Origin of the sequence: Paraburkholderia sp. RAU6.4a (assembly GCF_050435625.1) — a bacterium.
Taxonomy (GTDB): Bacteria; Pseudomonadota; Gammaproteobacteria; order Burkholderiales; family Burkholderiaceae; genus Paraburkholderia; species Paraburkholderia tuberum.
In genome coordinates this window covers 2,810,798-2,926,140 of sequence record NZ_JBNDKQ010000002.1, presented here as the reverse complement: position 1 = coordinate 2,926,140, position 115,343 = coordinate 2,810,798, and the positions used below count along the sequence as shown (strand labels likewise).

101 protein-coding genes and 4 pseudogenes (2 of these 105 running past the window's edge) are annotated in these 115,343 nt (G+C 60.4%); 27 read left to right on the top strand and 78 right to left on the bottom strand.

Going from position 1 to position 115,343, the window contains the following annotated elements:
• From ctaD to OKW40_RS18315, 4 genes are all read right to left on the bottom strand, one after another.
• Positions 1-624 carry the 5' portion of a cytochrome c oxidase subunit I gene (gene ctaD / locus OKW40_RS18330; protein WP_184062540.1) on the bottom strand. Its footprint begins 990 nt before the window's first position, so only the first 624 of its 1,614 coding nucleotides appear in the window; its start codon is at positions 622-624; the stop codon falls past the left edge of the window.
• 44 nt (positions 625-668) lie between these two features.
• Positions 669-2,318 (bottom strand): cytochrome c oxidase subunit II, encoded by a 1,650-nt coding sequence (coxB, locus tag OKW40_RS18325; protein ID WP_429490886.1) that lies wholly within the window; start codon positions 2,316-2,318, stop codon positions 669-671.
• Positions 2,319-2,382: 64 nt separating this feature from the next.
• Positions 2,383-2,859, bottom strand: coding sequence for a DUF2244 domain-containing protein (locus OKW40_RS18320; protein WP_184026596.1), 477 nt, complete (start codon positions 2,857-2,859; stop codon positions 2,383-2,385).
• 395 nt (positions 2,860-3,254) lie between these two features.
• Complete coding sequence (locus tag OKW40_RS18315; protein WP_184062544.1) at positions 3,255-4,220, bottom strand: methyltransferase domain-containing protein; 966 nt, start codon at positions 4,218-4,220, stop codon at positions 3,255-3,257.
• A gap of 167 nt (positions 4,221-4,387) precedes the next feature.
• On the opposite strand from OKW40_RS18315, the gene OKW40_RS18310 reads away from it, so the two are divergent.
• On the top strand, positions 4,388-5,089 hold the full coding sequence (locus tag OKW40_RS18310; protein ID WP_429490884.1) for a phosphoribosyltransferase family protein: 702 nt from the start codon (positions 4,388-4,390) through the stop codon (positions 5,087-5,089).
• Between the two features lie 18 nt (positions 5,090-5,107).
• The gene (trmL, locus tag OKW40_RS18305; RefSeq protein ID WP_429490882.1) at positions 5,108-5,578 is read left to right on the top strand and encodes a tRNA (uridine(34)/cytosine(34)/5-carboxymethylaminomethyluridine(34)-2'-O)-methyltransferase TrmL; all 471 of its coding nucleotides are present in this window, start codon (positions 5,108-5,110) and stop codon (positions 5,576-5,578) included.
• Here the strand turns inward: trmL and OKW40_RS18300 are convergent.
• The 5 genes from OKW40_RS18300 to OKW40_RS18280 all read right to left on the bottom strand — a co-directional run bounded on the left by OKW40_RS18300 (position 5,551) and on the right by OKW40_RS18280 (position 8,536).
• Positions 5,551-6,111: an O-acetyl-ADP-ribose deacetylase gene (locus OKW40_RS18300; protein WP_429356545.1), complete on the bottom strand. Its 561-nt coding sequence runs from the start codon at positions 6,109-6,111 to the stop codon at positions 5,551-5,553. The genes trmL and OKW40_RS18300 overlap by 28 nt on opposite strands.
• A 97-nt stretch (positions 6,112-6,208) precedes the next feature.
• Entirely contained in the window at positions 6,209-7,207 is a 999-nt protein-coding gene (locus OKW40_RS18295) for an NAD(P)H-dependent glycerol-3-phosphate dehydrogenase (RefSeq protein ID WP_429356544.1), read from the bottom strand.
• 22 nt (positions 7,208-7,229) lie between these two features.
• The gene (gene secB / locus OKW40_RS18290) at positions 7,230-7,706 is read right to left on the bottom strand and encodes a protein-export chaperone SecB (protein WP_018419299.1); all 477 of its coding nucleotides are present in this window, start codon (positions 7,704-7,706) and stop codon (positions 7,230-7,232) included.
• Positions 7,707-7,853: 147 nt separating this feature from the next.
• Complete coding sequence (gene grxC, locus OKW40_RS18285) at positions 7,854-8,114, bottom strand: glutaredoxin 3 (RefSeq protein WP_184062552.1); 261 nt, start codon at positions 8,112-8,114, stop codon at positions 7,854-7,856.
• Positions 8,111-8,536 (bottom strand): rhodanese-like domain-containing protein, encoded by a 426-nt coding sequence (locus OKW40_RS18280; RefSeq protein ID WP_090802869.1) that lies wholly within the window; start codon positions 8,534-8,536, stop codon positions 8,111-8,113. Before OKW40_RS18280 ends, grxC begins: the two co-directional genes overlap by 4 nt.
• 137 nt (positions 8,537-8,673) lie before the next feature.
• Between OKW40_RS18280 and gpmA the strand changes: the two genes are divergently transcribed.
• From gpmA to OKW40_RS18265, 3 genes are all read left to right on the top strand, one after another.
• Positions 8,674-9,420: a 2,3-diphosphoglycerate-dependent phosphoglycerate mutase gene (gene gpmA, locus OKW40_RS18275; RefSeq protein ID WP_429356543.1), complete on the top strand. Its 747-nt coding sequence runs from the start codon at positions 8,674-8,676 to the stop codon at positions 9,418-9,420.
• Positions 9,421-9,775: 355 nt separating this feature from the next.
• Positions 9,776-11,353 carry a S41 family peptidase gene (locus OKW40_RS18270; RefSeq protein WP_184062556.1) on the top strand — a complete coding sequence of 526 codons (1,578 nt, stop codon included), beginning with the start codon at positions 9,776-9,778 and terminating at the stop codon, positions 11,351-11,353.
• Between the two features lie 235 nt (positions 11,354-11,588).
• Positions 11,589-12,347 carry a HesA/MoeB/ThiF family protein gene (locus OKW40_RS18265; RefSeq protein WP_184054036.1) on the top strand — a complete coding sequence of 253 codons (759 nt, stop codon included), beginning with the start codon at positions 11,589-11,591 and terminating at the stop codon, positions 12,345-12,347.
• Between the two features lie 100 nt (positions 12,348-12,447).
• On the opposite strand, the gene ptsP is transcribed toward OKW40_RS18265, so the two are convergent.
• The 7 genes from ptsP to OKW40_RS18230 all read right to left on the bottom strand — a co-directional run bounded on the left by ptsP (position 12,448) and on the right by OKW40_RS18230 (position 20,221).
• On the bottom strand, positions 12,448-14,190 hold the full coding sequence (ptsP, locus tag OKW40_RS18260) for a phosphoenolpyruvate--protein phosphotransferase (RefSeq protein ID WP_090805570.1): 1,743 nt from the start codon (positions 14,188-14,190) through the stop codon (positions 12,448-12,450).
• A 370-nt stretch (positions 14,191-14,560) separates the two neighbouring features.
• Complete coding sequence (locus tag OKW40_RS18255) at positions 14,561-14,830, bottom strand: HPr family phosphocarrier protein (RefSeq protein WP_018419292.1); 270 nt, start codon at positions 14,828-14,830, stop codon at positions 14,561-14,563.
• A gap of 124 nt (positions 14,831-14,954) precedes the next feature.
• Entirely contained in the window at positions 14,955-15,482 is a 528-nt protein-coding gene (locus OKW40_RS18250; RefSeq protein ID WP_429356540.1) for a PTS sugar transporter subunit IIA, read from the bottom strand.
• A 243-nt stretch (positions 15,483-15,725) separates the two neighbouring features.
• Positions 15,726-16,682 carry a glutathione synthase gene (gene gshB, locus OKW40_RS18245; RefSeq protein WP_429490879.1) on the bottom strand — a complete coding sequence of 319 codons (957 nt, stop codon included), beginning with the start codon at positions 16,680-16,682 and terminating at the stop codon, positions 15,726-15,728.
• A gap of 103 nt (positions 16,683-16,785) precedes the next feature.
• The gene (gene gshA / locus OKW40_RS18240) at positions 16,786-18,075 is read right to left on the bottom strand and encodes a glutamate--cysteine ligase (RefSeq protein ID WP_018434736.1); all 1,290 of its coding nucleotides are present in this window, start codon (positions 18,073-18,075) and stop codon (positions 16,786-16,788) included.
• Between the two features lie 252 nt (positions 18,076-18,327).
• Complete coding sequence (locus OKW40_RS18235) at positions 18,328-19,836, bottom strand: ammonium transporter (protein ID WP_429490877.1); 1,509 nt, start codon at positions 19,834-19,836, stop codon at positions 18,328-18,330.
• Positions 19,837-19,882: 46 nt separating this feature from the next.
• Entirely contained in the window at positions 19,883-20,221 is a 339-nt protein-coding gene (locus OKW40_RS18230) for a P-II family nitrogen regulator (RefSeq protein WP_013088261.1), read from the bottom strand.
• Positions 20,222-20,608: 387 nt separating this feature from the next.
• Here OKW40_RS18230 and OKW40_RS18225 point away from each other — a divergent pair, with 387 nt between their 5' ends.
• Positions 20,609-20,863: an accessory factor UbiK family protein gene (locus tag OKW40_RS18225; protein WP_026228952.1), complete on the top strand. Its 255-nt coding sequence runs from the start codon at positions 20,609-20,611 to the stop codon at positions 20,861-20,863.
• A gap of 120 nt (positions 20,864-20,983) precedes the next feature.
• A pseudogene (locus tag OKW40_RS18220) lies at positions 20,984-21,997 on the top strand (YifB family Mg chelatase-like AAA ATPase); the annotation flags it as partial.
• Positions 21,998-22,541: 544 nt separating this feature from the next.
• On the opposite strand, the gene OKW40_RS18215 reads toward OKW40_RS18220, so the two are convergent.
• The 18 genes and pseudogenes from OKW40_RS18215 to OKW40_RS18130 form a co-directional block, all read right to left on the bottom strand.
• Positions 22,542-23,957 carry a tyrosine-type recombinase/integrase gene (locus OKW40_RS18215; RefSeq protein WP_429490876.1) on the bottom strand — a complete coding sequence of 472 codons (1,416 nt, stop codon included), beginning with the start codon at positions 23,955-23,957 and terminating at the stop codon, positions 22,542-22,544.
• Positions 23,954-24,523 (bottom strand): hypothetical protein, encoded by a 570-nt coding sequence (locus tag OKW40_RS18210; RefSeq protein WP_429490874.1) that lies wholly within the window; start codon positions 24,521-24,523, stop codon positions 23,954-23,956. Before OKW40_RS18210 ends, OKW40_RS18215 begins: the two co-directional genes overlap by 4 nt.
• 2 nt (positions 24,524-24,525) lie before the next feature.
• Positions 24,526-26,646: a hypothetical protein gene (locus tag OKW40_RS18205; RefSeq protein ID WP_429490872.1), complete on the bottom strand. Its 2,121-nt coding sequence runs from the start codon at positions 26,644-26,646 to the stop codon at positions 24,526-24,528.
• Positions 26,639-28,822: a hypothetical protein gene (locus OKW40_RS18200; RefSeq protein ID WP_429490870.1), complete on the bottom strand. Its 2,184-nt coding sequence runs from the start codon at positions 28,820-28,822 to the stop codon at positions 26,639-26,641. The genes OKW40_RS18205 and OKW40_RS18200 overlap by 8 nt, the downstream gene beginning before the upstream one ends.
• Positions 28,823-29,847: 1,025 nt before the next feature.
• Entirely contained in the window at positions 29,848-30,504 is a 657-nt protein-coding gene (locus tag OKW40_RS18195; RefSeq protein WP_429490869.1) for a hypothetical protein, read from the bottom strand.
• Positions 30,505-30,643: 139 nt separating this feature from the next.
• A pseudogene (locus OKW40_RS18190) lies at positions 30,644-30,930 on the bottom strand (hypothetical protein); the annotation flags it as partial.
• 19 nt (positions 30,931-30,949) lie between these two features.
• Complete coding sequence (locus OKW40_RS18185) at positions 30,950-31,582, bottom strand: BON domain-containing protein (protein ID WP_429490868.1); 633 nt, start codon at positions 31,580-31,582, stop codon at positions 30,950-30,952.
• Positions 31,579-32,811: a CHASE2 domain-containing protein gene (locus tag OKW40_RS18180; RefSeq protein ID WP_429490866.1), complete on the bottom strand. Its 1,233-nt coding sequence runs from the start codon at positions 32,809-32,811 to the stop codon at positions 31,579-31,581. The genes OKW40_RS18185 and OKW40_RS18180 overlap by 4 nt, the downstream gene beginning before the upstream one ends.
• Before the next feature lie 306 nt (positions 32,812-33,117).
• Positions 33,118-37,077 carry a DUF4365 domain-containing protein gene (locus tag OKW40_RS18175; protein WP_429490864.1) on the bottom strand — a complete coding sequence of 1,320 codons (3,960 nt, stop codon included), beginning with the start codon at positions 37,075-37,077 and terminating at the stop codon, positions 33,118-33,120.
• 99 nt (positions 37,078-37,176) lie between these two features.
• A complete protein-coding gene (locus tag OKW40_RS18170) occupies positions 37,177-39,966 on the bottom strand; it encodes a KAP family P-loop NTPase fold protein (RefSeq protein ID WP_429490862.1) in 2,790 nt (929 codons plus the stop codon).
• 134 nt (positions 39,967-40,100) lie between these two features.
• A complete protein-coding gene (locus OKW40_RS18165; RefSeq protein ID WP_429490860.1) occupies positions 40,101-41,213 on the bottom strand; it encodes a hypothetical protein in 1,113 nt (370 codons plus the stop codon).
• A gap of 223 nt (positions 41,214-41,436) precedes the next feature.
• Positions 41,437-43,800, bottom strand: a complete 2,364-nt coding sequence (locus OKW40_RS18160) for a restriction endonuclease (protein WP_429490859.1) — start codon at positions 43,798-43,800, stop codon at positions 41,437-41,439.
• Between the two features lie 78 nt (positions 43,801-43,878).
• Positions 43,879-46,992: a type I restriction endonuclease subunit R gene (locus tag OKW40_RS18155; protein WP_429490857.1), complete on the bottom strand. Its 3,114-nt coding sequence runs from the start codon at positions 46,990-46,992 to the stop codon at positions 43,879-43,881.
• A gap of 62 nt (positions 46,993-47,054) precedes the next feature.
• Positions 47,055-47,987: a DUF5655 domain-containing protein gene (locus OKW40_RS18150; RefSeq protein WP_429490855.1), complete on the bottom strand. Its 933-nt coding sequence runs from the start codon at positions 47,985-47,987 to the stop codon at positions 47,055-47,057.
• Positions 47,984-49,336, bottom strand: a complete 1,353-nt coding sequence (locus OKW40_RS18145) for a restriction endonuclease subunit S (RefSeq protein ID WP_429490853.1) — start codon at positions 49,334-49,336, stop codon at positions 47,984-47,986. The genes OKW40_RS18150 and OKW40_RS18145 overlap by 4 nt, the downstream gene beginning before the upstream one ends.
• Positions 49,333-51,174, bottom strand: coding sequence for a type I restriction-modification system subunit M (locus OKW40_RS18140; RefSeq protein WP_429490852.1), 1,842 nt, complete (start codon positions 51,172-51,174; stop codon positions 49,333-49,335). The genes OKW40_RS18145 and OKW40_RS18140 overlap by 4 nt, the downstream gene beginning before the upstream one ends.
• 370 nt (positions 51,175-51,544) lie before the next feature.
• Positions 51,545-52,759 carry an ATP-dependent nuclease gene (locus OKW40_RS18135; protein ID WP_429490850.1) on the bottom strand — a complete coding sequence of 405 codons (1,215 nt, stop codon included), beginning with the start codon at positions 52,757-52,759 and terminating at the stop codon, positions 51,545-51,547.
• A complete protein-coding gene (locus OKW40_RS18130; protein ID WP_429490848.1) occupies positions 52,756-53,466 on the bottom strand; it encodes an ATP-dependent nuclease in 711 nt (236 codons plus the stop codon). The genes OKW40_RS18135 and OKW40_RS18130 overlap by 4 nt, the downstream gene beginning before the upstream one ends.
• A gap of 747 nt (positions 53,467-54,213) precedes the next feature.
• Between OKW40_RS18130 and OKW40_RS18125 the strand changes: the two genes are divergently transcribed.
• Positions 54,214-54,684 (top strand): hypothetical protein, encoded by a 471-nt coding sequence (locus OKW40_RS18125; protein WP_429490846.1) that lies wholly within the window; start codon positions 54,214-54,216, stop codon positions 54,682-54,684.
• Positions 54,685-55,245: 561 nt separating this feature from the next.
• Here OKW40_RS18125 and OKW40_RS18120 read toward each other — a convergent pair.
• Positions 55,246-55,758 carry a hypothetical protein gene (locus tag OKW40_RS18120; RefSeq protein WP_429490845.1) on the bottom strand — a complete coding sequence of 171 codons (513 nt, stop codon included), beginning with the start codon at positions 55,756-55,758 and terminating at the stop codon, positions 55,246-55,248.
• A gap of 224 nt (positions 55,759-55,982) precedes the next feature.
• On the opposite strand from OKW40_RS18120, the gene OKW40_RS18115 reads away from it, so the two are divergent.
• Both OKW40_RS18115 and OKW40_RS18110 read left to right on the top strand, forming a co-directional pair.
• Positions 55,983-56,756 carry a hypothetical protein gene (locus tag OKW40_RS18115; RefSeq protein WP_429490844.1) on the top strand — a complete coding sequence of 258 codons (774 nt, stop codon included), beginning with the start codon at positions 55,983-55,985 and terminating at the stop codon, positions 56,754-56,756.
• Between the two features lie 103 nt (positions 56,757-56,859).
• Positions 56,860-57,813 carry a transposase gene (locus OKW40_RS18110; protein ID WP_429490843.1) on the top strand — a complete coding sequence of 318 codons (954 nt, stop codon included), beginning with the start codon at positions 56,860-56,862 and terminating at the stop codon, positions 57,811-57,813.
• A gap of 337 nt (positions 57,814-58,150) precedes the next feature.
• On the opposite strand, the gene OKW40_RS18105 is transcribed toward OKW40_RS18110, so the two are convergent.
• From OKW40_RS18105 to OKW40_RS18055, 11 genes are all read right to left on the bottom strand, one after another.
• Complete coding sequence (locus tag OKW40_RS18105; RefSeq protein ID WP_429490841.1) at positions 58,151-59,212, bottom strand: maleylacetate reductase; 1,062 nt, start codon at positions 59,210-59,212, stop codon at positions 58,151-58,153.
• Between the two features lie 36 nt (positions 59,213-59,248).
• The gene (locus OKW40_RS18100) at positions 59,249-59,545 is read right to left on the bottom strand and encodes a Dabb family protein (RefSeq protein WP_429490839.1); all 297 of its coding nucleotides are present in this window, start codon (positions 59,543-59,545) and stop codon (positions 59,249-59,251) included.
• A gap of 140 nt (positions 59,546-59,685) precedes the next feature.
• The gene (gene mmsB / locus OKW40_RS18095) at positions 59,686-60,894 is read right to left on the bottom strand and encodes a multiple monosaccharide ABC transporter permease (RefSeq protein WP_429490837.1); all 1,209 of its coding nucleotides are present in this window, start codon (positions 60,892-60,894) and stop codon (positions 59,686-59,688) included.
• Positions 60,887-62,425 (bottom strand): multiple monosaccharide ABC transporter ATP-binding protein, encoded by a 1,539-nt coding sequence (gene mmsA / locus OKW40_RS18090; RefSeq protein WP_429490835.1) that lies wholly within the window; start codon positions 62,423-62,425, stop codon positions 60,887-60,889. The genes mmsB and mmsA overlap by 8 nt, the downstream gene beginning before the upstream one ends.
• A gap of 91 nt (positions 62,426-62,516) precedes the next feature.
• Positions 62,517-63,587, bottom strand: a complete 1,071-nt coding sequence (chvE, locus tag OKW40_RS18085) for a multiple monosaccharide ABC transporter substrate-binding protein (protein WP_429490833.1) — start codon at positions 63,585-63,587, stop codon at positions 62,517-62,519.
• Between the two features lie 96 nt (positions 63,588-63,683).
• Positions 63,684-64,769 (bottom strand): Gfo/Idh/MocA family protein, encoded by a 1,086-nt coding sequence (locus OKW40_RS18080; protein WP_429490831.1) that lies wholly within the window; start codon positions 64,767-64,769, stop codon positions 63,684-63,686.
• A 27-nt stretch (positions 64,770-64,796) separates the two neighbouring features.
• Positions 64,797-65,789, bottom strand: coding sequence for an inositol 2-dehydrogenase (iolG, locus tag OKW40_RS18075; RefSeq protein ID WP_429490829.1), 993 nt, complete (start codon positions 65,787-65,789; stop codon positions 64,797-64,799).
• Between the two features lie 44 nt (positions 65,790-65,833).
• Complete coding sequence (locus tag OKW40_RS18070) at positions 65,834-66,712, bottom strand: sugar phosphate isomerase/epimerase family protein (RefSeq protein ID WP_429490827.1); 879 nt, start codon at positions 66,710-66,712, stop codon at positions 65,834-65,836.
• A gap of 67 nt (positions 66,713-66,779) precedes the next feature.
• Entirely contained in the window at positions 66,780-67,700 is a 921-nt protein-coding gene (locus OKW40_RS18065) for an intradiol ring-cleavage dioxygenase (RefSeq protein ID WP_429490825.1), read from the bottom strand.
• Positions 67,701-67,836: 136 nt separating this feature from the next.
• Positions 67,837-68,751 carry a LysR family transcriptional regulator gene (locus tag OKW40_RS18060; protein ID WP_429490823.1) on the bottom strand — a complete coding sequence of 305 codons (915 nt, stop codon included), beginning with the start codon at positions 68,749-68,751 and terminating at the stop codon, positions 67,837-67,839.
• Between the two features lie 136 nt (positions 68,752-68,887).
• The gene (locus OKW40_RS18055) at positions 68,888-70,102 is read right to left on the bottom strand and encodes a phytanoyl-CoA dioxygenase family protein (RefSeq protein WP_429490821.1); all 1,215 of its coding nucleotides are present in this window, start codon (positions 70,100-70,102) and stop codon (positions 68,888-68,890) included.
• A gap of 92 nt (positions 70,103-70,194) precedes the next feature.
• On the opposite strand from OKW40_RS18055, the gene OKW40_RS18050 reads away from it, so the two are divergent.
• Positions 70,195-71,238: a LacI family DNA-binding transcriptional regulator gene (locus tag OKW40_RS18050; RefSeq protein ID WP_429490819.1), complete on the top strand. Its 1,044-nt coding sequence runs from the start codon at positions 70,195-70,197 to the stop codon at positions 71,236-71,238.
• A gap of 93 nt (positions 71,239-71,331) precedes the next feature.
• On the opposite strand, the gene OKW40_RS18045 is transcribed toward OKW40_RS18050, so the two are convergent.
• A complete protein-coding gene (locus OKW40_RS18045; protein ID WP_429490817.1) occupies positions 71,332-72,516 on the bottom strand; it encodes a porin in 1,185 nt (394 codons plus the stop codon).
• Between the two features lie 441 nt (positions 72,517-72,957).
• On the opposite strand from OKW40_RS18045, the gene OKW40_RS18040 reads away from it, so the two are divergent.
• Positions 72,958-73,278, top strand: coding sequence for a DUF4148 domain-containing protein (locus tag OKW40_RS18040; protein ID WP_429490815.1), 321 nt, complete (start codon positions 72,958-72,960; stop codon positions 73,276-73,278).
• A gap of 759 nt (positions 73,279-74,037) precedes the next feature.
• On the opposite strand, the gene OKW40_RS18035 is transcribed toward OKW40_RS18040, so the two are convergent.
• Positions 74,038-74,256: an AbrB/MazE/SpoVT family DNA-binding domain-containing protein gene (locus tag OKW40_RS18035; RefSeq protein ID WP_429490813.1), complete on the bottom strand. Its 219-nt coding sequence runs from the start codon at positions 74,254-74,256 to the stop codon at positions 74,038-74,040.
• Between the two features lie 326 nt (positions 74,257-74,582).
• Between OKW40_RS18035 and OKW40_RS18030 the strand changes: the two genes are divergently transcribed.
• From OKW40_RS18030 to OKW40_RS18020, 3 genes are all read left to right on the top strand, one after another.
• A complete protein-coding gene (locus OKW40_RS18030; RefSeq protein ID WP_429490811.1) occupies positions 74,583-74,849 on the top strand; it encodes a hypothetical protein in 267 nt (88 codons plus the stop codon).
• A 64-nt stretch (positions 74,850-74,913) separates the two neighbouring features.
• On the top strand, positions 74,914-75,234 hold the full coding sequence (locus OKW40_RS18025) for a hypothetical protein (protein ID WP_429490809.1): 321 nt from the start codon (positions 74,914-74,916) through the stop codon (positions 75,232-75,234).
• Positions 75,235-75,342: 108 nt separating this feature from the next.
• Positions 75,343-76,305: an SOS response-associated peptidase family protein gene (locus tag OKW40_RS18020; protein ID WP_429490807.1), complete on the top strand. Its 963-nt coding sequence runs from the start codon at positions 75,343-75,345 to the stop codon at positions 76,303-76,305.
• 161 nt (positions 76,306-76,466) lie between these two features.
• Here the strand turns inward: OKW40_RS18020 and OKW40_RS18015 are convergent, their stop codons facing one another.
• The 6 genes from OKW40_RS18015 to OKW40_RS17990 form a co-directional block, all read right to left on the bottom strand.
• Entirely contained in the window at positions 76,467-76,808 is a 342-nt protein-coding gene (locus tag OKW40_RS18015) for a hypothetical protein (protein WP_429490806.1), read from the bottom strand.
• 197 nt (positions 76,809-77,005) lie between these two features.
• Positions 77,006-77,629 (bottom strand): hypothetical protein, encoded by a 624-nt coding sequence (locus OKW40_RS18010; RefSeq protein WP_429490804.1) that lies wholly within the window; start codon positions 77,627-77,629, stop codon positions 77,006-77,008.
• A gap of 292 nt (positions 77,630-77,921) precedes the next feature.
• Positions 77,922-78,449, bottom strand: coding sequence for an HAD domain-containing protein (locus OKW40_RS18005; protein ID WP_429490802.1), 528 nt, complete (start codon positions 78,447-78,449; stop codon positions 77,922-77,924).
• A gap of 10 nt (positions 78,450-78,459) precedes the next feature.
• Positions 78,460-78,981: an HAD domain-containing protein gene (locus tag OKW40_RS18000; RefSeq protein ID WP_429490801.1), complete on the bottom strand. Its 522-nt coding sequence runs from the start codon at positions 78,979-78,981 to the stop codon at positions 78,460-78,462.
• Positions 78,978-79,469 carry a hypothetical protein gene (locus OKW40_RS17995; protein WP_429490799.1) on the bottom strand — a complete coding sequence of 164 codons (492 nt, stop codon included), beginning with the start codon at positions 79,467-79,469 and terminating at the stop codon, positions 78,978-78,980. The genes OKW40_RS18000 and OKW40_RS17995 overlap by 4 nt, the downstream gene beginning before the upstream one ends.
• A 263-nt stretch (positions 79,470-79,732) precedes the next feature.
• Positions 79,733-80,332, bottom strand: a complete 600-nt coding sequence (locus OKW40_RS17990) for a hypothetical protein (RefSeq protein ID WP_429490797.1) — start codon at positions 80,330-80,332, stop codon at positions 79,733-79,735.
• Between the two features lie 219 nt (positions 80,333-80,551).
• On the opposite strand from OKW40_RS17990, the gene OKW40_RS17985 reads away from it, so the two are divergent.
• Positions 80,552-80,788: a helix-turn-helix domain-containing protein gene (locus OKW40_RS17985; RefSeq protein ID WP_429490795.1), complete on the top strand. Its 237-nt coding sequence runs from the start codon at positions 80,552-80,554 to the stop codon at positions 80,786-80,788.
• A 1,047-nt stretch (positions 80,789-81,835) separates the two neighbouring features.
• Positions 81,836-82,435 (top strand): annotated as a pseudogene (locus OKW40_RS17980) (ATP-binding protein); the annotation flags it as partial.
• Positions 82,436-82,768: 333 nt separating this feature from the next.
• On the opposite strand, the gene OKW40_RS17975 reads toward OKW40_RS17980, so the two are convergent.
• Positions 82,769-83,491, bottom strand: coding sequence for a hypothetical protein (locus OKW40_RS17975; protein ID WP_429490793.1), 723 nt, complete (start codon positions 83,489-83,491; stop codon positions 82,769-82,771).
• A gap of 166 nt (positions 83,492-83,657) precedes the next feature.
• On the opposite strand from OKW40_RS17975, the gene OKW40_RS17970 reads away from it, so the two are divergent.
• Positions 83,658-84,194 (top strand): TlpA disulfide reductase family protein, encoded by a 537-nt coding sequence (locus OKW40_RS17970; protein ID WP_429490791.1) that lies wholly within the window; start codon positions 83,658-83,660, stop codon positions 84,192-84,194.
• A gap of 59 nt (positions 84,195-84,253) precedes the next feature.
• Here the strand turns inward: OKW40_RS17970 and OKW40_RS17965 are convergent, their stop codons facing one another.
• The 7 genes and pseudogenes from OKW40_RS17965 to OKW40_RS17935 all read right to left on the bottom strand — a co-directional run bounded on the left by OKW40_RS17965 (position 84,254) and on the right by OKW40_RS17935 (position 92,473).
• Positions 84,254-85,603: a sigma-54-dependent transcriptional regulator gene (locus OKW40_RS17965; RefSeq protein WP_429490789.1), complete on the bottom strand. Its 1,350-nt coding sequence runs from the start codon at positions 85,601-85,603 to the stop codon at positions 84,254-84,256.
• A gap of 31 nt (positions 85,604-85,634) precedes the next feature.
• Positions 85,635-87,714, bottom strand: a pseudogene (locus OKW40_RS17960) (sensor histidine kinase).
• 45 nt (positions 87,715-87,759) lie between these two features.
• Positions 87,760-89,040, bottom strand: a complete 1,281-nt coding sequence (locus OKW40_RS17955) for a dicarboxylate/amino acid:cation symporter (RefSeq protein ID WP_429490788.1) — start codon at positions 89,038-89,040, stop codon at positions 87,760-87,762.
• Between the two features lie 376 nt (positions 89,041-89,416).
• Positions 89,417-90,169 carry a glycerophosphodiester phosphodiesterase gene (gene ugpQ / locus OKW40_RS17950; protein WP_429490786.1) on the bottom strand — a complete coding sequence of 251 codons (753 nt, stop codon included), beginning with the start codon at positions 90,167-90,169 and terminating at the stop codon, positions 89,417-89,419.
• 111 nt (positions 90,170-90,280) lie between these two features.
• A complete protein-coding gene (lipA, locus tag OKW40_RS17945) occupies positions 90,281-91,288 on the bottom strand; it encodes a lipoyl synthase (RefSeq protein WP_018419279.1) in 1,008 nt (335 codons plus the stop codon).
• Positions 91,289-91,301: 13 nt separating this feature from the next.
• Complete coding sequence (gene lipB, locus OKW40_RS17940) at positions 91,302-92,027, bottom strand: lipoyl(octanoyl) transferase LipB (RefSeq protein ID WP_429356534.1); 726 nt, start codon at positions 92,025-92,027, stop codon at positions 91,302-91,304.
• A gap of 119 nt (positions 92,028-92,146) precedes the next feature.
• Positions 92,147-92,473, bottom strand: coding sequence for a DUF2917 domain-containing protein (locus tag OKW40_RS17935; RefSeq protein WP_429356533.1), 327 nt, complete (start codon positions 92,471-92,473; stop codon positions 92,147-92,149).
• A 98-nt stretch (positions 92,474-92,571) separates the two neighbouring features.
• Here OKW40_RS17935 and OKW40_RS17930 point away from each other — a divergent pair, with 98 nt between their 5' ends.
• Positions 92,572-93,555: a transcriptional regulator GcvA gene (locus tag OKW40_RS17930; RefSeq protein WP_429490784.1), complete on the top strand. Its 984-nt coding sequence runs from the start codon at positions 92,572-92,574 to the stop codon at positions 93,553-93,555.
• Between the two features lie 19 nt (positions 93,556-93,574).
• Here the strand turns inward: OKW40_RS17930 and OKW40_RS17925 are convergent, their stop codons facing one another.
• The 10 genes from OKW40_RS17925 to OKW40_RS17880 all read right to left on the bottom strand — a co-directional run bounded on the left by OKW40_RS17925 (position 93,575) and on the right by OKW40_RS17880 (position 102,308).
• Positions 93,575-93,844, bottom strand: coding sequence for a DUF493 family protein (locus OKW40_RS17925; RefSeq protein ID WP_129960330.1), 270 nt, complete (start codon positions 93,842-93,844; stop codon positions 93,575-93,577).
• Positions 93,816-94,775 (bottom strand): D-amino acid aminotransferase, encoded by a 960-nt coding sequence (locus OKW40_RS17920; RefSeq protein WP_429490782.1) that lies wholly within the window; start codon positions 94,773-94,775, stop codon positions 93,816-93,818. Before OKW40_RS17920 ends, OKW40_RS17925 begins: the two co-directional genes overlap by 29 nt.
• Positions 94,776-94,788: 13 nt before the next feature.
• Positions 94,789-96,018, bottom strand: coding sequence for a D-alanyl-D-alanine carboxypeptidase family protein (locus OKW40_RS17915; RefSeq protein WP_429356531.1), 1,230 nt, complete (start codon positions 96,016-96,018; stop codon positions 94,789-94,791).
• 321 nt (positions 96,019-96,339) lie between these two features.
• A complete protein-coding gene (locus OKW40_RS17910) occupies positions 96,340-96,984 on the bottom strand; it encodes an alpha/beta hydrolase (RefSeq protein ID WP_429407612.1) in 645 nt (214 codons plus the stop codon).
• Between the two features lie 26 nt (positions 96,985-97,010).
• A complete protein-coding gene (locus tag OKW40_RS17905; protein ID WP_090802831.1) occupies positions 97,011-97,334 on the bottom strand; it encodes a (2Fe-2S) ferredoxin domain-containing protein in 324 nt (107 codons plus the stop codon).
• A gap of 104 nt (positions 97,335-97,438) precedes the next feature.
• Entirely contained in the window at positions 97,439-98,596 is a 1,158-nt protein-coding gene (locus OKW40_RS17900) for a VanZ family protein (RefSeq protein ID WP_090802829.1), read from the bottom strand.
• 31 nt (positions 98,597-98,627) lie between these two features.
• Positions 98,628-99,254, bottom strand: coding sequence for an ABC-type transport auxiliary lipoprotein family protein (locus OKW40_RS17895; RefSeq protein WP_429490780.1), 627 nt, complete (start codon positions 99,252-99,254; stop codon positions 98,628-98,630).
• A gap of 30 nt (positions 99,255-99,284) precedes the next feature.
• Positions 99,285-100,253, bottom strand: coding sequence for an MlaD family protein (locus OKW40_RS17890; RefSeq protein WP_184062592.1), 969 nt, complete (start codon positions 100,251-100,253; stop codon positions 99,285-99,287).
• A 46-nt stretch (positions 100,254-100,299) separates the two neighbouring features.
• A complete protein-coding gene (locus tag OKW40_RS17885) occupies positions 100,300-101,178 on the bottom strand; it encodes an ABC transporter ATP-binding protein (protein ID WP_018419267.1) in 879 nt (292 codons plus the stop codon).
• The gene (locus OKW40_RS17880; protein ID WP_184062594.1) at positions 101,175-102,308 is read right to left on the bottom strand and encodes an MlaE family ABC transporter permease; all 1,134 of its coding nucleotides are present in this window, start codon (positions 102,306-102,308) and stop codon (positions 101,175-101,177) included. Before OKW40_RS17880 ends, OKW40_RS17885 begins: the two co-directional genes overlap by 4 nt.
• A 159-nt stretch (positions 102,309-102,467) precedes the next feature.
• Here OKW40_RS17880 and OKW40_RS17875 point away from each other — a divergent pair, with 159 nt between their 5' ends.
• From OKW40_RS17875 to OKW40_RS17865, 3 genes are all read left to right on the top strand, one after another.
• Entirely contained in the window at positions 102,468-103,406 is a 939-nt protein-coding gene (locus OKW40_RS17875) for a biotin--[acetyl-CoA-carboxylase] ligase (protein ID WP_429490779.1), read from the top strand.
• On the top strand, positions 103,403-104,242 hold the full coding sequence (locus tag OKW40_RS17870) for a type III pantothenate kinase (RefSeq protein WP_429356524.1): 840 nt from the start codon (positions 103,403-103,405) through the stop codon (positions 104,240-104,242). The genes OKW40_RS17875 and OKW40_RS17870 overlap by 4 nt, the downstream gene beginning before the upstream one ends.
• 159 nt (positions 104,243-104,401) lie before the next feature.
• Positions 104,402-104,641, top strand: coding sequence for a hypothetical protein (locus OKW40_RS17865; protein WP_090802818.1), 240 nt, complete (start codon positions 104,402-104,404; stop codon positions 104,639-104,641).
• 67 nt (positions 104,642-104,708) lie between these two features.
• Here OKW40_RS17865 and rfaE2 read toward each other — a convergent pair whose 3' ends face one another.
• From rfaE2 to OKW40_RS17835, 6 genes are all read right to left on the bottom strand, one after another.
• Positions 104,709-105,191: a D-glycero-beta-D-manno-heptose 1-phosphate adenylyltransferase gene (gene rfaE2 / locus OKW40_RS17860; protein WP_429490777.1), complete on the bottom strand. Its 483-nt coding sequence runs from the start codon at positions 105,189-105,191 to the stop codon at positions 104,709-104,711.
• Positions 105,192-105,351: 160 nt separating this feature from the next.
• Positions 105,352-106,230 (bottom strand): ferritin-like domain-containing protein, encoded by an 879-nt coding sequence (locus tag OKW40_RS17855; RefSeq protein ID WP_184026492.1) that lies wholly within the window; start codon positions 106,228-106,230, stop codon positions 105,352-105,354.
• Positions 106,231-106,768: 538 nt separating this feature from the next.
• A complete protein-coding gene (locus OKW40_RS17850; RefSeq protein WP_429490775.1) occupies positions 106,769-107,608 on the bottom strand; it encodes a PhaM family polyhydroxyalkanoate granule multifunctional regulatory protein in 840 nt (279 codons plus the stop codon).
• An 82-nt stretch (positions 107,609-107,690) separates the two neighbouring features.
• Positions 107,691-108,548, bottom strand: coding sequence for an enoyl-CoA hydratase/isomerase family protein (locus OKW40_RS17845; RefSeq protein ID WP_429490773.1), 858 nt, complete (start codon positions 108,546-108,548; stop codon positions 107,691-107,693).
• A 54-nt stretch (positions 108,549-108,602) separates the two neighbouring features.
• Positions 108,603-109,856, bottom strand: coding sequence for an ABC transporter substrate-binding protein (locus tag OKW40_RS17840; RefSeq protein WP_429490771.1), 1,254 nt, complete (start codon positions 109,854-109,856; stop codon positions 108,603-108,605).
• Between the two features lie 132 nt (positions 109,857-109,988).
• The gene (locus tag OKW40_RS17835; RefSeq protein WP_429490769.1) at positions 109,989-110,972 is read right to left on the bottom strand and encodes a fumarylacetoacetate hydrolase family protein; all 984 of its coding nucleotides are present in this window, start codon (positions 110,970-110,972) and stop codon (positions 109,989-109,991) included.
• Between the two features lie 147 nt (positions 110,973-111,119).
• On the opposite strand from OKW40_RS17835, the gene OKW40_RS17830 reads away from it, so the two are divergent.
• The 5 genes from OKW40_RS17830 to OKW40_RS17810 all read left to right on the top strand — a co-directional run.
• Positions 111,120-112,046 carry an IclR family transcriptional regulator gene (locus OKW40_RS17830; RefSeq protein WP_429453415.1) on the top strand — a complete coding sequence of 309 codons (927 nt, stop codon included), beginning with the start codon at positions 111,120-111,122 and terminating at the stop codon, positions 112,044-112,046.
• A 42-nt stretch (positions 112,047-112,088) separates the two neighbouring features.
• Positions 112,089-113,408, top strand: a complete 1,320-nt coding sequence (locus OKW40_RS17825) for a DUF3108 domain-containing protein (RefSeq protein ID WP_429490766.1) — start codon at positions 112,089-112,091, stop codon at positions 113,406-113,408.
• A gap of 150 nt (positions 113,409-113,558) precedes the next feature.
• The gene (locus OKW40_RS17820; protein WP_429490764.1) at positions 113,559-114,347 is read left to right on the top strand and encodes an alpha/beta fold hydrolase; all 789 of its coding nucleotides are present in this window, start codon (positions 113,559-113,561) and stop codon (positions 114,345-114,347) included.
• A gap of 118 nt (positions 114,348-114,465) precedes the next feature.
• A complete protein-coding gene (locus OKW40_RS17815; protein ID WP_062125693.1) occupies positions 114,466-114,723 on the top strand; it encodes a BTH_I0359 family protein in 258 nt (85 codons plus the stop codon).
• Between the two features lie 293 nt (positions 114,724-115,016).
• Positions 115,017-115,343 carry the 5' end (the start) of a homocysteine S-methyltransferase family protein gene (locus OKW40_RS17810; RefSeq protein ID WP_184062618.1) on the top strand. 744 nt of this gene lie beyond the right edge of the window, so only the first 327 of its 1,071 coding nucleotides appear in the window; it begins with the start codon at positions 115,017-115,019; the stop codon falls past the right edge of the window.

Here is a 115,343-nt window from a genome sequence, read left to right as displayed (position 1 = left end):
GGTCCAGACGAACATCGGCATCTTCATCAGCGTGAGGCCCGGCGCGCGCATGTTCAGGATCGTCACGACGATGTTGATACCGCCCATGATCGACGACGCACCCATCAGGTGGAGCGCGAAAATCGCGAAGTCCATGCCCGGGCCCATCTGCGTGGACAGCGGTGTGTACAGCGTCCAGCCCGCGGCGGTTGCGCCGCCCGGTGCGAAGAACGAGCCGACCAGCAGCACAGCGGCGACCGGCAGCAGCCAGAAGCTGAAGTTGTTCATCCGCGCGAAAGCCATGTCCGATGCGCCGATTTGCAGCGGCACCATCCAGTTCGCGAAGCCGACGAACGCCGGCATGATCGCGCCGAACACCATGATCAGCCCGTGCATGGTGGTCAACTGGTTGAAGAACTCGGGACGCATGATCTGCAGACCCGGCTCGAACAGCTCGGCACGGATCATCAGCGCCATCACGCCCCCGGACAGGAACATGGTGAACGAGAAGATCAGATACAGCGTACCGATGTCCTTGTGGTTGGTTGCGAACAGCCAACGACGCCAGCCATGCGGCGTTTCGTGGGCATGATCGCCGTGCACGTGCTCGTGGCCCGCGACTACATCGTGTCCGATGCTAGACATGACAATCTCCTAAAGCGAATTCTGCGGTGCTGACCATGAACACGTCAGGCTGCCGGGCTGATCTGAACGCGCCGTGCTTCCTTCGCGTCGGTGCCGCCGGTGATCGTTTCCGGCTTCTTCAAAATAATATGATCGTCGGCAATGCCGGATGCTTTCAGCGCGTCGCGAACGGCTTCGGCACGACTCTTCGCGAGCTTCGCGTTGACGTCGGCGGAGCCGGTTGCGTCGGTGAAGCCCGACAGCGTGAATTTCGCGTCCGGATGCGCCTTCGCGTAGGCCGCGGCCGCGTCGACCGCCGCTTTCGCGTCGGCCGGCAGCGTGCTCTTGCCGGTCTCGAAGTAGATGCTCGCCGGCAGCGCGGCCTCTGTGTTCGAAGCCGCCGCGCCAGCCTCGTTGCCCGATGCGGCCGATGCGGACGCCGCTTCTGCGCCCGACGCTGCTTGCGCGCCCGATGCCGCAACGGCGCCGCTCGCGGCAGCACCGGCGTTGGCCAGATGATCGCCGCCTTCCGGCAGCTTGCCGTTGCGCGCGTCGGCGACCTGCTTCGGCTGCAGGATGTCGCCCGTGTGGTTGCCCCACGAGTTACGTTCGTACGTGATCACCGCGGCGATTTCGACGTCGTCCAGCGTCGGCGCCCACGAAGGCATCGCGTTCTTGCCCTTCAACACGAGACTCACGTGCTGCCCGATCGGACCGTTGGCGATCTTGCTGCCGTCGAGCGCCGGGAATGCGCCCGCGCCCTTGCCGGTCGGCTGGTGGCAGACCGCGCAGTTCGCCGCGTAGACCTTGCCGCCGCGTTCCATCAGCTCGGCCATCGTGTAGGTCTTGTTCGGATCGTCCTGGCCGGCGGCCATTTTCTTCTTCTCCTCGTCGACCCACTTCGCGTAGTCGTCGGCAGACAGCACCTCGACGACGACCGGCATGAACGCGTGTTCCTTGCCGCACAGTTCGGTACAGAAGCCGCGGAACGTACCGGTGCGGTTGGCCTTGAACCACGTGTCGCGCACGAAGCCGGGAATCGCGTCCTGCTTGACGCCGAAGGCCGGCACGTACCAGGAGTGGACCACGTCGTTCGCGGTGGTGATGATGCGGATTTTCTTGTCGACCGGCACCACGAGCGGGTTGTCGACTTCCTGCAGATACAGCGTGGAGATCGGCTCACGGCCCTCGGTTTGCGCGCGCGGCGTGGCGAGCGTGGACAGGAAGCCGATGCCCTCGCCCGGACCCTTCACGTAGTCGTAGCCCCACTTCCACTGGTAGCCGGTGACCTTGATCGTGAGGTCGGCGTTCGAGGTGTCCTTCATCGCGACGACGGCCTTGGTGGCGGGCAGCGCCATCAGCACGACGATGACGAACGGCACGATTGTCCAGATGATTTCGACGGTGGTGCTTTCGTGGAAATTGGCTGCGTTGTGGCCTTTCGATTTGCGGTGCGCGAAGATCGAATAGAACATCACGCCGAACACACCGATGAAGATCACGGTGCACAGTCCCAGCATGAACATGTGGAGGCTGAACAGCTCCTCAGCGATTCTCGTTGCAGGCGGCTGGAGATTGATCGCGTTGACGGCAGGGCCGCCCGGAGCATCGCCCACTGCCAGGGCGGCACCGGCGAAAAGCAGTCCGCTCGTCGCCAGCACGCTCATGAGCGCTCGCTTGATTGTTTTCATAGCTTCCTTACCCAAATTTTCCATTCAAACCCCTCGACCCCGCTGGCAGCGTGTCGCGCCCCCTTGAACGCCGCGCGTCCGGCACCATCTAACAACGTGCCAGCCACATACGTAGTTCGCCTGCGAACTGCGCGCGCCGATTCTGCGCGAGGTGTTGCCCGATCATGATCGTCTGCCCGCGCGAGACCAGCTTGATCTGATCGCGCGGCGTTGCGCCCGGCTCTATCCGCACCCAGCGCGGATTGAATTCGAATTGCGTAATCTGCTCGGCGCTGACCTGCTCGATCACGAGCCGGTTCGGAAACAACCGGATGCGCTCGTAATCGACAGCATGACGCGCATATATTGCAAACGCGATACCTACGGCCAGCAATTCGATTCCGGTGAACGGCAACACCAGCCAGGCGCCGACCAGAACCAGCATGAATGCAATTGCCAACGAAAACAACGCAAGCGACACGTACAGACAGACGAACTGCCGCGGCGATATCGAACAGTTGCGCTTCATGGTCCAGTCCCTGAGGACCGGTTCTGAATCCGCCAGCAGATGATCTGATGCGCCCATCGCTGCCTCCTGCGAATCGTCGAGTCCGGCCTGCCTTCTTTTACTTCCGGATGCATCTCGCGGCCGCCGTTCGAGTCACTGTTTCCAGCATCACTCGCGAGCGCGCCAACCCCTACCGCATCACTTCATTTTGCAGCCCCGCGCCTCGGGCTTGCCACCCCAAATGTGGGAACCTCGGGTGACAAACTGACGCATTATAGGCGTGATCCATAGCATCGACAAGCAAGCCCCAATCGGCCCACAAGCCAGGCGCGACAAGCCTTCGCGCCATTTTGCCCAGCATTTTGCGGCTCTTTTGAAGGGCAAATCCCAGGCATAACGGATGTCCTCTTTACCGCTTTTGCAACACGTCAACCGCACCGTCGGCAAGCAGTTGATGACAGCACCGCAATCTGCTATCCACGCTTGCCCGGACCTCGTCCGATGTCCTCGAGCCGCACGATGCCATGTCCTTCCGCGGTGGTGCGCGGCACGGCTTTCCATGCGTGGCCGTAGATCACCTCGAAGGTCAGCGCGATCGTGCCGTCGGCGCGCCGGCGCGCTTCGAGCGCGGCGAGCAGGGCTTTGTGCAACCGACGCGTGAGCACGCCGTCATGCGCATCGCGCTCGAACGGGTACGCGCCCCAGCGACGCACGTCCGCGAGCAGCGACTCGGGCGACTTATAGGTGATCGTCAGCGTCTCCTGGTCCATCACCGGAATCTCGAAGCCGGCCTCGACGAGCATGTCGCCGAGGTCGTGCATGTCGACGAAGTCGATCACATGCTTGCGAGACCCGACGCCGTGCGCGGCCTCGATCTCGGCGTAGGCACCGCGCAACTCCTTCAGCGTATCGGGGCCGAGCGTGCTGAACATTAGCAGGCCGTTGACCTTCAGCACGCGCTGCCATTCGGGAAAGACCAGATCGGGCCGCGAGTGCCAGTGCAGCGCGAGGTTGGACCAGATGAATTCGAATGCGCCGGACGTGAATGGCAGCGCGGAGAAATCGGTTTGCGCGAAGCGCGGGCCACGCGCGCCGAGCGCCTTGCCGAGCGAGGCGGGAAGAAAGCGCCGCCAACTGGTGTCGCCGGCATCGTGACGCAGCGCGCGGCGGAGCATGCCGTGCGACAGATCAGCGCCGAACACCGGCGCCTCGGGAAAGCGTTCGCGCAATGCGGGGAGGTCTTCGCCCGCGCCGCAACCGGCGTCGAGCACGCTCGAGGGCGCCACCTTGATGTAATCGAGACGCTCGCGCATGCGCTGCGCAATCTCTCGCGGCAGGAACGCAACCTCGTCGAAGGTGGCAGCGCGACGGTCGAAAATACGCCTGAGGCGCCGTGAATCGTAGGCCGGACGGCCAGATTGAGCGGATGTGGGGGACATGGGTGTCGTGCTGGGCGTGAGCTCGAAGTATACTCGGTCGTTCCCCTCCATTCAGCGAGAACGGCTTTCACCGGCGCTCACTCGTGCGATTCCAGTCATTTTCTTCGTCGTGTCGAAATCAGGTGGCGCGTTTTGCGCGCGGTCTGCATTCGGCATGGCCGCGGGCCTTGAACGCCGCGCTGCCGAACCTGTGCGCGTTGTGCGGCAATTTGTCGCATAAGATGTTGTGCGACGGTTGCGACGCGGCCTACTGGAACGAGAGCCGGCTGCGCTGCACCGTTTGCGCGGTGCCGTTGCCGGCGTCACGCTGGGTCGCTCAGGCGCGGTATCGCTGCGCGGATTGCGTGGCCGAGCCGCCGCCGTTCGACGCGAGCTTCGCGCTCGCCGACTATCGCGCGCCGCTCGATACGCTCGCGGTCGGCCTGAAGTTCCGCGCCCGGCTGATGCTCGCGCGAGACTTCGCGCAACGCCTCGCGCGGCTCGCTGAAGCCAATTGGCACGACGCGGCCGAGCGGCCCGACGTGATCGCGCCAGTGCCGCTCGCCGGTCGCCGTCTGGTCGAGCGCGGCTACAACCAGGCCTGGCAGATCGCGCGGCCGCTCGCCCGGGCGCTCGGCGTGCGCGGCAACCCCACGCTGCTCGAACGAACGCTCGACACCGCGCCGCAATCGCGCCTCGATCTCGATGCGCGCCGGCAGAACGTCGGCCGCGCGTTTCGCGTCGCGCGCCCAGTGCGCGGCCTGCACGTCGGCATCGTCGACGATGTCATGACGAGCGGCGCGACGCTCGAAGCGCTCGCCCATACGCTGAAGGCCGCCGGCGCGCGGCGGGTTACGAACTTCGTCGCGCTGCGCACTCCGAAAAACTAGCTTTTACGTGGTCTTCTTATGTTCAACGTCGTTCTCGTAGAACCCGAAATTCCGCCCAACACCGGCAACGTGATTCGCCTGTGCGCGAACACCGGCGCCCGGCTGCACCTGATCGAGCCGCTCGGCTTCCCTCTCGACGACACCAAGATGCGGCGCGCCGGCCTCGACTATCACGAGTACGCGGAAATGAACGTGCATGCCGCTTGGGACGCGTTCATCGCGAAAGAAACGCCCGACGCGTCGCGCATGTTCGCATTTACGACGCGCGGCTCGGGGCGCTTTCACGACCACGCGTTTCAACCGGGCGACTGGTTCGTGTTCGGCGCCGAAACGCGCGGCCTGCCCGGCACGGTGCTCGAGCGCTTTGCGAACGAACAGCGCGTGCGTCTGCCGATGCGTCCCGGCAATCGCAGTCTGAATCTGTCGAATACGGTGGCGATCGTGGTGTTCGAAGCGTGGCGTCAGGCCGGCTTCGAAGGCGGCGCCTGACGGCGTTCGAGCTCGGCCTCGTAGCGTGCGAACATCGCGTCGTCGAAGCACGCGAACGTCACGTGCTTCATGTGTGGTGTGCGCGGCAACGTGTCGAGTACGGTCGCGACCGCGATGCTGACCGCATCGTCGGCGGGGAAACGGTAGATACCGCAGCTGATCGCTGGAAACGCGATGCTCGTGCACTGAGTTTCGCGCGCGACTTCGAGTGAGCGCTGATAGCACGATGCGAGCAGGTCGGCTTCGCCATGCGCGCCGCCACGCCACACTGGACCGACCGCGTGAATAACATGCTTCGCGGGCAGACGATAGCCGGCGGTGATTTTGGCGTCGCCGGTCGCGCAGCCGCCGAGCGTTTCGCATTCGCGCAGCAACTCCTTGCCGGCCGCGCGATGAATCGCGCCGTCCACACCGCCGCCACCGAGCAGCGAAGTATTCGCGGCATTGACGATCGCATCGACGGCGAGCGTCGTGATATCGACCACGCGCGCTTCGAGCGTGCACGTGCCAAGACTGAGATTGAAGGTGGGCATGGGAACCTCGCTGACCCGAGTCTCGCTCACGAAGTGGACAACCAGGCGAGGCAGCCGTTCAACGCGAATTTCCGCTAAACGGCTGATAAAAAAGGCTTTATTCCGCCTTCGAATCGCGCCGCAGGAGCGCGCTAACCGCATCGCGCGGCGCCACGCCGTCGAACAGCACCGCGCAGACCGCCTGCGTGATCGGCATTTCGATTGCATGAGCACGTGCGATCGAGAGTACCGCCCGCGCGCAGCGCACGCCTTCGGCCACGTGACCGAGACCGCCGAGGATGTCGTCGAGCGTGCGGCCCGTGGCGAGTTGCAGGCCCACGGTGCGGTTGCGCGACAGATCGCCGGTAGCAGTCAGAATCAGATCACCGAGGCCGGTCAACCCGGTAAAGGTTTCCGCGCGCCCACCGAGCGTCACGCCAAGGCGCGACATTTCGGCGAGGCCGCGGGTGATCAGCGCCGCGCGTGCATTGAGGCCGAGGCCGAGGCCATCGGCGATGCCCGTGGCGATGGCGAGCACGTTTTTCACCGCGCCGCCCACTTCGACGCCGACGACGTCGTCGCCGGTATAGATGCGCATCGCGCCGTGATGGAACGCCGCGACCGTGCGTTCGCGGCACGCCGCCGACGGGCTCGCGATCGTCAACGCAACCGGCAGCCCCTGCCCGACTTCGCGCGCGAAGCTCGGTCCGGACAACACGCCGTTGCTCGCATGCTCGGGCAATTCCGCCGCGACCGCCTGATGCGGCAACAACTGCGAATCCGCTTCGAACCCCTTGCACAGCCACACGATATGCGCGGGCACCTTGCCCGCATCGCGCATCGCGCGCAACAGGCCGCGCAGGCCAGCCACGGGCGTCGCGACCACGCACAGCGCATCGTCGTCGAGCGCGTGATCGAGCGCCACTCCGAGATCCGCTTCAAAGCGAAGCGCGGGCGGCAACGCGACGCCCGCCAGATAGCGGGCGTTTTCATGCGAAGTGGAAAGCTCGGCGATGAGCGCGGACTCGCGCGCCCACAATACCGTGTCGTGCCTTAAGGCCAGATGGCCGGCGAGGGCGGTGCCCCAGGCGCCAGCGCCGAGAACGGCGACTTTCATAGCCGGCACTGCGCGCGGCGCCTTAATGCGTGACGCCTTTTTGCGCCGCGCCGTCCTGCTGGGCCGCGCTCATCTGAGCGAGACGCTGCTCGTACAGCGCCTGGAAGTTGATCTCGGCGAGGTGGATCGGCGGGAAGCCGGCGCGGGTGATCGCATCGGCGATGTTCGAGCGCAGGTACGGGAACAGGATGGTCGGGCAGGCAATGCCGACGAGCGGGTCGATCTGCTCGGCAGGAATGTTGCGAATGTCAAAAATGCCGGCCTGTTTCGCTTCGATCAGGAACGCGACCTTGTCCGACACCTTGGCCGTGACCGTGCCCGTCACGAGAATTTCGAACACGGATTCGGCGAGGCGCTCGGCCTTCACGTCGACTTCGACTTCGACCGACGGCATTTCCTGCTCGAGGAAGATACCCGGCGAATTCGGCTGCTCGAGCGACATGTCCTTCAGATAGATGCGCTGGATGTTGAAGAACGGCTGGTTATTCTCGTCGGACATGATGGTGATTCCTGATAGGTGTGCGTGGCGGCGGCCGATGCACGCATGGGCCGCCAGATTATTGCGCCGGCTCGCCGGCTCCACGAGGAGCGCGTGCGCCGGCTTATCGAGTGGTCCGCCCGTTCGCGCGGCGCGAAACGCGCGAACTCAGGCTGCTTCGAGCAGCGGCGTCAGACCGCCCGCGCGATCGAGCGCGGAAAGGTCATCATAGCCGCCCACATGCGTCTCGCCGATGAAGACCTGCGGCACCGTGCGACGACCGGTCCGGGTCATCATCTCCTCACGACGGCCCGGGTCCTTGTCGATCAGTACTTTCTCAACGAGCTCGACGCCGCGCGACTTTAAAAGACGTTCGGCCATCTGGCAATACGGGCACACCTGGGTGCTGTACATGATCACTTTGTTCACTTGGCTGCTCCTTGTTTCACAACCGGCATACCGGCTTTCTGCCAGGCGTCGACGCCGCCCTCGAGAACATGGACTTCCGCGTATCCCGCTTCCTGCACGATACGCGCGGCCTTGTTCGACTGCTGGCCGGTCTGGCACACCAGCAGCACCGGGTTGCTCTTGTTCTTCGCGAGTTGCGTGACTTTCGCCTGCAACTCTGCGAATTCGAAATGCCGTGCCAAGGGCAGGTGCCCCTTGGCGTAATCGGCGGACGGCCGCAGATCGATGACCGCCGCGTTGCGCCGGTTGATCAGTTGGGTGGCTTCAGCGGCCGACAGGCCGCCACGTCCACGCCGACTGATGGTCGGCCACAGCAGCAACCCACCAGAGATAAGGACGATTGCGATCAGGACAAGGTTTGTGTATTCGGTGAAAAACTTCACGGAAGATCCGCCGGAAAGAGAGAAATCGAAAAGGTCAACCCGAGCATTATAAAATAACCGTTCGACGCGATGGCGATGCGCCGCCCGAGGCGCCGCACAGAGCGAGACCGCTTCCTCACTACCGACCGGCAACTCTCATGTACAAACTCGTTCTCATCCGCCACGGCGAATCGACTTGGAACAAGGAAAACCGCTTCACCGGCTGGGTCGACGTCGACCTCACCGAGCAGGGCAACCTCGAGGCGCAGCAGGCGGGCGGGCTGCTCAAGGAATCGGGCTATACGTTCGACATCGCCTACACGTCGGTGCTCAAGCGCGCGATCCGCACGCTGTGGCATGTGCAGGACCAGATGGATCTGATGTACCTGCCCGTCGTGCATTCGTGGCGCCTGAACGAACGCCACTACGGCGCGCTGTCGGGTCTGAACAAGGCCGAAACCGCCGCGAAGTTCGGCGACGAGCAGGTGCTGGTCTGGCGCCGCAGCTACGACACGCCGCCGCCCGCGCTCGAGCCCACCGACGAGCGCGCGCCGTACACCGATCCGCGCTACGCCAGGGTGCCGCGCGAGCAGCTGCCGCTGACCGAGTGCCTGAAAGACACGGTCGCGCGCGTGTTGCCGCTGTGGAACGAGTCGATTGCGCCGGCCATCAAGTCGGGGCGCAGCATCCTGATCGCCGCGCACGGCAACTCGATCCGCGCGCTGGTCAAGTATCTCGACAACATCTCGGACAGCGACATCGTCGGCCTCAACATCCCGAACGGCGTGCCGCTCGTCTATGAACTCGACGAGAACCTGAAGCCGATCAAGCACTACTATCTCGGCGACCAGGACGCGATCGCCAAGGCGCAAGCCGCGGTCGCGAGCCAGGGCAAGGCGGGCTGATCCGGCATTTCCGGGCGCGGCCCCACGCCACGAAAACGCGCGGGGCCGCACGCAGACAACCGGGCCGACAAGAAATTCTGTATTGCGCCCGGCGGTCAGATTCAGAGGCCCGCTGCAGGGTTCACCGTAGCGGCGAGCGCATCCGCTGGCCTTGCGCGGCAACGCTCAGTTCCGACCCGCCGAGTGCCATGTCGTACGGCTCGCCATCCGCGGCTCGGGTCGCAAGAACCAGGACCTTCCCGTACTGTCGAAGCACGATTGCCTGCACCGCGCCCTGAGCAGGCGGGTGTGCAGTTATACTTGTCCGTCCAATCTTTATCGACGCTGCCACGCGCTTCCGACCGCAACAGACTCTATGCGAAAGAACCTGAAAAATATCGGCCTGATTGCCGCGGGCCTTGCTACCGGTGTCTTTGCCACCCTGCAATACTCCGCCTCGGCCCAGCAACCCGCTAGCGCTGCGGTCGCCCCGCTGCCGCTAGACCAGCTCAGGCTTTTCGCCGAAGTGTTCGGGCAGATCAAGCACGAATACGTCGAACCGGTCGACGACAAGAAGCTGCTCACCGCCGCGATCAAGGGCATGGTGTCCAGCCTCGACCCGCACTCGTCGTACCTCGACAAGACCGACTACGAAGAGCTGCAGGAGCAGACCAAGGGCCGCTTCGCGGGCCTCGGCATCGAAATTTCGTCGGAAGACGGCCTGATCAAGGTAATTTCGCCAATCGAAGACACGCCCGCGTTCCGCGCCGGCATCCGTCCTGGCGACCTGATCACGCGCATCAACGACAAGCCCGTGCGCGGCATGACGCTCGACCAGGCGGTCAAGCAGATGCGCGGCGACCCGGGCACCAAGGTCACGCTGACCATCTTCCGCAAGACCGACGACCGCACGTTCCCGCTCACCGTCACGCGCGCGATCATCAAGGTGCAGTCGGTGAAGGGCAAGATCGTCGCGCCGGGCTTCGCGTACGTGCGCATCACGAGCTTCCAGGAACGCACCACGCCCGACCTCGCGGCCAAGCTGCAGGATCTCGCGCGCCAGGAGCCGAACCTGAAGGGCCTCATCCTCGACCTGCGCAACAACGGCGGCGGTCTGCTGCAAAGCGCGGTCGGCGTCGCGGGTGCGTTCCTGCCGCCGAATTCGGTGGTGGTGTCGACCAACGGCCAGATTCCGGATTCGAAGCAGATCTATCGCGACACCTACGATAACTACCGTCTGCAATCGTTCGACAGCGATCCGCTCAAGGACGTCCCGGCCATCTTCAAGACCGTGCCCATGATCGTGCTGACCAACGCGTATTCGGCGTCGGCGTCGGAAATCGTCGCGGGCGCGCTGCAGGATCAGCACCGCGCGCTGATTCTCGGCAAGACCACGTTCGGCAAGGGTTCGGTGCAAACCGTGCGCCCCCTGACGGCCGACACCGCACTGCGCCTCACCACCGCGTATTACTACACGCCGAGCGGCCGTTCGATCCAGAACAAGGGCATCCGCCCCGACCTTCCGGTCGACCAATACGCGGACGGCGATCCGGACGACGCGCTCGTGACCCGCGAAGTCGACTACTCGAATCACCTCGCGAACACGCAGGACCCGAACGAGAAGAAGGAAGCGGAGCAGCGCGAGCAGGAGCGCATGGAGCAACTGCGTCAGCTCGAAGAGCAGAACGACAAGAAGACGCCGGAACAGCGCCAGAAGGAGCGCGAACGCAAGCCGGTCGAGTTCGGTTCGGCCGACGACTTCATGCTGCAACAGGCGGTCGACAAACTCGAAGGCAAGCCGGTTCAGGAATCGAAGTCGCTGATGGAGCGCCGTCTCGCGCAGAACAAGCCGGGCACGTCGGCCTCCGCGCCGGTCGCGGTGAAGCCGACGCAACCGGTGCCGGGCGCATCGGGACCGGCGCCGGCTTCGGCACCGGCTCCCGCTGGCAAGTAAGCTGGCCGACAGGCAGCGAACCCCGCGCGTGTCTTCGCAGCACGATAGTCTGCGAAGACACGCCGCAACAGTTTCAGCAAAAGCCGCCGCCTAACCGGTGGCGCATCACGGCAAGCCGCAACCGCCACCCTCCCCGCGCGATTAAAATAACAGCCACGAATGCGCGCCGCGGCCCCTCGGCCTGCCTCTCCTTGCGCGACACAGCGACATAGCGACACACCCCACGCGCCCCGCCATGAATGACGATCAACTCCTTCGCTACTCCCGCCACATCCTCGTCGATGAAATCGGCATCGAGGCGCAGCAGCGTTTTATCGACGCCCACGCGATCATCGTCGGCGCGGGCGGGCTCGGTTCGCCAGCCGCGCTGTATCTCGCGGCGGCGGGTGTCGGCCGTCTGACGCTCGTCGATGCCGATACCGTCGACCTGACTAATCTACAACGACAGATCCTGCACGTGAGCGCGTCGGTTGGACGTAGGAAGGTCGAGTCCGGGCGCGACATGCTCGCGCGGATCAATCCCGAGGTCGTCGTCAACGCGGTGGCCGAGCGCGTCGACGATGCGTGGCTCGACCGCGAGGTGCCGCACGCGAGTGTCGTGCTCGATTGCACCGACAACTTCGCGACGCGTCACGCGATCAACCGCGCGTGCGTCAAGCATCGCGTGCCGCTCGTGTCGGGCGCGGCGCTGCGCTTCGACGGCCAGATCAGCACTTTCGATTTCCGCGATGAAGCGTCGCCGTGCTACGCGTGCGTGTTTCCCGAAGACCAGCCGTTCGAAGAAGTCGCATGCTCGACGATGGGCGTGTTCGCGCCGACGGTCGGCATCATCGGTTCGATGCAGGCTGCCGAAGCGCTGAAGGTGATCGGCGCAATCGGCACGCCGCTCGTGGGCCGCCTGACGATGCTCGATTCGCTGCGGATGGAATGGAACACGATGCGCATCGGACGTCAGCCGGATTGTCCGGTGTGCGGCCACGCGCACGGGTCTTGAGGCGGTTCTGCACTGCCCGTTCGCGTGACGCCGAAATAGCAGAACGCCGCACATGTGCGGCGTTTTTTCGTTCAACGAGGCACGACGATGCGCGTCAGATTCAAACCAGCGCGACCCGCTTGAGCGCCGCTTGCACCTCCTCCGGCTCGAACGAAGCCAGCACGTCGGCAACGGGCTTTTCGAGCGTCTTCAGGTGCGAGCGCAGCACCTCCTGCTTGACCTCTAGGAGTTGGCTCGGATGCATCGAAAACTCGGTCAGACCCATGCCGAGTAGCAGACGCGTCAACGCCGGATCGCCCGCCATCTCACCGCACACCGACACGGGCACGCCCGCGCGCTTCGCCTCGCGCAGCGTGAACGCGATCAGATGCAGCACGGCCGGATGCAGCGGGTCGTACAGATGCGCGACCGCGTTGTCCGCGCGATCGATCGCGAGCGTGTACTGAATCAGATCGTTGGTGCCGATCGACAGGAAATCGAGCCGCTTCAGAAACAGCGGCAACGCGATCGCGGCGGCCGGGATCTCGATCATCGCGCCCACCTGCACGTTCGGATCGTAAGCGATACCCGCGTCGTCGAGTTGACGCTTCGCTTCGCGGATCAGATCGAGCGTCTGGTCGATTTCCTGCGCGTGCGCGAGCATCGGGATCAGGATCTTCACCCTGCCGAACGCCGACGCGCGCAGGATCGCGCGCAACTGCGTGAGGAACATCTGCGGCTCGGACAGGCTCCAGCGAATCGCGCGCAAACCGAGCGCCGGATTCGCGGCGGTCTCGTAGCCGTCGCCGCCCATCGAATCGAGCGGCTTGTCGGCGCCGACGTCGATCGTGCGGATCGTGACCGGCAAGCCGTTCATCAGTTCGACCGCGCGACGATACGCGCTGAACTGCGCCTCCTCTTCGGGCATCCGGTGCTTGTGATTCATGAACAGAAACTCGGTGCGGAACAGACCCACGCCGGTCGCGCCCGATTCGACCGCCGCGCGCGCGTCGTCCGGCAACTCGATGTTCGCGCACAGTTCGATGCGCGTGCCGCACAGCGTTTGCGTCGGCGAGAACTTGAGCCGTTGCAGCTTGCGCTGCTCGAGCTCCTTCTCGCTTTGCCGGTACGAGTATTCCTCGAGCACGATCGGCGCGGGATCGACGATCACGATGCCGTGGTCGCCATCGACGATGATCAGATCGTCCTGGCGGATCAGCGCGCTCGCATGCTGCACGCCGACCGCGGCCGGAATGCCGAGGCTGCGCGCGACGATCGCGGTATGCGACGTGCGTCCGCCCAGATCGGTGACGAAGCCCTGGAACGTCTGCGTCTTGAACTGCATCATGTCGGCCGGCGCGATGTCGTGCGCGACCACGATCATCTCGTCGCAAGCGCCATGCACGTTGCCGACGATGCCCGGCGCGCCCGCGAGCGCCTTCAGCACGCGCTCGACGACCTGCTCGATATCGGCCTTGCGCTCGCGCAGGTATTCGTCTTCGATAGTGTCGAAATGGCGCGACAGTCTTTCGAGCTGCTCGGTCAGCGCCCATTCCACGTTGTAGCGGCGCGTGCGGATCAGGTCGATGGTTTCCTGAACGAGCATGACGTCGTTCAGGATCATCGTGTGAACGTCGATGAACGCGCCCATTTCGCTCGGGGCATCCGCGGCAAGATCGGCGCGCAATACGTTGAGTTCTTCATGCACGCGTTGCTGAGCCGCGCGAAAACGCCCGACCTCCCCTTCGATCTGGGGCGGTTCGATCAGATAGTGGTCTACGTCGAGTGCTGCCGGGGCGATCAGATAGGCCCGCCCGATGGCGATACCGCGTGACACGGGAATTCCATGCAGCGTGAATGACACGCGCACCTCCTCTAGTTGTGTAATGCCGCGGCAAACCGCTGCAATGCTCTCAGACTGTACTGGGCATTATAAATTCCGCGCCTTTTTGAAGTGTGTCGGCGGTGTGTGCAGCGCAGCACGGATTATCGCAATGAGGTGCCCTCGTACCCGGCGAAGCTTCGCTTTATACACGTCGCGCAAAACATATGGTTTAAACATTGAAAACGCATGTCGTCTTACGCACTCTTCCCGATGGCTTTCGCGCCGCTTCTAGATCCCTTTAATCTCGATTAACGGCGCGCCTCTTCTGATATTCAGATGTCGGCGGCGAAAAAAAACCGCGGACTGAGCCGCGGCATTTTCGGGTTTGTCGAACGCAAAGCGCGCGGCTTTATTGACCTTCGCCAAATTTATCGGCGATCAGTTTCAAGAGCGCGTCCATCGCGTCCTGTTCGTCGGTGCCTTCCGTTTCGATCAGCACGGTACTGCCGATGCCCGCGGCCAGCATCATCACGCCCATGATGCTCTTCGCGTTGATACGACGGCCATTGCGGCTCATCCAGATTTCCGCCTGGTAGTTGCCCGCGAGTTGCGTCAACTTGGCCGACGCGCGCGCGTGCAGCCCCAGCTTGTTCACAATTGTCGTTTCCTGTTGCAGCATGTGATGGTCCGAAGCGCGGGTGAATGAAATGGTGAAAAGTGTTACTGCAAAGCGGCTTCAATGCGATCGGCACCGTTGTGAAACCGCTTGAATCCGTCGAAGCTTGCCTGCGAACCAGCCCGGCTTACAGGCCGGTCGCGTCCGTCTTTTGCGTCAGATCGGCATCGGCCGGCAAAGCGGGAACACAGTCGGCGGCCGCCGCGTCAGGCGGCAGCGCCGGCAGGCACTCGGCAGCGCACGCTGGCGGCGTGACCGGTGTCGGCATCGCCGGTCCGATCGCGTGCACGCCCTTGGTCGCGCCGGCGAGCGCCTTGTCGACGAGCGTGTCGAGCGGCGTCGCGCGATAGCAGACCGCGCGCACCAGCATCGGCAGATTGACGCCGCACAGCACACGCACGTCCGGCACGGTGGCGAGCCGGCCCGCGATGTTGGCCGGCGTCGCGCCGAACATGTCGGTCAGCACGAGCGCGCCGTTCTCTTCCTTCAGCCGCACGACTTCCGAATTCGCGAACGCGACGACCTGCGCAGGATCGCAATCCGGCGACACGTCGATCACGCCGATACGCGCCGGCAAACCGCCATAGATGTGGGAAATGCAATCGCGCAACGCGGTGGCGAATGGAGCGTGCGCAATGATCAGAATGCCTGCCATGTCAGCCTTACTGCAAAAGAACGGCCCCAAACCGTGGACCGGGACTCGAGCCCGGTTCGCCATCGCCCCGGACCGGCCGTGGGTCGCGAGGGCGGGAATGCATCGTCGGGCGAGCGGGCATTGTAGCAGCCTCATTTTCGCGCCAATCCCGACGCCACGCCTGATGCGGATTTACTACACAGATTGGGGGTGCAGCCGGGCAATCAAGGCCGCTGCGTCGGCGCGCCACGCGAGCGCCACGCGTCAGCCGACCGCGCGCTCCAGCGCGTCGACGAACATCGCGGCGACGTCGAAGCCGGTCTGGTCCATGATCTCGCGGAAACACGTCGGGCTCGTGACGTTGACTTCGGTGAGCCAGTCGCCGATCGCATCGAGTCCGACCAGCAGCAGGCCGCGCGCCGCCAGCACCGGCGCGAGCGTATCGGCGATCTTGCGATCCTGCTCGCTGAGCGGCCGCGCGACGCCCAGTCCGCCGGCCGCCAGATTGCCGCGCACCTCATTACCCTGAGGAATGCGCGCGAGCGAGTACGGCACCGCTTCGCCGCCGATCAGCAGGATGCGCTTGTCACCTTCCTTGATCTCGGGGATGAATTTCTGCGCCATCACCGAGCGCGCGCCGTCGTGGCTCAGCATTTCGACGATCGAGCCGAGGTTCATGCCGTCCGCCTTCACGCGGAATACGCCCATGCCGCCCATGCCGTCGAGCGGCTTCAGGATCACGTCGCCGTGCTGTTCGTGGAACGCGCGCAGACGCGCCGGGTCGCGAGTGACCAGCGTCGGCGCGACGAACTGCGCGAACTCGCCGATTGCGAGCTTCTCCGAATGATCGCGGATCGCCTGCGGTTTGTTGAAGATGCGTGCGCCGCCACGCTCGGCCAGTTCGAGCAGCCAGGTCGACGTCACGTATTCCATGTCGAACGGCGGGTCCTTGCGCATCACGACCGCGCCGAAGCTCGCGAGCGCGCGCGGCGTGGCGGCATCGGCGGCAAACCAGACATCACGATGCAGATCCGTGGTGTCGCCGACGATCACAATGCGCTGCACGTTCGCCTCGACATCGCCGCCCGTCCACGCCAGATGCTTCGGCTCGCAGGTGTACACCGTGTGACCGCGCCGCGCCGCTTCGGCCATCATCGCGTAGGTCGTGTCTTTGTAGATCTTGAAATGGCTGAGCGGATCGGCGATGAAAAGAATGTCCATGAAAGTCCCGGTGCGCCCTGAGGGGCGTGACATTGTTCGTCAATATAGTCTTTGAAGACGGCGATGGCGGCACGCATGCCGCCATCCTGCCGCGCGAGGCGGCTTAGACCTGGATCGCTTCAGGATCGGTCTTTTCGAGTTCGACCGATGCGGCCAGCAACCCGAGCCGCGCCACGACGCCATACATATAGAAGCGGTTCGGCGGCGCCGCGCCGGGCTTCGCGTGCGCATCGGGCAGCGCCGTGTGTTCGAAGCCGAGCGGCACGAAGTGCATGCCCGGCGCGTTCAGGTTCTGGTCGCGCTCGCGGCTGCCGTGCACGCGATAGAAGCCGCCCACCACATAGCGGTCGATCATGTAGACGACCGGCTCGGCGACTTCCTCGCCGATGCGCTCGAACGTGTAGACGCCTTCCTGCACGATCACGTCGTGCACTTCGAGCCCGTCTTTGGTCGCGGCCATGCGCGTGCGTTCGCGCTTCGTCAGCGCGGCGACTTCCGACGCGTCGTGCACGGTCATCACGCCCATGCCGTAGGTGCCCGCATCGGACTTGATCACGACATACGGTTTTTCGGAGATGCCGTACTCGCGATACTTGCGCGCGATCTTCTTCAGCACGCCGTCGATCGCATCGGCAAGGGCTTCCTCGCCGGTGCGCTGCTGGAAGTCGACGCCCTCGACGTGCGCGAAATACGGATTGATCATCCACGGATCGATCTCGACCATCTTCGCGAACTTCTTCGCGACGTCGTCATAGCACGAGAAATGCGTCGACTTGCGACGCACCGCCCAGCCCGCATGCAGCGGCGGCAGCAGGTACTGCTCGTGCAGGTTTTCGAGCACGGGCGGAATACCGCCGGACAGATCGTTGTTCAGCAGGATCGAGCACGGGTCGAAGTTCTTCAGACCAAGGCGCCGCTGCGAGCGCTCGAGCGGTTCGAGCACCAGCTTCTGGCCGTCCGACAGCGCGATCGTGACCGGGCCGTTGATGGTTTCGTCGAGCGTGCCGAAGCGTACGTTCAGACCCGCCTGGCGCATGATCGACGCAAGCCGGGCGACGTTTTCGAGGTAGAACGCGTTGCGGGTGTGACGCTCGGGAATGACGAGCAGATTCTTCGCGTCCGGGCAGATCTTTTCGATCGAGGCCATCGCGGCCTGCACCGCGAGCGGCAGCACTTCCTGCGGCAGATTGTTGAACGCGCCGGGAAACAGATTGGTGTCGACCGGCGCGAGCTTGAAGCCCGCGTTACGCAGATCGACGGAACAGTAGAACGGTGGCGTGTGCTCCTGCCATTCGAGCCGGAACCAGCGTTCGATAGCGGGCGTGGCGTCGAGGATCTTCCGCTCGAGGTCGAGCAGCGGGCCGTTTAACGCCGTAACTAGGTGCGGAACCATTGATCACTCGCAGACTGGAGAAAAAAGATTGTAGAGCAAATGCTTTGTCCATTTGGGGACGGTTTCTCCATTCGCAAGCAGACTCGAATGCATTCTCCCTATCTCGATGATAGGCGCGGAAAATCACCGTTCGCAACCCGATCAGCAAGAAAAAAGCCCGCCATGAAGGCGGGCGAAATTGCTGCGCTTGCTTAACCATTTTTTCTTACTGACGGGCCCGGGAGCGCGGGCCCAACCGGGAAAGATTCTCCGTTATTCGACTTTCTCGCCGTGCAGGCTCACGTCGAGGCCTTCGCGCTCCTGCTCTTCGGTCACGCGGATGCCCATCACCAGGTCGATGATCTTCAGCAGCACGAAGCTCACCACGCCGCTGTAGATCAGCGTCGTCAGCACGCCCTTCGCCTGCAGGATCACGCTGCCGTCCGAGCCGCCGATGTCCTTGACCGCGAACACGCCGGTCAGCAGCGCACCGATGATCCCGCCGATGCAGTGCACGCCGAACGCGTCGAGCGAATCGTCGTACCCGAACTTGTGCTTGAGCCACGTGGCCGCCCAGAAGCAGACCACACCCGCGACGATACCGATCACGAGCGCGCCGAGCGTGCCGACGAAGCCCGACGCCGGCGTAATCGCCACCAGACCCGCGACCGCGCCCGACACGATACCGAGCACCGACGGCTTGCCCTTGGCTGCCCATTCGGCGAACATCCACGCGAGCGCCGCCGCGGCGGTCGCCACCTGCGTCGCGAACATCGCGAAGCCGGCACGGCCATCCGCTGCCACGGCCGAACCCGCGTTGAAGCCGAACCAGCCGACCCACAGCATCGCGCCACCGATCAGCGTGAGCGTCAGGTTGTGCGGCGCCATCGCTTCCTTGCCATAGCCGACGCGCTTGCCGAGCACCAGACAGCAGACCAGGCCCGCGATACCGGCGTTGATGTGCACCACCGTGCCGCCCGCGAAGTCGAGGATGCCCGCGCTAGCCAGCCAGCCGCTCGGCTCCCACACCATGTGCGCGATCGGCGAGTAGACGATGATCGACCACAGCGTCATGAACACCAGCATCGCCGAGAACTTCATGCGGTCCGCGAACGCACCGGTGATCAGCGCCGGCGTGATGATCGCGAAGGTCATCTGGTAGACGAAGTAGACCGTCTCGGGGATCGTCGGCGCGAGGTGGCTGACGGTCAGCGTCGTGGCCTTGTCGCCCTTGATGTAGTTCATGCCCGTCATGAACACGCGCGAGAAGCCGCCGATGAACGAGCCGCCAGGCGTGAACGCGAGGCTGTAGCCCACCACGGTCCAGACGATCGTCACGACACAGGTGATCGCGAAGCTTTGCATCAGCGTCGCCAGCACGTTCTTCTTGCGGACCATGCCGCCGTAGAACAGCGCGAGACCCGGGATCGTCATGAACAGCACCAGCGCGGTGGAGGTCAGCATCCACGCGGTGTCGCCGGAGTTGATCTTCGATGAATCGACCGAGAACGGTGCGGTTGGGGCGGCCGGCGCGGCCGCGGCGGCGGCCGATGCATCGGCGGCGGCCGGTGCGCTTGCGGCCGGCGCGGCGGACGCATCGGCGGCGGGAGCCGAGGCCGCCGGGGCAGCGGCTGCGGCGGAGGCGTCCGGTGCGGGCGCGCTCGCCGTCGTATCGGGAGCGGAGGCGGCTGCGGGAGCGGACGCATCGTCCGCGAGGGCGGTGCCGACACCGCCCGCGAGCAGCGAGCCGGCCATCAGCAGGGACATCATTAGTTTGCGCATCTTGGTTTTCCTCTTGTCGCTATCCGTGTCGCTATGTTCTGGTCTTTTACAGTGCGTCCGCGCCGGTCTCGCCGGTGCGGATCCGAACCACCTGCTCGATCGGCGTGACGAAGATCTTGCCGTCGCCGATCTTGCCGGTACGCGCGGCGCGCTCGAGCGCCTCGATCGCCTGATCGACGATGTCGTCGGATACCGCCGCTTCGATCTTCACCTTCGGCAGAAAGTCGACGACGTATTCGGCGCCCCGATACAGCTCGGTGTGGCCCTTCTGCCGTCCGAAGCCTTTGACTTCGGTCACCGTGATGCCCGACACGCCGATCGCCGACAGGGCTTCGCGCGCTTCATCCAGCTTGAACGGCTTGATGATTGCGGTAATGAGTTTCATGAAATCCTCGCTAGTTGTTGCTGATCCGTTATGCCCCGTGGCGTATCCGTGACGGCGGTCTCCTGCGCTACCGGGAAAAGCGCCCTGGCAGTGCGCGCGCGGGGCAGTAACAGCAACTCCTATGCCATGTTGTGTCGGAGCGCGCCTCGCGCGCGTGGCGCAGCGCGCCCGAGCGGCCTTGTCCGAACGGCCAGCGGCGCGGCGGGCGGTGGCGCGGCGGGGGGATCGTTGCTAGAGTGTTCGAACGTTCTGAACGCGAGGGCGCGCACCAAACACGCTCACGCGGCCGCGGCAACCAATACGTCGCGCACCAGGATCGCCCGTTCGCCGTAACGGGGCACGGGCGCAATGAAACATGCACTTTTTTTGTGCACCAAGGGGAACACGATGAAACAACCGAACGACGTTTTTAACGACTTCCAGGCTCGCGTCAGCGATCTGTTCAAGAATTCGCCGGCCAAGGATGTCGAACGCAACGTCAAGGCAATGCTGTCGCAGGGCTTCTCGAAGCTCGATCTGGTCACGCGCGAGGAATTCGATACGCAGACCCAGGTGCTCGTGCGTACGCGCGCGCGCCTCGAAGAACTCGAGCGCCGCGTCGCCGAGCTCGAGCAGAAATTGCCGCTCACGCAGACGCCGTAAGCGCTGCTCGCAGCCTTCGCGCTGCGCAGTGCCGCCCATCACAGGCAAGCGGGCCGTGACGTCATCAGCGTTTTAGGGGATTTGCGCGCGATGTGAGCGCGCCGTCCGACGGGAGAGAATATGTCGCTTGCCGTGGTGCGCAGCCGCGCGCCGGCCGCTGGCCGTGCGCCCGAAGTGACCGTCGAGGTTCACCTCGCCAATGGGCTGCCGTCCTTTTCGATCGTCGGCCTGCCCGACCTGGAAGTGCGCGAGAGCCGTGAACGCGTGCGCGCGGCGCTGCAGAACTGCGGTTTCGATTTTCCAGTCCGCCGCATCACCGTCAACCTCGCGCCCGCCGATCTACCGAAAGAGTCCGGTCGTTTCGATCTGCCGATCGCGCTCGGCATCCTCGCCGCCAGCGGGCAGATTCCCGCCGAATCGCTGCTCCATCGCGAGTTTGCCGGCGAGCTGTCGCTGACCGGCGCGCTGCGGCCGATGCGCGGCGCGTTCGCGATGGCCTGCGGCACCGCGCGCGGCGCTCTGGCGAACGCCGGCGACGCCGACGCTTCATCTGAAGCGCGTTCTGCGTTGCCCGCCCTCCTCGATCAACTAGCCGCACCGGCCTTCCATACCCCACAGCTTTACCTGCCGGCCGCGAGCGCGGCGGAAGCGGCGCTCGTGCCCGGCGTCGACGTGTTCGGCGCCGCCGATCTGCCGTCGCTATGCGCGCATCTCGCAGGCTCGCCGGACGCGCGTCTTAGTCCTGTCGCCGCGCCCGAGCTCAACGAGCACGCGGCTGCCCCGGCGCCGGACATGGCCGACGTGATTGGCCAGCGCGCCGCTCGGCGCGCCCTCGAAGTCGCGGCGGCCGGCGGCCATCACGTGCTGCTGATCGGACCGCCCGGCGCCGGCAAGTCGATGCTCGCGGCACGCCTGCCCAGCTTGCTGCCGCCCATGACCGACGACGAAGCGCTCGCCTCCGCCGCGCTACTGTCCGCGAGCCGCATCGGCTTCAAGCCGTCGCAGTGGCGCCAGCGGCCGTTTCGCGCGCCGCACCATTCGTCGAGCGCGGCGGCGCTGGTCGGCGGACGCAATCCGCCGCAACCTGGCGAGATCACGCTCGCGCATCTGGGCGTGCTCTTTCTGGACGAGCTGGATATTTAGCTTTCTACATTGATTTCATCAATGCTCATATGTGCATGTATATCAAGGAAAAAGAGCAGTTATCCACAGGTCTGTCTGCCCTGACAATTGTCAATCTGACCGTTCCCATGACAGCCGCTGCTTCCTTACATGTCTTACGTCGACAAATAGTGCGGTCAGAGCCGCCGGCATTCTCAAGATGAAGCCTGATGGCGGCAAAAGCGATATAGAGGCGTCGAGGCGGGGTTGTAGATGCTGTCCGATGCCTTTACAAAGCGCAAAGGACGTTAAACGTCAGCAAAAACAAACGTGAACGAGAATTCACGAATGAGTTTTCCATCTCGTTTTACAGGGAATGCTCACGCGTGTAGAGCTTGAGCCCGGGCTCGCGGCCGAAGACTGCGCTTTCGCGGTCGGTTCAGCCCCAAACTCGCACTGCCTTGGGTGCTGCAGCGCAACATCGCCACTACTAGTGGTTTACCCATTGCCGGGGCGCTGTTCATGACTTCCCGGTCATGGCAAAGGCCGTCATAGAATTGCAAGCCTCGCGCGTCATCTAACCAGAAGATGAGGAACGCAGATTGTCCGCATCGCGCTGGATACACATCGCGGACTCATGAAAGATGCTAAGGGACACAACCAACGGAACTCCTTCGGCAACTCTCATCTGATGTTGCTGTTCGCACGACCTCAGCGACTCGTCCAACAAGTCCGCTCTGACCGACTTTTTTATTTTTTGCAACTCCGCGAGCATCGCCTCTGCATCATTGAGATAAATTTCGAGGCTCTTTTCACTCGCGTGACCCAACTCTTTCATCACCTCCAGCTTGAGCGCGCGGCTACCGAGCATTGCCTCCTGAAACGAGCTTCGCGTCATTTTGTGGTGCTTCTCCATCAGGCGGCACAATCTTTCAACCGCAAACAAATGCCTGAACATATGCGCACATGCCTGCTCCTCGACGCCTGCCTCATGTCGTAGCGCTCCCATCCACTGAGTGATTGTGTTGTCACTCAACCTCTCACCAGTTGTCGAGCTGACGAACAGCCAGCCATCACCTCCCTCATCTTTTCCGTAAGCCTCAACAACGTCCTTCCTAAAATATTTCACAAATTGCAAAACCTCATTCAGCTCCCCGTGGTCTATTTCTATGTCTCTTGTGGTATGTCGCCTCTTCTTTACACTAGCAACTGTTAGCACGGCAACTTTCTTACTCATCGCTGCCTCTATGTCGGAAATCCTCAACATACAAAGCTCCGCCCTTCTCAAGCCAGTAACACGTAGCAGCCGCAAGATTAGGCGCAACTGCCTCTTCCGAAACATGGCGAATTTCTCAGATTTGATGCATTTCGGGACTGCGGCAGTTAGCTTGTTCAGTACCTCGAAACTCATAGCACGGCGAGTCTTGTACTCGTCGCGTGTGGGAAGCGCACTATGCTCCCAGACCAGCATGGTTCTCTTTGGAACCCCATGTTCTCCCCCATAGTCTTTCGAAACTTTTTGAGCGCGAATTACTCCGTTTCTTCCAATAAGGCCGGCGATTCCGTGGAGACTACCAACAAACTCTAAAAGGTCCAGCCAATCACATCCAATAGTATGAGCTGTGGTCCCGTTCCGGCGACCATTCTTCGCACTGCCGTCTCCGCGTTGAGTGTGCTCAATCAACGACTGCATGAACCTGCTTACCATCTCATCCGTGAGGTCGACAAAATCAGTCTTGTTTTGGTAGCACAAGCGAATAAGATGTGACAGATGAAACGCTTTGGTTCTCGGCGTTCCGCCTCTTATCTGAGTCGACGCGTGTCTCTCGATTGTGAGCGCGTGAAGGTAGGCAGTTGCCTCAAAGCACAGACGACCATCCGGCCAAGTCAGCTGCGTAATTCCTTTAGCGTCTTTGAATTTGCCGCCGTCATCTTCGACGCGGTCTAAGTACTCAAAATCGTGCAGTCGGACAATTAGCTGTTTCCCTTTCATGACGCTCCGCTCTCAGCGCCAGGAGGAGGGTTATGCAAGAAATTAAACAAAGCAAGCACGTCGGCACGGTTCTTTTTAACTTGCACCGATAATTCTGGAATATCGAACTGTTCGGCATAGCTATCTGCGTCGTATAGGAGCCGCCTAACCGCACCTACCAACTGCCAACAATCGGACCGAGCCTGCTCAAGTTTTTGTTCGGCTACTTTTAGCTTGCCTTCTGCTTCCGCCTTTGTTCCTCGACGGGGCCGACTTTGTTCAATTGAAACCGCCTGCAAGCTGTCTCGAGCCTTTAGCCGCGCTCTATCTAGTGCTTGCCATCCACCGGAGAGGTCTCTCTGCGCCGACCTTTTCAGCGTATTCAGACTGCAGCGCGCAATATCCAATGTTTCATAGCTGAACGCAGCGAGGCTACTCTGCGTCGCTAAAGCAGCGGCCAACGAATCTTCGGGCGCGCTAAAGAGAGTAGGCTGCTGCCTCACGGCCTGGAGCAGCAGAAACAGTCGACAAACGGAGACTGCCTCCTGGGACCTGATTGAGTCGATGACGCTACCTTTATCGGGCATTGCTAGCTCTTCATCATGGCATATACAACGAGCCGGCCATTGTTAGGCACGTCCAGCCTCTCCTGCGAAAGCCGGAAACCTGATTCACTTTGCCGCCGAAACAAATACGCCTCAATTGCTTCCGCCTCCTCGATTTCAACATTCCGGGTTCCGAATTTCTGTTCAATAACGTCGCGCAGGCTTTCGTATGCAGTGTCGGATTTCTCCATCAGGCACTCAACTGCCGCGTGAGCCTCTATACGAGCGCGCTCTTCGCGACAAAACAGTGCATCGATATATGCCTCTATTTGCTCTTCCCTCGTATGCCCAAAATACCAAGTCAACGCCTCGATACTGCCGGCCCTTCTTCTGTAGAAATCGGTAGCAAAATAACGGCGGAGCTGATGCTGACGCATATACATGCGAGTTCCGTCCTTTGCTAACGGAAGCTCAATGTAGTCAATGAATCTGTCCAGCAAGCGATTCATTGACGTATGAGATATGACACACGCTCCATCGCACGTCGGCGAGGAGAAGACGTTAGGCATCTCGGCGAGTGCGCCACATTCGAGAAGGCTTGCATGGAACGCTTGGATTTTTCTGATAATCCTAATTGCGAGAGGATGCAAAGGCCTCGCTGCCAAATCTTGCACGCCACCGTATCCCGTCTTCCGATTCTTGAAAACCAGTAACTCGTTACGTTCATCAATGCAGTCGGTGCCCGCAAGGTCCATCACTTCTCCTTGGCGACGCGCAGTGGTGATGCCCACGACGCATAGGCACGCCCCAATCATGATTTGAGTCAGCTCGACTAGACCCTCGTTACGACGCATTCGCGCGAAAAACGACTCCTTGCTTGACCGGTTTTTCCGCCGTCTGTTGCCAGGTCCCCCTTTGCCCATATGATGCGCGAGGCTCCAACACTTCACGCCCACCGAACGAGTACGTGCGGCTATGAGAGCAGAAACGTTCGCCGGTGATGCAAACTTTCTAACCGCTATTTTCGCAAGTTTCGATTGCCGCACCACCGCCAAATAGCTAGATAAAATATGGTCTGCATGACGAAGAAACAATTTGATTCCTGCTTTGAAAGCAGTTCGCATAATCAACGTCGGAGGAATAATGTAATGTCCCGGCTCTTTTAGAGCCTCCGCAACTAGCCTTGCCGGGTCAGCTGTCGACAAGGCCCGAAGCGCAGCTTTAGGAATTGTCGCCTTCGGAAGCTTGCCTCCGGCTGCCGAGACCAGCTTCAGGCATTTCAACACCCGAAGGTAATCCTTCATTTTTGCTTCGGTACAGTAACCGTCTCGCTCCTTCGGCTGAGCTTGAACAGGCAAGCGGGCGCACTCGCAGAAGTAAGAATCCTTCGTCCCCCAGCACAGCTCTTCAGGCGTGTCTCGCCTGACAGCACCCGCGATGGTCTTCCTGCCAAAGATGAACCTACCTAAGATAGCCGTATTGGGACGTATCGCGTACGGTAACCTTTCATTCACTGGAATAAAGGCGTGCTCGCGCTTAAGCCAGAATCTTGCGTATATCAACTCCTTATCCGTGAGCATCGTGTGCCGGTCGCTCTCCGGGACGTCGATTTCTGTAATGCCCGGCTCATCTCTGATTGCGGCACAGATATCATCCCACGTGATGGTGTCGATTGCAGCGCGAAGGAACTCGGTAAGCTTCTCGCTCCAATGGTAAACGGACTCAGCAACCGAACTCGATGATGCGAGCGCGGACAGCATCACCTTAACATCGTTTTCTGTTAGTGCTCCTAGCGCGGATTCGTGTAGTTTGAGTGTGGCGTCGTTCAGCAACAAATAGTCGATTATCCCCATCGCGTAGCGAACGTTGTTGTAGACCGTGACTGGACTTCTGAGGCAGCTTCCGCAAACATCTGGATGCTCCTGCACGCAGAGCAACATCCGGAAAGAGTCAAGCAACTCTCTGTTTTTTGGCTCCGTTAGAAGGGATTTGTCTGCGAGCTCTCGCCGCCAGTCGATTTCGACGGTCGCTCGGTCTTTAAAGGAGCACCGCCAGACCTCGGCTGTGTAATCACCGTCGAGGAACTTTGCCTTTCGGTACGACTCGCCAGGTGGAACTGCTTGCATCAACATCCACGCGAGTAGGTCGGTAGGCACCTCAGTCATAAGCCACTCCCGCAACAACGTCGGGGGATGCAGTTCGCTTCCCGGCGTCCAAGTAGTCAGCCAAATCTGGGCGACGCTCCCGAATTGACTCAATCTGCGCAATTAGACGGTCCGCCAAATCGCACCAGAACTGGACGCTTGGCTTAATCCTTTTCGGGCTTTTCTGCTTGGCTAGGCTAAAGCTGCACAGCAGTCTCATGAAGGCCGTGTCAATACCGATTAGGACCTTCGCGCCCCTCATCAGGTCGGAGTTCGCGAGGTCGTCTGGCATCGACTTGTCGACGAACGCGTGCATGTCGAGGGTATGGTTGTCTATAAACCGCCTGAGCGCTTCCTCATCTTGCAGACAACTAGCCTCGAGAAGGTCCTCGCTGTCATGAAGAGTCTCGATAATGCATGAGGTCTGATAGACACGTATCCATCTGTCAAAGATGAAATGAAGTAGTGCCTGCGGAACGTACATGGCAACCAGTTTGAAACTGAATGGAGCTTGACCCAGCGCCATCGCTACAGCTCTCATACTGCGCGTTTCCAAGTAGACCAAGATGACCATCTGTGCCCGCAGTGCCGGGATGCTGAAGCGAGAAGCAATGGAGCCGGCATACGATTCGTCGCATCCGGTGGCATCTGCTAGCTCCGCTGCAAATTTGACGACTTGATACGGCTGCGAAGTAACAGACCTCGACAGGCTGCGTATCCGTGATGGATATCCGAAGGCTCTTCCTGTCGACAGGAAGAGATAACGCCAGCTATCGTCACCTCTAGAACGCAGATACCGGCGCACCACGCTCGTCATGGCAAGTACTCTAAAAACCGTTCGAGTCGTATCAGCAGTCAGCTTGACGATTTGCTCGGCCTTCATGGGCCCTCTGCGTCGCTTGTACCCCTTCAATTCATACCCACTCAAACCTTGGGTGAACCCTGTTCGATTTCCGTTCAAATCGTACAACTCGAGCGTCTCAAGGAAGCTTGCGGTGATTTCGTGATGCTCAAGCACTAACAGGACCATATGAGGCACCAATGCACCGACATTGGGCAACGCGAGTTCTTCGGCGACCTGCGCTAGGTCCGCTGGATAGGCGCGACGTACGTCCAGCTCCCCGTCTCTCTTCGGAGAGTAACCGTGGTGGTGCATGGTCGCCGCAGCGTTAGCAACGCAGTCCGGATTGTCTCGACTGACTGACCAAGTCCATCCATTACCTACAGTTTTGTCGAAAAGCCGAGGGCTTCCTCTTTGCCAAAGCCTGACCCGACGTAGGTAGCGACTCCATTGCGCATCCGACTTGCTGGCGGCCCATGTCTTTACAAACTCAATCTCCTGCATAACTTCGTCACACTTAAGCCGCAAAGCCTCCTCATTGGTGTACTCGACCGGGAAAGCGGTAATCCATTTCGTCCTCACCTCGACGCCGCCCTCAATCTTCACATGCGTCTTTGGCCCTTCAACTGCTCGCCCCGGGGGGCGGGGGAACCCTCTGCTCGGCTCACAGAAGAACCCGGAACGTATCAGATGGTTCTCGGCGAATGGTTTGAACTGTTCGCGCCAAAGCTGGAGGACTGTCTCAAACCGGCTGGACGGTGTCTTGTTCTCAATGCAAAAAACGCATAGTGCGTTGAAGAATTGCGCGCTTGCGTCTTCATCACGCTGCGCCGCACGAGTCAGCGCGACATTCCTTGTCATGAAGCGAACCAAATGTACATTCATGGGCAAGTAATCGCTTCGACCCGCCGCAAACGCGTCGGCGCATACAATGTGAAAGCGACGGGTGTAGTCGGCTCCAAATACTTTGAACATTTGGGTTAAGTCGAGCCACGTCTTCTTTCCGTACTTGTTAGTGCATGGCCAACCCATCCAAAATTGGACTTCAAGTGGCAGTAGTTCAAGCCGCTCGAAACGGGACGCCCACTCATCTAGCACGGCGGTTCGCCGCAAAGAGGACGGCTTTGCGAGCCGATACCATTCCTCGGGTATTGACCAAGGTCCGGCCCTGAGGAGAAGCAATGAAAATGCGGTCAAGGTATAACGTCGACCGTCTTCGGCACCAAAGAATTTTTCCGACTGGAGAGCGCCTATGAATAGCTCCAAGATATTTCTGTTTGCCGCCCAGCTGAACGGGCGCAGCTCTAGTCGCAGGCCGGTGATTCCAAGGAAGCCCTCGAGCAAGATGAGCAACACCGTGAGTCTCTTTGCCATATAGGGGGGCAGGCTTAGCACGGCCTGGTCCGCCATTTCTACGAACTGTCGGTCTAGTATTTGTATTGGATAGTTCGCGTATGCACCCATGTGTTCGAAAACTGCCCGATTCTCCTTGGGCGTGTATGGTCCTAACGTAATCACAGCGCCGATTCGCTTGCGACCCATTATGCCCCCTACACCCGGTAGTTCTGATTGGACGCGCCCGTTAGGCCCCCGCGCGTCAGGATGCCCAACTGCTCGACCTGTTGAGTCACGAGAAGCAGGTCGGCCGTGGTTAGGCGTCGGTACGAGTGGATATCGCGGCGTACGGGGACGAGAATGTCAGCCAGCGAGTGAGGGGGCGGCGATGCTTCGGCGCTTCGCAGTGGGCGGAGTTCGCCGTTTCGCGATAACGAGGACGGGCGACTAAATCCGGGCGTGGGCTGTGGGCGCAAGACGATACGCATCCGCACCGAACACAAAAATCCGCATGGTGAGTGAAAGATGTTTTGGTGCCGACGGGGAACGGCGCAGCGAGCTTCAGTTGAGGCACCGGGGAGGCTGATACTGACCATGGCGAATCCTCCGAAATAGACGGATAAGATTCGTCAGGTTGACTAGCCCGCGCGGGTTCAAATTGCACGCGTCTCGGTTAGACGATAGGTGCCAGTTAGGGGGTGTACTGCAACAGGTTTCTTTACCCACTGCCGCTTGAACGGGTGCGCGAAACCAAGCGTTCCTAACTGGTCCGTGGAATAGTAGACAAACCCGGTATCCAACGCAAGACGAATTTGCCAGCCCGAGCTACACAAGTCTTTTCAGGATGCGCTTCACTTCGCTCTCTGCGAACTGTATTGTCCTGTCGCTCGACGCCGAAACGAGCTTGACCGTCTAATCGCGGGTGGCCGCAAGTTCAATCAAAATCACCACGACCGCAGACCGCCGTCTGCTCCCTTTTGAATGACCATCACACTCTTCTTACCTTAAGACGGCATCGTATAGCCCGCCGGTGGTGCTTTCAGCACTCACGGCTTCGACGCGCGGGTCGGGTTTGACGGTCTCGGGTTCACCTCGAAAGCGCGCACGGCAATCAGCAGCGAACGAATAAGGTCAGCCATGCGCTTAATGACGCCCAACGCAGTGTTGAGTCGGTCTTCGAGCATCCACGCAACACTCTCAATAATCTCGTAGGTTCCTACAACGACAGTGCAATGGTCCTGAGACTGTTCATCTGCCGCCACAAAACATTCCATCGTCGTGACAGACAACTCGCTGTCTGGAAGGGGTGTCGACTTAGGATGCGCCGACAGTAGACGGAGTTCATTGAGAGGCCCATTTGGAAAATCTGTACGAGATGGCAAACGCGAGGCCACCCAGTACGACATGCGTTGCCGAATGTCGAACGAGAACTCGCTCGGAAGAACAGCCGAACCGCTCGAGTATGTCTCAGCGTCGCACGTGAACCTAAAATCCGACCACATTGCGACCGCGTTTTCGAACGCCGTGAGTCCGTGAAGGGTCGAGACGTTGTGCAGAAAGTGAATCCACTCGTGAAAGAAGAATCCGATGTCGTGCTTGTCAAAGCCCTTAATCTCGCCTGGGTCGGTAAGGGCGGTCATGACAGGTTTTAAGGTGATAACGAGGCTGTCTGGCAGGAAGGTCGCAGCTGTAACGTCCACCATTTCTTAATGTTTAATGCTGCGGCGCGCGCCCTCTGACAGCAATAGCGACGCCGCATGATTGTAAAGACCGGGTCATGAAGTCAAGTCCAATGGCTCCCGGATGCTCGGACGTGACGTCACCGGAAATGCCGACTAGAGGCTACGCATCTAGGCTCGCAGAGGGACCAGAACGAGTTCGCAGCGCCTCATAGAGTTGAGCAGGTCCCCACAATATGTCTTTTGGTCCGTCGCGCAAGTGCTCGAGTCGAGCGCCTGCCTGTTCATCGTGGCATGCGCATCGAATGCGTCGATGATGGCGTGCATCAGCGCACCCTCAAGGTCGGGGGAACTAGCGTACTGCTCGTCGCTGTTGCTCGCCACCTGCTGAACCAGCAGTTCGTTTTCGGGCAGCTTACCCTTGAGCACGCCATTCCCGTACAGGAGTTGGTGGCTTTGGTCAGTCGCCCTAATTGCCCTGCGGTCGCAAGGTCAACGCATTTTTGACGGAGGTAACGCCCGTCACGCCCTTTGCTATTTGAGCCGCTTGTGTTATCTGAGACTGCTCCGGAACCGTACCCGACAGTACGACGGCACCGTCTCTTGCATGAACCGTAATATTTGCTGCACTGATATCTTTGGCCCTGGTCAGTGCGGTGCGCACATCCCGAGAAAGCTTGCGGTTCGGAGCCGCAGTCTCAGCGTAGCGGACAGTTGGTGCGGTGGAAGCCTGGGTCCCAAACCGCCGTTGGTCTTTTTTCTGCTTTTCCGGTGCCCCAGCCGACCCGACCGGCTCCCAGTCCGGACCCGCGAGTTCGAACTGCCCTCCAGTCAGTTCCTCTTTCCCGTCATCCGCAAGATATACGGCCTTTCCGTGTGCAGCTCCCACACAATGAACCCAATCGTTAGTTTCAAGCAGAGCTCCCTTGTAAAGCGCCCTGCGCTTCTCAGAATGTCCGTCTGGGCAAGCCTCGCACACCCCCCAGACAGAAAGGACCCGGGCAATATCCCGAACCTGTGGAAGCGTCGCATCCTGAGCGAATACTTCTGCTGACAAACCGCCGACCACCCCAAGAAGCGCGACTAAACGCAGCAGCTTCATTTCGCCTCCTCATAGTCACCGCCCGTCCATCGCGGAAAGAGTTCCTTAACCTGAGTAGGAAGGCATAGATGCACGAGCAACCCCAATGCAACCCACGCTGCATCAAGCCACAACACATGAAAAACCCTCATCGCTACGACAGCGACCAGGACTAACAGCACAGCGGCGACAAACAAGGCATATTGCTCAGCCACGCGCAGAATCCTGAATCTGACTCCTCGGGATTGATGCTGGTATCGCACCTGAACCCAGACCGCCAGTAAGAATATCGCGGCGAGACAAACGTCCAGTATCCGGCGTGTAGTCTCCTTGAACTCATAGACAGGCTCGAAACCAAAAGTGTACGCTGCACTTGCGTGGTACAGGACCCCGGGCAAACGGTCGGTTCCGGGCGCAAAGAATGAGTCGGTACTATTGACCAGGCGTTCCTTTTCCAGGTCAACGTCTCCAACTAGCACAATTTTTCCTTCGAAATAGTGAGGGATACTCACTACGGGCATCTGCTCAATGCCCGGGCGCTTACCTGCTTGTTCGTTTGGTAACCAGATACTTTCTCGAGTCATTTGGCCGACTTTGCTGAAATTCAGCAGCTGCACCTGTTGTGTTTCTGCCATTGGCTCAACCACTAGCGACAACAGAGGCCCTGGGGCGGGAAGTACGCCTCGTGCGTGCCGAGCGACATAAGCACGCGCCAACGCGTAGCCTACCGAAGGGAGGACCTGTCTACCGGAGGGGTCCCGGTAATAGGCCTGTGCGCGAGTTTGTCGACTACCGTCCGGAGCAGGCGCTGAGCCAATGTAGGCAGCAAGGGCGCTGAACTGGGGCAACCCAAGCCATCTGTCGGAATTAAGGTCGGCGTTTCGGTATGTACCGAGAAAGACCGGCATGTCGTGGCTAACTTCCAGACAATGAGCAAAAAATTTGGGGTCGCTATGCTCCCCATTGCGTACAAGCCATCCGGCCGGACCTGGCGAAAAGTCATTGTCGATTCCTACAGCGGCAGCGTGCACTGAACGCAGGTCGTCGACAATTTTCCACAGAGCGTCCCTGTGCAAGGGGTCGCCAAGAGTCCCACCCTTAACTGTATCCATCCCAATAACAACCACTGGTAACCGTTCGGCGGTCGTGTCCGACAAAAGGGACTCAAGATGTGCGAACGTGAGTACCCTCAGATAGTCCGCAAATCCCGAATCTGCCAGCCATGTCTGACCCAGCTGCAAGACCCCCATGATAATCAGCGCTGTTAGAATGCGGCGTCTCCCGGCCGATTTGAGGGTAAGCCGTGACCGGCGATGTGCCGCTGCCGGCGTTGCGGAAGGCGGCCGTTCGCCCTCTGCCGTGGAATCCTCTGAAGAATTCGAATTGGCCTGTGTTTTATTGACATCCGCGCCAGAAGCCGGGGGGGAGTCATTTCGGAGGACGTTGGCTTTGAGGTTGACGCATCGTCTTCTGGCTTTTCATCCATAGCCGCCTCCGTCTGTGATGTGCGTAGCTACACTACACCTGTGAACATTCCCACGCGATGGCCTGAGGGTCTACAACTCGCGAAAAGCAGCAACTTCTCTGTCGTAAGCGGCATTAAAACGGTCCATGTCGGCCGTTGCCTCTCGAAGGCCCGAACGCATCGCATCACGGTGAACCGTCGAACCACCTGGTTGCGGACGGACCCTATCGAGGCGAGCGCAAGTTATGCCCATTGTGTCGATAGCGTCGCGCTCTCTGTCCTCGTCCATTCGCGAGCCGAACTCCAGTTCTACAACCTGAATGTAGACATCCCAAAGTCGTTTAACGATATCAGCACTAATTTTGATTGCGTCGTGCGGCGCGGTTTGAGCGATGAGCATCGCAAGCCGTTCGACTGAATTCAGCTGAGTTATTTCAGTCCGGAGCTTCGCCTTTCCGTGCCAAATCCCTATGATTGCGGCAATCGTCCCGATATCGTTTCTGTCGTCGGCGACGAGCGCAGCCAAGAGCTGAGCGACATGAGTTGCGATGTCTGAATACTTTTTTCTTACGTTCCAAATGCCTTCAAATATCGCACTGGATGTTTCGCTAGACCTTATGGCGTCCACGGCTTCCCCAATGCTACGCGCGCTCCCGACTTCGTCAGGCAGCGATGCCAGTAGATAGCGCGCGGTAATCACCACGGACACCTTCCACGCGCAAAGAAGGCCGATTTTTTCGCCTACCTGTTTCGCCGTCAGCAGTCCTAGTTCATCGGCGCGCGCAAGCAGGTCCAAGGTGCAAAATCCGGCCGATAGGTCAGGTACACCTAGGGCAAAAAGCCGTAGCGCCGCGTCATCTGAATAGATGAAGTAGCGGTGGTCCTTTAGAAGCAAACTCATGTCTTGCGACAGCAGATGAGCTTTCGGTCCGGTCTCTCCGGCTGGCAGAGAACTCATCGGTTGTTGAATCTGTTCAAAACGTCGATTCAACTCCTGCACAAGAGAAGCGTATCGTCCCTGCGCCCAAGAATTCAAAAGAGGAGAGGCTCGCTCCTGAATCTCCATGAGGAGAGCCTGGCTGACCGCTATCTTGGGGAAGACTTGAAAAAGAACATCGAAAAGGCCGAGGTCTTGAATTACAAAAAGCGCAGTGATGTCTAGTAGCGGTAGCCCGAGTGTTTTCTCTGCGAAAGCCCGTTGAACCCAATCCCCTACCACCATAGACAGGTGGTACTGGTGAGCCTCCAGACTTGAGCGTTTGCCGATTTCCCACAGCTGCCCGACATCCATTACGTTACGAAGTATCAGTCTCGGTCGCCATGAGAACGGCACTGGCATCTCGCCACGACTGAGTTGCCTCTCCAGCTTTACCATATCAGCGCTGGGCACCTGTGGGTCGCCAAGAATGCCTTTGAGCGCCTTCAACAGTTCCTCAGCACTTGAGTTTTCCGGGAGAAAGCCCCTGCGGAGAATGCGAGAATTCGGCCATCGCTCAAAGTAGTCGGAAAGTCGCTGCTGAAATTCAGCGACTACGCTCGGGTCACCGGGTCCTTCACTACCGCCGGTCGATGTCAGAAATGTCGCGAGAAATTGCCCTTCGGCTGACTCATCTTCCCTGTCGACAAGCTGCCCCATCGCCCATGCTACATCGATGGCTCTCCTGCTTCCCGGCTCTTTCGCCTGTAGCAGGTTGAATAACAGTTGCAAGCAATCAATACGTCGGTTCATGTCGGATTCTTCGGCGTTGAGACGCTCCGCTAACGCAAGAGCTTCGTCGATAAATCCCGACCGCATCACAATGTTGACGTACGTATCTGTGGCCAGGCGGTCTTCCACGCTGGTGCTCACCAGCCGACGAAGCTCCGCCAAAGCGTCCGGTGCCAAACCTAACTTATCGAGCGCCAGCGCCCTAATGGCATAGAAACGACCGACATGGTCATATTTGGAGATAGCGCGGTCGGCGACCGACAGGAGTGCGCTCCAATCTGCGAGCGTGACGTATGCTTGTGCGAGCCGGAACTCTCCGTCGAGACCAAGCTGCTGAAACTCTCTGATGCGTTCGGCCACCTCAACGCAATCTACCGCTTGCTCGGGCTTGCTTGCGTCTAAGACGTGGAAAAGCTGGAACGCAATGCCCTTCGGACGATTCAGTCGGTGGAAGTCGTCTAATAGTTCTTTTACCGCATCGTCTCTCGCAAGTACATTTTGTCCTGCTGCTCGAAAAAACTTGAGAACCGCGCAGTGTTCTTCCCATTCGACACGTGACTGTAGGCGAGCAGCAAGCGCATCCGCCCTTGACGCGAAAAAAAGTCGGTCGGCCGACAAGACTCCGAGCGCAATGGACGCAGGGTACAACTGGTGGTCTTGAGGAAGCGTGTCGATGCCAGACTCAACAGCTTCCAAACATTTCGAGTGTGCCTTGGCTTGATGCAATATGCCAATCTTTCGGAACATCTGCTCGAAAGATGCCGACTGACGCTCATTAGCCGCAAGCGCGGTATCATAATCCTCGACATTTACGGCAAGCAGCTCCAGCGTCCTCTGAAGTGGTTCTATGTGCGGTCGCGCGTCAGCTGCTTCTTTCGCAAGCTCGAAAGTGTCTTCCGCCCGACCGAGCATAAGCGCAGTCGCCCCCCAGACGTCTGCGATGTACTCAACGTTCGGGGGCCATCCCGCCTCCCTCATTTGGTCGAGTGCTTGAATGATGTCGTTCCATGCGCTACGCAAAAAAGCTGCATTCAGCGATGCCGGCCCGCTCCATGCCGCGATAATGTAGTCCCCGGCGTTCCGGACGTCGCCTGGCATAGCCAGGGCGAATTTCGCTCCGGCTCGGAGGAGATAGAAAAGCTGCTTATGGCGAGCGGGGACATCGGGTTGCGCTAGTCCCTCGTCGCATAGCGAGACGAGGTCGTCTTGTCTTCCCTGCATTGAAGCCAGGATGCCCAGAGTTGGCAACGCCCGCGTTCTCTCTTGACACGCGAGGATATGCATGGCGGCGTCTGCATCACCTTCAGCGGCCAATACCCGGGCCAGCAGTACCTGTACTTCAGACTCGCTTGAGGTCAGACGCGCCCTGATTGCGGAGAAGTCATTGGACACATCGGCCCGGTAGTGTATCGCGAGCCGTGCCTCTCCCCACGCTACCACGTAGCGAGCAAGGTTGCGCGTAAGGTCACACGCCACTTCATAATATTCGGCCGCTTTGAGATGTTCCCCCGACCATGCCGCCACCCTACCCAAGCAATAGTTGTACTCCGCTTGCTCGTGCAAGGTTGCGGCTTCAAGTTCAGCTGCAAGCGAATCGAGAATGGGCTGCGCTTTCTGGACCGCTCCCGAATTCAGCAGCCGGTCAACCTCGTTCAGTTTCCCTGCAAACGACTCCTTCGGAGCCGCCGGCCACGGCGACGTCACTGGGGCGGCGACCGCCCCCAAGAGCGCCTTGTCGTACCCTGAAAATCCAGCCGCCAGATTTTCGAGCAGGACTGACCTCTCATCAGGGCCTGTCGACGGAAGCTTTTCCTCGACCATCGCGTCCAGAGCGGCTGCTGCTTTATGCAAGCGCAGCTTAGTCTCTAGTATTGGCAACAAGTCGAGGTCTTCAGTCAATCTGTTCGTGACCGGAACTCGTACTGCGAGGGAGTCGCTGTCCGACGAGTCTTTACCGGTGTCTCGATGGCGTTTGAGTTCATCGTGAATCCAAACGTAGAAGCAGGGGCAGTCCTTTGTGACCTTCAGGTCAACACTCAGGTCACAGAGAACGAGAAGTATTGGCTCAGTTACTTTCGCATAGTAGTTGAGCGTGCTCCTCTCGAGAGTGAGAGAGTAGTATTCGCCGGACGTATTCTTCGACGGCGATTCGGTACCTTTCAGCTGGACGCGGAAGATGCCGCTGTATCGATTGTTGTCGACAATCTGAATCTGGTAATCGAGGCCGGCATCGTCCGTTCCCTCGAGTGAGTGGACACGCCATGAGTCAGGCCTGTTTGCTGCGAAGCACTTTTCAGCGCGTTGACCAATCCGTTGCGCTTCGCTTTCGAGAGGGAGTTTCATCGAAGTCCGCTATTCAAAGTTGACCATCGGCAAATCGAACGCAGTATGCCAGGCGGTCTTGAACACTTCGGTTGCAAGAGCTGCGCGACGACGAGCGTTTCATGATGGAATTTGCGTTTCCTCTAGTCGTTCGCTCAAGCTACGTCGCTCGTCGAACGATGCATTTTGGCCCGTCCCTGCTTCTGCATGCAGCGCCGCATTAACAAACTGCTCACGCAACGCTAGGTCAAAAAGGTACTCACCGGCAAAAACAATCAAACTAGTCTTAAAGTCGCCACGGGCTCGAATGACTTGAAGAAACCGCTCGTTTTCCGCCAGCGCGAGCACTATCGAGCTTGCCATCCCCTTGCTGCCCCACCGGTTTGCAATCAGCCGCAATACCTCGAAAACTTCGAGTTCCGCAAGGACCTCCGCATATATTTTGGCCTGTTGGGAATTCAAACCAATCTTGCCCTCCGCCATCTTGGTCAAGGCTTCTAGGCCTTTTTGGGCCTCTCCATCAAAAACCACCCGTGGCAGCTCACCGTCAGTCGCAAAAACAATTAAATATGTCAGTACCGCCAGTTTCCAATCGTTCCTTGGCCCAGGAGAGCCGAATGCCTTCGCCAGGTCTCCATTAACTGACAGTCTTTCCAAGATTGGCTTTAGGCGCGCTCGGTCGAGTTTAAACAACTTCATCAGCGATGGCAGAAAATGGTCATAGCTGCCCGGCAAGGATATCCATGTAGAGTCGAGGTGTTTGTCGACGATGGATTCCGCGACAACGTCAAAGAAATTCTGATGGCCAGATTTAAACTCCTGTTCTAACAATTCCATCCCCTCGGCTTCGGGTGAGCCTGAGCAGAATTGCTCTATAAGCCAATCGCGCTTTGAATTGTCGCCGCCTCTACATGTACACGAAGTCAGAATCCACGACTGCTCGGTTCCCCTCAACTCCACGCACAACCGCGCCCATAGCTCTGCACCAATTGGCAGCACGACTCGTTCGAACCCTTCGACCATCATGGCTTCGCACACCGGCTCGAGTGAGAGAACGCCTTGGAGCGCAGATGTCCAGGATGTCCACCCATCGGAGATTTGCTTGTCCAATGCATTCGACTGGTCCGTCGCCGACCGGTCGATATTTCTCAGCATCTCGACAATCAGCGCTGCCGTCTTGTCGCGCGTAACAGAGACGTCGAGCAACGCCTGCAATCCCGGCGTCAGGTTTGCGTTGAAGAGCCGCAAGTTCTTGGTCGCTGTCACCGTCGCGAGCACCACGCGGCGGAAGTGGGACACTGTCCCCGGTGACACTAGGTTTTGCCCAACTATAAACGGCCGTAGGGCCCTCACCGCTTGCAGAAGGCGTTCCTGCTGTCCGTCGAGGCCAGCGAGGTCCTCCCGGATGTATCTGTCGAGAACGTACGGGAAAGCTGGACTTTCTTGGAAGAGCTTGCTTATGGTTTCGCTATCGGCACCGTCCATCGCGGCTTCAGGCCGAGGTCGGACCGAAATATACGACGCCTCATCCTTACTTGATGCGCGATGGTGCAACATCGCGAACGTATCGACCAAAGTGTCATCATGCAGGATGCGACTTACCGCTTTCGGCGGCGAACAGCCATCACTTACGAACCCGTCCTTCGAAAGAGCGTACGCGGCTAGAGTTGAAAGCGGCACTTTGTCGCCCCATTCCAACTTCAGCACTACGAGTTCGTTTATGAACGACACGATTCCTCGCGGTGTCAGATTGCCATTTGGTCGAAGCTCCCCATCTTCATAGAGACGTAAAATCTCGTCGTAGTCGCCAAGTAGGTCTTCGCCGAATGCCTGCAACAGCTTGGCGCTGAAGTAGCTCTTCCACGAGTGAAGCATCGGTGGTGGCAACATGAAGCGAAGCTGAAAGACTTTTTCAAGAAACGACGGCCATGCGGCTTGCGCATCCATGGTTGGAGACAAGCCCGGGGCCGATGACTGTAACACCCGGCGTTCATCTACCACGGGGACGATAACCCACAATCGACGAAACCAGTCTCGCGACTTGAACTGCGGATTGTCTAGAAAAGAACGCAGAAGTGCCCACACTGCTTTTGTGTCTGCCGGGTCGATGCGGTCCAGGTTATCGACGACGATGACTAGGCGGCGCGCATCGTGACAAAGCACGGCTTCCATTAGTTCACTGAACGCGTCCTGGAACTCGATAGATGTCGGCTCAGGTTCGTCTCGTATCTCCACCGTTTCCTCATCCGAGTTGCGCCTGACAATAAAGCCCATGGCCTCATTGGATAGCAAGTGCATCAGTGCGAAAGCTACAATCCCCACAGCCAGTATCGAGGCAAAAAGCGGGGCTGTGCCGAGCGGGTCAATAAGTTTTTTTTCGAGCTCAGACACCATCGGTGCGGCGATGCCCAACGCCGCGAGTGCCGACAAAATCACCTTCGCTGACGTGGAAAAGAACGGTGTTGTCTTTCGAGACGTCGTTTTGAGTCGCCGGCTCAGTTCATCCAGTCTTGCTTTCCAGAAGGGAGCACTCGCCCGTCCATCGGTTTCTGCAAGCCAGCCCCTTTCCGCAATCTTTGCGACAAGCGACGACAGAAATGCGCGGCGAAGTGGGTCTCCGACGTGCACCCATGCGTCGTACTGAAATACAGTGACATCAGTCGAGTCAGCCGCAGAGTTGTCCTCTGCTGCCAGTTGCAGACTGTCGAAGTGCTGCGCGACCATCTTTACAACGGTCGACTTTCCGGCTCCCCAAGTACCGTCAAGCCGTATCGTCTGGCCGCCGGGTGATGTCCGAATTAGGGTGATTATGGTGTCTGCACTCTTCGCATGTGCTCCGCCCAACTCGTCGACATTTGACGGCTCATCGGTAAGCAGCGTCGGCATTTGACGCATCGCAAGTTCTCTCATTCATGACGTTGTTGGCAGCAAGAATGGCAATATCGCTTGGCCCATCCATGCTCCTCTTTAAGACACCGTGGCTCAGCTACGATGCCCTTCGTGATACATGTGACATACGTGGTTCGATGAGAGGACCAAGCTACTTAATCCCCCCAAAAGCACAGCGTAAAATCTCGGAATGTTACGATTTTTTTTTCAAAGTCTGTCTGCGCCTCACTCCCCTGCGAGAACAGGTCATGAACAGCGGAAATATCTTCTCTCATTATCGCGTAAATCAACTTTGCATGAATTGCCCAGCCCTTTGGGATGTTCGGTTGGTCGGCAAGTGACCTAAATGCCAAAAATGGGGTAAACATAGTTGAACTGGTTTGCGCGTCAGGTATCAAGTACTCATGCCCCTGGTACGTCAACGTCCCCCAACGCTTCACATCCATGTCGGTAAGCTCTCCACGCGCCACGAGCCCTGCATGGCGGAAGTATCCCCCGAGCACGAACCAAGCAGAATAGTAATGCCGCAATGCACCCATCGGGTCTAGCAACTCGTTCGCTGCCGGCTCTTCAGGGTCACAGAATGCTGCAACGGTGTCCCACGAATCGAGAGATTCAGAAAATCGGACATGCGTTCCATAGGTGTTACGCGCTCGATAACGCGCGGCACTGTAAATATGATTGTCTGCGCTCTCACACTGCTTCAGTGCCTTGCTGAGCGGCCCCTTCGGCTGATGAATATTGGTGTCTGGACAACTTCCTTTCGATTCAATAAGAGATAAATGTGAGGTCCCTTTGCCGAACAGTAACGCGTAGTCTGGCGTCTTCTCATCTGACGGTATTGCTGGGATTCCCTGGCTCGACAAATATCCGTCGAAATCCATCACCACGGGATACATCAGCGCATCTTGCGCGAGAAGAAATGTTATGGCTTGGGCAAGTTCGCCTGTCCGGCTAGTTTTCGAGAAATCTCTGTACTCCCGACGGAAACCATTCGTCAGGCGCAGATTGAGGCTCGCATGTTCCACGATGCTATCCAAGTTATAGAAGGACGCTCTCACCTGCTTCCACGCGGTCTTCGATTGGGGTGTACTTGTCAAAATCGACTTCGCGGCTGCGACTGAAAGTCTAAAAAAAGAGAACTTAAGCTCACCAGAATCAATTTTATTGACTCTGGCATATGGTTTTGCAATCGAACTAGATGAGTATTCTTCAGTAGTGACAGCAAGATAATCTCGAAGAAACATGTCACCCGGAAACGCTGTCATTTATGTATATAGCTCAAATAAAATATTAATTTTGACGTCAACCGCAAACTTCGCTTCAACAGTTAGGGGCGTAATGTACATTCAGCGATGCCGGCCCGCTCCATGCCGCGATAACGCAGTCCCCCGGCGCTCCGGACGTCGTCTGGCACAGCAAGGGCGAATTTCGCGCCTGCTCGGAGCAGATAGAAAAGTTGTTTGGGGCGAGCGGGGACATCGGGTTGGCCTAGCGGCTCAGCAACCTGCTGAAAAGCAAGTCGATATCTTCATTTTCTCCAGCGCTGCTTTCAGCCTCGTAGCGATTGTCTTCTGCGTCGGAATCCTCCTCGTCTTCCTCGTCATCCTTCTCTAGACAATTCGCCTGCAGTTCAAGAGCTGCCACGCTCGAACTCATGTCAACGTTAATGTATGTTTCGAGCTTCTTGAGTTCCTTCGCGCAATATCGAATTTCATCGGGGTCCTCCTCGTTGTCCAGCGACATCGATACTGAAGCCTCAGCGGCGTTAGCGATTGCATGCGCTTCGTCTTCGTTGAACGGTGCACCTGCGCACAAACAGCCCTTGATAAGGCTCTCCAGAATCGACATATCGATTGTGCCGCACTCGGGGTCGTCGAACGTAGCAAATAGCGCAGCACGATAGCAGCGATTGGATTCAAGCACATGCTCCATTGACCAGTGAGTCGCAGTCCAGTGCTGTATCCGGGCTACATCTACAGCACCAATCATCGTGTTCAACGAATCTCGAATGAGCTCGCTCCACGCCGAAATCCCGAGAAGACGCTTCTCCAGAGCACGAGTCTGCTCATCCGGCAGTTTGGCCCTGAATTCAATCTGAAGTTCACGTAACGTAACGGCCGACAACTTAACGGGTTCAACATCCCACACCGTCCTCGGCGCGCTTGCACCGTACCTGTAAGTGAGGAATCGACGGTGTACGTTATCCTCGCAGAGACGCAATTGTTGACGCAGTTTTACCCAGAATGCTGGGACCGTCTCGTCGATTGTCTTTGTCGCTTCGGCCGCGTTGAACACGACATTCAATTGGTCAAAAGAGATTATTGCGGGCAGGACACGCTCAAGCCAGGCAGGCTCTTCGGACACCAATCTTCGGACAAACTCGGCTACAGATGGATTGTGAAATTGCGCAATGTGTAGCTCAGGAAGCCTCCAGTTTGAGCTTGCGAAGCGCCCGGTCTGTATGAAATTCCCATCAACCTGCCTCATCGCGTCTCTGAACCACGCCGCGAGGACTTCCGGCGATACGTTCCAATTCATCAAGGATATGCATTTTCGAAGCATCAAGACCTCGGCATTTCCACCGAAGGTCCAAAGACAGACCAAGATGTGTTTTGCTATTTCACTGATGTGTCGGTGGAACGGAATCGACCATAGCTTTGCCGGGTTCTCGAATTCCTCCTTGACGTACGTGATGTACTCCGCGTCGGTCATCGCCTTACTGTTTGCTGCGTTACTGATTGCTTCAACAACGCGGGGATTGAAGTGTCTATGCCTGACTATCTCCCGATAGACACCGGCCTGCACGAACGCGTCGAGCCGACCATCGGACAATTCAGAGAAGTACAAGTGATTGAATAACATCCTCGCTCTTTGCGTCTCGGTGTAATCTGCGAGGGAAATGGTGCACTTTAGAAGCTCGTTCGCTCTCTCGTCAAACGCTCCATGGACGCGCTTCGCATCTTCTAGAATGTATTCACGCGTCGTCAGCACGAAACGGAGGTTAGGCGAGGCACTCACCTTATCCAACAACGCCATCAGCGAGGAATCCTCGTTTTTATCGAAGCGTCTTGAATCGAATTGGTCCATGCCCAAAAAATCGTCGTAGACGATGAATAGCTTTCGCCGTTCGTCGCGCACTTGATGAACAAGCGTCCATGCGTCTTCGACATTGCTGGATATCATCACCGGCTCAAACCCATGGTCTATGTAGTGACACATGAGCATGCGTGCGAGTGTCGTTTTCCCGATGCCCGGGTTTCCCGCAATCAACACGTGGTGATGCGCGTGCAGCAGTTCCAGAGCACGACTTAAACCGTTGTGAACGACAAGCTTGCTCAGCTGCCTGCGCGTAGCATCGATTGTGGCTTCAGTGAACGCAAAAATTCGCGCGTGCAACAAGCTTTCGAGTACTTGAGTACTAGAAATCCAGAGCTTGAAATGTGCCTTCTCAACTTCGGGATGCTCGCGAAGCAGGGCGTTCAGTTCGTCTATCCCCAAGATATCACCGGTCGACCGACACCAGGGGCGCAATTGTTCGAAAAGCACGTTTTTATTATGTGGATTCAATCCGACGGAGGTCGCCAGCACATACCGACGCGGCCGCAACTTGGCTAGTTTCGGGATTTCATGCTTTACGTTCCGCAAGAGTTCAGCAATCTTGTGAGGTGCGTAACGTTTGCATTGGACGATGGTATCGCCTTCATCGGTATCAGACGGGGCAAGGCGCAGGTCGATGCCATCGTCTTTCCCAGCCTTGAATACTTCCAATCGCCGGCCCCAGCTACGCGACAGGAGGTCGGCTACCAGATTTTCAAAATCGCCTGGACTCAGTGTTGTGAAGTCGTATGACATGGATGCGGCCGGCTCAATTATCGTGATTGCGCAGTCGGTCGGTGGTCGCTTGCCTGCGCGTTAAAGCGTCATTCAACTTCACGCAACCGTCCCGGCTGCATTTCCCGACTTAGCTCGCAATGCTTCGTACAGCTTCGCTGGTCCGAGCAAAATGTCCTTCAATCCGTCCCGCACGCGCTCTGAATCGAGCGCCTGTCGGCTCATCGTGGCATGCGCCTCGAATGCGTCGATGATGGCGTGCATCAACGCGTCCTTGAGGTCGGGGGAACTGGCAAACTGCTCCCTGCTGTTGCTCGCGGCCTGCTGGACGAGTAGCTCGTTTTCGAGCAGCTTGCCCTTGAGCGCACCGTTCACATACAGGAGCTGGTCGTCGTTGGTCAGCTCTCCCTCGAAGAGGCCGTTGACCTTCTGGATGATTTCGTCGAGCAACGCCGTTTCCTTCTCCTGGACTGCGCCGCTGCCCACGGCATCCATGGGAGGCAACTTAGGTGCATCACCCTGACTGAGGTTCAGATTCTGGCGACCCGCTTTTTTCAGGCTATGGTGCGTCAGTGTGACCTTTGACAGGTCTACAAAGTCACGCTCGCGACCGAACTCCAGCAGCGGGATGAGCCGCTTGTAGAACAGGAAGCGCTTTTCGATGTCCGTATTACCGTAGTCAAAAATCTGCGAGAGGAACGCGTAGAGACGCACGAATGCGCCCATGTCATTTTTGAACAGCACCAGCGCCTCGAGGGTGTCTTTGGCTGCCTGGGCGGCTTTCCCGTCTTGCTGAGCCTCTGCTGCAACCTTGTCCAATTGCGCCGCCTTGTAGCGCTTGAGCAGCCGGTCAGCTACCGGCGCGATAGCAGCCTGCAGTTGAGCCTGCGTACCTTTCGGGTCCAGCTCGACCTTGGCCACCCGGTCAACCTCAAAATCGTCGTAATAACCACCGGAATCGAGTTTTGCGCGCAGGTCATAGACATGATGCGGGTCGGTCGTGGCTTCGAGTTCGGCCGTCTCGTAATAGGTCTTGAATGCCTTGAGGACTTCATCCGCGTCGTTCACGAAGTCCAGGATGTAGGTGGCGTCCTTGTCTGGATGTGCGCGGTTCAGCCGGGAGAGCGTTTGCACAGCCTGGATGCCGCCAAGCATCTTGTCGACGTACATGCCGCAGAGCAGCGGCTGGTCGAAGCCGGTCTGGAACTTGTTGGCGACAAGCAGCAGGTGATACTCAGGTTCGGCAAATGCATCGCGAATATCGCGTCCTTTGAGCCCGGGGTTCAGCTCCTTGCTTGTTTCGGTCACCGGTACGGGGTAGCTCCCCGGGTCGTCGATTTCGCCAGAGAACGCCACGAGCACGCCGAGAGGATAACCCCGGTTCCCGATGTACGCGCGAATGGCCGTCTGCCAGCGCACCGCCTCCTTGCGGCTGCCGACGACCACCATTGCCTTCGCCTTGCCGTCGAGCAGCGGCTGTACGTTCTCGCGGTAGTGTTCGACGACAATCTGCACTTTCTGCGTGATGTTGTACGGATGCAGCCGGACCCACTGCATGATGCCCTTCATCGCAGTGCTTCGCTCGACCTCTTTCTCGTCATATTCCTCGCCGTCGTGCGCGAGCCTGAACGCGAGCTTGTAGGTCGTGTAGTTCTTCAGGACGTCGAGAATGAATCCTTCCTCGATAGCCTGTCGCATCGAATACACATGGAATGGTTGCGGCAATCCATCCGGACCTGGCCGGCCGAACAGTTCAAGCGTTTTCTGCTTGGGCGTGGCCGTAAAGGCGACATAGGTCAGTCCCCTGCCGCCGGCGCGCGCTTCCATCTGGGCAGCCAGCAGGGCCTCGGTGTCGATTTCACCACCATCCTGGAATGCGGCCCATTCTTCGGCCGACAGCAGTTGCTTGAGCTTCGCCGCCGCTTCACCGGTCTGCGAACTGTGGGCCTCATCGGCAATGACCGCAAACTGCTTGCCTTCGGTCGCCGCGAGTTCCTGCACGGCCTGCAGGGCAAAGGGGAACGTCTGGATGGTGCAAACAATAATTTTCTTGCCGCTCTTGAGCGCTTGGCTCAACTGCGCACTCTTGCTACCGTGCTCATTGGTAATGGTGGCTACGACCCCGGTCGTGCGTTCGAAATCAAAGAGGGCCTCCTGCAGCTGGGCGTCAAGCACGGTGCGGTCCGACACCACCAGTACGCTGTCGAATATCTTCTTGTGTTCGGCGTCGTGCAGGTCCGCGAGGAAGTGCGCGGTCCAGGCAATTGAATTCGTCTTTCCTGAGCCAGCAGAATGCTGAATCAGGTATCGCTGGCCAGGTCCCTGAGCGAGGACGTCCGCGACGACCTTTCGGGTCGCGTCGAGCTGGTGAAAACGCGGAAAAATCACAGTCTTCAGCTGCTGCTTTTCGTCCCGCTTGCCGATGAGATAGCGGTGCAGAATGTCGAGCCAGCTGTCACGAGCCCAGACCTCCTCCCAAAGATAAGCCGTCGCGAAGCCGTCCGGATTCGGCGCGTTGCCTGCTGCGCCGTGGTTGCCTCTGTTGAGCGGGAGGAATCTGCTGGACGGGCCTGCGAGCCGCGTACACATCCTGACCTCTGTCTGGCTTACTGCGAAGTGCACCAGCGCACCACCTGGGAATGCAAGCAGCGGCTCAAGCTGCCCACCCTTGGGCTGGGGGTTACGGTCGAAGCGGTACTGGTCGACTGCATCTTCAACGTTCTGCGTGAAGTCAGACTTCAGCTCGGCGGTTGCAACCGGTATGCCGTTGACGAACAACACGAGGTCCACTGCGTCCTGCGGGTGATTCGGCGAATGGCGAACCTGGCGCACGACGCGCAGTCGGTTCGCTGCGTACCCCTGCTGGATGGCAGGGTTGATGGCCAGCGCCGGCTTGAATTGCACGAGCGAGAGCGTCTCCTTGAGCCCCAGCATTTCAACGCCCCGGCGAAGCACATCCAGAGTACCGCGTTCGTTGAGGCTCTTACGCACCCGTTCGGCGAGACGCTGAGAGAGCGCTGGACCATGCGTCTTCGTCAGGCGCTGCCAGGTGTCAGGCTGCGTCGCCTCCACCCACGTGAGCAGGTCCGGCAAAAAGAGCGCACTGACGCGGTCGTAGTGGGCGGCATCGCCTTCCGCATAGAACCAGCCATTGGCTGCGAGGGACTGGCAGATTGCTGCCTCGAAGTGATGTTCCTGGTGCAGGTTGCTCATGGATGCCCCCCAATGCGTTCGATTTTGTTTTTTCCAATAGCCAGCGCAGGCCGGTAGGCCGGTTAGCCCTCGGCGTAACTTCGTTCGAGAGGCGGCCTGGAGCGTTCCAGGTCGGGCTGCCCGCGCAATGTCAGTTCGACGTCGCCGGTGCCCCAATGTCCGACCTGGCTGACGTCACGGCTGAACCCTTCCTCCGGCGCGACGGAGGCAGGGTCAAGCTTGAGCGTCACGAGGAGCCTGTTCGGATAGACGACGACGCACGCGAAGTTCTTCAGACGCCGGAAGGCCGTGTAGAGCTTCAAGCGCTTCTCCTGCACGTCGTCACCCAATGCAGTCAGGGCGCTGGTGAGTTGTGCGTACAGGTCACGAATCTCGGCGGAAGCGATGGCAAGTTGCTCGTCTACCGACTTGTCCTTGCCCGCCGCCTTCGGCTTTTCAGGCTCAGCGGATAGGTCGGTTTGTGCGGGCTTGACCGCTGTGGCATCGGGAACGCTTTGCGCATTGACCAGTTCGAGCAACAGCAGGTCATCGCCGAACAGCTTGTAGCCAATCAACTCGATGTTACGCGGAATCTGCTGTACCGCATGTTGGTCATAGCGGGTGAAATCGGCAGCGATGCACAGCAGGCGCGTTCCGGCCCACTCGATTTCATCCGCCACGTCCTTGCCGAGCTTTTCCATAACCAGCCAGCGGAATTCAGCCTGATGGTCCAGCAGCCAGTCCAGATAGAACAGCCCCTGGTTGATGACGTTTTCGTTGCTGTGGCGCTTGTACTCGATGATGACCGGGCAGCCATTCTCGTCGAGGCCCAGCGAGTGGATTCGGCCCCTGTGCGTCTTGCCGGTGACGTACTCGCTGGCTAGAAAGCGGACGCCGAGGAACGTTTGCATGTTCGCTTCGACGAGGCCTTGAAGTTGCTTTTCCAGCTTTGCGGCTTGGGTCGGTAACTCGTTTGCGGTCGCGTTCGACAGGCGAAACAACTGGAGGTCGCTCATGCGGCGAGCTCCTGTGACGCTGCATTGCGCACGTCGATTTTACCGGCGACTGCGGCCGAAATCAGGGCACTGCGGCGTTCCTTGAGAAGTTGGATGGCGCGTTCGACTTCGCTTCCCAATGCATCTAGTTTTGCAATTTCGACATTGAGGAACGATGCAATCAGCAACTGCTCTTCAATTGGTGGGAACGCGAACCGATAGCGTCGAAGCTTTTCTGCGGGAAGATGTTCGATAGTTGTTTCGTTACCGCCATAAGAGAAAACACCCTGGTGCGCGGCCCAAAACAGAACAAAGTAAAAAAAATGTGTCGTATCTGTTTCAGATGAGTATGGACGAAGCCTATGCAGAGCTTTCTGATAGTAGCACTCGTCAAGGGTGCCACTCCAAATAGCAGACCGGCCAGGATAACTGCCGCCTTCGTTGACCAATATGTCTCCCGCAACAAGTCCAAATTTCTCTCGCGCATCCTCATCGAAATCCATTACCGGGAGCTCATTGGTGTTGATATACCCCCACTGGACGTCAAATACCCGAAGATAAGGACGCAGGTGTTCACCAGTAATCTTGGACGAGTCCAGCATCTTCCCCAACTGGACATTGTAGCGATATGCGAGCGGCACTACCTGCCAATGCGCCGGTACCCTCCCAAGCCAGTCCACCCCGGAATCTTTCACCGGTGCATCGGGATTGAGACCACGGGTGACGGCGTGCGAGATGGTCGCCTGGCGCTTTTCTGCCAGCAGTGTGAGGAGCTTTTCCTGCTCGGCAATCAACGCGTCAATCTTGCCGGTCTCGCGGTCGAGGAAGGCGGCAATAGTCGATTGCTCGTCAACTGGTGGTATGGGCAACTGCATTGAAGTCCATGCGTCCATTCGCAGGGCTTTCGTTCCGTGACCAGCCTCGTCAAGTCGCAGAAGTGATTCACTTGCCGTTCCTCGCAGTAGCCACGCCAGAAATCGACCGGTCACAACTTTGCGGGGAATAATCCCCTTCAGGTCTTGGTTAATTGCCATGGAAACAAGGGTCTCAGCCACGGGAAACGTCCGGGCGAGAATCATCCCGCGCACGACCACAAGTATTGTTCCCTCCGGCAGCAAGTCCGCATTGCCGGACTCCACCGCGAAACTTGTTACGTGGTCGATGGTGTCAGCCAGTGTGTCCGTTTTCAGGTCTTTTGCCGACGCCCACGGTACTTCACCATCCCAATAGTCAAGATTGTCCTTGCTCGGTGTACCCCCGCTCTTCAGGGAGGCGAGATATTTCAGAGGGGAAATGCGCCAATGAGCAGGTACATCATGGAGCCATGCCACTTCGCTGTCTTTGTATTGGGGATATCTTGGCAGGCTCATTCCGCCAGCTCCTCAAGCATCTTCATGATGTTCGCCGACACCGCCTTCAATTCCTCGTCGATGGCATGCAGGTCGCGCGGCAGCTCGAACACATAGAAGTGCCGGTTGAACGGAATCTCGTACCCCACCTTGCTCTTCTCTTCGTCAATCCAGGCGTCTGTCGCGTGGGGCAGGACCTCCCGCGCGAAATACGCTCCGATATCCTCCGAGAGCGGCACGTTCTCGGTATCGCGGAGCGCGCTGTCCGCCTGCGGCTTGCCTTTCTGCTTGCCCTTGACGCCCAGCACAACGTTGCCTTGCTCGTCGCGCAGCGGGCGCTCCACCGTAATCGTCGTGTAGCCGAAGTCCTCGTTCCGTAAAATACGCGAAATCGGCACCGACTTCACCGTGCCACCGACCGGCACGTCAGGCGCATTGCTGCCCGCAGGTACCACCCACCGCCCGACCTCGGCACTTGCAGCATCGAACACGGTTGCGACTTCTGCTTCGACAAAGTCCCCGAACAGACGTGTCACCGTGTCAATGTGCTCTGCAGACATCTCTCGGCGTTTGCTACCCAGACTCTTGCGCATCTTCTGCCAGAAGCTCGATGCGTCAATGAGTTGGACGAACCCCTTGCGGGTATCGGGTTTCCTGTTCGACAGAATCCACACGTACGTGGAGATACCAGTGTTATAGAACATGTCTGTCGGCAGGCCGACAATCGCCTCGACCAGGTCGTTCTCCAGAACGTAGCGCCGGATTTCGCTCTCACCGCTACCGGCACCGCCCGTGAACAACGGGGAGCCGTTCAGCACGATGCCGAAGCGGCTGCCTCCGTCCTGCGCCGGACGCATCTTGCTGATGAGGTGCAGCAGGAACAGCATCGAACCATCGGACACGCGCGGCAGGCCGGGGCCGAAGCGCCCATCGAAGCCTTTTTGCTCATGCTCGGTGCGCACTGCCTTTTCTACTTTCTTCCATTCGACACCAAACGGCGGATTGGAAAGCATGTAGTCGAACTTGCGCCCGATATGGCCGTCGTCGGACAGTGTGTTGCCCGCGACGATGTTCGCGACATCCTGGCCCTTGATGAGCATGTCCGCCTTACAGATGGCGTACGACTCGTCGTTCAGCTCCTGCCCGAACATGGTCAGCCGCGCAGCCGGGTTGTGCTCGCGCAGGTATTCGTCGGAAACCGAGAGCATGCCGCCCGTTCCGGCCGTCGGGTCGTAAATGGTCCGCACGACAGCGTTACCTGCCGTGAGTACGTCGCTGTCCTCGATGAATAGCAGGTTGACCATTAGGCGGATGACTTCTCGCGGGGTGAAGTGCTCCCCGGCCGTCTCGTTCGAAATTTCCGCGAACTTCCGGATGAGTTCCTCGAACACGAGTCCCATCTGGGTGTTGTCGACCACATCCGGGTGTAGGTCGATGTTCGCGAACTTCTCCGTGACAAGGTAGAGAAGGTTGGCCTTGGCGAGCCGCTCGACCTGTGTGTAGAAGTCGAACCGCTCGAAAATATCGCGCGCCGCTGGCGAGAAGGCCTGAATGTACGCGTACAGGTTCTGGCGAATATTGTCCTGGTCGCCCAGCAGCTTGACGAGGTCGAGCGGCGAGGTGTTGTAGAACCTCGCGCTGCCGGCGACGCGCAGCAGGAAGGGCTCTGGATTGAGCCCCATCTTTGTTTTTGCTTCAAATTCCGCGAGCACTGCCGGCTTTGTGGACTCGAGCACGCAATCCAAGCGTCGCAGCACGGTGAAGGGCAAAATGACGCGCCCATATTCGGATTGTTTGTAATCACCGCGCAACAGGTCCGCTACGGACCAGATAAATGACGATAGTGCCTGATGGTTCATACTATTTTGGCTTTGCCTATGTGCTCGTTACTGGAGCAACCGAGTGCAGGGGGACACCGCTGCCGTTGTGCTGTCGGCAGCGGTGCACGTAGCGTCGATTTTACCTCCGCCTCGCCGTTGATTCCTGACGGAGGGAAACATTCGCACCGGGGCGGGGGCGGACTGAAGGGAGTGCGGAGGCAGGGTTGTAGTTAAGCCTGACCACTTGCCCTGCTTCATCGCAACTGCGTTGACAAGTGCCGGGTGGGGACGGTGTGCAAGTCTCAATCAGTGTTGCACACACTTCATCGTCATCGCAGCGAATTTCAGGCAGCGGCGATGGTCAAATCAGCCTCCACGTTTGCTTGGTCTGACTCGTAGTCTTCACTGGTCAGCGCTGACCGAACTCGAGAAGAAGGTTGCAGAGCTTGTCCAGCGACGCTGATTTGCCTCCATTGTCGACAGCCAAGGCAAGCTTTGCCCCAATGAGCAATGGATTTTTGTGAAGGCCTTTGGCGTTTCCATAGGATGCGTGAGCCTCGTTTTTCGCTTTCTCGTAGGCCTTTGCGCCCATCGCCTCTAGGAGTTCCGTGTCCACGGTCTCCCCAAGGTTCGTGCGCCAGATTGCGTAGTTGCTGGCCCAAACGGTTTCTGCCGGTATCGGCATCTTGTCATCGCCGCCCACTAGTTTCAGCAGGGCTGTGTTATCTCTCACATGATGGTGCTTATACTCCTCTTTGCAATCCGCGTCACCGTCAAAGACGATAAAGACCGGGATTTCCAGCTGCTGGGCGATGATTGCTGGGCGCAGGATGTTGCTCTTGCTATCGACGTGAACAATGTGGCATCCGGCCTTACGAAACTCGGGCATGCGGTTCGTGAGTGTCAACCACGAGTTGATGTACGCGACGTCTTCGATACCCTCCACCAAGATTACCCTCTGGGCGAAGAATATTTCGGTCAGTGTCGGCTGCAGTATCGGCGCGATGCGCGCAAGCGACCCCCGTGGGTTGAGCGGCTTTTCGCCGGTCAGTTCCGCATACTTCTCTCCAACCTTCGCTGGTAACGGCTGAGTTGTGTAAGAAGCCTTCGTGTCCGAATCGCGCCGCACCATCCGAACGCTTTCGAACGAGTTGCCAGAGACAAACAATGGACTATGGGTCGTTACCAGAACCTGTGAACCGCCATCAGCCAATGCGTTAAGAACGCCTGCAAGATGACGAGCCTGTGGCGGATGTTGGTATAGTTCCGGTTCCTCGCAGCCAAGTATGAGTCGCGGCTCAGTGCTCTCGCCTTGATTTGCCAGTTCCTGCAGCAGAGCTAGTAGGAAGGAGCGTTGGAATCCGTGACCGAAGCGAACCAGGTCTCCTTCGAAGGTTCCCTCGCCGGCAATTATCTTAGCGAACGGCTCCTCAACCCTGACCGACTTGTCCGGGTCTTGTTGCCAACTCACGCGCAGGCTGGTGTCAGGATGCGCCCACTGCATCAAACGCTTCTGTAGCGAGTCAGATATATCCGCCAGCGCGCCCTGACTTTCGTCGAGAAGCACCTGATATTCATCTCGCGCACGCTGCGCCATTTCCGACAGACGCTCAACGAAATTCACCTTGGAACGGACGCGACCAGTTTGCCGAGTGCTGTCGCCTTCCCTTCAGATTGCTCAGCGGTAGCATCTTTGACTGCAGGAATATAGACCCATTGGAGGTACTTCTGAAGTCGGTTCGCGCCTTTACTGACGCCGTAGAACTGGTCTTCGCTGGGAATCAGAATACAGTCACCGGGCCGGTCTGCCTCGTAGGACTTGAGGGCATCTGCCATCGCAGCCTGACTTGCGGCCTTCGGAAGCTCGAACTGGGTCTGTAGTGTTCCGTATATCTGCTTCAGTTCATCGGCCTTGGCCTTGTCGCCCATCCGCTCGAAAAAGTGCATGAACTCCGCCATCCCGAGGCGCTGGCCGAATTGCCGAACCTCCGCCCTTCCTGTCGCGGCATTGAACGTTGCTCTCGCGGTCACAGTCAGCCGGTCCATTCGGAAGTAGGCTTTAAATTCCTCCTTTGCTTCGGCGTCAAGGTCGCAAAACGTGACTGTGATTTCGATAGGCTGAGATGTGTCCTTTCGGTGAAAGTCTTCGGCCGACAAAAGAGCCACGTCGGTAGATGCACCATCAGTCTCACGAAAGAAGACATTCAGCGCGAACAGAAATGTGGATTTCCCCGCGCCGTTCGGTCCGACAAAGCAGTTGTAATGGTTAAGGAAAACCTCCGCGTCCTTGATGGACCTAAGGTTTTTAATGCGGATTGATTCGATGCGCATATTCGCCCCCGAGTGTGCTTAACTTTGCGTGGAATTTAAACACAATAGGCGCTATTCGGTACCACATTTTGTCTGCCGCGACCAACTATGTGGCCCCATTGCTCGAAACCTGCCAGATTATCGCTAGGCGTGTCTGCGGACACCCGCATCTGTTGAGCCCTTCCCCATCTGAGGGACAAATGGGTAACGTTCTGAAGCCGGCCCAGGACAGAAAGACCTTCTTGCCCCGCCCTCACAGAAGGGCGGCCGCACTCCTCAAGAGACGAGCTCGCCGCTTTGGGATGCATGCGCACAGTTAAGCAGATGGTCGCGCGCCTTCCCAGGCGCGGTGCAGAAGCGCTCAAAGCGGCTTTTGGTCTATTGGTCGCGGGTTCCACGAGGGATTCGACAAAGCCACCTCACACGCATAGTCGGGGTCGCTTTCGCTCAAGCCAATCTCCCGCAGGACCAACCTATGGAAACGAGCGCTGAATGGGATAAATGCTGGCGGATGCGTTGTTGCGCCGCCTCAGGGCCCTTAGTGGTACGGGAGGCGAGGCGATATTTATGTCGATAAGGTTTTGTCCGGCATCTTGACAAGCGATTTTCAAGGAGGAGTGCCATCGAGTTGCCCCTTTCTTCCAACTGGCGTTCAGGTCGTTGAGGCTATGATATTTGCGAAACTTACGAAAAACTCGATGAAAGCGTGTTTCGTCAACAGGGTGCGAGGCGTACACTTCATGTCCACAAGAAGCCGTCGCGTTCGTAATGCGCTATGGCACCAATGGCCAACTCCTCCAAAACGAAAAACAAATGCCCTTCCTGATTCTGATTCTTGTCGCGTTGGTGATTTTCTACTTTTACGCCAAGTCCTGGAGCGCCCGTAACGCGCAGAACTTCGAGCTTATCCACGACGCAGCCAAAGAATCCCTTGCAACAGACGAGCCCGTGACCGTCGCGGCGGGGACGACGGCTGCCGCTTCGAAGTTTTTTGAAGTCTACGGCACCACGGAAAAGAAGTTCGAGTCGATGCTCACGCCTGTCGTGTTGTACGCAGGCTATGTGCGTTTAGGCGGTGAGGAAGTCGTGGCCGTTGCGGTCAGAAACAACGGCGGCATCACGGTAATGACTCATCCTCTACCGTATTCCTTTGGCCAAGACATGCTCTCGCTGATTGGCAAGTCGCAGTACATCAAGGACATCATGCAAAAGTACAAGGCCGCTTCGGGCCGCGTATAAAACGCTAAAACGATAGGGTCACCAGCCGGCTACGAAGGGCATCCTGGCTGCCGTACTTATCTATGCGAGCGGGAAGTAGTCCATCGTCGATGAGCCGCCGCACATAAGCACGCGAAACGAAAAGCATTGAAGCAGCCACGTCGAGCGAAAGCTCTTCGGAGTTGTCCGGCCCTGCAACCGGCAATTAGGAATCAACTCAGCAGTCACGTCGTGCCATGCGTCACCGTCACCGACAATATCCGCGACACGATTGAACACGTACTTGCTGTCGCTACTCCAGCCACTGAGAAGTATCGGGCAATAGACGCGGCCGCTGGCGGTGCGCCCTATCCGTGCAGCGACATCGGGCTGGACTATCTCAGTGCTGACACGACCATCACGTGTTTCTCGGCTGTATCCATGCGTTCCGGAGCATTCGGTGTGTGCACAATTGTCCCACCGCCTCGCATGCAAGTTGCGCCATGCAGCCGCCCGCCCCTTTCCTGCGTTTAAGGTGCGGCGTGCCGTCATCGCATCGACATAATGCCAACAAGAATACGTCTCGGGGGCATGCGAAAGCCATTAAAACCGAAACGGATTGTCAGCAATTTCGAAGCCCTCAATACTTTCATCGTACTCTAGTTGAAGCCCATAAGTGAGTAAGACTGCGGCCACAGCGTCGACCAATGCTGGAACAGACCGGGAATCAGTCACTGCGTCTGCCTGTGTCTTCAAGAAAGAAACAAGCATGTCGCGATTAGCTTTGCATATGGAGGCTGCATTTCGCACAGCGCGCCCGCTTCTGCTCATAATGGCTCGGACGTTCTCCTTGGGAAGCTTCTCGATTCCTGCTTCGACCCGATGCGGGTTTCTGGGGCGCAGATGATAGCCGAACTTATACAACATCTGCACTATCGATTCGACCAGTACCCGTCCGTTCTGGTCGTCGCCTCCGAATGCAGGTGCTTTCAGCTTGCAGACGGCGAGAAGTGCATCTCGATTCGCATCGCAAACCGTTGCAGCCTGCTGCAAAACGAGGCCTGCCTTACTCCGCTGAAGTTCGATTTCTTCCGTGGTTAGTTTTTCGTCGTTCATTTTTAGTTATTCAATCAAGTAGATACTCCGCTCCAAAAGAGCGCTCGGACTCTAACATATGCGCCCAACCAAATGAGCGCCGCCAGGTCGGATTCCTGATTTCGTCTTAAGGTCCAGGTCAGCCCATCGCGAAGGACACGTGTTCTATCAGACACACGGGGCCTTGACTTCCAACTTACACTCTGCGCTGACCGACTTACAGGTCGAACAATAAAGGAGAGAAAATGAGAGCGAGCATCGTGGCAATAGCGGCGGGAGTGAGTTTGATTCTGGCAGCCTGCGGTGGTGGAGGCGGAGATGGCGGCGGGAGCAGCGTGGCAGCCTCAGCGACCCCCAATCCGGCCCCTGCTACGGGCCAGTACGCGGGAACCATCAACGGGCGTCAGGCTACGGTATTGGTAATGGACGACGGTCGGTCCTACACCAAGTACTCGGTGGCCGGGCAGCCCACCGTTATCGCAGGCGTCGTGGCAGGTACAGTCTCCTCGAGTAGTGGGAACCTGTCGGGAACGGGCATCGACTACAACCTCGAGGGGCAAGGGGCAAACTCGGTGACGGTAACCGGCACATATGCTGCGAAACAGTCGATGAAGGCGACGGTGGCGTATCCGAACGGTGTAGAGTCAGACTTTAGCGGCAACTATGATTCAAGTTACGATGCCGTGCCCTCGCAAGCAGCTGTCACAGGGACGTTTAGTGGCCAGAGTGCGACAAACCTAAATATTTTGGGGGGTGTTTCGAGGGCTAATGTCACGCTCACGGTCGATGCTGCGGGCAATATCACCGGCATCAGCCCCTACTGCTCGTTCACGGGGACAATCAAGCCACACGCGACGGGGAATGTGTACGACATCACTCTGACCTTCGGTACCGGTCTTGAATGCGCTTTCCCCGTCAATACCTCTGCGAGCGGCATCGGTGTGCTAAGCGGCAATCAGATTCTCGCCTTTGTGCAGACACCGTCGAAGGGTGACGTAATGTTCGTTGGCTCGAAGTAAAACTATGTCCGCGTAGTCGGGGCTTACTAGCAAGTTTGGACTCCGCAGCTAGTTGCCCCGCGCCCAAACCAGTCTGGGCGAAAAAATGTAAAGACCTGGCGGGGTGGTCAACGCATTACTTTATTTGATGAAAGCAGGCTGCCAATGGCGGCTGTTGCCGAACGACTTCCCGCACCGGTCAGCAGTTCGACACTATTTTGACCGGTGGAGCGACTCTGGCGTGCTGCAGGACGGTCCCGTAGCACTGAGGTTAGCCACCGAGCGGAAATCGCTCATGGCCCATCCCTCCGGCCTAACTTATAGAACGTTTGATGCTCGGAGCACAAACATTTGCAGAAAGGCGGCGGCCATGGATGCGACAAACTATTTGAACCCAAAGACCAGGGACGAGCATGTCGCGCGTTACATCACCCAAGGGCTACACGCCCTTTGTGTGCATTCTGGAATGCGAGCGTTATCGGAAGGTGAAGAAGTCGAACTGAACTTTGAACCAGAGATATATGCCCTCGGGCCGCCAATTGCGGGTGCATGTCGAAGCAGGTCAAGCAGTGTCGTGGCCTTCGAGCTCACCCGGACACGACTTTTCTCGGTTGGCAGCGTTACCGTCGGCACTGGCCGCAAAACGGTTGCCGCGCGAGCCGCGCTCGTGCGCTTGCATGCGCAGGGGCTTATCACGTCCCTGGCTCGTGGTTCGGGACTCTGTCTAATCGTGCCACCCGAGCATGCTGACCGCGCGCCACCTGTTCTGTGGTGGCTTCACGATTTTCTCTGCAAGAAAGAAGAGTCGTACCAGCTCGCCTTGCTGTCCGCAGCGCAGGCACACGGGTCTTCGCATTTCGCCGTTCTGGAAACACAGATTTTGTACCCTCGTCCCGTCGGGTCCTCAAGGTGGGTCCTTTTAGTTTGCGGTTTTTTGCTAAACAGTCACTCGCACAATCCGCAGCTCAAAGTCCTTCGAGCTGAAGCAGTTGCGTGCGCCATCTGGAGCTTTTTTAGGGCTTCGAGGCTCGAAGGGCTGCTTGTGTGTAGGCCATTCACCGGGCAAATGTCGCATTAGAAGTCAATTCGCACAGACTATATACCGACAATGAATGCTATTTAGTCTGCGCGAGGCTACATAAAACGTCAACTGGTGCAGTCTTAATAGTTGGACAACTTGCTGTTTAGCCTGCTTGAAGCCGCACCTACATTTTCAGATTTGAAGGACGGCATAACGTTCGGGACGTGTACATCTTGAGCCTTGCGTTGCGAGAAACGGCCCGGGATGCTCAGTTGCTTACCAGAGCCAAATGGCCATTCGACAAGCTGCTGCCCGAGGGGCGTGGCTTCGTCGTTGGCACACTCTAGGGCGAGCTGTGTTGCGTAGCCATGTCGCCGGGAGGTCGCCGCGACGGTTATGCGATAGGACGGCTCCCTTCCCAAGCGCGCTGCAGAAGTGCCCGAAGCGGCTTTTGCTCTATAGGTCGTGGATTCCAGTAGGGATTCGATAAAGCCACCTCGCAGGCGTAGTCCAGGTCGCTTTCGCTCAGACCAATCTCCCGAAGGCCTCGTGGCACGCCCAGCTCTCCATTCAGCTCATAAAGTCCGTCAGGCGCTGATTTCACATTGAGTGCCCTGGCAATTCGCTCCATCGCTTCATGTGCGACAGTGCTGTTGTATGCGAGGGCATGTGGCAAAACGATTGCATGCGTTTCAGCATGAGGCAGGTTAAACGTCCCGCCCAGCGTGTGGCAAAGCTTGTGATGCAGGGCCATGCCAACGTTGCCGAGCACCATTCCGCACAACCATGCTCCGTAGAGACACTCACTGCGTGCCTCTTTGGCCTTACCATTCTCCTTCACGCCACGGAGACCATCGGCGAGTGAGCGGATGCCCTCCTCTGCCATCAGTGACATTACGGGATTACCGTCCTTCGCATACAGTCCTTCTGCAGCATGGGCGATGGCATTCAAGCCGCTGACAATCGATAGCTTGACGGGCAGCCCGACTGTGAGCTCCGGGTCGTACAGGACTGTCTTGGGGATAACTTTGACGTCGCGGCCCGTCTTTTTCAGGCCGCCTTCAGTTATGCCGAAGATGGGGGTCATTTCCGAGCCGGCATACGTCGTCGGGATGGCAATGATTGGTAGCGACGACTCGAGCGCAATCGCCTTGCCAAGCCCAATGGTGGAACCGCCGCCTATGGCCACGGCGCAGTCTGCGCCGACACTCTTTGCATGTTCGCGCGCGCGGCGCGCGTTCTCGATGGGGACATGCATCTGGGCACCATCGAAGACTCCTGCGCTCGAAGGGCCCAGAAGGGACGAGACCACTTCGGCCTGGGCCTTCTGCTCGGGCGTACAAAGAATCAACGCCCGGTGGGCCCCCAACGTCGCGACCTCCTGCTGAATCAGATTCATGCTTCCAGCGCCAAACACAACTCTCGACGCCTGCGTTGTATACGTGAACTCGTACATGAGATGGCTCCCTGTGCCGTCAACGATAAAACTGGCTTAGACGTAGTCGACCTGATGGCGGGCAATACGAATATCGCCCACAACCTGTTTCACACGCAGATGCTCAGGGTGCGAGGCATACGCGTCGAGCAATTCCTGGCTCTCGAATTCTGTGTACAAGACGACGTCGCATGCATAGTCCACGGCACTGACATCCAGCCCAACCTCAAGCCTGGTTAGCCCTGGAATCTTCCCATTGAGACTCTCGAACGCGGACTTCACGAGCCTCGCAGCTTCCTTCTTTTGCTGAGATGTCTCGCCGCGAACATTCCACATAACGATATGCTTGACCATAGTTATTTCCAGTAGTATTGCTTAAGAACAAGCCAAATGTTCGAGGAGCAATCTCATGACTCAAGTATGCAAGTCAGCAGGGGCATTGCTGCACGCCTGCCCCGCTGACTTCTAAATCTGGTCTGCCGTAGAAGGATTAATTACGCCTTGTTCTTGTTATACACGTCCACGAACACGGCTGCGAGCAACACAATGCCTTTGATGACCTGCTGATAATCGACGCCGATGCCCATGATGGACATCCCATTGTTCATCACGCCCATGATGAAAGCGCCCACGACCGCGCCGACGACCTTCCCTACACCGCCCGAGGCCGATGCACCGCCAATAAAGCATGCTGCGATGACGTCGAGCTCGAAGCCAGTTCCCGCCTTTGGTGTGCCGCTGTTCAGACGTGCGGCAAAAATCAGCCCGGCCAAAGCCGCAAGAACACCCATGTTCACGAAAGTCAGGAAACTGACCGCAGGGACACTAACACCCGACAATCGCGCTGCCTTTGCATTACCACCAACCGCATAGATTCGACGACCGATTGTCGTGCGGTTCATGATGAAGGTATAGACGCCAATCAGGACACCCATGATGACCAGCACTGTCGGCAGACCGCGATAAGACGCCAGTAAATAGCAAAACCCGACGATGAGCGCCGTAAGCACAACATTCTTCGTGATGAACATCGTGAACGAGCCGCTTTCAACGCCATGCTTCGCCGCGCCAGCGCGTTGGCGAAGTTCAATCACAAAAAACAGCACACCAACGAGCACGCCAAGAACGATGGAGGTGATGTGAAGTGCCTGTCCGTGAAAGAAATCCGGAATGAAGCCCGAACTCACCGCGCCGAAGCCCTCAGGAAACGGACCAATGGACTGTCCTTGAAGGACGAGGTTTGTCATGCCACGGAAGACAAGCATGCCGGCCAAGGTAACGATGAACGACGGCATCCGCCAGAATGCAATCCAATAACCTTGCGCTGCGCCAATCAGTGCGCCCGTTGCAATACAGATGATAGTGGCCCACACGTAATTGACGTCATACTGCACCATCAATACTGCCGCCAGCGCTCCCACCAAACCTGCCGTCGAGCCGACGGAGAGGTCGATGTGGCCCGACACAATCACCATGAGCATGCCTAGTGCCATGATGACAATGTAGCTGTTTTGAAGCACCAGGTTGGTCAAATTGAGCGGTTGCATCAGCACGCCACTTGTCGCGACCTGGAAGAACACCATAATAATGACAAGCGACAGGAGCAGCCCATATTCGGTGCCGATACGCTTGACCAATCCGAATACTTCAGTTTTCCTGACCTCGGTGCCTTCGGCGGCTACCGGAATGAGTGCCTTACGCATTTTCGATGTCTCCATTTCGCATAATCGCTCGCATGATGTTTTCCTGCGAAGCTTCTTCTGCGGTTAATTGCCCGACGAACCGACCTTCATTCATGACGTAGATGCGGTCGCACATGCCAAGCAACTCGGGCATTTCAGACGAAATCATGACCACACACTTACCCGCCGCGACTGCTTGATTGATGATGCTGTAAATCTCGTACTTCGCACCTACATCGATGCCTCGGGTGGGCTCGTCGAGAATTAGCACTTCCGGTTCAGAAAACAGCCATTTGGATATAACGACTTTTTGCTGATTGCCGCCTGACAAGTTTCCGACGATGTGGGTTACGCCGTGGGCGCGAATCCGCAGTTTCTGGAGGAAATCAGTCGCGACCAAGATTTCCTCGTGCTCGTTGACGACACCGAGTTTTGACACACCAGAAAGATTCGCCAGCGTGATGTTTCGCTTGATGTTGTCATCGAGCAGCAGCCCGTTGCCTTTTCGGTCTTCGGTCACGTAGGCGATGCCCGCTTTAATGGCCTTCTGGACCGAGGAGGTGTCCACCTTTTTTCCGTGCATCAATACCTGACCCGTGATGTCCTGGCCATATGTGCCACCGAAGACACTCATCGCGAGCTCAGTCCGCCCGGAACCCATCAAGCCGGCAATACCGACAATTTCGCCCTTGCGAGCCTTGAGGTTGACGCCTTTGATGACGGCACGGTCACGTTGGGTGGGATGCTGGACGCGCCAATCTCTGACCTCGAAGATGATTTCGCCGATGTTCGGTGTACGCGGCGGATAGCGGTCGGACATCTCCCGGCCTACCATCGCCTTAATGATGCGGTCTTCGCTCACACTTTCCGTGCCGCAATCGAGCACGTCGGCCGTCGAACCGTCACGAATGACGGTGATGCCGTCCGCAACACGCGATATTTCATTGAGCTTGTGCGAAATGATGATTGATGTCACGCCTCGCGACTTCAACTCGAGAAGAAGATTGAGGAGCGTGTCACTATCTTTCTCATTCAAGCTTGCGGTGGGCTCATCAAGAATCAGGAGGCGAACCTCTTTGGACAATGCCTTGGCAATTTCGACAAGTTGCTGCTTCCCAATGCCAAGCGTCGCGACAGGCGTGTCCGGAGAATCGGTAAGGCCCACCTTTGCCAGCAGTTGCGCCGCTTTAGCGCGGGAGACCTGCCAATCGATGATTCCGCGCTTGGATTGCTCGTTTCCAAGAAAGATGTTTTCGGTAATCGAGAGCATAGGCACGAGGGCGAGCTCTTGATGAATGATGATGATTCCGACCTCTTCGCTGTCGGAAATGTCGGCGAACGCACGCTCCTGACCGTCGTAGAGCACATCGCCTACGTAAGTGCCATGCGGATAAACGCCGCTGAGGATTTTCATCAGCGTCGACTTACCTGCGCCGTTCTCTCCACATATGGCGTGAATCTCGCCTTTACGTACCTTCAGATTCACGTTGTTCAGAGCTTTGACTGGGCCAAAGCTTTTCTGAATCCCGCGCATCTCCAGAATGGTATCCATGCTCACATTCCTCCGATTGGTCACGCCGGAAGCGTGCCTGCGCGACGCGGAGCTCCACCGGGAAGCTCCACTTCGCGTACGTCCAGATGCCTTACTTGATTTGTGCCTGCGTGTAATACCCGCTCGTCACGAGTTCCGCCTGGTAATTGCCCTTGTCGACGAGAATAGGTTTCACGAGGTACGTGGGAACAATCTTCGCGCCGTTGTTGTAGCTCTTCGTATCATTGACAGGCACCTGCTTGCCCGACAACGCATCATCGACCATGTCGGCGGCGACGCTGGCGAGCTTGCGGGTGTCCTTGAACACGGTTGACGTCTGGTCACCGCGAACGATGTTCTTCACGTTCTGAATGTCCGCATCCTGTCCCGTGATGATGGGCATTGCTTGCTGCCCCGAACCGTACCCCACGCCCTTGAGAGACGAGATGATGCCAACTGCCAACGCGTCATTCGGGGCCCACACCGCGTCGAGGTGGTCCTTGCCGTAAAATGCGCTCAACAGATTGTCCATCCGTGCCTGAGCCGTCGCACCATCCCAATTGCGCGTTGCGACCTTCTCAAACGCGACCTGTTTGCTCCGAATCACGAACTTGCCGCTGTCAATGTAAGGCTTCAGAACCGACATACCGCCTGCATAGACCATGTGAGCATTGTTGTCGTCGGAAGAGCCCCCAAACACTTCGATGTTGAATGGAGTTTTGCTGCCTGCTTTCTGCCAGCCGTTAACGATGCTTTGAGCTTGCAGGACGCCCACGCCGTAGTTGTCGAAGGTCGCGTAATAATCGACATCCTTGGTCTGGCTAATCAGACGGTCGTAGGAGATGACCTTGATGCCCTTTTTCTGGGCCAGCGCCAGCGCGTCAGAGAAGGTCTTGCCATCGATAGGCGCAATAACCAATGCCTTGACGCCCTTCGCAAGCATGTTCTCGACCTGGTTCACCTGTGTCGGAACGTCGTAGTTTGCGTACTGGAGGTCGGACGAGTAGCCTTTTGCCTTCAGCGCGTCGACCATGCTTTTCCCGTCGGTAATCCAGCGGGATTCGGTCTTGTCGGGCAACGAAATTCCGACCACACCTTTATCTTGAGCGGTAGCGACACCAGACGTTACGGCGAAAGCTGCCGAGGCGGCCAGAATAACCGCGACACTTTTCAGAATCTTCATGACATTGTCTCCTATTTAGGAATGCGTATTTACGTATGCAGTTTATAAAGTGTGAATTCTTCGGACGATACTCAAGCGCGTCGCCCGTCCGAATCCTTAACCGATAAAGACCTCTGCCCCAGCTTCTTTTGAAGAGGCGAACATGGCCTCGATGACACGGCTGATGTTGTATGCCTGGGTGGCTGAGACAACCGACGGCGTGCCGTTGCGCAATGCGCCGATGAACGCGTTCGACTCGCGGTCGAAGTACACCGGATTGCCGATTTCAGCGATGTCGGGCGAGTATTCCGTCTTCTTTGTCGCCCAAATCTCCGGGAAGCTGGTCTCTTGCCACTCGGTCCAGCCTTCCGGATGCTGGCCTTTGCCAGCGTCATAAATCTTGTAGCTTGCGGGCAGCGAGCGCGACGACATGATGCCCTCCGTCCCGTACGCGGTGATGTCCCAGCTTTCGGTCCATGGAAGAACATCCCACGACATGAAGTCGACGGTGACAATCTTGTCTTCGTAGTTGAGCACCGCGCCCGCTGCGTCTTCACGCGACTCGTCGCCGTGGAAGTTCGGGAACTTCGTGATTCGAGCGTTCACCGAGCGCGGCAGTCCGAAGTGCAGAAGAATGCGGTCAATGAGATGGCAGCCGATAACGAACACGGCACCACCGATATCGCCGGGCTGCGTCATGTGAGGGGTGCCCGCCTCATCGTGCGAACAACCGGCGTGCGCCCGTACCTGAACGACTTTTCCGAGCCGGCCGCTTTTGAGCGCGGCCTGCATGGCGTCGACTGAGGGAGCGAAGCGCCAGCAATATCCGACTTGAAAGAGACCGCCAGTACGTTCGACTGCATCGGCGATGCGTTTTGCGTCCGCTGAACTGCGACCAGCGGGCTTTTCGCATAGCACCGCCTTCCCGGCTTCGAGCGCCTCGATAGTCAGGTCGGCCATCTTTTCACTCTTCGAGTGGACGAGCACGACATGGACGTTCTCATCCGCCAGGATGTCCTCCTTCGAGCGCGCTTCAAGGTCAAGCGCGTCGACGAACGGCGTGAGCAGCGGACTCGTATCCCAAGCACCGAGCATCTTCGCATCGGTACGACGCTGGATGGCCTTGACTCGCCCGGAAGTGTGCGGGTGAGTGATGCCAAGACATGCCACGCCAAGCGTTTCGTTCGGACCAATCTTTCGCATGATGACTTATCTCCTCCGGATTCCTGGTTACACCTTGACTGCCTTGCCCGACAAAGCGGACTCGAGTGCAGCGTCCGCCAGGCGCAGGGCTTTCAGCCCGTCCTGAACAGACGTCGGCAGCGGCGAATTTGTGCTCAGAGCGTCGACGAAGGCTTCGAGCTCCGCCTTATAAGCCTCTACATAGCGCTCAAGGAAGAAATTCAGAAGCGGCTCGCGCGCGTCCGTGACTTCCTTCGACCAGCGACGAATCGTCGACGGGCGGAGATTCTCTTGCAAGAGCATCCCCGTGGAACCGGACACTTCCATGCGCTGGTCGTAGCCGTAGACGGCCTCGCGGCAGCAGTTGATATGGCATTGCTTGCCGGATGCGGTGCGCAACTGAACCATCACCGTATCGAAGTCGGTCAGCTTCTCCAGCGACTCGTCGATGAGGCGGCTAGCCATGGCCATGACCTCGACGGGCTCCTCACCGAGCAGCCAGCGAGCCATATCCAAGTCGTGGATGACCATGTCGCGGAAGATGCCGCCCGAGTGCTCGACATAGTCGCGGGGAGGCATGCCTGGGTCCCGGCTCGAGATGATGACCTGGCGAACCTCACCAATGTCGCCCGCGTCAATCGCCTTGCGGAAGGCTTGCGACGTGGGGTCGAAGCGACGATTGAACGCGAGCATGACGCGACCACCTTGGCGTTCGACCTCGTTCGCTGCGGCGAGCGACTTTTCCATGTCAAGGTCGATGGGCTTTTCGCACAGGACAGCCTTGCCGCGCTTGACGGCCTCAAGCATGAACGTGATGTGCGTGTCTGTCGGTGTGCCGATGACAACTGCATCAATGTCCTTCCGCTCAAGAACGCCTGCGGGGTCTGTCGAGGCTTCACAGCCGAGACGAGTAGCCAGCGACTGTGCTGCGCTTTCAACCGGGTCCGCCACCACGACCAGCTGTGCATTCGGGCTCGCGGCGACGTTGGCAGCGTGAATGCGGCCAATGCGGCCAGCACCGAGTACGGCGATTCGAATCATTTTGAGTCTCCAGAAATACTTTTTTCGTTGAAAAGTGATGCGCCTTATGCGGTCGTCGACGGCGCGGCCGAAAATTGCGCGACGGTCGTGTCGTAAGCGCGCTTCGCCATTTCGTCGAGCGGGAATTTCCGGTGGACCTCAGAGATAAGCTCGACTCCGTAGTACGGGAGCGGACAGCCGGCTTTCTCTAGTGCATTGACGAAAGCAACGCAGTCGCCTGCACCTTCGCCGCACAGCTGACGATTGAAGGTCGAATCGTCGAATAGCGACCCCTTAACCTGTGCGCCGACATCGTCCATCTCTACGCCCTTAATGAAGCGCGCGGGGATTTGAGCGACCTCGCTGTACGGCGTGTTAGCGCGTGCGACGTGCCAGTGGTCGACCATCAGTCCACCGTTAGGCTGATTTGCGCCTTCCGCAACTTGCAGCGCCTCCGCGACGTTTCGGATGGGGGAAAAAGGCATGAATTCGATTGCTACCGTCGCGCCAACCGTCGCGACGTCTTGGCAAAGCCTTCCGAATTCGTCGGTCATGCGCGCAAAGTCGGCCGGGTTTTTATCGAAGGGGCTCGCACCGATTTTTAGGTTACGCATGCCCAGTTCCCCACCCAGTTCGATGAACCGGCTCCGGCAGTGGTCTGACTTTGCGCGCGCTTCGCCATCAAAGTACCAGTCCATAAGTATTTCGAGCTCGAAGTACTTCATACCGGTATCGTCGAGAATGCTCTTGATGCCAGACAGACCGTACTTTTCGATGCTGTACTCGAGGTCATCGAGAATGAGCCCAACACCACTCCAGCCAGCTCGCATCGCTGCTTCGCAGCGGTCGCGCAACGGGAACGGGCTGATTTCGTTCGCTGCACACGGATAAACGTCGCCGGCCAGGGTCCAGTAAGCAGCCAGCAATTCTTTCTTCGTGCTCATGTGTAGTACTCCTGTTTGTCTCAATGTCATCTGGTGCTCAAAACACACGCTCTTGCGTGCCGCCCGACTAAGGGATTGTCCGGACGGGCTTAGTCGAGGTCGCGAGACTGAAGTCCCACGACACCGACCAGAATGGCGACGAAAGCCCAACCCGCTTCGCGGCCTCCGGGTCGTCAATCTTGTTGAAATCAGCAATGAGTTCGCGCTTCACGCCAAATACTGCGTCTTCTGACAGATACGGGCAGTCGGGCGTGAAAATATGAGTGATGACCGCGTCGTAGCCCGGGGCAGTGACGATGAAATGCAAGTGAGCAGCACGATTCGGGTGCCGGCCCATTGCGCCCAGAAGCTTTCCGACCGGGCCATCCGAAGGAATCGGATAGTGGCGCGGCTTGACGGACTTGAACCAGTAACGGCCGTCATCATCCGAGGTGAAGACCCCACGCAGATTCGACTCGGGCTGCATGCCCTTCTGCTGCACGTCATAGAAGCCGTCGTCGTTGGTCTGCCAGACTTCAAGCTTTGCATTTGGAATCGGGGTTCCCTTGATGTCCGTCACGCGACCTTCGACAACCATGGGTTCACCTTTTCCATCCAGACAGATGTTCTCGCCGTTCGGATACTCCGGTGCGTTGGCGACGTAGAAGGGACCCAGAATCGTGTTCGGTGTCGCACCGCTCGGACGACGATGGTTGATTGCATCGACCAGCATCGAGACGCCGAGAATGTCCGAGAGGAGGATGTACTCTTGCCGCCAGTCGTTACACATCTGACCCGTCTCGGTCAGAAAGCGAATGGCCGCAAACCACTCTTCGTGCGTTGGCTCGATTTCTTTAATGGCTGCATGTAGATGCGTGACCAGTACCGCCATGACCTTCCGAAGGCGACCGTCAGCGTCGTCGCTCATACGGGCATTCACGACCTCCGCCGAGCGTGCTTCATCAAAATATGGCGATGCTGACTGAACTGCGGGGGAAGCGCTTTGCATTGTGTGTCTCCATCAATCTTGTCTGTACCTTTGAGACCAGTCTATATTCGCCTTTGCTGGTAAAAAAGAGCTGGAAAGGGAAAGTCTTTCGCGCTGAGTGGGAAGAAGCGTTGACGCGCGCCCGTCGCCACTCGGCTCAGGCTGTCCAATGGCGTTCGTAGTCGTTTTGCTGGAACCGCTCGACAAGGGCGTCGATGAATAGGCGCACCTTCACGGGCAGGTGCGCGCGGGTCTGAAATGCGATGTTCATGGTCAGCCGGGGAAGGTCCCAATCATCGAGAACCGGGACAAGGCGGCCGGCCTTGATATCGTCATAGACGATGAATTTAGGCTGGACGAGGATGCCCATATTGTTGAGCGCAGCGACGCGCAAGATTTGCCCGTCATTCGACTCAACCAATGGCTTGACTTTAACAACTACATTCTCGCCGCCACGCGTAAACGAGAGTTCGCGTGGGTTGTCAGCAAGCTGATAGTTCAGAACCCTATGCTTCACGAGCTCCGCTGGGAATCGGGGGCTGCCATTCGCCTCAATATAACGAGGCGACGCAGCAAGTATGCGACGTGTCGATGCCAGTCTTCTAATTGTGATGTTGCTGTCTGGCTCCAGGACCTTCGTTCGAATCGCGACGTCGATGCCATTCTCGATAATGTCACAGTAACGATTGGCTGCAAGCACATCGACAGTGATATCGGGATATCGCGCCGTAAAGTCAGGGAGCATCGGCGCAATGTGCAACATGCAGAATGACAATGAAGCGGTGACGCGTAGCACCCCGCTCGGGCGCACAACTGCCTCCCTGATAACAGCCTCCGCTTCGCCCAGTTCACTGAGGATAGATTTGCAGCGCCGGTGAAACTCAGCACCCGCTTCAGTCAGATAAAGGTTGCGCGTCGTCCGCCGTACCAGCTGGACCCCGAGCCTCGCCTCTAACGAAATCAAATATCGGCTCGCCGCCGAGATAGAAAGGTCAACCGATTCCGCAGCTCGGCTGATGCTGCCCGTCTCGGCAACTTCGACGAACAGCTGGAGTTCCTTGAACTGGTCCATGCCCATGCACCGTGATGCGTTGTCTTCGCCCGCACGCAACCGAGCACGGGTACACGCGCGACATTCTTGAAATCTTTAACATCGCGCTTAGCATCATGATAGTTCCAAAAATCTATCTTTTACGGCTATAAATACATCAATAATCTATCAATTTGTTCGAGGGCCCAGTTTGCCTGCGCCACGCGTGTTGTGCGAGCGCTCGCCCGAGTTCAACCGGTTCCCAGTTCTCGTCGAGCGCGCGAACCATCATCTGACTTTGGCTCTCTGGCGCGAGGCCGTTAGTTGGCGGGTCTCGGTCCAAATTCGTTGGGAACGAATATCCTTCAGCGCACGAGGCAATCACTGACAGGGCTTGGACGCGTGTGATTTCGGAGGCTCTCAACTTGGCCAACAAGACTGGATAGAGGATTTCGCACATCCGGGCTCGGTCAACGACCTCCATCGCCCGACCGTAAGCCGACGAGATTTGGAGCAAATTCGCCATGCGTTGGACGTCGCTGGTCCGGTTGGTACCGGCTGCGTGAAATAGCGCCGGATTGAAGAAGATGGCATCGCCCTTAGCAAGCGGAACCTGGACAAAGTGGTTCTCGAAATATTCGCGAAAGTCGGTTCTGCGCCAGGCCACATAGCCCGGGGCGTAGCGTTGTGAACCTGGCAGAAGTTTGGTCGGGCCACTTTCAACAGGCATGTCGCAGTGTGCGACGGCTCCTTGCAGCGTGAGGAAGGCGGACATCCGGTGTACGTGTGCTGGGTAGGACGTCGCCACTTCTGCCGTTTGGAAACCCAAGTGGTAGTCGCGATGGGCTTGCTGCGCCTGCCCTCCGGGCCGTACGACGTTTACCTGAGAGGTAACCTGGAAACTCGGCCCCAGCCACGCCTCGGCCGCTGCCGGCAGCCATGGGGTCGAGAAGTAGCGAACAAAAATCTCGGGAGCCTTCAGGCAGAGTTTTTCCTGCACGTTCCAAATGCGGTCGTTTGCACCGGCTTTGGCGAAGTGGTCCGCCCTCTGACCCGATTTCTTTTCAGCCGCGATGATTGATTCGAAGACAGCCGTCGCCTCATCCACGACCCTCATATCGGCAAATCCATTCTTGAGTACGAAGACTCCAGCACCATTGCGCAAGACACTGGCCCACTCGGATAGCAACTGCTTCCTTTCGCCGCGAGACAAGAGCGCTTGTTCGATAACGGCACATTCGTATGAAGGAATACCTAGGACCGAGGTGGCCGCGTAGCGAAGCGCCGAGTCTGGTCCCGCGCCAAGTTCACTCACGAAATCGCTCAACTTACAGTCGCCTTCTTCAAACCAGGCATCCCGCTCAGTGAGATAGTCTGCTTGTGGATAGTCCATCCGCGCCTCCCGTTTCGATGTAGGATATCTCGCAACGAGCTTCTTGAAGTCTCATAATTACATCAAGAATCTATCGGCGATGGAGGGTCAGAGTGGCTCACCGGTTTTTGATTAAGGAAATTGCCCTCCAGGCAGGACTCGGCGTGGCCACGGTCGATAGGGTTTTAAACGAGCGTGCCAACGTTCGGGAGCACACTCGCCGGAAGGTCGAGCAAGCCATCAAGGAGCTTGAGACGCAGCAGTTGAATCTGGCAAACACGGGACGCAAGCTCATCGTCGACGTGATTGTCGAGGCACCGTCGCGGTTCAGTGATGAAATCAAGTACGCGCTTGATGGCGAACTCGCCTTGTTGCATCCGGCGATTGTTAGACCGCGCTTCCTGTTGCAGGAGACGATGACGACCACCGAGGTAGTGGAAGCCCTTCGGTCGATTGCCCGAAGGGGAAGTCACGGAGTCTTCCTGAAGGCTCGGGATGTACCCGAGATTGCAGATGCAGTCGCAGAACTGCAGCGCGCCGGGATTCCGGTCGTCACCGTGGTCACCGACATTCCGCTGTCTGGCCGCATCGCCTACGCAGGACTCGACAATCGCGTAGCTGGGGCAACAGCCGCCTACCTCCTTGGGCTATGGCTGGGACCGAAACCGGCGAATGTGTTGATAACTATGAGCGACGAGCAATTCCGGGGAGAGGAAGAGCGCGAGATAAGCTTTCGTCGAGCACTGCGCAAACATCACCCTCAGCTCAGACTGGTTGATGCAAGTGGTGGACACGGTCTCGACTTGCCGACCGAAGAACGAGTGCGAAACGTTCTGGACGACGATACTGGCATCGCTGGTGTGTACTCTATGGGCGGCGGTAACGTCGCGATACTCCGCGCGCTTGAGGCGCAACAGCAAACGCCCACCCTCTTCATAGGACATGACCTGGACCGGGACAATGTGCACCTTCTAAGGAAAGGCAAGATACAAGTAATCCTGCATCATGACCTGCGGCAGGACATGCGCTCCGCATGCCATCACATCATGCACTATCACAAACTTTTGCCGGCCTCGTCCGTCTCGCCGTCTTCTTCGGTCATGGTTGTGACGCCGGAAAACATTCCGGATTACATCGCCAGTCGTTTCCGCGATTGAATTGACTGCTCTCCCGCTTGCGTTACTAAGGCCGGCTTTCCTTATTTTCGCTGCGGCCCGGGATGGCACCCATCCCGGGCTCCCACGAAAACATCAGAACCTTGTCGCAAGCCCAGCCATTACGCCAAACTGGCTTCTGCCGTAATTTGGGTTGGTGCTCGAGGGGCTCCCGTTGACCGCGTCGTCGTTGATGTTAGGGCCATACAATGCACCGTCGAGGCCGAGGTTGGAGGTCGAACTATTCCGGAGGTAAGCCAATTCAGTGTAAAGGAGCGTTCGCTTGGACAGGGAATAGTTCGCACCGAGTGTGTACATCGTCCCGTTGCCGTTACCGTTGTTCGCGTTTGCGTGATAGACGGCACCCGTGATAGCGAGCGCCGGCGTCGTCTGCCAGATTGCGCCAATCCATTCATGATTGACGGACGTCGGAAGGCTCACTCCTGCCGGCAGGGCTGGAGGAGTCGCAGTGTCAAAATAACCCAAGTTCGACGCGTCCGGGGCGCTCAGATGCTGGTATCCAACATAAGCAGTCACAGGGCCAAACGCATACGTTAGGCCGGTGAGAATCGAGCGGGAAGCGAGATACACGTTACTGAAATTACCGTTGCCGTCGCGGACCTCGTCGTAAGTCGCTTGCCAGAAAAGGCCCTTGTTCGTGTATGAGAGTTTGATGCCATCCGCGCGGCCTTGCGAGCTCCCGAGTCCAGTTGTAGTGCCAAGTTGACCAGGGGCGCTGCCAGGATTGCCAGAGTTCCACTTCGTGGAATTCGTCAGGTCATACTGACCCTGCAGGGTGAAACCGGCAATCGTCGGCGAGAGGTACTCTACACCGTTTGCCGCCTGCGAAAAGACGCGACCACGGACGAGTGTCCCTATGGAATACCTTTTCGTTTGCTGGGGGTCGACGTCGCCCGAATACTGACTGATTTCGGCTGACCCCATGTTTCCGAGTTTGATTTGCCCCCAAGTGTCGTTCTGCAGACCCACGGTCGCCTGCCCCTCGAAGAAGCTTCCGTTCGCAACACTTCCGTTCATCGTATTGAGTCGGGATTCCAGCTGAAAGATTGCGTGCGTTCCGCCACCGAGGTCCTCAGCCCCTTTCAGGCCAAATCTGGATTGCGCCCACCCTCCACTTTGTCCGGCGAAGACGTGCCCTTTCGGCTGGTTCGTTTCGTACACGATGCCGTTGTCCACGATACCGTACAACGTAACGCTGCTCTGAGCCATGGCTGTAGCCGTTGCGGACAGCGCGAACGTGGCAAGAAAAACCCTTTTCATCAAAGTCTCCATTAAGTTAGTTGTACGAGCGAAATAACACATATCTTCAACGAGAGGAATTTCCTGTCCCAAGCTTCTTGAGTCCCAATGGGACTACCCAGCACCGATGTCAGAGCGCGATGGATACGACGCCGGCCTTTCGCGTGCGGGACAGACTGATGTGTGATTTCGGCCCGAGTGTAAATTCCCAATTCACTCGAACAAAGAGCAGAACGGGGAATCTCTTTCGCGGAAAGAGGGAAAGTGCGGCTGAGAACCGATGCCGGCGCGTCTTTAGGGTGACGTTGAGTCACCTCATCGCGGTTAACCCCGGTATCGCTTCTGGAGCGTCATCGATTACGGTTCGAGCGTTCCCGATGAAAGGGAATTTCTCTTCAGCATGAAGTCCGGGCTACATAAGCTCGGACTCGCTTTGGCCAAACTCACCGATATGGAGATAGCATGGAAATCAAGAACGTTTCTATTTTTTTCGTTTCAGCAAGTCTGGCACTCAGTCTCATATCGATAGCCGCGTTGCAAGCTCATGCGGCGACCACGGACGCCGACGCCTCTGATAGCGTCACTTCGAAGCAAGAGATGAAGGCGCAAAAGAAGGCGGAGAGCAAGGCGCGCCGCGCGAAGAAAAATGCGGAACTCAGCAAGCTTGAGAAAAACGGATACAACCCGGCCGGCAATCAAAGCAACTACCCGCAGAATCTCCAGAATGCGCAGCAAAAAGCGACCGGCCAAAAGCCTACCAACGCACCGGCTGTTGCGCCGTGATGCCTCAAGCAGATGCAAGCGGGCTTCGTGACCGAAGCTCGCTTACGAGAGCGCAGACGCACGCTGGTTCCGGAAGACCATTACAAACACGTCGGTCCGTCCCCTCGACGCTAAAGTCCGCCACGCGCGCGCCTAGCCTTGCCGCCGGCCACGGTTAATCCGTGCTGAGGGCGTGCCCGCCCCGCACCAACGCCTCACCATCGCGCCTCTTGCTCAAGCAACCGAGGACCCTGCGCTCGCGATTTGAAGCCGTAGGGGTAGGGTGAAACGCACGATGCTCGACCCCAAATCAATCATTTGCACAGAGGCCACTGCCATGGATGCGGCAAACTACTTGAACCCGAAGACCAAGGACGAGCATGTCGCGCGTTATGTTACCCAGGGGCTACATGCCCTCTGTGTGCACTCCGGAATGCGAGCGGTATCAGAAGGGGAAGAAATTGAACTGAGTTTCGAACCGGAGATATATGCCCTCATGCGAGCGCTCGAGCTACTTGGGGTGGACACCGGGAGCACCATTTCCTACAGTCGTCCAGACCGACCTCCTCCACTTCCCTAAATCCGGCGACCGCATCGCAGGGAGCGTGGCCCGCGCTGTTCGAACGGGCCGTTGTGGATACAGCCGACTGACGACAACGTCATCATCGGGCGGTCAACCGCCAGACCAGGCGGAGAGCATTCGTTTTTGAGCGAGGTTGGCAGCCCTCTTCATAGCTCTGAAAAGGAAATGAACGAGCACAGTCCTATTGAGGAGCGCCATCAGCCATCCCAGGGATTCATGTCCTTGATTCCCACGTGTTCGCCTACCTTCACCGACCCTGCCAAATCAAGAATAGACAGGGTTTTAGCGCGCACGATGACGTCGCCGTCCGGCATCACATGCCACGCGAGGCGGGTACCCGGTTCGGCGCGAAGCGCTGCTCTCACTTCAGGAGGAACTGTCGTCTGTCCTGTGGATGTCATCGTGGATTCGGCCATGGCTTCTTTCTCCTTACGTTCTCGCAATTGTGAAGCGACATCGCAACCACGCCCAAGGCCGAGCGTCGACAGTCGGCCAAATCTGGAGCCGTCGCAGCCCAACCGGCCGGGCAGACACGCATGAGTCTAGCGAGAACTGCCCGATAGTGTCGGACAAGAAAGAAAAAAGCCCACTCGCTGGGCGGGCTGAATCCATAACGTTGGGCATGGAGGAGGCAGACCTCGGATAAACCCTTGGGGTTAGCTCGCAGGTCCGATGTCTCGCTTCACGGCACCTAAGACCTTGGCGCGCGGCTTGCGTTTTATCGGTCCGGAGGGCGGCCCACATGAAAATCACCCTGTTCTTCCAACACGCGGAGCGCGAAGCTCACCTTGTCGAGGCTCCGCTGCCAGCGCGGCGCGGCATAACCGTCCGTCGCGGTATGGTTATTCCGGGACTCGTCGAACGCTCATCACGTTGGCCGATGGATAGTGGGAAGGAATCGCAGCGCGCGGGCAAACTTTTACAATCGCGCGAACCTGCCTACACGGTGTCGCGGCGCGCGCTCACCCGACTTTCGCGCGACGATGACGCGCCCCGGCTGGGCGATTGAGATGAGTCGCTGGAGCGGTTCACGGGCCAAGCGAGTCCCGGTCCCACCGGCGGGACCGGGAGAAATGCCACTTTTGATTGAGCCGCAGCTCGCCACCCTGGTCGAGCGCCATCCGACGAATGGAGACTGGTCATACGAAATCAAGTTCGACGGCTATCGAATGCTGTCGCGACTCGAGAACGCAGCCGAGTGGGTTCGTGAAGCAGAGCGGGAAACAAAGCTTGTCGACGCCTTGTACAAAGCACGTCATCTGATTTCGATGCACAACGGCATGACGGTGCGTTGTGATGGCGAGGAATGGGCGCTCAATTTCAAACCCGAGCTGCAATACATTGACGCTACATTACAGTCGGTCGGAGTCGACACGAGACGACAAAAGCAGTAGGTCCCTAAGGGGCCGAAGCTTGCTGACCGAAGGGTCTCTTTGTCCGCAATACTCCGCAGACGGGCCTGCATGAGCAGAGGTATCATAATTTTCCTCACGGAGGTACGCATGTGCTACTCGGCCCAGATAGTTGCGGATTACAGGAAGTTCGTACGCACCTTCGGTGCAACCATGGACATCCATGAGTTCGCACGTCTCTTTTTCGAGCGCGCCGAAGGTATAAGCAAGGCCAAGGTTCCGAAAGCAGTCGAACACGCTTTTGCCAATCCAGAAACCGAAGCGCAGGCCGAGATTGCGGCTCTCATCCACCGATTTAATTCCGACCAGACGACGAAGCTTGAACAGGAGCTTTTCAAGCAGCGCAAGCGCCTCGCCGATGCTGAAAGAATTTTGCAGACGAAAGTCACCAAAGCAGCCACCGAACACCAGCGCATCGCGACCGACAAGATTGCCTGGACAAAAGGCAAGCTTGACGATTTGCAGCGAGCCGAACTGCAGCCGCGAGACTCCCGCATATTCCCTGGGTACTATGCGCCCGTGATGGTCCTGGAAAACGGACAGCGCGTCGTGAAGCCGATGCGCTACCAGTGCCGCATTGCAGGCAAGCCTGCATCTTACGATGTTAAATTTCCCGGGACTTACAACGCTCGCCGCGACAACCTGGAAGGCTTCTGGAAACCGTGCTTCGGGCACACTCACGGCGTTTTACTTGTCGAAGTGTTTTACGAGAATGTGAGCAAGGCGAAGTTCGAGGGGACGTTGTTGGAGACTCATGAACGCGACGAGAACATTGTTCTCGAATTTCGTCCTTCGAACGGCGAGCTGATGCATGTGGCGTGTCTGTGGTCGCGATGCAGTGCGCCCAATGAGCCAGACCTCCTCTCATTTGCGGCTATCACAGACGAGCCCCCGCCAGAGGTTGCCGCTGCGGGGCACGACCGGTGCATCATTCCTATCAAACCTGAGAATATCGACGCGTGGCTCAACCCTGAAGCATCGGACCTCGAAAGGATGTACGCGATACTTGATGACAGGGACCGCCCATACTACGAGCACCGGCTCGCGGCATAACTGGCTCGCGATTTCCGAGAGTCTGAGCGTGGACTTTGAACACAAGCTTGCCGCTCGAACAATCACGTATTCAACAACTGCTCGAGCTCCTGAATCGAGCGCGTCATCGCTAGCCTTGCGCCTGCATGAGCGCGAGCTTCATTTTGACCTTCTACAGTTCGCTAAGTCTTCGCATCGTCCGGCCCTCTCGGTGGTAGAAGGCGCTCCGGCAGCCTCATACGTCGATAGTTCGTAACCCCGTTGACGAGCAAGACGACCCGTTCGGTAGTGTTGGCGACGTCGCGGTAACCATCCGCTTCGCTGCGCTGCTCGAACCGTCCTGGATATCGCACGCTGTATTGCTCCCGACCACAGCGCCCTGTCTCATAAGTCCACGCCTGCTCAGGAACGATGATGTCGAGAATCTCATCCGTCTCGCTCAAGTCCGAATAGTCTTCGAGGAAAAGCACAGTGCTGCATGGGTCAACGTCCCGCAGCAGAGCAATCAGTTCGCAAACTTTCATCTTCGGCTCCCTTCGCATGTCGCTGCTCGGACGCGAGCAGTCGAAGCAATGCACTAGTCCCTTCGTCCATAGATGAATCCCCCCTTTCAACGGACACGTGACCGAACGAACCGCACTGCTTCGCCTCGACGGTCACGCGTTTTTCTATCTTCACAAACCGGACAACGCTGGAACAGCCCGCCCACGTTGAGGAGCACCTATTCGTTGTCTACGTCAGGCTTTTGATGCTCTCGAAGCTCCTCAGCTTCAGCGTCGTAAAGCCCCATCCGCTGCGACGTATCCATCAGAGCATTGAGCGCCTCTTGTTGCTCGGCACGCATCCTCGCGCGGTAGTCTGTCAGAGCGTCGATGGGTATCCATTGGACACCGTCTCCGCCCGCTCGACCTGGGAGCTTGTCGTTACTGATTAGTGAGCTCACATATGAGCGCGATAGAAGGAGCAAACGTGCAGCGGCTTCGAGCGTCACCTCGTCAGAGGTTGCTGGCACATGCTCACGCTCTATACAATCCGGAATCAGCTCGCGCGTTACATTTCGCCATGGTTTTCCGTTGCCGAGGCCTTTGGCGAACGTGTTGAACACATACTCAGCCTCGGCGTTATGCCCGCTCGGCCCAACAAGCTGGTAGATTCGCCCACTCAATGTTTGCGCTGTACGGGTCGCCCTATGTAAGTGAACGATTTTTGTGCTGAGGCGGCCGTTAGATGTCTCAAGGCTGTAACCCACGAAATGCCGCGCACCGTCAGCGGCCTCGCGTATCGACCAATCCGCGAGCCATACGATTTCCGGGCCCTCGCCGGCGAGCTGCAGGTAGATGGACATGCTTTCTCCGTCAACAATGTTCCCAGCCATACATCAGTACAGCCTATTCTTTGGCCGCGTCTTTCGTCGCCGCTCAAACTGTTCGTCCAGAATCGCTTTCCTGAGCGCTCGACCAATCTCGGCACTCCCCATTGTCATCAACTCAACGTAGCGACGAGGAGTTAGTTCGGCTACGACGTAGGCAAGACCAAGGTCGATTGCAATCGATAGCAGCCTTTTCAATCGCCTGTCCGGTCGGCTCCGAGATATCGAGGCGGGGCCTTCGTCAGGATTGGCGGCTTTCCTATGCGCGTCAGTTCTCGGCGTCATCATCAGGAGCTTTAGTGAAAAAGCGCCGTAGGCGCTCGCGGAATTGCTCGACGACTGCACTGTCGCCCAGTGCGACATCGGTTTGACAATGGACGAGCCTGTGCCTGTGCGCTTCAAATCCGTCAGCACGGTCATCTACGGCCAGCCATCTCAGTGGTGCGTTCCGCGAGACGTAGTCTAAAACCTGTTCTCCGCGTGGAAGAAGCGGCCAAACGACAGAATTCAAAGTGCATCCATCAAAGGTCGCACCGACGATGCGGTTCTGTAGTCTTGGAGACGGGATTGCATTGCGCGTCAATTCGGTCCCAAAGACCAACGACCAGTCACTAGAGAGAACAATCTCTACATCAGGATAAGGAGTTAGCAAGTCATCAAGCACAGTGGCATATTCAAACAGCTTGACGTTAGGCGCGCTGCTCATCACACGGTTTCCAGCGCGAAGTGCGATGCCTCGATGAAGGACCCCGTCGATGTCTAGAAATAGAACATGTCGCATTCTGGTATCAGCCATAAACTCTTCGTTATACAAATTGCTCTGCGAGTCGAGTGCGGAGTAACATCTGAGTCCTGACGTCGCCTAAGCCATAATTCTCATCGCACCTGACGACGTGAGACAGATGCTCACCGAAACCGACGATTTCGTCGTCAATTGCGAGCCACCTCGTTAGACGATGAGTCAACACGTAGCGCAGAATCTGAGTCCCTCGCGCCTTCGATGCCCACGTGTCTGCGTCGAAATACCTCGAGTGATATGTTGCACCGACCACGCGCTCACTTAATGCTTCGGGCAGCGCATTTTTCGCCCGCTGGTAACCTAATTGGCGTACCCACGACGTCGAAAGAACGATTTCCACCCGGCCGTGCGGGGCAAGGCATGCCACGAGAATCGGGGCAAACTCGAAAAGCTGAGCGGCCGGAGAGATATTGGTGATGCCTCTCCGGGTCCGGACGGCCCCGAAACGGTGAAGTACTCCGTCGAAATCCAGAAATAAGACCTGTCGACTCCGCTCTGTTTCCCAGTTACTGTCGCCTGTGCCATTCATAACCGCCGGGGTACGTCAGCCACCGCCCGAGCCCCGTGGTTCGTTTTCTGTTCGACACTACCCGTCCCAGCCTCACGCGCAGCAATGGTGGTCAATTGACTCACGTCCTGTGGTGCATCTACATCAAGGTAGGCGCTAACCGCTCCGAAGTACCCGGCCTCATCCCAGAGCACACCGCGACCGTCCTCTAATTCAAAAAAACATAGGTCGGTATGTGGCAGTTTTCGGATGAGGGTCACACGCCGAACTGCCATGCCTCCCCCAACAACCTTTGAACAGAGATAAACATCAGGGTTAGCGCAGTTCGCTTGCAATAGCAGAGCGCGAACGCTCGCAAACGTATGTGCAATGAAGGCGCATTCCTCCGAGCCATCACCGGTCTTTCCGCCGTAGCGCACATGGAAAAAGGCACCACGTGAGACACGAACCGGCAATAGACCTTGCTGTGTTACGGTCATGCGCTGTTCGGTCTCCCCACCGTCTTTCATCATTTAACTCCTGCATTGTGGAGGCTAGCCATCCGCCTCCGGTCAGGCCGCGCGTTAGTTTTTCGTTGACCTGGATTCCGAGCAATCCGACGAACGTAGGTGACGAATTTTCGCTAACGCTTCTCGCTTCTCCGCTTCTTCGTCCTTCGACGGACCCGATGCTTGAGCTGATATGTATGTCATCGAATGCGTTCTCTGCCCATTTACACTTCGCATACCTACCTTTTCCAGCGCGTTTTGGCGTAGTGTTTCTCTCCGCTTGCTCAACCCTCACCGAGTATTGAACGGAGACTCTGCTGAAACTGAACGTCCTCGCTTGCATGCAGGCGTGAGAGCATTCGTTTAGTGCGTCGCAGAGCAAGTCCAGAAACTGTTGCACGCAGCATGTCGTCGTACGAGAGCGGGCGAATTGCCGGTTCTCCAACATCCCGCATTTGAGCCAAGAGCGCTGACCGGGCAGCCTCATCGAATCCAAACCTAGTGTCGACGTCAACGCGCCGAGATTCGGTCAGGTTAGAGAATTCGAACTCCGGCGAGGCCAGAACAACGAAAGGCTCTGCACGATTCGACATGAATCCCAGCACCGCTTCTTCCTGCCTGTCCGCCAGCGTTTTGACGGCGTTGACCACGCGTGAACCCAATTCCGAAAAGGCCTGTCGTATCGATTCAAAGTCGTAATAGAACGGCCAAGAGTTGCCCGCAACGATGACCGCCCCCGGATAGGCGCGCAACGTTTTTGTCAATAACGCAACATCGCGGTCGAGCTGGCGGAGGTTTGCCATCGTGCCTTGACTCTTCGACACACAGATATTGAGGTTTAACGGGCCGAGAGCGCCGCTGACACAGAAAAACACGTAGACCATCACCTCGCCTTCCTGAGCCTAGCCCGTTAGTGGACGACGCGACCACGGGCCGCGACTTACCGCCGGACTTATCAACAGAGAGCGTTCAGCACCGTGAGAGCGCTCTGCGCGCCACAACTTCGCCCAATAATACCCAGTGTAGATGTTTACACAGTAGATGTAAATAGAGTAGATGTTTAATAGGTAGACGAATGCCCGTCATTCGGCGAACCTGCTCGAATGAGTGAAATTGATAACAAAGTGTTCGACCCTTGGCTACGCCGCCGTCTGGCGGAACAAGTTAGGCGCTTACGACTGGCAAGAAATTTGTCGCAAGAACAATTGAGCGAAGTTTGCGGGTTTCATCGCACATACGTTAGCCAGGTCGAGCGGTCGGTAACGAACATCACCTTGGATAACCTTCAGAAGCTCGCCGAAGGATTAGGCGCAGACCCACAAATGCTGCTTAAGGGATAGATGGCGTCGCGAAAGAATATTGCCGCGTTTTGTCGAATGGAGGCATCCCTGGGCTGCTGACCGGCAGAGCCCAAGATGGATTTCAATTCGGACTTTCGAGCACGGTTCTTTGGCAGCCTTTGCGTGGCTCTATCACCACTGCGTAGGCGACTGTCTTGAGGCACGCGATGCAAGCTGCCGGCGGTGGCTTGACAAAGGCCGATGCAAGGTCAACTCCGCAGCACGAATGAGCCCGCAGCGATTCCCTTTTCCTACTCGTGTTCCAGCACCCACGCATTGAAAACGTCCCGCCTCCAACGCAAGAGCTTGTGGTCACGAATTAAAGCGCGGGGAGGAAGTAACCAAGACCGATGTTTCGCGCGCAAGCGAATAGTTGCAACTGAAAGACCCAAAGCCTCGGCGAGTTCGTGTTCGTCGAGGTACGTTGCGTGCGGGGAGTGTTTTGTTGATGTCATGGGTCGTGTAGTACACGACCTTAAACGCGGTACTGCGGTTTGCACGAACGTTTGAGAAGGTCACGCACTGTTCATACGGCCAACGGCCGAGTTGCGGCCATTGACGATGGCAGCACGCAAAACATCTCATTAAATGTGAACGCGTGTCGAACGAGTCGAGCGCGCTCACCCCGCCAATGGCAGGCACGCGATAATCCCGTATCCCTTATCGTTTCCCCAGCTGCTTCCCGTTATCCAGACGGTGCGGGCTACCGATAGCCCGCGTCCCAATCAGGTAATGGATACCGCCGAAGTCGCACCTCTTATTGCTTGCGCCAAGAGCACGACGCCCATCGCCCATTGGTAGGTGAACCTGTCCTGCGTATCGTCTCGTCGGTCGACCGGCGACGTAGCAAGGTCATGAAACTGTTGCGGAACGCCGAGAGGAACCTCTTCTTGGGGGGCAGCCGTGCATCTTGGGCTAGGCTCGTGTTGCGGGCTCACCGACCGAAAGATTATGGAAAAAATCGTAAACTTGGGAGCCACGGTAATTATTGAAAGCTTGGTGACAGAGAAATGAAAGTATGACAAACAAAACCATGCAAAAAGCTAACTTCCCGAATTCGATCGCGTGGTGCTCGAAACGCTGCGCGAGCCGCTCGAAGCTGGCCGCATCACGATCTCGCGCGCCGCCTGGCAAGCGGATTTCCCCGCCGCCTGCCAACTGATCGCCGCAATGAACCCGTGCCCGTGCGGTTGGCGCGGCGATCCGGGCGGGCGCTGCCGCTGTACGCCTGAAGTTGCGGCGCGCTATTTGCGTAAATTGTCGGGACCGCTGCTCGACCGCATCGACATCCAGCTCGAAATTCCAGCACTGACCGCCACCGAACTCGCGGCACGCGCCGCCACCACCGGCGAAGCAAGCGTGGCGATCGCACAGCGCGTGAGCGCTGCGCGCGAGCGGCAACTGGCCCGGCAAGGCAAAACCAACCGCGAGCTGGACGGACGCGAAGTGGACGATGTATGCCGCCCGGACGCAGCGGGCGAGGCGCTGCTGCGCGAAGCCGGCGAGCGCTTTGGCTGGTCGGCGCGGGCGTACTACCGGGTGTTGAAGGTCGCGCGCACCGTCGCGGACCTGGCTGGCGCGGCGATGCCGAGCGCCGCGCAGGTCGCCGAGGCAATCCAATACCGCCGCGCTTTTGGCTCGTTATGAGGAGAAAAAACGACTGTCAAGACTTGACTTATTCACACATGCGCGATCCTGTTAGATTTGGATACAACTCAAAAGCGCGCAGACGAGCATCTCGCCAAGCCATTGATTTTATTGTATTTTTTTTAAATTCCCTACGCCCGTGGATTTTGCCGGAAGGCCCGCCTGATGGGCTTTTGCGGCCATTGAGGCCGACTTCTCAACAGAGTTATCCACAGGCTGTGCGCGTAACTCAAAAATCTCAACGTAAACCGGCAATTAGCGTACAAACCTGCGAAGGAACTTTCACTGCGTTCGGCACTCCGAGGGGCGCCCGACCGGCCAAAAATACCGCATTCAGTACAGCTGGAACGACGAAAAAAACTGGTCGACCTGGTCTTGCGGCAGCGGTTGATCGGCGATGATCGCAGCCTGGTACACGTGCCGGCCGCGCGCGACGAGCCGCGCATACACCGTGCGCGTCTCGTGTTTGTCGCCCGCCGCGCCGCTCACCATCATTTCCAGCCCCGGTATCTTGCCGCCCGCCGCCAGCGGGATTTGCGCTGGGTGAGCATCGGGCGTCGCGCCGACATTGCGCGCCAGTCCCGCGCGCAGGAAATCGAGTGCGGCACGCTGGGTCGCGTCGCTGTCGTCGGGCAGCATCACGGTGCCGACCGCAAAGACTGCATCGCCCGCTTCGGCGGTCTGCATTGCCATCTGCATCGGTGTGCCGCCGATCTGCACCGCGCGCTGATCGTTGTCCGGCTTGGCTGGGAAGTCGACCGTGTAGCCCTTGTCGTTGTTCATCACGGTGCGCCAGTCGAAGGTCGGTGAGCAGGCGCTGAGCGCGACGCCGAGCGCCAACGCGGCCGTCGCCGCGCCGATCACGGTTCGAGCGTGACCGGATCGCGTGAATGCGCGGAGAAATAGGCCCGCCGGTTGGAAGACGCCCGCACGGCGGGCGGACAATCGGCTGAGCAACGGAAAACGGCGAGAAACGCGGGCAACTAAAGAGCAGACGCGAAGAACGGTTCGGAGCATGGGACGAAAGATCGGGCTTCTCGGAGCGTAAAGCGCCATTATCCGCTGATCGAGCGCCGGGCCGACGCGCGCAGCGCAGTCGTCCCGCCATTTCGGCGCAGCCGAACCCATTGGAGCTACAATGGAAAAGCTGTTCAGTACCGGCCCGCGGGCCATCACACCGCCCCATTATTCCGCGCCGCGCGCGACTCACGAGGTTCCGTCCATGAGTTCCAATTCACCGACCGCCGTCCGGCGCACGAACCCGCTTCGCTATCTGATTGCGGTGGCCATGGCCATTGCGCTCGCCGTCGCCGGTTACTTCGCGTTTGCCGGCCAGCAGCGCGTACCCGATGCGACCTTCACGCTGCTATCGGGACAGAAGCTCACGACCGCGGACCTCAAAGGCAAGGTTTATCTGGTCAACTTCTGGGCAACGAGTTGCGACACCTGCATGAAGGAAATGCCGCAGATGGTCGAGACCTATAACCGCTTCAAGGGCCAGGGCCTCGAATTCGTCGCGGTGGCAATGAACTACGACGCGCCGATGTACGTGACCAATTACACGCAAACGCGTCAGCTGCCGTTCAAGGTCGCGATGGACGACGGGTCGGCCGCCAAGCGGTTCGGCAACGTGCAGCTCACGCCGACCACCTTCGTCGTCGATAAAGACGGCAAGATCCTGAAGCGCTATGTCGGCGAGCCGCAGTTCGCGGAACTCGACCAGTTGCTCGCGAAAGCGCTGAAGGCTGGCGCGGCTTAAGCCGGCGCAAGCAGATCCCCACGCGCCGGCGCAACCTCCCGCCGCCGGCGTCCGCCTCCTCACCGCTCCCCTTCCCCTTTGGCCGCAAGGCCATATCGCTTGATCTTCTCGTAGAGCGTCGCCTTGCCGAGCTGCAGCCGGTCCGCCGCGACCGCGACCACGCCGCCCGCCTGCTCCAACGCCTCGGCGATCATCGCGCGCTCGAACTGCTCGACACGCTCCTTCAGCGGATGGGTGGCCCCGCCGTCTTCGCCGAACGACAGCACCGGTTCGTCGGCGATGCCGAGCACGAAGCGGTCGGCGGCATTACGCAGCTCGCGCACGTTGCCCGGCCAGTCTCGCTGCATCAGACTCGCACGTTGGCGATCGGTGAGCATCGGCGCCGGCCGCTGATAACGGACGGCAGCATCGAGCAGGAAATGCTCGAACAGCGGCACGACGTCCTCGCGACGCTCGCTCAAAGGCGGCAGCGCGATCGTCACCACGTTGAGCCGGTACAGCAGATCGCGCCGGAACGAGCCATCCGCGACGTGCTCGGCCATGTCGCCTTTTGCAGCCGCGACCACGCGGCAATTGACGCGAATCGGCTGATTCGAGCCGAGCCGTTCCAGCACACCGTCCTGCAGCACGCGCAGCAGCTTGACCTGCAGCGCGAGCGGCATGCTCTCGATCTCGTCGAGAAACAGCGTGCCGCCCGACGCATGTTCGAGCTTGCCGATCCGCCGTTTGGCCGCGCCGGTGAACGCGCCCGGCTCGTAGCCGAACATCTCCGATTCGAACATCGGCTCGGGCAGCGCGCCGCAGTTCACCGCGATGAACGGCTTGTCACGCCGCGGCGACAACTCGTGCAGGCTGCGCGCGATCAGCTCCTTGCCCGCGCCGGTATCACCGTTGATCAGGACGGACGCATCGGTCGGCGCGACGTTGGCGATCAGCCGCCGCACCTGCTCGATCGCCGGACTGCGGCCGATGATGCGCGGCGCGACCGCGTTCTGCCCGGCCAGCTCACGGCGCAGCGCGAGGTTTTCGAGCACGAGCTTGCGGCGCTCCAGCGCGCGCCGCACGGTTTCGATCAGCCGCTCGGACGCGAACGGCTTTTCGATGAAGTCGTAGGCGCCGTCGCGCATCGCCTGCACGGCCATCGAGATATCGCCGTGGCCGGTGACCAGAATCACCGGCACGTCGGGCGCGCGCTCGTGGCACTGCGCGAGCAGGTCGAGACCGCTCGCGCCGGGCAGCCGGATATCGCTGACGATCACGCCGGAGAAGTCCGCGCTGATCAGCTTCGCCGCGGCCTCGACCGACGCATGGCCGACCACGTCGAAGCCCGCCAGTTGCAGGCTCTGCACGCTCGCGCGGCGCACCAGTTCGTCGTCTTCGATATACAGCACTTGCAGGCCGTCGTTCATTGCGTGTTCCGGGTGATGCTTCGGGGTGAAATCAGGAGCCCGCGGTCAGCGGATCGTGCGAGGGGCTGGTCCGCACACGCGCACGACGCAGCGTCAACACGAATGATGCGCCACCGTGCGGCGCGTTGCGCGCGACGAGCGAGCCGCCGCAATCGCGCGCGATCGACGATGAAATCGCGAGGCCAAGGCCGAGCCCCTGGCCCATTTCCTTCGTCGTGAAAAACGGTTCGAACAGGTGCGGCAACACGTCGTCGGGAATGCCGGGGCCGTTGTCGCCGACCGCGATCGACAGGTTCGCGACGCCGGCCTCCACCTCGACCGTGATATGCGGCGGGTTCATGCCGGCGGTTGCGTCGAGCGCGTTGCCGAGCAGGTTGATCAGCACCTGTTCGAGCCGCAGATCGTCGCAATTCGCGACCAGCTCCGGATGATCGTCGGCGAGATTCAGCGGCGTGCGCGCGCCGCCTGCCGCAGCGGCGGCGGCGGCGTCGGTGTCGGTGTCGGTGTCGGCCGCGGTATCGATCAGCACGAACTCGAGTTCGACGCCCTGCAGGCGCTTTTGCAGCAACGCGACGACGTTGCGCAGAGCCCGCACGATCGACACGCGCGCGCTGCGCGGCCGCGCGCGGCCGACGAACAGCTTCAGCTGGTTCGTGATCTTGCCCATGCGCTCGGTGAGCGCCGCGATCGCTTCGAGATTCTCGCGCGCCGATGCCTGATCGCCGCGTTCGAGCAGCACGCGCGTGTTATCGGAAAAACTGCGCAGCGCGGCGAGCGGCTGGTTCAGCTCGTGCGTGATGCCGGCCGCCATCTGACCGAGCGCGGCCAACTTGCTCGCCTGGATCAGTTCGTCTTGCGCGGCGCGCAGTTCCTGCTCGGCGCGTGTACGCTCGGCGACTTCCTTGTGCAACTGCTCGTTCGCCTCGGACAGATCGGCGGTGCGCTCGGCGACGCGCTGGTTCAGCTCGGCATAGGCCTTCTGCAGCAGCGCGCGGCTGCGCATCATTTCGCGCACGCGCGCGCGCCGCATGCGCCAGTAGAACGCGAGCAGCACCAGCGACACATAGCCGAAGCCGGTGACGATGGTCGCCTTGCGCGCGTCGGCATCGACCGGATCGACCGGCGACATCGTGATCAGATGCCAGTCCGGCTCGCCCATGGCGTGACGTGACGCGAGGAAGCGCGGCGCGGAGCGCCCGCCGCCGATGCGCAGGATCTGCGCATTGCCTTCGAGTATGCGCTCGACCGTCACCGGTAGCGGCTCGATCGGCTGCTGCGCGTACTGGCGAGCCTGGTAGATCGAATCGGCGATCAGGCCGGGCAGCGGCCGAATCGTGTGGTACTTCCATGCCGGCACCGACGACAGGAAGATCACGCCATGATCGTCGGTGACGACGAGCGGCTCGGACGCGTCCACGCCCTGAAACCATTCGAGATCGAGCTTGACGACCGCCACACCGACGATCTTGCCGTCGCGCCGCACCGGCTGCGAGATGTAGTAGCCGGGCGCCTGCGAAATCGTGCCGATGCCGAAGAAGCGGGCCGACGCCGCCTTTCATTGCATCGACGAAATACGGCCGGAACTGATAGCCCGCGCCGACGAAGCTGCCCGGCCCGCGCCAGTTGCTGGCGGCGATGCAGTAGCCGTCGAGCGAAATGATGTAGGTGACCGTCGCGCGCGCGTGGCGGTTCAGGTCGTCGAGATAGAGATTCGCGCGCTTGACGTTGGCGAGATTCGGATCGATCAGCACGTCCTGCACGATCGGATGCTCGGCGAGCAGATACGGCAGCGATTCGTAGCGTTCGAGCGTGCTCTTGAGCGCGCTCGCGGTGCGCTCGGCGCGCACGGCGGCGTTGCGCCGCAGCGTGTCGACACCGCTTTTCCACGCAAGGCTGTAGGTGAGCCAGCATGCCGCCGCGAGCCCGGCTGCGAGCGCGAAGAGTATCAGCAGGCGGCGGGTCACGTTGGCAAAGTCCGATCGATGTGCATCGGACATTGTGGCATAGGGCGGCAAGGCGTCGCCGGCAGACGCGTCGCGGGCTGGGCCGCGACTTTTGCCGGCGGTCTCGCCGCCAGACGCCTCGAAAGGCCGCGCGGACGCCGGTTTCATGCTTAAGCGTCCGCGCTGGTCACGACAGGGTTGGCGAGGCGCGACTCAAACGCCGGCCGGCTCTTTGACCGCCGCCTCGCCGCGCAGCACCTTGTTCAGCTTGCTGCGATCGAGCTCCTTTTCCCAGGCCGACACGACGACCGTCGCGACACCGTTGCCGACGATGTTCGTCAGCGCGCGGCACTCGCTCATGAACCGGTCGATGCCAAGAATCAGCACCATGCCCGACAGCGGAATCGTCGGCACCACGGCCAGCGTCGCCGCGAGCGTGATGAAGCCCGCGCCGGTCACGCCGCTCGCACCCTTCGAGGTCAGCATCGTCACCGCGAGCAGCGTCAGCTGCTGGCCCCACGTGAGGTCGGTGTTGGTCGCCTGAGCGATGAACAGCACCGCCATCGTCATGTAGATGTTGGTGCCGTCGAGGTTGAACGAGTAGCCGGTCGGCACCACGAGGCCCACCACCGAGCGCGAGCAGCCGAGTTTTTCGAGTTTCAGCATCAGCTGCGGCAGCGCGGCTTCGGACGAGCTCGTGCCGAGCACGATCAGCATCTCTTCCTTGATGTATGCGACGAAACGCAGGATGTTGAAGCCCACCGCCCGCGCGATCGCGCCGAGCACGACCACCACGAACACGATCGAGGTCAGATAGAACGTGCCGACCAGCTTGAGCATCGGCAGCAGCGAGCCGATGCCGTACTTGCCGATCGTGAAGGCCATCGCGCCGAACGCGCCGATCGGCGCGAGCTTCGTGATGATGCGCACCATGCCGAACAGGATGTGCGAGAGCCCTTCGATGAAGTTGGTCACCGGCTTGCCCTTCTCACCGGCCGTCGCGAGCACGGCGCCGAACAGCAGCGCGATCAGCAGGATCTGCAGGATCTCACCCTGCGCGAACGCCGACAACAGCGTGTCCGGAATGATGTGCATGAAGAAGTCGACCGTCGACTGGCCGTGCGCCTTCGCGGCATACGATGCAACCGCGCGGCCGTCGAGCGAGGCCGGATCGACGTTGAAGCCGGCGCCGGGTCGCAGCAGGTGCGTGGCGGCGAGGCCGAGCACCAGCGCGAAGGTCGAGACGATTTCGAAGTACAACAGCGCCTTGCCGCCGACGCGTCCAACCTTCTTCATGTCCTCCATGCCGGCGATGCCCGTCACGACCGTGCAGAAGATGATCGGCCCGATCACCATCTTGATCAGCTTGATGAAGCCATCGCCAAGCGGCTTCATGTCAACGGCGAGGTTCGGGTAGAAATGCCCGAGTACGATGCCGACGATGATCGCCACGATCACCTGGACGTACAGCACTTTATGGATAGGTTTCTTCACGATGGTTCCTGCGAGGGATATGAGCTGATGACCCGCCGCGAGGCGCGACACGCGAACGAAACGTCGTCGCGCGGGCGCACGTTGGCGGACCGCTGCAAAGACGACGAATTCAGAAATACCGGGAAGGGAAATCGGACATTTTGTCTCCTTGCTTTTTTGTCGGGCCGTGGCGGCCACGCGCTTTCTTTCGCAAGGTCGATGCCAGTTTGATTTCAGACTGGAAGCCTTGATTTTTATGGGTTTTCCGGCACAGCTCGGCGCGCGCCGTCCGGGTTTCCGGAAATCCGGACGAGCGCTGTCGGGGAATCCGGAATTCGGTGCGCGCGCGTTTGCGGGGAAACCCGCAGGGGTTTGTGCGGAGCTTGCGAGCGCAACGTCACGTCAACAGATCGATCCGGTCCGTGCAGATCATGTCGACGCCCCATTCTTCGAGCAACTGCGCGCGCGCCGGATCGTTCACCGTGTAGGCGAGCACGCGCAGCCCGGCCGCGCGGATCCGCGCGACCAGCGGTTCGCTCAGATAGCGGTGACTCGCGTGCAGCGAGACGCAGTCGAGTTCGCGCACGATGCGCAGCCAGTCCGCCGGTACCTGCTCGAACAGCATGCCGCGCGGCAGCGACGGCGCGGCATCGCGCGCGGCGGCGAGCGCGTCGAACGAAAACGACGACAACAGCGGCGGCGTCTGCCCTTGCCAAAGCTCGAGCGCGCCTTGGGCGACCAGTGCGCCGGTGATGACTTCGCGGCCCGGACACGGCTTGATCTCGATGTTCGCCGCGATGCCGTCGCGCGCGCAACGCTCGGCCGCGTCGGCCAGCATCGGCAGCCGCGTGCCGGTGAACTCCGCGCCGCGCCACGCGCCGGCATCCAGAGCGGCGAGTTGCTGCCATGTGTGCGTGGCCGCCGGCCCGTGGCCGTTGGTCGTGCGATCGAGCGTGTCGTCGTGCAGCAGGAACAGCGCGTTGTCGGCGGACAGCTTCGCGTCGAATTCGACCATGCGATAGCCGTAGCGCACGCAGGCGTCGAAACCGGCCAAGGTGTTTTCCGGCGCAAGCGTACCGCCACAGCGGTGCGCGATCAGCCGCGAATAAGGCCATTGTGCGGAGGTCCCGCGATCCATCGGGGTTGCCACGTGTCGTGTCCTTGCTGATAGAAGAGCGGTCTATGAAAAAAGCCCGCACATCGGCGGGCTTTTCGTTTCTGCGGGCGTGAAGCGAGGCAACAGCGGCGAGGCGCCAGCGCGTCAGACCACGCCGGCTCCATGCGCCTGCACGTCGGCGTGATAGCTCGAACGAACCATCGCGCCCACCGCGGCGTGCGTGAAGCCCATCTTGTACGCCTCTTCCTCGTACATCTTGAAGGTGTCCGGATGCACGTAAGCGCGGACCGGCAGATGGTGCTCCGACGGCTGCAGGTACTGGCCGATCGTCAGCATGTCGACGTCGTGCTCGCGCAGATCGCGCATCACTTGCAGGATTTCCTCTTCGGTTTCGCCGAGGCCGACCATCAGGCCGGACTTGGTCGCGACGTGCGGATGCAGCGCCTTGAAGTCCTTCAGTAGCTTCAGCGAATGCGCGTAATCCGACCCCGGGCGCGCTTCCTTGTACAGACGCGGCACCGTTTCGAGGTTGTGGTTCATCACGTCGGGCGGCGCCGCATTCAGGATGCCGAGCGCGCGGTCGAGGCGGCCACGGAAGTCCGGCGTCAGGATTTCGATACGCGTTTGCGGCGACAGCTCGCGCGTCTGACGGATACATTCGACGAAGTGCGCCGCGCCACCGTCGCGCAGATCATCACGGTCGACGCTGGTGATCACCACGTACTTCAACTTCAGCGCAGCGATGGTGCGCGCGAGGTTGGCCGGTTCGTCGGCGTCGAGCGGATCGGGACGGCCGTGGCCGACGTCGCAGAACGGGCAGCGACGCGTGCACTTGTCGCCCATGATCATGAAGGTCGCGGTGCCCTTGCCGAAACATTCGCCGATGTTCGGGCAGCTCGCCTCTTCACACACCGTGTGAAGATTGTGCTCGCGCAGGATCTGCTTGATCTCGTAGAAGCGCGAATTGCCGGTGGCCGCCTTCACGCGGATCCAGTCCGGCTTCTTCAGCTTTTCGATCGGAACGACCTTGATCGGGATGCGCGCGGTCTTGGCTTGCGCTTTCTGCTTCGCGGTGGCGTCGTAGGCGGCGGGGGCCGGCACGCCTTCGGGCGCGGGGGTGGCTGCTGCGGAATTCGCGGTTACGTCAGTCATTCGTTCGATCCAGTCAGGCGGTGAGCGCACCGGCCTGCGGTTGGGCGACGGCCGCGGGATTGCCGTCGAGGTTTGCGGTGAGACTTGCTGCGAGGGTACGGGCCACGTCGTCCCAGCCGGCGGCGATGCCGAGCGTCGCCATGTCGACTGTTTCGAGCCCCGCGTAGCCGCATGGATTGATCGCGAGAAACGGCCGCAGGTCCATATTCACGTTCAGACTCACGCCGTGATAGCTGCAGCCGTTGCGGATTTTCAGGCCAAGCGCCGCGATCTTGGCGCCGGCATGGAGCCCGGCGTCGGGCCCAGGCGCCACGTAGATGCCGGGGGCGCCCGCCTTGCGTTCTCCGGCGAGATTATACGCCGCGAGGGTGTCGATCACGGCCTGCTCGATCCGGGTGACCAGCTCGCGCACCATCAGCTTGCGCCGACGCAGGTCGAGCAGCAGATAGGCGACCACCTGGCCGGGCCCGTGATACGTGATCTGCCCGCCGCGGTCGACCTTGACGAGCGGAATGTTGCTGTCTGCCGCGAGCAGGTGCGCCGGATCGCCGGCCTGGCCGAGCGTGAAGACGGGCGGATGCTCGACGAGCCAGATTTCGTCGGCGGTGTCGGCGGTGCGGGCGTCGGTGAAGGCGCGCATCGCGTCGAAACTGGCTTCGTAGGGTTCGCGGCCGAGCCAGCGCAGCATGAGCGGCTCGATGGCAGGTAGCGGAGACGGAGAGACCGGGGTGGCGCACATGATTCCGGGAGTTTACCGAAATCTCGGAAACCGCGCCCGCGGCCACCGGGAACCTGCACAGCCGGGGCCGGTACGCTGCCGGCCCCGGCGTCATGCACGGCTTTTGCGCCGCGCCACCGTCAAACGGTGCGCCAGCCGCCGCGTACACGCATCATCCAGCGCTCGCCGATGCGAGCGAGCCAGTTCAGCGCGCGCTCGTCGCAGCGCGTCGGCACCAAGAACGTAACCTTCGCGAACGTGGCGCCCTCGGCGCTGAGCCAGAGCCGCTCGCCGCGCCGCAGATGCAGCGTCTGCCCAGGCTGCAGCCAGTAGTCCTTCGTGTCGTCGCTGCGCGTGACCCACACTGCGCCGCCATGCACGCGCAACTTCGTGCTGCGCGCGACCTTCAGCGGCAGCGTGTCGCCAGTGCGGATTTCATATGCAATACTAGAGGAAATTTCTCGCATGAGGCCCTCGCCAAAAATCGTTTCATGACTAGAATCCTATGTGCAGCAAGGACTTGGGCAAAACGATTAATTTTCACGTCTATGTGAGAAATATTGCGATGGACCTGCGTCAACTCCCCGCCCTGAACGCGATCAAGGCGTTCGAAGCCGCCGCCCGCCACGAAAGCTTTTCGCGCGCCGCCGACGAATTGTTCGTCACGCACGGCGCGGTCAGCCACCAGATCCGCGCGCTCGAGGCCGAGCTCGGCGTGTCGCTGTTCGCGCGCGACGGCAAGCGCGTGCGCCTCACCGAAACCGGCCGTCGCTACGCCACCCAGGTGCGCGCCGCGTTGATGGAGCTCGCCGACGCGACTCGCGCGATCCGTGCCGGCGACCGCGAGCGGCGCCTCGTGATATCGATGCTGTCGTCGTTCGCGGCCCGCTGGGTGACGCCGCGCATCGGCAGCTTTATCGAGGCAAATCCGCAGTGGGATCTCGAATTGCTGACCACCAATGCGCTGACGGACTTCGCGCGCGACGACGTCGACGTCGCGATCCGTTTCGGCTTCGGCAAATATCCGGGGCTGCACGCCGAGCTGCTGCTCGACGAGATTTTCTTCCCCGCCTGCTCGCCCAACTTCAACGGCGGCAAGCTGCCGCAAACCCCGGCCGATCTCGCCAAAGTCCCGCTGCTGCGCTCCGACGACGAGCTATGGCGCCCATGGTTCGACGCCGCCGGCCTCACCGACTGGCCGGAGCCGAAGCGCGGCGTGCTGTATCAGGATTCGTCGAATCTGTTGCAGGCGGCCGTCGACGGCCAGGGGGTCGCGCTGACGCGCCGCTCGCTCGCGATGCACGAAATCGCGGCGGGCCGGCTCGTGCGGCTCTTTGATGTGGATGGGCCGAGCCCGTGGCAATACTATTTGGTCTGCCTGCCGCAGACGCTGGGGACCGCGCGGGTCAAGGCGTTTCGCGACTGGTTGTTCGACGAGATGGCGCGCTTCAGGCTGCTGTTCGATCTCGCCTGCGAGGCGGGTCCCGCGGCGAGCGCGCGCCTGGCGGCGCAGGGAGTGACGGCGGACGCGTTGCGCGTCGCGCCGTAAGGTGAAAAACCGCGCGGTGTTACAGCACGACCTTGACCATCGGATGGCCGGTCAGCGCGCGATAGATGTCGTCGAGATGCGCGCGGCTCGTCGCCCGCACGTGGACGGTCAGCCCCGTGTAGGTGCCGCTGCTCGACGGCCGCGTCTCGACGCGCGACGCATCGACCTCGCTATCGAACACGCGCACCACTTCGACGATCGTCGCGGCAAACTCGGGGTGCGATTTGCCCATGATCTTGATCGGGAAATCGCAGGGGAATTCAAACAGTGAGTCGTTCTCGGGATTCATTCTCTACTCCTTCTTCCGCCGCGGCGGCTTCAGCCGCCTTGGCTCGCTGATACGCCGCATACAGCTGCGCAAACACCGCGCCCGGGCGGCCCGCGCCGACCGGCGCGCCATCGAGCCGCGTGACCGGCAGCACTTCCCTGGTCGCCGAGCTGACGATGATTTCATCGGCCGCGCGCACTTCAGCTTCGGTGATGTCGCGCGCTTCGAAGCGGATACCGCATTCGGCCGTCAGCTCCTCGATGAGCCCATAGCGGATCCCTTCGAGAATCCTGTTGCTGCGCGGCGGCGCGGCCAGCACGCCGTCCTTCACGATCCACACGTTCGACGACGACCCTTCGGTCAGCAAACCATCGCGGAACTGCAGCGTCTCGAAGGCGTCGTTTTCGGCCGCGTATTGCGCCATCAGCACGTTGCCGAGCAGCGACACCGACTTGATGTCGCAATTGAGCCAGCGACGATCCTCGGCGCTCACGCACGGGACACCGCTTGCGCGCTGCGCGGCGGCGGGCAGGTTCAGCGCGGTGACCATCACGAACACGGTCGGCTTCACGCCGGCCGGAAATGCGTGAGCGCGCTTCGCCACGCCACGCGTGACCTGGATGTATGCGATCGCGTCCTGATCGGCACGCAAGCCGCCGTCCGTTTCGTTGGCCTCGGCCACGCGTCCGATCAGCTCGCGCCAGCCAGCGTCGTCGAGCGGATTGGCGATGCCGATCTTGCCGACCGAGCGCGCGAGACGCGCCAGATGCTGCTTCAGACGAAACGCGGTGCGCCATCCGCTCGCGTGCGCGTACAACGGCGCCACTTCGTAAATGCCGTCGCCGAAAATGAAGCCGCGGTCGAGCACCGGCACGCGCGCTTCGGACAACGGCACCAGTTCGCCGTTCAGATGAACGATCGGGTCCGGCGAAACCTCGGAGACAACGGTCATTGCGACGTAGCCCTTACTTTTTCTTGTTGAACATCAGCATCAGCGAATCCCACACGCGGCCCACCACACCGGCTTGCTGCACGGGCTGCAACGCGACCACCGGGAATTGCGCGAGCACCTTGCCGTCGGCGACGAGCTTGGCGGTGCCGATCTGCTGGCCGTTGGCGATCGGCGCGACGAGCGGATCGTTGAGTTCGATCTGCGGCTTCGCCTTGTCGGCGGCGCCCTTCGGCAGCGTGATGTACTGGTCGCTCTTCACGCCAACCTGCACGCTGTCCTGCGAACCCTTGTAGACGCGCGGCGTGGCCACGACCTGGTTCGCCTTGTACAGACGCGTCGTGTCGTAGGCGGTGTAGCCGTAGTTCAGCATCTTCAGGCTGTCCTGCACGCGGTCGTGCTCCTTGGTCTCGCCCATCATCACCGAGACGAGACGGCGCGACGCGTCGGTCGTGCCGGGCAGCGGACGCTTCGCGCTCGCGATCAGGCAGTAGCCGGCCGCTTGCGTGTGACCGGTCTTCAGACCGTCGACGGTCGGATCGATCCACAGCAGACGGTTGCGGTTCGGCTGCTTGATCTTGTTGTACGTGAATTCCTTGACCGAGAAGATGTTGTAGTACTCGGGATAGTCGCGAATCAGGCGGGCCGACAGGATCGCGAGATCGCCCGCGGTCGTGTAGTGCTGCGGGTCGGGCATGCCGTTCACGTCGGCGAAATGCGTGTGCGTCATGCCGAGCTTTTGCGCCTCCTTGTTCATCATGTCGACGAACTGCGCCTCGCTGCCGCCCACCAGTTCGGCGAGCGCAATTGCCGCGTCGTTGCCCGACTGCACGATCATGCCGTACACGAGGTCGTGCACGGTCACCGGCTTGAGCGCCTCGATGAACATGCGCGATTCGTCGTTGCGCACGCGCCGCACGGCTTCGCTCGGCTCGATGCTCTGATCCATCGTGATCTTCTTCGTGTCGAGCGCCTCGAACACGAGATACGCGGTCATCAGCTTGGTCAACGACGCCGGCTCGACGCGCTCGTCGGCATTGGCGGACGCGAGCACCTGGTTGCTGGTCGCGTCGACGAGCACCCACGAGCGCGCGTTGACGCCCGGCGGCGGCACCTGCGCGAACGCGGTGCTGGCGACGAGCGTGGCCGGCAGCACGAGGCCGACGGCGATGGCGCGATTGAGCGAAGCGGGAACGAAAGAAGCGAGTGACGGGAATGCCGTGCGGCCAGAGGAGGAGAAACGCATAGGGTCGATTCGTGCAGAAAAATTCGTTGCGCGACAGCGCGCGGAGTTGGGGGAGCCGGTCGGCGGGGCATCTGGCCGTAAAACGGCGGGCGCCCGTTGGACTGATGGCGACGCAATCGGTTCGCGAGCGCAGCGCTGCGCACCCGGCCGCGCCCTCCCGCGAAATGATTCCGCGGCGCGCGATTCTGCCGGCTGGGCGGCGCTGTGCCCAAAAAAAGAGCGCCCATTATACGCGCGCTACCTGGTCAGATTCGCGCGCGTGTCGTCGATTTGCACACGTTTGCGCGCACCTGTCCCCCGCAAAATGCGCGTCGCGCGTTTTCAGCGCCAGGCGTCGACGATGATCCGCTTCAGGATGTGAAGCTTGCGATGCAGAAAGTGCTCGGCGCCCGGAATCACGACGACCGGCAGTTCCTGCGGCCGCGCCCAGTCGAACACGGACTGGACGGGAACGGTCTCGTCGACTTCGCCGTGGATCACGAGTGTGCTTTCGGGCACGGGTGCGACGTCCCAGCGGCTCGCCGCGGTACCGACGAACACGATGCGCTCGATTTCCCGGCCTTCATCGCGCAGCTTCGCCGCGACGTGCGACAGCACCACGGTGCCGAACGAAAAGCCCGCCAATACGAGCGGCAGATCGCCGTAGTCCGGATCGGAGCGCATGTGCTCGAGCACCGCGCGCAGATCGTCGCGCTCGCCGACGCCCGCGTCGTGCTCGCCCTGGGTCTGGCCGACGCCGCGGAAATTCGACCGGTAAGTGACGTAGTTCAGCTGCACGAGCGTGCGCGCGAGGGTCTGCGCGACCTTGTTGTCCATCGTGCCGCCAAACAGCGGATGCGGATGCGCGACGAGCGCGATGCCGCGTGGCGCGGCGCCTTTTTCGCGCACGCCGTCGGGCAGGTCCAGCGCGACCTCGATCTTGCCGACCGGGCCGTCGATCAGATACTTCTTCGTGTTGACGTTCATCGGGATGGATCGTTTTGTGGTTCGCGCTATTGATCGATCTTCAGACGCTCGACGATCTTGCCGTTCGCAAGATGCGATTCGACGATCTCGTCGATGTCGCTCTCGTCGACATAGGTGTACCAGACCGCCTCGGGATACACGACGAGCGTCGGGCCCAGTTCGCAGCGATCGAGGCAGCCGGCCTTGTTGATGCGCACCTGGCCGGGCCCGGCGAGGCCGAGTTGCTTCACGCGTTGTTTCGCGTATTCCTGCATCGCCTGTGCGTTGCAGTTCGCGCAGCTCGGACGCTCGGCGCCGGGGTCGCGTTGATTCAGACAGAAGAAAACGTGGTGCTTGTAGAAGGAATCCATGATGTTCGGGAGGCGAGCCTGAAAGGAAGTGCAATGGCGGTGCGGACGATTATAGCGACCGGGCTGTGCGGGCGTCGGGACCTGGCGGCCGGCGCGCAAGCACGTCACGCCCGCCTCGCGCGCCGCTTGAGCCACGCCCGCTCGACCGCGAACGCGAGCCACACCAGCGCCGCATAGGGCCATATCCATGCGAGCCAGCGCGCGAGCCCGTTGAAATGCAGATAGCGTCCCTGCCGCCAGTCGGCGAGCACGGCGTCGAAATACGGGTTCACCGGCAGCAGATTGACGAACACGAGTGCGACGACCAGCGCGACCCCGGCGAGCGTCGCACGCAACCGCCGCCGCAGCGGCAGCGCGACGAGCGCCGCGACGGTGCCGCACACGAGTCCGATTAGCGCGCCGGGCGTCGCCCAGTCGAACGCGAGGCCCGATTGCGATTGCAGGAACGTCGCGCCGGCCTTCACGCACAAGGTCGCGACGATGAACACGAACAGCAGGCGCACGCGTGGCGCATGACGGCGCGCCGGCAGCGATGCAAGCGCGAGCGCCGCGAACAGGTTTAGCGCCGTGATCAGCGCTTCCCATGTGTCGTCGTCCAGCCACGCGGCGGCCGCCGCCGGCCATGCGCCGACATGCCACGCGGACGGCGTCCACGCGAGCAGCGCGTCCTGGGTGGCCGGATCGACGCTCAGCCACAGCGCGCGCGGCCAGTTGCCGAGACCGAACAGACGCGGCGACGGATACATCGTCGCAAACGGCCACGCGGCGACGAGGCACGCGAGCGTCGCATGGCCGCGCTCGAACCACAGCAACCGCAAACGCCTGAGCAGGCCGCGGTCGAGCAGCGCGCCGGTCAACGGCGACATCACCGCCGCGCCGACGAGCGCGCCCAGCGTGTTGGCGGCGAGATCGAGATTGGAGGCGACGCGTGTCGGCAGATAGGTCTGCACGGCTTCCATCGTGCCTGACAGCAGACCGCCCAACACGAACGCGAGCGCGACGGCCAGCGTGCCGCGCCAACGCGGGTACACCGCGAGCACCACCAGCGCGCCGAACGGCATATAGCCGAGCACGTTGGTGACGACGTCGAACGCCGTCAGGTACTGCGGCATCGGATCGAACAGATAGGCGAACGGCGTGATGCCGAGCGAGCGCCAGCCCGAGAACGGATACCACGACCCGTAGACGATCAGCGCCGTGTAAAGCAGCAGCGCCTGACGGGCCAGCGTCGACGGGCGGCGCAGCCAGGGGCGTTCGCTCATGCAGCGCTCCGTTGCGTGCGCTGCCCGCCCGTCATTGCGCGGCGACCAGCGCCTGCGAGCCGAGCCACGTGGTGATCTGCGCGACGAGGTCGTCGCTGGCCGCGGCGAGCGCCCGCGCGCCGCCGGCCGCATCCGCCGAATGCGCGGGCGCGTGCGCGACGAAGGTCTGCTGGCCGATCACCTTGCCGCCCTGCATCAGCGTCGCGCGCGCGGTGATCGCGCCGTGGCTGTCCGTCTGGCTGTCGAACACCTGCTCGAACTCGGTCAGATCGACCCGCAGCACCGGCGCGCTCACGCCGTCCGCGCCCGTCAGCACGGTGCCGCGCTCGCTCAGCGCGTTGCGCAGGCGCTGCGTCAGCAGTTGCGACGGCATCATCGTCCAGTGGCTGTTGGCGTAGGCGGCCGTCTGCTGCGCGTCGGCGTAGCTCAGCCGATACGTCATCCGGTCGGATTCGAGCACGGACGGCGCGCTGACCTCCAGCACCTTGACGGCCGGCAGCCGGCTCGTCGCGGCGGCCTGCGGCGGTGGTCCGAAGTCGTAGCGGACATCCGACACCACTGCGGACGTGCCCGCGCAGCCCGCCGCCAGCACGCCGAACGCAAGCAGCGCCGCGAGCGCGGCGCGCGCGGACAACAGTCGGTGAATCGAGCGTGACATGGGCATCTTCCTCTGTTCTAGCCTGCGGATTTAGTGAGCTGCGGGCGCGGTAGCGGCGGGCCACGCGAAGCCGGCCTCGCCCGGACCCGGCGCCGGGCGCGGCGCGCCGAACAGCACGCTGCGCGGATTGGTGTTGAAGGTGTCGGCGGCGCGGTCGATCGATTGCGCCGCCGCGCGCACGTCCTCGGTCAGCGAATTGACGCGCGGCAGCGTCTCGTAGCCGACCCGCGCGGACAGGTCCTGCAGCGACATGTTCATCTGCCCGAGCGCATCGCCCGCCTGCTGCGCGGCCGTGCCGACCTTGTCCAGATTGCGCTCGAGGGGCCCGTCCGGACGGTTCAGGCCGGTGATCATCTGGTTGGTCGACGCGAGCGTGCGGTTCAGCTGGTCGATCGTGCCGGGCAGCTTGCTGGCGACGGGCCCCATCTGACGGGTCAGCGTCGCGACGCCCGAAGCGGCCTGCGCGATGCTCGCCGCCGTGTCGTGCAACTGCGCGACCATTTCCGGCGACAGCATGTCGTTCACGTTGTCGGTGACTTTTTCGAGCTTGCGCAGCAGCACCTCGCCGCGTCGCTGCAACTGGTCGAACAGACCCGGGCGCATCGGCAATTGCGCGACCTTTTGGGCCGACGACGGCAGCGGCGTCAGATCGCGCCCGGTATCGTCGAGCTGGATGAACGCGATGCCGGTCACGCCCTGCAAGCCGAGGCTGCCGAACGTCGAATGCGTGATCGGCGCGTGCTCGTCGACCATGATGCGGATCAGGATCTGCCCCGGATGTGTCGGATCGAACTTGATCGACTGCACACGGCCGACGTCGAGCCCGCGAAAGCGCACCGCCGCGTCCGCAAAGAGGCCGTTCACGCTGGTGCGCGCGATCAGGTCGTACGGCACTCGCACGGTGCGGTCGACGTTGAACAGATACGCCGCCAGCGCGATCGCCGCCGTCAGCACGACCGTGAAGAGCCCGGCCCAGAACGCATGCGCTTTGTTTTCCATTGTCAGTTTCCCTGGTTCATAGCGGCCTGGTTCATGGCGGCCGGCCTCACAGCGGCAACTCGGACGACGCCGGCTCGAGCGCCGCCTGCGGCAGCTTCGCGCGGCGCTCGGGCGGCAGCGCCTGCAGCGCGCGGCGCCCGCGCAGGCCGAGGAAATATTCGTGGATGAACGGATGGTCGACGCCCGCGGCCTCCTCGACCGGCGCGTTGACGAGCACTTTGCGATCGGCCAGCACGGCCACGCGTGTCGACAGTGCGACCATCGTATCGAGATCGTGCGTGATCATCACGACCGTCAGACCGAGCGCGCGATGCAGCCCTGAGATCAGCTCGACGAATTCGTCGGACGCCTCCGGGTCGAGGCCGGCGGTCGGTTCGTCGAGGAACAGCAGTTCGGGTTCGAGCGCGATCGCGCGCGCGATGCCGACCCGCTTGATCATGCCGCCCGACAGCGCCGATGGCATCTTCGACGCGTGCTTGCACGGCAGCCCGACCATTTCGAGCTTCAGCATCACGATGTCGCGCAGCAGGTCTTCGGGCACCTTGCCGAGTTCGCGCACCGGTTGCGCGACGTTGTCGAACACCGACAGCGACGAGAACAGCGCGCCGCGCTGGAACAGCATGCCGGAGCGGCTGCGCATCAGCAGCGCGGTGTCGGGCGAGATCGTTGCGAGGTCTTCGCCGAACAGCTTGATCGTGCCCCTCGACGGGCGCTCGAGGCCGAGAATCTGCCGCACCAGCGTGGTTTTGCCCGAGCCCGAGCCGCCGACGATCGACACGATCTCGCCGCGCCGCACGTCGAGGCTCAGATGCTGATGCACGATGTTGCGGCCGTAGCGCTTGGTGATGTCGATCACCTCGATCACCGGCTCGGCGATCGATGGTACGGGTTGGCCGCGTACGGCTTCGGTGAGTGGCGCGATCATCCTAGCCCCACGTTCTGAAAGAGGATCGCGAACACCGCGTCCGCGAGAATCACGATGGTGATCGACGTGACCACCGAGGTCGTCGTGCCTTCGCCGAGACTCTGCGAATTGGCTTTGATACGGAAGCCGAAATGACAGCCGGCGATCGCGATCAGCATGCCGAATACCGCGCCCTTGCCAAGCCCGATCCACAGGTTCGCGATCGGCACGACGTTCGGCAACTGGCGCGCGAAGAAGCTCATGTCGATGCCGAGCACGAGCTTCGCGGCGAGCGCGCCGCCCGTCAACGAGATCACGTTGGTCCACATCACGAGCAGCGGCATCGCGACGGCCAGTGCGATCACGCGCGGCAGGATCAGCCGCAGGCCGTGCGGGATGCCCATTACGCGCATCGCGTCGAGCTCCTCGGTCACGCGCATCACGCCGATCTGCGCGGTGATCGCCGAGCCCGAGCGGCCCGCCACCAGAATCGCCGACAGCACCGGGCCGAGTTCGCGAATCACCGCGAGGCCGAGAATATTGACGATGAACTGGTTCGCGCCAAACATGCGCAATTGCTGTGCCGACAGATAGCTCAACACGATGCCGATCAGGAACGCGACCAGCGCGGTGATCGGCAGCGCGCGAGCGCCGGCGTTGTAGATATTCGCGGAGATTTCGGTCCACGGCGTGAGTTTCGGCTTGCGCGCGATCGCGAGCAGATCGAGCACGAAGCGCCCGAGCATCGCGACGCCGCCCTGCAGGTGCTCGACGAACGAGAAGAGCCCGAGGCCGAGACGCGTAAAGGGATCGAGGCGCGTGACCGGCTCGGCGCTCTCGCGCACCGTGTCGAGCAGCGCGATGCGCTCGAAGATGTCGCGCTGCGTGTCCGTGAGCGCGGTGCCCGGCGGCATCTTGCGGCCCCACACGCGCCACAGCGCCTGGCCGCCGACGTGGTCCATCCTGTCGACGCGCGACAGGTCCCACTCGCCGATGCCCTGCGCGCCGGTCAGCGAACGCAGTTGCGGAATCACGTGCCCGGTGTCGCGATCGCGCGCGAGCGCGAGCGCCGTCCACTGGCCCGAGAGACGGACGATCTTGCCTTGGCTGCCGGCCGCGACTTCAAGGCCGGGCGGAGTGTCATTGTTCAAGGATCGCGTGAATCTGGTTATCGGATTAGCGGCCATTGTAACGAAGGCTCGGCCGCCGGTCCGCACTGATGCACATCGATCGGCGTCGCCGTTCACCGCTGCGCATTCGAGTCCCGGGCGGGTTCGCTGTGGCTACACGCTGTGGCTACAATATGGGACATGAATACCTCCAAGAATCCCGCCTCCCCGTCCGCAGCGACAAGCGCGGCACCAGCCTCGTCGTCGGCTTCGACCGACTGGCGCATCGATCGCGAACGCGCGGTCAAGCTGTTCGGCGCGCATGCGCATGACTGGCCGATCGAAATCGTCGAAGAAACCGGCTCGACCAACGCCGACTTGATGACCCACGTGAAAGCCCTGCCGCGCCGCGCGAACGCGCTGCCGCGGCCGATCGTGCGCGTCGCGTATCTGCAGACCGCTGGGCGCGGCCGCCGTGGGCGGCCGTGGTACGCGGAGCCCGGCAACGCGCTGCTGTTTTCGGTCGCGTGCGTCTTGCCGCGACCGCTCGAAGGGCTCGGGGGCTTGAGTCTCGCGGTGGGCGTCGCGCTCGTCGACGGGCTGCGCTCGCTACCGGTCGCGGGTCCCGGACAGATCGCGCTGAAGTGGCCGAACGACGTGCTGCTCGAAGGCGACAAGCTCGCCGGCATCCTGATCGAAACCGCGTGGAGCACCGACGACGCGAGCGCGGTCGTGATCGGCATCGGCACCAACGTGAAAGGCGCCGACGAACTCGCGGCGAAGGTGGGCGCGCTGAACGCCGAGGTACCGCCGCAGGCGCTCGGCACCGTGCCGACCGCGTTGCAACGCGCGCTGCCGAACGCGAATCTGACCGATACGCTGGCAGCCGAATTGAACGCGCTCGAACCGATGCTGCAGCGCTTCGGCGCCGAAGGCTTCGCGCCGTTCCAGCCGCGCTGGAACGCGGTGCATGCTTACGCGGGCCGCGACGTCGTGCTGCTCGAACAAGGCCAGGAACTCGCGCGCGGCGTGGCGGCGGGCGTTGACGAGCGTGGCCAGTTGCTGCTCGATACGGCTGAGGGCCGCCAGAGCATCGCGACCGGCGACGTGTCGCTGCGCCTCGCCCACGGTGTCGCATGAGGCAGCGCGCGCCATATCTGCTGATCGACGCGGGCAATAGCCGGATCAAGTGGGCGCTGGTGCAGCCCGATGGGACGCAGTTGGCGAGCGGCGCGCTCGCGCATGACGACCTTGCCGGGCCACGCGCGCGGTCAGGTGCGCAACCCGCTTGGACTGACTGGCCGGCGCCATGCGGCGCGTGGCTCTCCAACGTCGCGGGCGCGGAGGTCGCGACGCACATCGCGGCGCTCGTCGACGCGCACTGGCCGCGACTGCCGCTCGCGACGATCCGCGCAAGTGCTCGTCGATGCGGCGTGACCAATTGCTACACGACACCGGACTCGCTCGGCAGCGACCGCTGGGCCGGCATGATCGGCGCGCACGCGACCTTTCCCGGCGAGCATCTGCTGCTCGCGACCTTCGGCACCGCGACGACGCTCGAGGCCTTGCGCGCCGATGGCGCATTTATCGGCGGATTGATTGCGCCGGGCTGGACGCTGATGATGCGCTCGCTCGGTGAGCACACCGCGCAACTGCCGACGCTCGACGCCGCGCGCGCGCGCGGTCTGCTCGACGCCGCCGATACCACCGGCGCGGTCCGTCGCGGGCCGTTCTTCGCAACGGATACGCCGCGCTCGCTGTCGGCGGGCTGCACGCTGGCGCAGGCCGGACTGATCGAGCGGATGTGGCGGGACCTGCAGGATGAGTGGCAGGTGCCGGTGCGTCTCGTGGTCAGCGGCGGCGCCGCCGACGAAGTGGCGAGTGCCCTGAAAGTGCCGCATACTCGCCACGATTCGCTGGTGCTGTCAGGGCTTGCGCTGATCGCAGCCGAGGATACGGCGCGGCAAAGCGGCTGATTGCCTGCCGTGGCTAACGTTTGATTCACGACCGGGTGGCGCGTGATGTACGTGTAGAACGTGCGCCTCAGTTGCGCGCAATTCGCCGCCCATTTTCCGAACCCGAGTCTTTCCCGCACGCCCCAGGCTCAACTTCTTTCTGAATTGGAAACACCCACAATGCTTCGCTGGCCGATCGCCATTCTGATTGTTGTCAACGTGCTGGCTTTCGTCGCGCTGCTTGGCGCCTTCGGCCCCACACCCACCGCCAGCGGACGCGAGCCGAATCATCTGAATCGCCAGATTCATCCGGACTGGCTGAAGGTGCGGCCGGTCAGCGCCGCCGATGCGGCCGACCAGGCGGTGGTCGGCGGACCCGCGCCGCAGGCGCCGATTTCGACATCGGAGTTGCCGCAGTAATCAGGTGAGCGACGCGGTCGGTTAGAAGTTCAGCAGTGCGCCGCGCGTTTTGCGGTAATGGGCGGCATCAACCCTGCGTCCGCACCTTCTTCAACAGCGCGCTCGTCGAGCGATCGTGCTCGAACGCAATCGCGAGCGCCTTGCCGCCCCAACCGCGCACGAGCGCCGATTCGGGCAGCGCGTCCATGTCGTAGTCGCCGCCCTTCACGAGCACGTCCGGGCGCAGCGCGGAAATCAGCTCGACCGGCGTCTTCTCGCCGAAGCCCACCACGTAATCGACGCTTTCCAGCGCCGCTAGCAAGGCCATGCGGTCGGCCTCGTTGTTGATCGGCCGGTCGTCGCCTTTGCCGAGCATCCGCACCGACGCGTCGCTATTGACACCAACGATCAGGCACGCGCCCAGCACCTTTGCGTCGGCCAGATAGGTCACGTGACCACGATGCAGGATATCGAACACGCCGTTCGTAAACACGACGGGCGCGCGCAGCGAAGGACGAAGCTTCACCAGGGCATCGCGCGTCAGAATCTTGCGTTCAAAGATGGCGGTCATCGCACGGTCACAGAGTTGGGGAATTAGGGAGTTGGGGCGTGACGGGAACAGGAATGCCAGGTGCCGTCACGATACACGGTGGACGGCCCGAAGCAAAACGGTCCGGCAAGCTCGCGCTTGCCGGACCGCCGTTTGATACGGTGCTGAAACGCCTGAGTCGTTACGCCGGCTGCTGCTGCGCCGGGTTTTGTTCAGCGGCTTGCAGACGCGCGACCACTTCCTTGCGATAACGGTTCAGTTCCTGCGCGGTGTTGAACGTGCGTTCGAACAGCAGCGACAGGTTGTGCAGAATGCGCTCGATGACCTTCTTTTCCCAGCCGTCGTCGAAACGGATCTGCTCGTCGAGCCAGCGCTCGAGCCATTCCGGATCCGGCAGACGCGACTGGATCGTGTCGCGCGGGAACAGCGCCTGGTTCACGTGCAGGTTGGTGGGGTGCAGCGGCTTTTCGGTGCGACGCGCCGACGCCATCAGCACGCCGATCTTCGCGAACGCGGCACGCGCGATGTCGCCGGTTTGCGCCATCGCCTTCTTCATGTAGCGCAGATACGCGCCGCCGTGGCGCGCTTCGTCGCGCGAGATAGTTTCGTAGATGTGCTTGATGACTGGCTCGGTGTGCCATTCGGCGGCGCGGCGATACCAGTGATTCAGGCGGATTTCGCCGCAGAAGTGCAACATCAGCGTTTCGAGCGGCGGCGCGGGATCGAACTCGAAGCGCACTGCGTGCAGTTCCTCTTCGGTCGGGACCAGTTCCGGCTTGAAGCGGCGCAGGTATTCCATCAGCACCAGCGAGTGCTTCTGCTCCTCGAAGAACCACACGCTCATGAATGCGGAGAAATCGCTGTCGTGATGATTGTCACGCAGAAACATTTCCGTGGCGGGCAACGCCGACCATTCCGTGATCGCGTTCATCTTGATCGTCGCGGCTTGCTCGTCGGTCAACAGCGATGCATCGAATTTGTCCCAGGGAATGTCCTTCTCCATGTCCCATCGAACGGATTCGAGCGATTTATAAAGTTCCGGATAAAGCATGGTGTTCATAGTCCCACCCCTGTTCTGCACATACTGTGTGTGTCTGTTGCTGCTACGTGTAGCCGTTTTTACCTACGACGAACGGACGCGCCGTTTATCGGCCAAGCATTCAATTTTACGCGTTAATCAGCCGCCCAGAAGCATCGGGCAGCAAAGAAGTCCGGGCTTTTGTATTGGCGCCTGAAGCGTGAATCAGGCGCCGTGGCCAACCGTGGGAGGGATACCCTTTGCCTGAGGTCGAGCCAGTCTGGGTCTGGCAACCGCACCGTCCCGCCCCGTACCGGTAGCGCCGGCGGCGACTGACGCGAGGGCGGCGGGATTGGTTGTTTTCGGCGCACGCCCCAAAGCCAGATCAAGCTTACACAATGATAGCACGCGCCTCCCACGAAACCCGTGACAGAAGCGGCGCGAGCGCACGGTGGTATTGACTTCTCTCAATAAAGTCGGCGATTCGCGCGGGCGGAAACCGCCGGCGCTGGAATAGGGAAAAACGCAGCCGATCAGTGGCCTTCATCAACGGCCACTGATTCCCGGCGCGCCGTCCGGCTCACGTCGACTTTTTCGGCGTTGCCGCGCTCGTTCCGGCCGCGCGTTTGGCCGACGGCGCGGCGCGCTTCGCCGCCGGCCGTTTGACGGCGGGCTTCGCGTTTTGCGCGGCGGCGCCCGACGCATCGGCGCCCGACGCATCGGCGCCCGACGCATCGGCGGCGCCCGACGCATCGGCGCCCGACGCATCCGCGGCCTTCGACGGTTCCGGCTTGCCCTGCGTGCCCCCGCCCGCCGCGGCGACCGCGACGGACGGCTGCGTCATCGCGAACTGCGCGATCTGGTTGAACTGCGATTGCAGCAGATTCCACCACGCGGACGCATCGAAGCCGGGCGCCGCGGGCGCTTCCTCTTCGTCGCTGTCGGCCTGCGTGGCGCTTTCGGGCGTGGGCTCGGCCGGCTTCGTCCAACTCGGCGCCCGGGCGGGGCTCGGGGCGGTGTTCGGCGCGTCACTCGCGGCGGCACCCGACGCAGCAGCCGCCGCCTGCGACATCGACGATTGCGCGAACGCGCCGAACGCGCGCAGCGTCGCGAGCGTCGCACGTTGCACTTCGAGCGCCTGGATCGCCGACTGCAGCATGCTCAGGTTCAGCTTCAGCCATTGCTCGACCGCGCGCATGTCGGTGATGCGCTTGTCGAGTTCCTCGACGCTCGTGAGCGGCGCCATCATGTCGGACATCATCGACAGCGACGGACTCGTGCCCCCACCCGGCTGCGCGCCCGTCATGGCGGCGCCGAACGGCGACAGCCGAATCATGCTCCACATGCGATCGAGCATTTCAGCGGGCGGAAAACCGGGGAAGCCGGGAAAGGGCGGCGCGGAGCCAGTGGTGTCGGTCATGGTTGTCGCCTCGGTGCTGGATGATAGGTGGAGCGCGCGATGCCGCGCGCGTCGATTCGATCATACCGTGTGGGGTATGGCATCACGATCGTTGGTCGTTACGTGGACCGCCCGCGCCAAAATCGGGCGCGCGCCGCTCGCGCAACGAGTTCAGGCCCTCGCGCACGTCGGGTCCCGCGAAGCCCATGAATTCCAGCGCGAGCGACGTATCGAACGCCGGCCCCGCCGTGCGCAGCCAGTTGTTCAACGCGTACTTGGTCCAACGGATGGCGGTCTGCGAACCGTCGGCCAGCTTGCGCGCGACTTCGAACGCCTTCGGCAGCAGATCGCTTTCGTCGACGGCCAGCGACACGAGCCCGATGCGCTCCGCCTCCTCGCCGCTCACCGGCTCGCACAGCAGCAGGTAGTACTTCGCCTTCGCCATGCCGCACAGGAGCGGCCAGACGATCGCCGCATGATCGCCCGCGGCGACGCCGAGGCGCGTGTGTCCGTCGATGATGCGGGCCGTCTTCGCCGCGATCGAGATATCGGCGAGCAGCCCCGCGACGAGCCCCGCGCCGACCGCCGGCCCGTGCATCGCCGACACGATCGGCTTGCCGCAGTTGATCACGTTGTAGACGAGATCGCGCGCTTCGCGCCACACACGCGTGCGCACCTCGAAATCGTTCGCCATGTCCTCGACGAGCTGCAGATCGCCGCCGGCCGAAAAGCCTTTACCCTCGCCGCGAATGATCGCGACGCGCGTATCGGGATCGCGATCGATATCGCGCCAGATTTCCGCGAGCTCGTAATGCATGCGTGCGTTCGCGGTCGCGAGGCCGCTTTTATTCGCGCCCTCGCCGCTCATCACGACTTCGAGCACGCCATGCGGATGACGCTGCAAACGCAGCGACTGGTAGTGCGCGTAGTACGCGTCGTTCGGTTGCGATGGCTGAGGCATGGTGAGCAGTCCGGAGGAGATTCGTTCAGTCGCGCGCGGAACGCCGCGCCCCGTTCAATGCGGCTGATAAAGCCACTTGCCATTGGTGATTTCGACCATCACGCGGGCGCGCTGATCGAGCCCGAGATGATCGGCCGCGCTCATGTTGACGACGCCATTGGTGTCCGCGAGACCGCGTGTTCCTTCGAGCGCGTCGCGCAGCGCGCGGCGAAACGGCGGCGTGCCGGGCGCGCCGGCTTTCAGCGCGAGCGGAATCGCATGCTCGAGCAACGCGCCCGCGTCCGACGTGTACGAACCGAATGCCGACACGCTGCCCGCGCCGTGCTGCGCCTCGAAGCGCGCGATGTAATCGAGCGCGAGACCCTTCGCCGGATGATCGGCCGGCAATTGCGCGGCGACCAGCACCGGGCTCGCGGGCAGGAACGTGCCGTTGCAATCGGCGCCGCACACGCGCAGGAAGTCGTTATTGCCGACGCCGTGGTTGTGATAGATGACGCCCTTGTAGCCGCGCTCGCGCAGCGTTTTCGGCGGCAGCGCGGCAGGCGTGCCGGCCGCGCCGACCACCACCGCGTCGGGATGGGTCGCGAGAATTTTCAGCACCTGCCCGGTCACGCTCGGATCGGTGCGATTGAAACGCTCGCTCGCGACCACGTCGATGTGATGCAACTGCGCGAACTTCGCGACCTCGGCGTAGAACGTCTCGCCGAGCGCGTCGGCCTGGCCGATGAACGCGATCGTCTTCACGCCGTGTCCGCTCGCATGCTCGGCGATCGCCGAGGCCATCATCGCGTCGGTCTGCGGCGTCTTGAAGACCCAGCGACGTTTCGCGTCGACCGGTTCGATGATTTTCGCGGACGACGCGAGCGAGATCATCGGCGTTTCGCCCTCGGCGACCACGTCGATCATCGCGAGCGAATTCGGCGTGATCGACGAGCCGATGATCGCGTCGACGTGATTCTCGCTGATGAGCTTCCTGGTGTCCTGCACGGCGTGGGTCGTGTCCGATGCATCGTCGAGCACGATGTATTCGACGTTCTGCCCGCCGATCCGTTTGGGTAGCAGCGCGACCGTGTCGCGCGCGGGAATGCCGAGCGACGCGGCCGGCCCGGTCAGCGACAGCACGAGACCGATCTTCACCTGCGCGAACGATGTCAGCGGCAACGCGCAGGCAAGCGCGGCCCACAGCGTCGCGGCGCGCCGCGCGAAGCGCCGACCACGTTGAGGCAAGCCACGCGCGCTCGTGCGCGCTTCAACGGGCGACGCGCAAGCGCGCCGACGTTCAGCTGCGGAGAAGTCCAATCGCGGCATGCTGTCTCCTCACGTCGGGGTTTTCGTTGTGATGTTTGCCGCAGTGTAGCCGCGCGCGCAAGTGGCGGCATCGGGCGAAACCCTTTCGCGCGTGCCGCCCGCGTCACAGCATTGCCGCGTGAGCGCCGCGCTTCATTCGAGCGGCGCGATGCTCTGATCGATCGCACCGAAAATCGACTTGCCCGCATCGTCGAACATTTCGATCCTCACGGTGTCGCCGTATTTCATGAACTCCGTTTGCGGCGCGCCGTGCTCGATCGTTTCGAGGCAGCGCTTCTCGGCGATACAGCAGTAGCCGCGTTTCGCGTCCTTGTTCGACACCGTGCCCGAACCGACGATGGCACCAGCACGCAGATTGCGCGTTTTCGCGGCATGCGCGATCAGCTGACCGAAGTGAAACACCATATCGGTGCCCGCGTCGGGCTGGCCGACCTTCCTACCGTTCCAGTGGACGATCATCGGCCGATGCACGCGGCCTTCGCGCCAGTGTTCGCCGAGCTCGTCGGGCGTCACGGCGACCGGCGCGAATGAGGTGGCCGGCTTGCTCTGGAAAAAGCCGAAGCCCTTCGCGAGTTCGGCGGGGATCAGGTTGCGCAGCGACACGTCGTTGACGAGCGTGACCAGCCGCACGCCGCGCAGGGCCTGCTCGGGCGTCGCGCCCATCCGCACATCGCCGGTGACGACCGCGACTTCGGCCTCGAAGTCGATGCCGTACTCTTCCGATGCGCACGCCACGTCGTCGCGCGGGCCGATGAAGTCGTCGCTACCGCCCTGGTACATCAGCGGGTCGGTCCAGAATTCGGGCGGCATTTGCGCGCCGCGCGCGCGCCGCACGAGCTCGACGTGGTTCACGTACGACGAGCCGTCGGCCCACTGGAATGCGCGCGGCAGCGGCGCCATGCACTCTTTGGCGTCGAATGAAAAGCTGTTGCGCGCACGGCCCTGGTTCAGCGCATCGTAAAGGTCATGCAGTTGCGGCGCGTAGAAGGCCCAGTCGTCGAGCACGCGCTGCAGCGTGGGCGCGATCGCGTCGGCGATGGCCGCAGTGTGCAGGTCGCGGGACACGACGATCAGTTGACCGTCGCGCGTGCCGTCCTTCAGCGAGGCAAGTTTCATAGAGCTGTGAACCGTGTATTAGTGACGATGGAAGGAATGTATTCTACGATGGTGAATCGGCGCGGCCCAATATCTGCGTGTTCGTCGTCGTGTCACCGTAGCCGTCTCCATTACGATCACCGAACGCGCTGCCCGCGCCTTTTGCACATGTCCGCCAACGCCCGCTCCGGCACGATCCGCACCCGCACCGACCCCGCGTCCGCCGACGATCTGCTCGATCCCGCCCATGCAACCGACGCAACCGGCGCCGATGACGAACCCGGCGAACCCGGCGAAGAAAAACTGCGCTCGGGCATCCAGTCGATCGAGGTCGGTTTCAGGCTGCTCGACGTGCTGACCCACGAGCCGCGCGCGATGATGCTGCGCGATCTCGCGCAGCGCGCGGGCATGAGTCCGGCGAAGGCGCATCGCTATCTGGTCAGCTTTCTGCGTCTCGGCGTGGTCGCGCAGGACCCGCTGTCGGGCCGCTACGAACTCGGCGGCTTCGCTTTGCAGCTGGGGCTCGCGCGGCTTGCACGCGTCGACGGTGTGAAGCTCGCGCGCATCGCGCTCGCCGAACTGCGCGACCGGCTCGACCTGACCGTCGGCATCGCGGTGTGGGGCAATCAGGGACCGACGATGGTGCACTGGATGGAGTCGAGCTATCCGGCCAAGGCTTCGCTGAAGCTCGGCGACGTGATGCCCTTGCTCAGTTCGGCGACCGGTCTGCTGTTCGCCGCCTACCTGCCGTCCGGCAAGACCGCCGCGATGCTCGAGCGCGAGCTGGCCGACTCGCGGCGCTCGTCGTATAGCGGCGCGCCACGCACCCGCGAAGAGGTCGACAAGGTGCTCGCCGAGGTGCGCGAGCACGAGGCTGCGCGCGTCGAAGGCATGCTGCTGCCGACGATCCACGCGTTTTCGTTGCCGGTGTTCGATTCGACCGGCGAACTCGCGCTCGGTCTCGTCGCGCTCGGCCATGAAGGCGCGTTCGATATCCGCTGGGGCGGCGAGATCGATACCGCGCTGCGCGAATGCGCGCGCAAGCTGTCGTACGAACTCGGCTATAGCGCGACCCCGCGTGGTGACAACGGTTGATACGCACCGTATCCTTTCACGCTCTCACCGATTCAAACGCCGATGGATTTTGCTTCCGCCAACCGCCGTCATGATCGCCTGCCCGCTTTTGGTAGCGGGCCGGGACGCGGCGCGCGCGCGTGGCGCTGGATCGCCGTCCTCGCGGCCGTCGCGGTTGTGCACTGGATCGCGGCGCAATGGTTCGAGCGCAATCGCGTGGATCTGAATCCAGCGAATCGCGAGCATGTGCCGGTGCAGGTCGTGCTGCTGACGCCCGAAAGGGTCGAGCGTCAACCCGCGCCACCGCCCGCCGTGCCGGCACCGCATCCGCCCGCGCCAGCACGCAAGCCCGCGGCGAGGCCGCCGCGCGAGCAGCATGTGATGACCGCGTTGCAACCGGCCAAACCGAACGAGCCCGCGGCCACGCCGGCATCGGAGGTGGCGGCTAGCGCGCCACCCGCCACCGCGAACGCGAATGCATCGGCCCATGCGAATGCCAGTGGCGCCGTCGCGAGCGCCCCTGCCGCGGCCAGCGCGCCGCAAGCGTCGCAGGGCGTGAAGTTTTCGGTACCGCCGTCGGCCGAACTCGACTACGACACGTTCTACAACGGCGTGCGCAACGCGCCCGGCACGATCCATTGGGCGAGCGACGGGCAGGGCTACGAAATGGTCGTATCAGTGCCGCTGCCGTTCGTCGGTCCGTTCGTGTTTTCGAGCCACGGCGGCATCGATGCCTTTGGCCTCGCGCCGGCGCAGTACAGCGAAAAGCGTGGCCGTCGCGCCGAAGACATCGCGATCTTCAATCGCAACGACAAGAAGGTTGGCTTTACGCGCACGCCCGCCTCGTTGCCGTTGCCCGACGGCGCACAGGATCGCTTCAGTGTCGTGATGCAGCTCGCGAGCCTCGTGCGCGGCGATCCTGACGCCTATAAGCCTGGCGTGACGCGACAGTTTTTCGTCGTCGATACCGATAGCGGGGAGAACTGGCCGATCGAGACGATCGGCGACGAAACGATCCGCGCCGCGCAAGGCTATCTGCAGACGCGTCACTTCAAACGTCTGCCGCGGCACGATGGCGACCAGCGCCGCGTCGATGTGTGGCTCGCCCCGTCCCTTGGCTGGCTGCCGGCGCGCATCCTGCAGACGGAGCCGAACGGTACCCAGTTCGAACTGGTGTGGCGCGGCAAGCTGAATGTCGATGGCACGTCGCAGGATGACCGCGGCAATGGTGGCGCGCCGGCCACGCCTGCTGCACCCGCAGCCCCCGCTGCCACGGGCCCTGCAACGCCGGCGCCAGCTCCGGCCGACGCATCGGCAGTAACACCCGAGGCCGCCCCAGCTGCACCGGTCGATTCGACCGCTCCGACCATCATCAAACCGTGACAGGTTTCGTGACAGAGTGTCACGAGCAAATCCGCACGAGATCGGCGAAACTTCCTTTGCAACGCTGACTCGCACGTCAATGGAGCCCCGTTCGCGCGAACGAGGCGACCCACCGCGCTTTTTCACTGCGTTTCCTTCAAAGGAGTCCGCATGCAAGTGAACATCAACGGTATCGACACACGCTACGTGCTGAGCAACGAAGGCGGCGGCCCGTGGCTCACGTTCATCCATCAGTTGGGCGGCGATCTTTCCATCTGGGATCAGATGGCAGGCTATTTCCGCGACGATTACACGGTGCTGCGCTACGACGTGCGCGGCCACGGCCACAGCGCGGTTGCGCGCGAGCCGTTCGCCATGCGCGATCTGGCCGACGATCTCGCCAAACTGCTCGATGCCCTCGGCGCGCGGACGACGCACCTGGTCGGCCTGTCGCTCGGCGGCATGATTGCGCAGCAGTTCGCGCTCGACCATCCATCGCGAATCGACACGCTGACGATTGCCGACAGCACCGGCGGCACTCCGCCCGAGAACCGTGAGTTGTGGAATCAGCGCGCCCACACCGCGCGCAGCGACGGCATGGAGGCGCTGTTACCGTCGACGATCGCGCGTTGGCTCACGCCCGACTTTCAGGCCGCCCATCCCGAAGCGGTCGAGCCGATCCGTGAGACATTTGCGCGCACCTCGCCGGAAGGTTTTGCGATGGCCTGCGAGGCACTGCGCGATTTCGACCTTCGCGGCCAGCACGGCGCAATCCGCTCGCCGACGCTGACGGTAGCCGGACGTCACGACACTGGCACGCCCCCTGCTGCTACGCAGGCAATAGCGGAGGCGATCGAGGGCGCCCGCTTCGAGTTGCTGGACGCCGCGCATCTCGCGCCAATCGAGCAATCACAGCGTTTTGCCGCCTTGCTTGAATCGTTTCTGGAGCGGCGAGTCTAACCGTCAGGTCCGGAGTTTTTACTTGCGTCGTCCGGACCCACCCCTTGAATTCCATCCCACATGCTCCACCTACGGTGCAGAAAAGGGCAGGAGCCCAACGGAAATAAGGAGTGTCGCCATGCAAATGATCTATAACAGCCCTAACTACTGTGTCGTCGAGTTTCCTCCGCAGGAAGGTCTGCTTGCCATGAAGTCGGGCGGCTATGAGATTGTCGACAAGAACATGCAGCGCGAAATCTACATCGATGGGGCAATGGCGGCGCGTTTTCGCGAGCATGTGCAAAAGCTGATCGAAGGCGAGCCGACGCTCGACGAGGTTGATGAATTCCTCGGTCAATTCGACAGTCTGATGCATCAACCGGTGGTCCTGCATTGACTGGAGGTGTTCAGCTGGCGCTCTGGCGACATCGATCGACCGCACCGCGCGGCTTTGCCGGCGGGTTCCATCAAGCGGTCGGCGGCAGCGAAACGGCCCGGCAGGCTTTGGCTTGCCGGGCCGTTTTTTATTGCCTCGTTTGTTAGCGCGTTTGTGAATTCCCGGCGCGGCGCGTTCGTATCGGTCGATTTTGCCGGCCGCGCCTCGCAGTCTCCTCCGCGGCGGGCGTATCCGCCCGGCTGCGGCTACAATGACAGGTTTTCCGCCAACGCCGGCGCAAGCCCTCGTCCGCCATGACCCAGCCTGCTCAATCCATCACGCCAGTCCGTTCGGAGCCCGCCTACACCCGCGGCGCAGCGCTGCCCGCGCTGCTGAACTCGCGCATCCTGATTCTGGACGGCGCGATGGGCACGATGATCCAGCGCTACAAGCTCGACGAAGCCAGCTATCGCGGCGAGCGCTTCAAGGACTACGCGCGCGACATCAAGGGCAACAACGAACTGCTGTCGATCACCCAGCCGCAGATCATCGCCGAGATTCACGAGCAGTATCTCGCGGCGGGCTCGGACATCATCGAGACCAACACGTTCGGCGCGACCACGGTCGCGCAGGCCGACTAC

What these genes read in the sequence shown, in the direction of transcription:
- coxB (WP_429490886.1), bottom strand. Translation starts at nt 2,318, where the DNA reads ATGGAAAATTTGGGTAAGGAAGCTATGAAAACAATCAAGCGAGCGCTC.
- OKW40_RS18320 (WP_184026596.1), bottom strand. Translation starts at nt 2,859, where the DNA reads ATGGGCGCATCAGATCATCTGCTGGCGGATTCAGAACCGGTCCTCAGG.
- OKW40_RS18315 (WP_184062544.1), bottom strand. Translation starts at nt 4,220, where the DNA reads ATGTCCCCCACATCCGCTCAATCTGGCCGTCCGGCCTACGATTCACGG.
- trmL (WP_429490882.1), top strand. Translation starts at nt 5,108, where the DNA reads ATGTTCAACGTCGTTCTCGTAGAACCCGAAATTCCGCCCAACACCGGC.
- OKW40_RS18300 (WP_429356545.1), bottom strand. Translation starts at nt 6,111, where the DNA reads ATGCCCACCTTCAATCTCAGTCTTGGCACGTGCACGCTCGAAGCGCGC.
- OKW40_RS18295 (WP_429356544.1), bottom strand. Translation starts at nt 7,207, where the DNA reads ATGAAAGTCGCCGTTCTCGGCGCTGGCGCCTGGGGCACCGCCCTCGCC.
- secB (WP_018419299.1), bottom strand. Translation starts at nt 7,706, where the DNA reads ATGTCCGACGAGAATAACCAGCCGTTCTTCAACATCCAGCGCATCTAT.
- gpmA (WP_429356543.1), top strand. Translation starts at nt 8,674, where the DNA reads ATGTACAAACTCGTTCTCATCCGCCACGGCGAATCGACTTGGAACAAG.
- OKW40_RS18270 (WP_184062556.1), top strand. Translation starts at nt 9,776, where the DNA reads ATGCGAAAGAACCTGAAAAATATCGGCCTGATTGCCGCGGGCCTTGCT.
- OKW40_RS18265 (WP_184054036.1), top strand. Translation starts at nt 11,589, where the DNA reads ATGAATGACGATCAACTCCTTCGCTACTCCCGCCACATCCTCGTCGAT.
- OKW40_RS18255 (WP_018419292.1), bottom strand. Translation starts at nt 14,830, where the DNA reads ATGCTGCAACAGGAAACGACAATTGTGAACAAGCTGGGGCTGCACGCG.
- OKW40_RS18250 (WP_429356540.1), bottom strand. Translation starts at nt 15,482, where the DNA reads ATGGCAGGCATTCTGATCATTGCGCACGCTCCATTCGCCACCGCGTTG.
- gshB (WP_429490879.1), bottom strand. Translation starts at nt 16,682, where the DNA reads ATGGACATTCTTTTCATCGCCGATCCGCTCAGCCATTTCAAGATCTAC.
- gshA (WP_018434736.1), bottom strand. Translation starts at nt 18,075, where the DNA reads ATGGTTCCGCACCTAGTTACGGCGTTAAACGGCCCGCTGCTCGACCTC.
- OKW40_RS18235 (WP_429490877.1), bottom strand. Translation starts at nt 19,836, where the DNA reads ATGCGCAAACTAATGATGTCCCTGCTGATGGCCGGCTCGCTGCTCGCG.
- OKW40_RS18230 (WP_013088261.1), bottom strand. Translation starts at nt 20,221, where the DNA reads ATGAAACTCATTACCGCAATCATCAAGCCGTTCAAGCTGGATGAAGCG.
- OKW40_RS18225 (WP_026228952.1), top strand. Translation starts at nt 20,609, where the DNA reads ATGAAACAACCGAACGACGTTTTTAACGACTTCCAGGCTCGCGTCAGC.
- OKW40_RS18215 (WP_429490876.1), bottom strand. Translation starts at nt 23,957, where the DNA reads ATGAAAGGGAAACAGCTAATTGTCCGACTGCACGATTTTGAGTACTTA.
- OKW40_RS18210 (WP_429490874.1), bottom strand. Translation starts at nt 24,523, where the DNA reads ATGCCCGATAAAGGTAGCGTCATCGACTCAATCAGGTCCCAGGAGGCA.
- OKW40_RS18205 (WP_429490872.1), bottom strand. Translation starts at nt 26,646, where the DNA reads ATGACTGAGGTGCCTACCGACCTACTCGCGTGGATGTTGATGCAAGCA.
- OKW40_RS18195 (WP_429490869.1), bottom strand. Translation starts at nt 30,504, where the DNA reads ATGGTGGACGTTACAGCTGCGACCTTCCTGCCAGACAGCCTCGTTATC.
- OKW40_RS18185 (WP_429490868.1), bottom strand. Translation starts at nt 31,582, where the DNA reads ATGAAGCTGCTGCGTTTAGTCGCGCTTCTTGGGGTGGTCGGCGGTTTG.
- OKW40_RS18180 (WP_429490866.1), bottom strand. Translation starts at nt 32,811, where the DNA reads ATGGGGGTCTTGCAGCTGGGTCAGACATGGCTGGCAGATTCGGGATTT.
- OKW40_RS18175 (WP_429490864.1), bottom strand. Translation starts at nt 37,077, where the DNA reads ATGAAACTCCCTCTCGAAAGCGAAGCGCAACGGATTGGTCAACGCGCT.
- OKW40_RS18170 (WP_429490862.1), bottom strand. Translation starts at nt 39,966, where the DNA reads ATGAGAGAACTTGCGATGCGTCAAATGCCGACGCTGCTTACCGATGAG.
- OKW40_RS18165 (WP_429490860.1), bottom strand. Translation starts at nt 41,213, where the DNA reads ATGACAGCGTTTCCGGGTGACATGTTTCTTCGAGATTATCTTGCTGTC.
- OKW40_RS18160 (WP_429490859.1), bottom strand. Translation starts at nt 43,800, where the DNA reads ATGTCATACGACTTCACAACACTGAGTCCAGGCGATTTTGAAAATCTG.
- OKW40_RS18155 (WP_429490857.1), bottom strand. Translation starts at nt 46,992, where the DNA reads ATGAGCAACCTGCACCAGGAACATCACTTCGAGGCAGCAATCTGCCAG.
- OKW40_RS18150 (WP_429490855.1), bottom strand. Translation starts at nt 47,987, where the DNA reads ATGAGCGACCTCCAGTTGTTTCGCCTGTCGAACGCGACCGCAAACGAG.
- OKW40_RS18145 (WP_429490853.1), bottom strand. Translation starts at nt 49,336, where the DNA reads ATGAGCCTGCCAAGATATCCCCAATACAAAGACAGCGAAGTGGCATGG.
- OKW40_RS18140 (WP_429490852.1), bottom strand. Translation starts at nt 51,174, where the DNA reads ATGAACCATCAGGCACTATCGTCATTTATCTGGTCCGTAGCGGACCTG.
- OKW40_RS18130 (WP_429490848.1), bottom strand. Translation starts at nt 53,466, where the DNA reads ATGCGCATCGAATCAATCCGCATTAAAAACCTTAGGTCCATCAAGGAC.
- OKW40_RS18125 (WP_429490846.1), top strand. Translation starts at nt 54,214, where the DNA reads ATGCGCTATGGCACCAATGGCCAACTCCTCCAAAACGAAAAACAAATG.
- OKW40_RS18120 (WP_429490845.1), bottom strand. Translation starts at nt 55,758, where the DNA reads ATGAACGACGAAAAACTAACCACGGAAGAAATCGAACTTCAGCGGAGT.
- OKW40_RS18115 (WP_429490844.1), top strand. Translation starts at nt 55,983, where the DNA reads ATGAGAGCGAGCATCGTGGCAATAGCGGCGGGAGTGAGTTTGATTCTG.
- OKW40_RS18105 (WP_429490841.1), bottom strand. Translation starts at nt 59,212, where the DNA reads ATGTACGAGTTCACGTATACAACGCAGGCGTCGAGAGTTGTGTTTGGC.
- OKW40_RS18100 (WP_429490839.1), bottom strand. Translation starts at nt 59,545, where the DNA reads ATGGTCAAGCATATCGTTATGTGGAATGTTCGCGGCGAGACATCTCAG.
- mmsB (WP_429490837.1), bottom strand. Translation starts at nt 60,894, where the DNA reads ATGCGTAAGGCACTCATTCCGGTAGCCGCCGAAGGCACCGAGGTCAGG.
- mmsA (WP_429490835.1), bottom strand. Translation starts at nt 62,425, where the DNA reads ATGGATACCATTCTGGAGATGCGCGGGATTCAGAAAAGCTTTGGCCCA.
- chvE (WP_429490833.1), bottom strand. Translation starts at nt 63,587, where the DNA reads ATGAAGATTCTGAAAAGTGTCGCGGTTATTCTGGCCGCCTCGGCAGCT.
- OKW40_RS18080 (WP_429490831.1), bottom strand. Translation starts at nt 64,769, where the DNA reads ATGCGAAAGATTGGTCCGAACGAAACGCTTGGCGTGGCATGTCTTGGC.
- iolG (WP_429490829.1), bottom strand. Translation starts at nt 65,789, where the DNA reads ATGATTCGAATCGCCGTACTCGGTGCTGGCCGCATTGGCCGCATTCAC.
- OKW40_RS18070 (WP_429490827.1), bottom strand. Translation starts at nt 66,712, where the DNA reads ATGAGCACGAAGAAAGAATTGCTGGCTGCTTACTGGACCCTGGCCGGC.
- OKW40_RS18065 (WP_429490825.1), bottom strand. Translation starts at nt 67,700, where the DNA reads ATGCAAAGCGCTTCCCCCGCAGTTCAGTCAGCATCGCCATATTTTGAT.
- OKW40_RS18060 (WP_429490823.1), bottom strand. Translation starts at nt 68,751, where the DNA reads ATGGACCAGTTCAAGGAACTCCAGCTGTTCGTCGAAGTTGCCGAGACG.
- OKW40_RS18055 (WP_429490821.1), bottom strand. Translation starts at nt 70,102, where the DNA reads ATGGACTATCCACAAGCAGACTATCTCACTGAGCGGGATGCCTGGTTT.
- OKW40_RS18045 (WP_429490817.1), bottom strand. Translation starts at nt 72,516, where the DNA reads ATGAAAAGGGTTTTTCTTGCCACGTTCGCGCTGTCCGCAACGGCTACA.
- OKW40_RS18040 (WP_429490815.1), top strand. Translation starts at nt 72,958, where the DNA reads ATGGAAATCAAGAACGTTTCTATTTTTTTCGTTTCAGCAAGTCTGGCA.
- OKW40_RS18035 (WP_429490813.1), bottom strand. Translation starts at nt 74,256, where the DNA reads ATGGCCGAATCCACGATGACATCCACAGGACAGACGACAGTTCCTCCT.
- OKW40_RS18030 (WP_429490811.1), top strand. Translation starts at nt 74,583, where the DNA reads ATGAAAATCACCCTGTTCTTCCAACACGCGGAGCGCGAAGCTCACCTT.
- OKW40_RS18025 (WP_429490809.1), top strand. Translation starts at nt 74,914, where the DNA reads ATGCCACTTTTGATTGAGCCGCAGCTCGCCACCCTGGTCGAGCGCCAT.
- OKW40_RS18020 (WP_429490807.1), top strand. Translation starts at nt 75,343, where the DNA reads ATGTGCTACTCGGCCCAGATAGTTGCGGATTACAGGAAGTTCGTACGC.
- OKW40_RS18015 (WP_429490806.1), bottom strand. Translation starts at nt 76,808, where the DNA reads ATGAAAGTTTGCGAACTGATTGCTCTGCTGCGGGACGTTGACCCATGC.
- OKW40_RS18010 (WP_429490804.1), bottom strand. Translation starts at nt 77,629, where the DNA reads ATGTCCATCTACCTGCAGCTCGCCGGCGAGGGCCCGGAAATCGTATGG.
- OKW40_RS18005 (WP_429490802.1), bottom strand. Translation starts at nt 78,449, where the DNA reads ATGGCTGATACCAGAATGCGACATGTTCTATTTCTAGACATCGACGGG.
- OKW40_RS18000 (WP_429490801.1), bottom strand. Translation starts at nt 78,981, where the DNA reads ATGAATGGCACAGGCGACAGTAACTGGGAAACAGAGCGGAGTCGACAG.
- OKW40_RS17995 (WP_429490799.1), bottom strand. Translation starts at nt 79,469, where the DNA reads ATGAAAGACGGTGGGGAGACCGAACAGCGCATGACCGTAACACAGCAA.
- OKW40_RS17990 (WP_429490797.1), bottom strand. Translation starts at nt 80,332, where the DNA reads ATGGTCTACGTGTTTTTCTGTGTCAGCGGCGCTCTCGGCCCGTTAAAC.
- OKW40_RS17985 (WP_429490795.1), top strand. Translation starts at nt 80,552, where the DNA reads ATGAGTGAAATTGATAACAAAGTGTTCGACCCTTGGCTACGCCGCCGT.
- OKW40_RS17975 (WP_429490793.1), bottom strand. Translation starts at nt 83,491, where the DNA reads ATGGCGCTTTACGCTCCGAGAAGCCCGATCTTTCGTCCCATGCTCCGA.
- OKW40_RS17970 (WP_429490791.1), top strand. Translation starts at nt 83,658, where the DNA reads ATGAGTTCCAATTCACCGACCGCCGTCCGGCGCACGAACCCGCTTCGC.
- OKW40_RS17965 (WP_429490789.1), bottom strand. Translation starts at nt 85,603, where the DNA reads ATGAACGACGGCCTGCAAGTGCTGTATATCGAAGACGACGAACTGGTG.
- lipA (WP_018419279.1), bottom strand. Translation starts at nt 91,288, where the DNA reads ATGACTGACGTAACCGCGAATTCCGCAGCAGCCACCCCCGCGCCCGAA.
- lipB (WP_429356534.1), bottom strand. Translation starts at nt 92,027, where the DNA reads ATGTGCGCCACCCCGGTCTCTCCGTCTCCGCTACCTGCCATCGAGCCG.
- OKW40_RS17935 (WP_429356533.1), bottom strand. Translation starts at nt 92,473, where the DNA reads ATGCGAGAAATTTCCTCTAGTATTGCATATGAAATCCGCACTGGCGAC.
- OKW40_RS17930 (WP_429490784.1), top strand. Translation starts at nt 92,572, where the DNA reads ATGGACCTGCGTCAACTCCCCGCCCTGAACGCGATCAAGGCGTTCGAA.
- OKW40_RS17925 (WP_129960330.1), bottom strand. Translation starts at nt 93,844, where the DNA reads ATGAATCCCGAGAACGACTCACTGTTTGAATTCCCCTGCGATTTCCCG.
- OKW40_RS17920 (WP_429490782.1), bottom strand. Translation starts at nt 94,775, where the DNA reads ATGACCGTTGTCTCCGAGGTTTCGCCGGACCCGATCGTTCATCTGAAC.
- OKW40_RS17915 (WP_429356531.1), bottom strand. Translation starts at nt 96,018, where the DNA reads ATGCGTTTCTCCTCCTCTGGCCGCACGGCATTCCCGTCACTCGCTTCT.
- OKW40_RS17910 (WP_429407612.1), bottom strand. Translation starts at nt 96,984, where the DNA reads ATGAACGTCAACACGAAGAAGTATCTGATCGACGGCCCGGTCGGCAAG.
- OKW40_RS17905 (WP_090802831.1), bottom strand. Translation starts at nt 97,334, where the DNA reads ATGGATTCCTTCTACAAGCACCACGTTTTCTTCTGTCTGAATCAACGC.
- OKW40_RS17900 (WP_090802829.1), bottom strand. Translation starts at nt 98,596, where the DNA reads ATGAGCGAACGCCCCTGGCTGCGCCGCCCGTCGACGCTGGCCCGTCAG.
- OKW40_RS17895 (WP_429490780.1), bottom strand. Translation starts at nt 99,254, where the DNA reads ATGTCACGCTCGATTCACCGACTGTTGTCCGCGCGCGCCGCGCTCGCG.
- OKW40_RS17890 (WP_184062592.1), bottom strand. Translation starts at nt 100,253, where the DNA reads ATGGAAAACAAAGCGCATGCGTTCTGGGCCGGGCTCTTCACGGTCGTG.
- OKW40_RS17885 (WP_018419267.1), bottom strand. Translation starts at nt 101,178, where the DNA reads ATGATCGCGCCACTCACCGAAGCCGTACGCGGCCAACCCGTACCATCG.
- OKW40_RS17875 (WP_429490779.1), top strand. Translation starts at nt 102,468, where the DNA reads ATGAATACCTCCAAGAATCCCGCCTCCCCGTCCGCAGCGACAAGCGCG.
- OKW40_RS17870 (WP_429356524.1), top strand. Translation starts at nt 103,403, where the DNA reads ATGAGGCAGCGCGCGCCATATCTGCTGATCGACGCGGGCAATAGCCGG.
- OKW40_RS17865 (WP_090802818.1), top strand. Translation starts at nt 104,402, where the DNA reads ATGCTTCGCTGGCCGATCGCCATTCTGATTGTTGTCAACGTGCTGGCT.
- rfaE2 (WP_429490777.1), bottom strand. Translation starts at nt 105,191, where the DNA reads ATGACCGCCATCTTTGAACGCAAGATTCTGACGCGCGATGCCCTGGTG.
- OKW40_RS17855 (WP_184026492.1), bottom strand. Translation starts at nt 106,230, where the DNA reads ATGAACACCATGCTTTATCCGGAACTTTATAAATCGCTCGAATCCGTT.
- OKW40_RS17850 (WP_429490775.1), bottom strand. Translation starts at nt 107,608, where the DNA reads ATGACCGACACCACTGGCTCCGCGCCGCCCTTTCCCGGCTTCCCCGGT.
- OKW40_RS17845 (WP_429490773.1), bottom strand. Translation starts at nt 108,548, where the DNA reads ATGCCTCAGCCATCGCAACCGAACGACGCGTACTACGCGCACTACCAG.
- OKW40_RS17840 (WP_429490771.1), bottom strand. Translation starts at nt 109,856, where the DNA reads ATGCCGCGATTGGACTTCTCCGCAGCTGAACGTCGGCGCGCTTGCGCG.
- OKW40_RS17835 (WP_429490769.1), bottom strand. Translation starts at nt 110,972, where the DNA reads ATGAAACTTGCCTCGCTGAAGGACGGCACGCGCGACGGTCAACTGATC.
- OKW40_RS17830 (WP_429453415.1), top strand. Translation starts at nt 111,120, where the DNA reads ATGTCCGCCAACGCCCGCTCCGGCACGATCCGCACCCGCACCGACCCC.
- OKW40_RS17825 (WP_429490766.1), top strand. Translation starts at nt 112,089, where the DNA reads ATGGATTTTGCTTCCGCCAACCGCCGTCATGATCGCCTGCCCGCTTTT.
- OKW40_RS17820 (WP_429490764.1), top strand. Translation starts at nt 113,559, where the DNA reads ATGCAAGTGAACATCAACGGTATCGACACACGCTACGTGCTGAGCAAC.
- OKW40_RS17815 (WP_062125693.1), top strand. Translation starts at nt 114,466, where the DNA reads ATGCAAATGATCTATAACAGCCCTAACTACTGTGTCGTCGAGTTTCCT.